Source organism: Streptomyces sp. NBC_01016 (assembly GCF_026341035.1).
In the GTDB taxonomy this organism is placed as follows: Bacteria; Actinomycetota; Actinomycetes; order Streptomycetales; family Streptomycetaceae; genus Streptomyces.
Window position 1 is genome coordinate 1 of the sequence record NZ_JAPEOQ010000002.1, and the last position, 110,149, is coordinate 110,149.

Below are 110,149 nucleotides of genomic sequence, written 5' to 3' on the forward strand. Positions count from 1 at the left end.
CGGCGAGCGCGCGCACCAGGCGGGGCGCGTAGTACGACGGGCTGCTCCTGTTGTCGCCTGCGCCGAACTGAAGGCTGAGCGAGCCGAGGGTGACGCCCTGGAGCGGGCCCGACACGTCGGTCTCCTCGCCGACCTCGCCCCAGAACTCGACCTGCGCGCAGACGGCGGTGGCGAATGCCTCGCTGACCACCGGGTCGGCGGGCATGCCCTCGGCGTCCGTGTCGTAGAACGCCGCGAGCAGGAAGTCGGCGTCGAGGAGCTGTGACGCCTGCGCGAGGAGGCGTTCCGCGCCGGCGGGCGGATCAGTGCCGAGATACTCGGCGAGCTGTGCTGTCGTCGCGTACACGCGGCCGGGCATGCGTCACCCCCAAATGGCGTGCAGATAGGGCGGCTTACGCGTCGCCGTAGCGCTCGACGAGCTGGTCCTTGGTGAGCGTGTCCAGCTCGTCGTTCTCGTCGGCGTCCTGCACCTGTGCGCGCGCGTACGCCAGCCACTCGGATTTGTTCGCGCTCTTGGACGGCCGGCCGTCCTGCTCGTCGGCCGGGCCCTTGTCTTCCGGTGCGGCCTCGGTGTCGAGGCGTTCCCAGTTCGGGAGCATCTCCAGGCGCGCGTCCGGGTGCTCGTACTCGACGACATCGCCGGTGTTGTTGTTGCGGTACTTCGGCATGAGCCCTCCCGGGCCAGATCAGGGCAGGCATGCGGAGGGGCGCCAGGCCGTCACGCCCGGCGCCCCTCCAGCCACCCACCACCCCAGTGAGGATCAGGCCGCGTCGGCGCCCTTGATGAGGACCGCGCGGTTCGCGTCGAGGGTCTTCGTGCCGTACAGGCAGTCGACCGACACGACGGTCTGCTTGTACTTGATGTCGTAGTCGTAGACCACGCGGAGGGCGAACCCCTTGTAGTTCATGATCGTGGCGTCCTGCGCGCCCGGGGGGACCTCCAGCGTCCGCGTGACGAGCGCGAACGCCGTCTTGTGGAACGCGACGTTTTCCTCGGTCGTCGGCTGACCAGCCGCCGGAGTGCCCGCCGGGCCCGGGATGTTCTGCGTCATGTACGGCGCGAACCCGGAAGCGTTGGCGCCGAACTGGGCCTCGGTCAGGCCCACGGTGTCGCCCCGCTGGTCGGCCGCACGCCAGATCTTCTCGGCCGTCCAACGTGCCTTGGTGCGAGGCCCGACCACGACGCGGCGCTCCGCCGCCGGAACGCTCTTTGTGTCCAGGAGTGCCCCGGCCTCGATGAGAACCCGGGAGTCGGACCACGGGTACTTCCCGGCCGGGTAGTTGTAGTTTTCCCCGTCCGTGTTCTCGGAGACGGGGCCGACCGTCTGAGAGATGTCGTCGCGCAGTGCGAGGAGGTCGCGGTCGATCTTCTGCGCCATGGCCTCCATGGCGGGGTCGAGGAGCTGCGTGGCGAAGTCGTTGATCTCAAGCGTGAGCTGCTCGGTCGTGACCGCGAATGACACGTCGGGCAGGTGGTTGAGAACCACCGGGAACCCGGACTCCGTCGCGTTCTGGGGCACGATGCCCGTGGCCCGGTTGAACTCGTTCGCCGTGAACGTCGCGGGCTTGCGGACGGTGATCGTGTCGCCCTGGCTTCCTGCGAAGTCGGACTCGTAGTCGCGGTGTACGAGCTGCGCCATGTGCGTGGTCTCGTACAGGGTCGCGAGCGCGCGCGTCGCGATCAGGTCGGGGGTGAGGAACGTGTTGGCCATGAGGGGCCCTCTCTACGGTCAGCCAGCGCGCGACTTCCGTCGCGCTTCCCGCTGGGCATCGATGCTGTTCGTGGGCGTGCGCTTCTCGGTGCTGCCGGAGAAGTCGCTCGATGTGCGCGCGGGCGCCTGGCTCGCGGCCTTGAGCTTGGGGTTGTCGGTCACGGCCTGCTTGATCGCGGCGTTGACCTTCTTCGCGAACTCCTCGTCGCCCGGGTCGAGATCCCCGATCGACTTCAGGAACGTGCGGGAGTCGGTGAGCGCGTCCGGGTCGGCCCCGTGCTTGGCCGCACCCCGATAGACGGCCAGCTCGACCGCGGTCTCGCGGTGAGCAGCGGTCGCCTGCTCGATCTGCTGCTTCAGCACCGCCGGATCCGGAGGCGTCTTGTCGTCGTCCTTGATCAGGCCGAGCGCCTTGCCGAGCTCCTGCACGATCTCCGTACGTGCCTCGTCCGCCGCGGACTTCTTCGCCGTGGTGCGGGCCTTCGCGGCTTCACCGTTCGCCGTCTTCAGCTCCTTCTGGAGCCGGGCGATCGTGGCTGCCGGATCGTCGTCGCCGTCCTTCTTCGCGGGCGGCTTCGGCTTCGGCTTGTCGTCCTTCCCCTTGGCGTCGGAATCTCCAGCGTCGTCGTCGCCGGTCCCGCCGGCGTCGTCGTCTCCGGAAACGTCCGTGCCCTCGTCGCTACCGCTGTCGTCGCTGTCGGATCCGGAGTCGTCTCCGTCCCCGCCGTCGGCGTACAGGTAGGGGGCGAAAGGGGCGTGCCCGTAGGGGTGTGCCCACCCTTCGCCGTCGAGGGCGCGGTGGCGGGCGAGAGTTCGCTTGTTCATGCGTGCACTCCTGGTGCGCGTAGAGGTGGGCCCCGCACCCGGCGGGACCTGTCTGCATGCCGGAGCGCGCCAGGCGCACCGGACGTGTGTGGGCCCGGATCCGGGCATGAAAAAAGGCCCGCACCAGGCGGGCCGTGAAGTGGGCTGATCTCAGCCGAGGTTGACCGGGCGGGCCTTCGCGTAGCCGCGCACCCACGCCGTACGGCGCAGGTCACCAGCGGGGTACGGGCACGTGGACGGCGGAGCCTTCTCGCGGCCAGCGGCCAGCCCTTCGCCGAGCGCGCGTACGAGCTGCTCGCGGGGCATAGCGGCCTCCGGGTCAGAGTCGGTTCTGCTGGTCACTCCGGGCCTTGCGGGCGGTACTCGCGGCGTCGCTGGCCTGTCCGGTGACCATCTCGGTGTACTCGGCCAGAGTAGTGCGCGGGTTGTCCGCCCACCACCGTTTCAGGTCTTCTGAGGCGCGCGCGTAGGCGACGTGTGACGGGCCCGTGAAGAGGCTGCCCGGGTCGATGCCTGCGGCCTTGGCCTCCCGGCTCAACAGGTAGCCGTTCGTGGCGTCCTCGGCGGCCATGTACTGCGCCCACACGTGCTCGTCGTACATCTCCCGTATCTGCTTCCGGGTGTACGCGCCGCGCGCCGTCTGCTGCTCCGCCTCCCGCTCGGCGATCCACCGCTCCGTCGCCGTCATGCCCGCATACGGGTCCGGGAGATCGTCGACCAGATGCGACCAGTCGTCGACGTCGCCGAGCGGGCCGAGGGCCTCGTCGAGGGCGGCCCGGTCGGCGAGCTGGCCCTCGACCGTGTGCGCGCCGGCTGCCGCGGGCGCGGGCTCGGGCGGGTAACGGCGGTCGAGCTCGGCGGCGATCCTCGCTGCGGCCCGTTCGTCCGCGTACCGCATTGCCCAGCCGAGCATGTCGTCGCCGAACGGCGCCAGATCCGCGGCGAGTTGCCCGGCAGGGAACATCGCGGCGAGCATCTGCCGGCGGTCGGCCTCCGCGGCGATCGCGGAGAGCTGGTCGCCGCTGGCGGTGGCCGCGCGCAGGCCGAGGGCCTCATCGGACATGCCGACCAGCGTGGTGTCGATGCCGGGCATGCCGGTGTCGAGGTCGCGCCGGTCGAGTTCCGCAGCGATCCGGAGCGCCTCGTCGGGCCCCATGTCGCGCAGTGCGCGCCCGAGTTCGTCATCGGCAAAGCCGGTGAGGTCGTCGACGAGCCGGCCGAGCGGCCGGATCCGCGCGAGGAGCGCCGCATGGTCGCGGCGATCAGCCTCGTCACGGACGCGGGCGAACGCGCGGTCGTCGAGGGCGCCGGAGCGCATCGCCTGGCCGAGCTGCGTGTCGCTCATCTCGGCCGGAGTCCGGGTGTCGCCCGCGCGGAGGCGTGCGGCCTCGATGGCGTCCTGCGGCGGCCGCGTGCCGGTCGACAGGTTGGAGGCGCCGGGCTGCTCGCGGTAGCGCTTGCGCATCAGCTCCGGGTGGTTGTCCAGGTGCTCGCGCATGGACTTCTGCCAGCCGCGCACGCGCGCCTGTGCGGCCCGCTTCGCTGCCGGGTCGACGGCGGATGCGGCGCGCAGCTTGTACTTGCGGATGTGCCGCTCGATCTCGCGCTGCCGCTGCGTCGCCTCGTACCCGTCCGGATCCGTGGCCGCATCCTTCGGCGGCACCGTGAGGCCCGGCAGGTAGGCGCCCACGGTGTGCCTGCAGTTCGGGTGTTGCAGCCCCGCCATACGCGCCTCGTCGACGGTGCCAGCCACGTCGACGCGAACCATGCGGCCGTCCTCGGTGGCGTGCTCGACCTCGACCGTGCGCCGCCCCGACGGGCCGGACAGGGCGAGGATCTTGCCCTCCCACGGGCGACACAGCGGGCACTCGTGCGGCGAGTTCGAGACGATGACCAGGTCGACGCCGGCCGCGGTGAGCTGGTCGGCGTGCGCCTCGACAGCGGCCCGGCCCACGGCCGTACGCGTCGCCATCTCCGCATAGGTAGGCATCGACCACGAGCGCCCGGCCCGGTCCATGAACGAGGCGATGCCCCGGTCGGTGAACCGCTGCACGGCCTGCTGGGTGGCCTGCCTGCGCGTGTCGACGCCCATGAGCGGGGTCGCCGCTGACTGCGCGATCACCTGCCGGTAGACGTCCTCGACGCCGCGGAGGATCCCCCGGTGCGAGGCGGTGACAAGTTCGTTGGCCTCGATGGCGAGGCGGTCCACGCGGCGGGTGCCCGGCGTCTCCTCGGCGATCCGGCGCGCATCGTCGTCGTGGAGCGCGCCGAGTTCGAGGATGCCCGCGCGGGCGCCCACGTTGTACGCCTCGGCGACTGCGTCATGGATCTCCAGCGAGGTCGCCTTGCCGAGCTCGTCGACGACCGCCTGAGCGCCGCGGCGCAGGGCTTGGATGTCGGCGAGCTTGGCCTCCATCCAGTGCGGTGCGTCGATGCCGTCGGCGAGCCGTCGGGCCACCATGGCGAGGAGCCGCTCCTCGGCGGCCGCGTACAGGTCCCGTACCCCCGCGGACAGGTCTTCGGCCATCCACGGGGACACCGGCATCCCGTACCCCCTACGGCAGGTCGCCCATCTGCATCGGGTCCGGCACCGCAGTACCGGACTCGGCTTGGATGAGGGCGACTTCGGCCTGTACCTGCTTGTCGTCCCACTCGGGATGCACCATGCGGACGAGGGTGTCGGTCGACGTTGCCTGCGCGCGGCGCAGTACGTCCGCCGTATTGGCCAGGCTGAGCGGATCCTCCTGGACGGAGTCCTCGAACTCGATGTTCGGCCGCTGCGCCTGCACGCCGGTGCCGAACACGAACGCGTCGACCGCGAGGAGCGCCTCGACTGAGTGCGCCAGTTCGGGCCGCCACCGGAGGATCTTCCGGCCGCGCGTCGTCATCGAACGGCGCTCCTTGGCCACGGTCTCCGTCGCGGTCACCGCGATGTCGCCGCCGAGCCCGAACGTCTGCCCCGAGTAGCCAGCACTGCGGAGGATCTGGTTCACGAGATCCTCGGCCGTGTCCCGATGCTCCTGCACGCGGATTGCGAACTGCGCCACCGTGAGCTGCGTACCGGAGTCGCCACGCGCCAGCATCTCCAGCCCCGCGAACGCCTCTTGATCCGGATTCCACGACGCGCCGCGCCCCGGTCCCTGCGACTGGAGGTACGCATTCGGCACGAGGATGCGGCCCTTGCCGAGGCGGATGTCCCGCATCCACGACGAGTAGGTTTCGTCGAGCGCGTCCATCAGCGGCTCGACGCCGTCAAGGTCGGAGCGGCCGAGGTCGGCGAGCCGCGGCCGGCACCGCCACCGGCGGGACGCCTGGTTGGGGATGTACGACACGTCGAGCAGGGGGTAGCCGGTCTCGATCGCGCCCTGGTCGTTGACGATCTCGGCATAGCCCTCGGTCGCCGGACTGTCCTCCAGCGGCACCGGCCGGCCGAGCTTGTCGCGGGTGCCCTGGTAGAGGCCGTGGAGGATGACGCCCGGCTCGTGCCGTTCCAGGTGGCGCCAGACTTGGCCGTCGTCTTCGCCGACTACCCGCCAGAACGTGACGGCGCTGAGCTTGCCCCACGTGAACTCGGGGACTGCGCGGTCGGCGTGCTCGGCGACGAGCCAGGGACGGTCGGCGATGTCGATGTCGTAGACGGGGCGCAGGTACACGCCGCCGAGCGCGGCGCCGACTTCGGCCGCGGTCTGGAGGGTGGCGAGCATGCCGTCATCGGCCAGTTCGTCGAGCCGGGCCTGCGTCGCGGTGTCCTCGACGACGAGCTTCGGCGGCTCGGAGAACAGGAGGTCGGCGGATCCGCCGCAGAGGTCGCCCGCGATCGGCACGTGCATCTTCGTACGGCGTTCGCCGGGCGCGGTCGGGGTGCCCCACCACCAGCGGGCAATGCGGCCCACGACGCCGCCCGCGTACTGCATGCGCTTGGGGTCGGGGCCGCCGCCGGTGCTGCCGCCGTAGAGCTGCTCCAGGCGGTCGGGGTCGCCGGACCACCAGGAGTCCCAGGTGTGCATGGCGTCGAGGGCGGGACCGAGGTGCGGGGGCGGCCACACGGTGTCACTCGTGGGCAGCGGCATCCGACACCTCCTCGGTGAGTTCGGCCTCCAGTTGGCCAGCGCAATCGCGGAGGAACGCAATGAGTTGGCGCCGTACGTCCCGCTCGGTGACGGTGCCGTCGATCACCGGTACCGCGAGGTCGCCCCAGTGGCCTTCGTGCTCACCGACGCGGACGTGAACGGGCATGCTGATCTCTGCCGCCATCAGGCGCGCTCCCGTTCCATCAGTAGGTTCGCCATGCCGAGCCACGACCCGGCGAGGTCGTCGAGCCGCTCCATCAGGACGAGGTTCGTTTCCCCTTCGGCGTGCCGTAGGAGCCGGGCCGCGTTTTCGATCGCCGCCTCCGGGGTCATCGGCGGTGGCTGTTCTCGGCTCACGCGGCGACCTCCAGTCGGGTGGGCAGGTAGGGCCGCCACAGGGCCTCGGTCGTACGGATGCCGTATCGGAGCGCGTCGCAGCTGTGGTCGTTGTCCTTGATGGGCTTGTCCTCGCCGCGCTCCGCTGCCGCGTCGTCCCACGAGTAGCCGGGCAGTTCGTCGATGAGGCCGCGTGCCGACTCGTGTACGGCGAGATCACCGGTCGCCAGGAGCGACGACACGGTACGGATCCCGTCGAGCACGGTGTTGTCGGCGGCCGTCACACCGCTGACGCCGTCGCGGTGCAGCTGCTCGATGTACGACGACGCGGACGGGTCGACGATCGTCCACTCCGGGGCGACGCCGACGACGTTGCTCTCCGGCTGCGGCACTCGGGCCAGCCACGCCCGTCGGGCCTTGCTGTACTCGGCGTCGGTGAGCGAGCGGCGTTCCATCCGCGAGTCCCACCGGAACTCGCTCGCCACGTACAGCCGCGATCGTCCCGTGCCCGGGTCCCGGCCGATGCCGAACAGGAGGTCGGCGTACGGGTTCACGGTGCCGTAGTCGATCGCATCGCACAGCCACCGCTCGATGCGCGGCAGCGTCTTGACGACGTGCTGCTCCGGATCGAACTGCTCGTAGATCGCGCCCTCGGACTGGACCCAGTGTCCGGCAATGAACCGCCGGTACCAGAGGCCGACGTACTCGGCCTTGAGTGAGGCCACGTATGCCGGGTCCAAGGCGGGGTTGTCGTCGAGAGTGAAGTGCCACTGCCTGAGGTCGAGTTCGCCGGCGCGGTCGAGGAACTCCTTCTTCAACCAGTGGCCGGGGTTGTCGGGGTTGGTCGTGGCGAGCAGCCGGGCGCCCTTCACGGAGAGGCGGCCGAGGAGCTGGTTCCAGAATCCGCGCGGCATGAGCGTGGCCTCGTCGACGTAGGCGAGGCAGCACGTCATACCGCGGAGCCGTCCCTCGGCCCGTGAATCGGCGGCGCCGATGAGGTGGATAGTGCGGCCGAGGATCGTTGCGGTGGTCGCGCCACGGGTGTGCACGACGAGCTTTGCGACCGGGCCGAACAGGGCCTCGTCCTGGAGCGGGTCCAACACGTTCCGCTCGATCGTCTGCAACGACCTGCCCACGATGATTATCAGCCCCGAGGCGGGGGCGACCGACACGGCGATCAGGAACGCGACCAACGAGGCGATCGTCTTGCCCGAACGGATAGCGCCGTGCCACACGTTGATGCGCGCCTGCGCGCCCGCGATGGAACTGATCTGCTTCCGTGACAGGGGCAGCGAGTCGAGCATCAGCCCTCCCCGCTGTCGTCCTCCCCAGACGGCTCCTGAGCGGCCAGTCGGGACAGTCCATCGGCCAGCGAGCCGAGCATCGACCGGGCCGCCATGACGTTGGTCTCGTCGACCTCTGGCGGGATCAGCTTCATCGACTTCTCGATGGCGATGCCGGCTGCGGCCATCAGTGATTTCTTGGCGTCCGCGGGCGGCTCGTCGACGTCGTGCTCGGTGTACGTGTTGTCCTTGCCGCCGATGTTGAACACCTTTGAGGGCGTCCAGAGTTGCTCGGTGAGGCGTTCGGCGTCGCCTTGGAGGGCCTCGGCGAGCATGATGCGCCGCTCTTCGAGGTCGGCCTTCCGTGCGCGCGTGGCCTCCTCCGTCAGGGTGCGATCGAAGGACAGGTCCATTCGCGCGGCGTACACGCTGATGGTGCGGAGGCTGCGGCCCATGGCGCGGGCGATGGCGTTGCGGCCAAGGCCCTGCCGGTGGAGTTCCCGGAGCTGCGTGAGTTCGGCCTCGGTGACCGTGTGGGTGTACTGGTTCGGCACAGGGTCACCTCCTCGGGACATGCGGGAGCCCGGCCGCGGGGACGTGTGCGGCCGGGCTCGTCAGTGGGGTCGGTCAGGCTTTCCAGCCGGCGTCGAGGCAGGACTGAGCGAAGGTGTCCGCTGCGATCTGCCACGACCCGTCGGAGCCGCCCGCGCCGCGGGCGAGCACCTTGCCGTTGTCGGCGATGTTCTTGGTGTACGACTTCGGCGCCCACTTGTTGACCTTGTGGGCGAGGTCGAGGCGGGCCTGTGTGGTGTCCGCGCTCTGGTAGTCCTTGGCGAAGTCGTCGCAGGCGAACTTGCCGGCATCGTCGAGCTTGTTCGGGTTGGCCTTCTCGGTGGCGCTTGCCTTCGGCTTGTCGGTGGCGCTTGCCTTGGGCTTGGCGTCGCCGTTGTCGACGGACGAGCAGGCGGTGAGTGCGAGGGCCGCGGTGACGAGTAGGCCGGCGGCGGTGGTGCGGCGGTTCATGGTCCCCCCAGGACGGGTGTGCTGAGGGGCCATCATCGCGGCGTGTGGTGTAAGTGGGAATGCCCGTTGCGGACCTTTTGTGGGTTTGCCTGTTTCCGGGCATGCCAAATCTGCGGCCCACTATGGGGCATGATCCACGCGAACGTCAAGCAAAGTTGAGGTTCGCGTGGAGATGCTCCTGGGGGCCCGGGGTCAAGCCAAAGACACCTGTACTGATGCCAGGCGCTCACGCGTCACGGCAGAGTACGCGGCGGAGTGCTCGATGCCGACGAACGAGCGCCCCTCCTCGAGAGCGGCAACCCCGGTAGTGCCCGCGCCGGTGAATGGGTCCAGCACCGTTCCCCCTCGGGGCACGATACGTACGAGCTCCCGCATCACATCGACGGGCTTCTGTGTGATGTGGCGCCGCCGGGCGCCGCGGGGCTGGCTGCCGGTGAAGTGCCCGGGGAGATAGACGGGCTCGTCGCCGGTGAAGACCGGGCCGTTGCTGCCCCAGACGATGAACTCGCACTCCTGTCGCAGACGGCCAGGCTGGGGCCGCGCGGTGGGCTTGTGCCATACGGCGATGCCGCGCCAGGTGTAGCCGGCAGCCTGTAGGGCGTCGGTGGTGACGGGAAGTTGGCGCCAGTCGGTGAAGACGAGGGCGGCGCCGCCGGGCCGAGTGAGCCGGTGGCATTCGGCGAGGATCAGGGAGAGCCAGGCGAGGTAGGAGCGTTGGTCGCGGTTCTCGCCGGTGAAGTCGCCGAGGTCGTGCCCGTGGTTGCGGCCGGCTTCTGTGAGGTACTTCGCTCGGGCGGTGCGGGCGGTGCGCTCGGTCATGGTGCGGCCGCCGCTGTTGTATGGCGGGTCGCAGATGACTGCGTCGACTGGAGTGTCGAGAGCAGGAAGCAGGGTGAGGGCGTCCCCCGTGTGCAGTGTCCAGTTGGGCATGGTGGCCTTTCGCTGGGTCGCGTGCGCTGGGATGCGAGCGAGTCATTAGCGGTGGCCTGGCAGCGTGATCGTTCTTCTCAGGTAGTTGCCCATTGAAACCTGTTGGAACGCGAAGGCCCCGCCGCGACGGGGGATGCACGGCGGGGCCTCACTGCCGGGCACAACCCGGCGTGCGCGTTCAGTGTGGCGGAGCTACTGCTTCGGCGCACCCGGAACGGGCTTCTCCTCTACGGGGTAGTACCCGCCCCGCGAGGCCCGGTACTCGGTGGCGTTCTCCGTGTCGGTCTCCGCGCGCTTCGGGTCGCGTATCGGCATGTCCTTGGGCAGTGGCACGATGGCGCTCCTGTCTCGTGAATCGGGATGGGTGAACCGGGGCGGTCGGGCGCCTGGCAGCAGTCGGCCGCCCCGGGGCTTATGGGTTGGTCAGCGGCCCCAACAGTTCGAGAGGACCAGGGCGAGCAGCACGAGCACGGCGAGACAGCTCCCGTTGGGGAGCCAGCCGTCGCCGCGGCCGGCCGCGTGGACGTGGTCGATGCCGTCGCCGTCGATGGGCCGGTGGCCGCCGTGCGCGGCATCGCGGTGCGCCTGTTGGTCGGCCTCCGCTTCCGTCTTGGCGTCGCGTCTCTCGGGCGCCTCGGTGCGGCACTGGGCGCAGCGGTACAGGTACGGCACGAGGTGCTCCAGGGGTTGCTACTACGGGCCGCTACGGGTGTAGCGGGGGCTGCTACATGGCTGGTCAGGGACGTAGCTACGGCGGTAGCTACACGTCAGGGGCCGGATCGGTCGCCTCGTCGGGAGAGGGGGCGAGAGCGGCCTCCAGGTCGGCCCGGTACACGCCCCGGTTGACCCTCCCTGCGGCGTTCCGTACGGAGGGGCGGAGGGGCACGCGGAGGGCCGCGAGCTTGGCCTCGACGTCGGCCCGCGACGGGGGCTCCTGCCCCGCCTGCGCGGCCCCCTTTTCGAGGTGCTCCAGGAGGGTCTTGAGGTGCACCCCGCGGGCGTCCCCGATGAGGTGTTGCAGGAGGCCGAGGAGCGGCTCGATCGGGGGCTCCTCGACGGCCTCGGCGTCGGCCCGCTTGGCGGTGCCGCGTCGCTCCTCGACCCGCTCGGCGAACTGGTTGATCGCGGACCGGGGAACGAACAGGCCGACGACCGTGAGGAGCACCAGGGGTACGGCGATGAGGACCCACCCGCGGTAGTAGGCGCAGGCCCACACGGCGAACACGTGCCCCCAGTACGTGGCGGTGGCGCCAAGGCGGGCCGTGCCCCAGGCGAACCACGCCTTCACGGCATGGACCAGGGCGGCGGGGAGCGAGAGAGCTTTCCCGTCCTCCTGCTCCTCCCCAAGCTCCTGCTCCTCGACGTCCTGCTCGGCCTCCTCGACGGGCTCCGGCTCCGGGGCGGCCGGCTTCTTACGCAGGCTGATGTGCATCACTGGAGACCGATCCGCGCGTTCTCGATCGCGTCCGCGAGGTAGGTCCAGTTCCCGCCCGCGCCCTGCGCGAGGTAGAAGAACACCAGCGTGACGAAGCCCAATTGCTTCGTCGACAGCTTCAGATAGAGCATGACGATCGCCGTGGAGAGCGCCAGCGCCGGCATCGTGGCCCCTTTGGTCAGGCCACGCAGGAAGTTGATGACGGTACCGGCCGCGTCCGGAACGATGTTGAACGGGCCGCCCGCCGCCTTGTAGGCGCTGGCTGCGAGCATCGCGACGAGCAGCGTTGTCCACCAGCCGAGCGGCTTGAGCTTGCCGCCGCCCGGGATGCCGACGATGAGCAGCACAGTCAGTACGAGGGCGATGCCGACGGGGCCGAGGTCTCCGAACACGCGATGATCCTTAAGCGGTTGGGGCGTACAGGAGCACGCCAGCGAGGGCAGTAGCAGCGGGAACGGAGGCCATCCAGGCGACGGGCCACCACCAGCGGCGCGACCGCCGGTACAGGGCCAGGCAGGCGAGCCCGACGACGAACCAGAAGATCGACTGAGCGTCGATGGGGCCGTGCGCGTGGATCCACGCGACGACGTCCTCGGCGAAGTCGACCCAGCCGAGCGACCAACCGAGGCCGGCCGCGGCGAGGTTGGCAGCGAGGCGGCGGATGCGGGGCGGGACGTTGTCGAGCGCGTCCATGAGGGACTGCCGCGGGTCGGCGACTGCCGGGTGTTCCTGCTTCGGCTTCTTGGTCTTGGCTCGCTTGCTGCCGGAGCGCGTCTTGAGGCGCGGGGCGCGCTTGCGCGGGGTGGGCTGCTCCTGCGGCTCGTCGTCCTCCGGATCCGGACCGGTGTCCGTGCTGGTCGCAGGTCCGATGGGTGATTCGCCGTCCGGGCCGTAGAGCCGGGTGAACCAGTCGTCCGGATCCGGGGCGGGCTGGAATCCGGCGGGCAGGCGTGCGGGCGCGGCGGGGAGCGGCTGCTCCTCGTCGGCATCCGGGCCGACGCCGTGCTTGCGGAGGATGCCGCGGATGCGCAGCTCGTCGGGTCCGGGTCGGGTGTCGGTCATGGGGTGGGCCTCTCGGCGAGGGCGTCGCGTACCTGCTCGGCGCGCGGCTGGCCAATGCGGAGTGCGGTCTTGAGGGCGCGGATCGAGGCGGGCTGTCCGCGGTGGGTGCGCCTGTACTCGGCGTCGATCTCGCGGGCGCGGTCGAGGAGTTCGGCGGGTACGTCGCCGTCGGGTACGCGGGCGTGTACTTCGTCGCGGGTACGGTCCGCGGCGAGTACGGGTACGGGTGCGGCCATCGGGTTCGGGATGGCGTCGGTGAGCGCGAGGTCGAGTACGAGGCCCTGCTCGTGCACGGCTTCCGGCTCGGGCAGTTCGGGAAGTACGGGCGCGGGGTGTACCGCGGGGTGTACCTGTGCAGGTGGGAACCCTGCTCGGGTCGCGATGCGTACCTGTGTCTCGGAGACGGGTACGCCGTACTCGCCGCACAGGGCGGCGATCTCGGCCGCGGTCTTCAGCGGGTGCGCGGCCCGTACTTGGGTGACGACCTCGAACGGGTCGAGGCGTCGGAGTTCGGCGCCGGCCACGCCGAGCGGGGTGGGCGGGTGCGGCTCGTCGAGTACGGGTGTACTCGCCCACGGCGACACCAGAGGTACGGTCCGCAGCTCCGCCGAGGTACGGCGGGCGGCGAGTTCGAGGAGGAGCCGGTGACGCTGCGCCCCGTCGATCCCGACGCAGGCGCGGGCGACCGCGGCAGCGAGTCGGGCTCGTCCCCACGCACGGAGGTGGCGCCGGGACGCGAGGCGTACGGCGCGCGCGGTGGCCCGGTCGCGGCTGATCTGCTCGGCGGTGCGGTCGCGGGTGGCGAGGCCGAGGCGGGACAACATCCGCTCGCGCAGCTCGCGGCCGATGACGGGGAGCAGCCCGGAGGACAGCGCGGCCGGGCGGGCGACTCGGATCTCCAGGCCCATGGCGAGGTGCCAGAGCATGCCGGCCATGACGGGGCCGATGACGGCGCGGACGGTGCCGCCGACGATGCCGGACTCGGCGTAGCAGGGGATGACGAGCACGGCGGTGATGAGCCACATGAGGACGCCGGGCACGCCGCCGGTGCCCGCCTTGGCGTCGGTGGTGGTCGCGGCTTTGTGGGCGCGCGCCATGATCCCGCAGGCGAGGAGGGCCAGTTCGGCCGCGGCGAACATCGCGGCCCGCTCGGTGGCGTCGGCCATGTCGAGCCAGTTCTCGGCGAAACGCCAGCTCGTGTCGCCGGAGTAAGCGGTGCAGACGAGGGCCCCGGCTGCGGCGACGAGAACGGCGGCGGGCGGGAACCTGAACGCACGGATCGCGTCCGCCGCATGCCACAGGGCCACGGCAAGGAAGGTGACGACGACGACCGCGAACACTGCGGTGATGGCGGCCGGCCAAGGGTTGGCGACCGCCCACTCGGTGAGCTGGTCAACGATCACTGGTGCTGCTCCAGAGATGAGGAGGCCGGGCCCGCACCGGGGGTGAGGCGGGCCCGGCCGGTCAGTGGGTGGTGATCCAGACGACGGCGAAGACCCCGGCTGCGAGGCACGCGACGATGCCGAGGAACTCCCAGGGGCTGCCCCTCACGCGAGCACCGCACCGATCACGGCGGCCACGGCGAGGACGCACAGCAGGAACATCGCCCCGCACCCGGTCTGCGGCTCGTGGTCATAGCTGACGCGTTCTTGGATCTCGCGCTGGGAGCGGCCGCGGTCCGAGTTCCGGGGTCGGTTCCAGGTGCCGCCGAAGGTGTCCGGCATCAGGTGGCCGCCTGCTCGTTGCCGTGCGCGCGGGCCTCGGCGAGCTGGTCGCGGGCGGCGGCCTGCTGCGCGGGGTTCTGCGCCGTGGCGTAGTCGGCGGCGGCCTCCTGGTGGAGCGCGGCGACGCGTGCGGCTTCATCGGGCGGGGACTGATCGGTACCGTTGGGCATGCCTGCCTCTTCGTGGAGTTGAAGGTGGGCGCCCCCGGCCCATATGGCGTTCCAGCGCCGGGCCGGGGGCTTTGTGCATCAGCCGTGCCGGGCTGCTTTCACGAATGTATGGGACCCCATACACTCGTGGCAAGCGGCCCGCCCAATCGAGATGAGGCCGGGTGTGACCGAGGAGGCTCAGCGGGTGATCGAAGCCATGAACGCGGTGGAGGCGATTGCCGATCCGGAGGTGCGCGCCAGGGCTATCGGCGAGGTGCTCGCGGATCAGGCGGCGAGGGCGCAGCGTTGGCGGGAGGATCGGCGGGCGGTTGTACTGGAGATGCGGGCGCAGGAGCCGCCGGTGTCGTATCGGAAGATCGCGGCCACGCTCGGGGTGTCGCTGCGGACGGTGCAGGACATCGAGGTCGGCTATTCGGGGTCGGGAAAGAATCGGCCGCGCAAGGAGGAGTCTTAGCGGTGGATGATCTCGTGCGGTGGCTCGGTGCTCAGCTCGACGAAGACGAGCGGATCGCGCGGGCGACCCTGTGGGACGACGACGCCGCTCTTGGTAGCGGCCGCTGGAGGTCCTACGATCGCGGGCCTGGCTTCGTGCATCGTGAGGCACGCTGGGTCGTCATCGACGGGGCTGACGAAGGCGTCGTGGACTACCGGCCGCAGGCAGCGGACGACGAGGCCGTGGCACGGCACATCGCCGAGCATGATCCGGCGCGGGTGCTGCGTGAGATCGACGCCAAGCGGGAGATCCTCGCGACCGTTCAGCTGCATCTCGATGCAGCGACGTCCACCGACTCCATGCTGAGCGGCCCGGCGAAGATGGGGCTCGTCGCGCTGCGACCGGTGGTGAAGGCGCTCGCTTCCCCGTACACGGAACGGCCCGGCTTCCTCGATGAGTGGCGCCCCTAGGACTGTCGCAGTTGAGCCCCCGCCCCGGCTGGGTGCGGGGGCTTCGTCGTGCCCGCCGCGCCCCGTCGTGGGGCGCGGCTTAAGATCCGGTTCGTGGCGATCGAACTTCCGGATGACCTGACCAAGCTTCAGCGCGCGGCCGACGACGAGGGCAAGAAGCTGGAGCACCTCGACGGCGACGAGCTCACGGCACAGCGCGAGCTCTGGTTCGACAAGGTGGCCGAGGCTCAGGCCGCGGTCACTGCGCACGCCAAGGACAACGGCCTCAGTCGGTTCGACGTCGAGAAGCAGCTCCGGCAGATCACCCGGCACCCCCCGAAGCCGGAGTAGGCCACTCGCGGAGCGGCCACTCCCGCCCGTCGTCCCACTCGGTGAGGAGCAGCCGCGCACTCGCGTGCTCCTCGTGCTGCGCCCGGAGCCCGTCGAACTTTCGGTCGGCCGTATCCGGGTCGTCCCACCAGCCGTCCAGGATCCGCGCGCCGTCGCGGTCGAAGGCGACGTGGTAGCGGCCGGGCGGGGTGTAGGTCACAGGTCGCCGCCGCAGTGCGGGCACATGCGTCGGCGCCTCCAGCCGCGCGTGCGGATGTCGATGCCGCGCTCGCGCATCTTCTTGAGTTGGAGGCTGATCGTCGAGGGGGTGACGCCGACGGCGTCGGCCAGCTCGCGCACGCTCGGCTCGCCTTCGAGCTTGAGGAGCAGCTCGCGGTACGCCTGCTCGATGCCGGCCTGTCGCATGTCGGCGGGCTGCGAGTGGATGGTGCGGGACATGGTCACCCCCGGAGGCTTGGCGATCACTTCCCTTCAACTAGAGCACGTGTTCGATTTATTCGGCAACGAAGCGTGCGACCTGCGAGCCTCGCCCGGCAGGTGCACCCTGGAGGTATGGCGAGCGCCCCGATAGTCGTGCACCCGCCGCTCGGCACGGGCGGCCGGCGCCTCGTCGCGCGCGGGCAGATCCTCGGCCTCGCACACTCCGATCACGACGTCGTGGAGTTCCTGCGCCGGGCCGGGCTGGAAGGCGCCGAGGAGCTGCTCGATGATCCGTCGTGGGTGAAGTGGCGGGGCGGGCGCGCGCACCACTACGAGGCGGCATAACCCGAGGAGGAGCCATGGCTTACGAGTTCGACGAGAAGCCACCTCGCTGCCAGCTCTGTGGGCGCCCCAAGGTCGAGGTCTCGCGCCGCACGGATCCGGACGTGCCGGATGTCGAGCAGGACTGGGTGTGTCCGGTCCATCGCGGACGTGCGGACGAGCCTCCCTCAGGGGAGTGACGGCACCCTCGCCGCGAGGTTCCCGAGCAGGTAGCGCGCGAGCTCGACGTCAGGCTCGTGCCCGTCGCGGATGTCGGCGAGGAGCCCCATCAGCTCGTGTGCGTCATCGAGGCTGAGCACAGGGAGCAGCGGGGCGGGCGGCGGGGGCACGAAGGTCACGTCGTCGAGGTCCACGACTGGATAACGCGCCCCACTAGCCGGCAGTCACTCGATGCCTACTCTGCCGTGGCGGAGATCATCCCGGCGTAGTCGTAGATGATCTCCTGGTCCTGCGCCACGAGGGCCGACTCACGGATGCCATAGAGCGCGAGCTGAGTCGGGTCCGGGTCGTACTCGACAAGGATCAAACGGTCGACCTTGTCGGACTTCGGCCACGGCCAGTCAAGGCCGTCGAACGGGCCACCGTAGAAGTAGATGCGGCGGGACTTGAACATCGAATACCACCTTCGTGTTATCCAGGCCCCGCGCCTAACTCCTAAGGTACAGGCCGACACTGACGCATGCTCCGGCGTCGTCAAGCGGCGACGAGTCCGCCCTCTGTCCAGATCCGTCCGCAGCCTTCGCAGTGCGCGACCGGGGCCCGGCCCTCGCCGCCGTGCATCGTGATCTCCCCACCGCACGCGCACCGTTGGGCGATCGTCCGCTGCTGCGCCGCGATGTCGAGGGCGCGCTCGACGCGCTCGGCGGCGCCGGCCGCAACCATGCCGATGCGCTTCGCGTGCTGCTCGTTGATCGGCTGGCACGGGCCGGGCCGGTATTCGACGCGGGCGCACAGCCACAGGGCGGCGCGTACGGCGTCGCGGCGGCCGGTGTGCCGCCACCTGCGCGGGTCGGCCAGATCAGCGCGGGCGAGGACGGCTTGACGCTGCCGGTCGCGGTGGGCGATGTCGGCCTCGCGCTGGCTGGCGTAGGTGGCGTGGCGTGCGGTCGGCATGGCCATCGGCGTGCGCTGTACCTGCCGTGCAATGTCGTCGGCGCAGGCGGTGAGCGCGGCCTCGACGGCGCGCATGGTGTCGAGGATGTGCAACCGGATCGGGGTGGGGCGGTCGCCGAGCTGGAGCGGGTCGCGCTCGAGGGAGCGGAGGTGCGCGGCCTGGTGGCGCTCGTACTCGAGCTGCTCGGCGTCGGCGTCGTCGAGGCGGGCGAGGTAGCCGCGGAGGCCGAGGCCGAAGGCGCCCAACTGGGTTGGGGCTCCGGCGGCTTCGCGGAGGTCCGTCCAGTGCAGCGCGACGGTACGGAGGTTGGTGGCGGTGGGGTTCATCGAGTGCTCCTGTGGTGCGTGGGGCAGGTACGGTGAGGCCACCGGTGGGGGCGTGCCTGGTCTGGGGAGATCGTGGGCGCGCCCCTTCGTGCTGTGTCAGCGGATGCTGCCGTCCTGCCGCTGGTAGCTGTGGCGTGAGGCAAGCGGCAGGGTCTTCCAGGTGGGCAGGCACTTCGGGCAGGCATCGGAACCCTGTGTGGAGGGCTTGCCGGTCTTCGTGACCATGGGCGGGAAGCGCCAACCGGCGGCGTAGGCGGCTGCCCGCGCTTCGGTGCTGCTCCGGAACGACTCGCCGTCGTTGAACGGCTTGCCACATCCGTCGCAGTGGAGGATCACGCTGGAGATAGACAGAGTGGCCACGGCTACTGCTCCTTCGGCGTGATCGTCTGTGCGTCGAGCCACGCCTCGACGTCGTTCCACCGGGCCCGAAGGTGACGCCCGACCTTGATGAGCTTCGGGCCGCCGCCACGGCTGGACCACTGGTAGACCGTGCCGAGGGGGACGCCGCAGTACTCGGCGATCTCCTCGGCCGTGGCCAATGGGCGTCGTGCGGTGTTCTCGGTCATCGGTTCCTCGCGATCTCGCAGCGCCCGGTCTCGGTGTGCATCTCGCCGCACTCGGGCCCGCAGCGCCGCATCAGCTCGGCCGTGTAGGCAGCGATGCCGATGTACTTCTCCTCGGTGGTGTGGCCGTCCCACTGCGCGCGCGGGTCGTCGGCCTCGACGTACTCGACGGCGGCGAACAGGTAGGCGTCGCGCGGCGCAATGTGCCAACTCGCCTGCCGACCGCCGATGGTGAGGTAGGCGATCTGCCATCCCGGCTCGTCGACGTCGGGCGCGGGCGCGATGACGGCGCCGGGTGTCATGGCGGCGAGGAGCGCGACGAGATGCGCGCGCTCCCGGTACGCGGCGCTGAGCTGTTCGTTCTCGGCCTCGATGCGCTCGGTCTCGGCGTCGTACTGCTTCAGTGCCTCGTCGCCGGGGCTGCGCAACTCCGTCGACGACACGAGGGCGGAGCGGATGGCGTCCATGGCCGCGTCCCAGCCTCGTTCCCACTGGGGGTCGAGGTGCTCGTCGGGCGGTCCTTGCTCGATGACGGCGATGACGCGGTGGACCTCGGCCTCGGACATGCGGGCGATCGCGGCCGTGGTGCGTGCGGCGGGGAGGACGACGCCGAGGACGGCGGTGGTGATCTCGGCGAGGAGCGCCTCGTGTTCGTCGGTCCGGTTGTGCTCCGGGTACTCGTCGAGGATGGGCTCGATGGCTGCGCGGAGTTGGGCGTGGAGCGCGGGCGTGGTCTGGGCTGCTTCGGCGCGTTCGACGCGCGCGTACAGGGCGTCGAGTTGGTCGCTGGTCATCTCGTCCAGAGGGATGCGGTTGGTCATGCGGCGCTGCTCCTCGTCGTGCGGGACGGGCAGGTCGGTTCGTGTTGCGCGCCGCGGCTGACGAACGCGTCGACGCAGCACGTGGCGTACAGCTCGCTGGTCGGGCGGCGCAGGCAACTCGGGTTGTGGGCTTGCCCGTCGGAGTGCTCCGCAAGGTGGCAGCACGCTGTGGACGACTCGATCGCTGTGAGGGTGCGGCCGAGGGCCTGGAGTTGGATGCGGCCGTGTCGGGCGTAGTCGCGGGATGCGCACCAGGCGAGGACGCCGGCCACGTAGACGACGCCGACGGCGAACCAGTACGAGCCGGTGGCGACGAGGTAGGCGGCGGTGCCGCTGCTGAGGGTGGCGGCCGCGGTGAGCCATCGGGCGGTGCGGAGGGCGGGTGTCATAGGTAGCTCCCGGTGAGGTGGAGGTCGGTGATGTGGGCGCCGGCGGGGATGCGTTGGCCGCGGAGGTCGGCGGGGAGGCCCGGCTCGTCGAGGGCGGGCTCGTCGTCGTCCTCGTCGGCTTCGTCGAGGGCGAGCTGTTCGGCGGTCACGGTGCGCGCCTTCCGGGTAGGCCGCCGCCTCGGGCGTGAGGCGGCGGGACGGGGTCAGCTGTGGGCGATGGCGGACGGCTCGGCGGGGTCGATGAGGTCCGCTATCCAGTCGGCGACGGCGGTGGCCGGCATGGTCGAGCCGCGGAGGTGGTCGCGGTTGGCGCGGATCGTCTCGGCGAGGTGGTGGGTGTACGCGTGGAGGGCTTCGTTCATCTGCTGCTCGCTGGTGTCCTCGCGGCGCATGAGGAGTAGCGCTTCGCGGGGGCCGACGCCGAGTTCGCGCGGGCAGCATCGGCGATCGCTGAGGTGGACGTTGTGGTCGGCGAACGCGGAGACGATGGCGGGGTCGTCGAGGAAGTCCTCCAGCGACTCGTCTTCGGTGTCCCAGTCGCCGTCTTGGAGTTCGCGGATGAGGTCGCCGAGGACTTTGCGCTTGGTGTCGTCGTCGGCGCCGGTCTCGACGAGTGCCTTGGCGACGGGGTCGAAGATGCGGTTCGCGCTGTTCCATCCCATGTCAGTGGGCCTTCCGGTTGGTGGTGTGGTGGTGGAGGGTGCGCCCTGCCCACCGGATGGTGAGCAGGAGCGCGGAGACGAACGGGCCGAGCACGAGGCCGACCGCGAGCGCGGTGATCACGGTTCGGCCAGGGCGAGTTGGCCGGCGTCCTCGATGGCGCGGCGGCGGGTGGCTGCGGCGGTGGCGCGGTGGTGCGCGGCGTCGTAGCGGAGGTGACAGCGTTGACAAGCGGCGAACAGGTTGACGTCGTCAACATGCTCCGGGATGTGGTCGCGGTGGGCGGTGGTGAGTACGACCGTGGAGCCGGTGACGGGGTGCGCCTGGCCGTTCTCGGCGGTGCATCGGCCGTTGTGGTTGTCGCCGCATTCGCCGCGGCATTCGCAGCGTCCGGCGGCGCGGATGGTGCGGATGCGGAGGCTGATCTCCCGCCAGTTGGCTGGGTAGCGGTCGCGGTTCTCGGGGCGGATCGGCATCACGCGGCCTCCTCGTACTCGACAGCGCGGGCCGTGCGGGCTCGGCCGCGGAGGTGGGCGGCGAGTGCCAGGCCGCCGAGGAGGAGCGCGGTCGCGGCGCCGGCCGTGGCGCCGACGGTGAGGACGGCGCGGCCGATGAGGGTGGTGCCGAGGTCGGCGAGGTCGTGGACGATCACGGCTGCTGCTCCTCGTCGGCCATGCGGCGGAGGCGCTCCGCGACGGCGCGGGCTCCGGCTGCTGCTTTCTGTCCCACGTCGTCGTACAGGCGGGAGGCTTCGTTCATCGCGATGTCCGCGGCGTCGCGGTACGCGGTGGCTCGGGTCTCCGTGGTGCCGCGCAGCTCGAACTCAGCGGGTGTAGACGGAGCTCCGGCGGGGAGGACGTGCTTCCCGCAGTACACGGCGACGGCGAGGGTGAGTTCGGAGACCAGGTTGTCGGCGCCACCGGGACCGAGGCGGACGGGCACGGTGCGCAGCTTGTCGGCGATGACGGCGGCGAGCGGGCCGAGTTCGGCGAGGCGCTCGGCGTCGGTGCGCGGCTTGTCGCGGCCGGGGCACTGGAAGGGGCGGTTGTAGACCTCGAACACGTGGGCGTCGTGCTCGTCGGTCCGGCGGCAAGGGCTGGGCGACGGGGCGGGGTCGTGGGACTCGTCGGTCATGCAGGCGATACACGGGGTCGTGCACCCGCCGGCCGGGTTGGTGGTCATGGTGGCTCCGGGGTGTCGTGTGGTGGACTGGCGGTACCGGCCGCCCGCAACTCGACTGCGGGCGGCCGGTGCTGCGTCAGAGGGCTTCGGCGATGGCCTGCGCGAGGCCGGTGACGAGGCCGTTCTTCATCTCGTCGCTCATGTGCGGTTCGAACGCGAAGTGGATGCGGGCGATCGGCATGTGGTCGCCGTCGAGCGTGAGCTGGTGCTCGGTGGACGGGACGAGGTTGTCGGCGCCGAGGTCGATGGCCCAACGGGACGTGTCGGCCGCGTCGTTGATCAGGTCGTGGATCTTGCGGTGCGCCTGGTCGAACTGGTCCTCGTCGAGCAGCTCGTCCCAGTGCGGACCCTCCGCCCCGTCGGCCTCGGCCGGCGGTATCAGGCCGGGGATCTCCGAGCCCTGCATTCGTTCGCTGACGCCGAGGAAGTCCGGGTCGTCGGTGAGCGTGGAGTGCTGGTATGCGGCCTCGTCGTGGAGGTCGTCGTCGGTGTACGGGAGTTCGGTCATGGTGATCTCCGTTGCTGGGGCGTTGGGTTGGGCGGGGTCTCGCGCGCGGGCCGGGTGTAACCGAATGCGCGCGGGGTCAGGCGGCGTCGTGGGGTTCGTGGGTTTGGGGTGGGTGGCTGCCGGTGTCGGGGTCGCAGGCGAGGTGTGTGGTGTAGCCGCGGTCGAGGCGGTAGCCGTGGAGGGGGTGTTCGCAGACGGTGCAGAGGGGGTCGTCTGTGGCTTGTGGGGTGGCCGTCCCTTCCCCTTCCCCCACCTTCGGTGGGGGGGAAGTGGGGGAACCTGGGTCGGGGGAACGTTCCCGTGAGGTTCCCGGGGAATGTTTGACCTGCGGGTTTTCGGATCCCGTGGGGGTTCCCGGGGAAGGTTCCCGGGGAACGTCTTCGGGGAAGGTCTCGGGGAACCTGTCGGGGGAACCCAAGTTGTCCCGGTTTTTCCGTTCCCGGACGGCGGCTTCGATCTTGTTCTTGGCGATCTTGATTCCGGCGTTCGCGAGGGCCGCCTTCGTGCGCGGGTTGCCCGCATCGTTCGGGAGGCCGAGGTCGTCGAGCTTGCGGACCAGCCACCCCACGGAGCCCTCCTCGACGCGCTCGGTGGGGGTGTCGTAGGTCATCAGGACGTGCCGGGTGGCGCCGGGCACGTAGGCGTCGCCGTCCTTGCGGTACTGGCGGAGCATGACGAACGAGTCCGGGCCGATCCCGGTACGCGTGTAGGTGCGCTTGAGGACGACGGTGCCGCCGCCTTGGGCCCGCAACTCCCATACGTGGTCGACGTCTTGGTTCTTGGCGGAGGAGCCGCGGGCGCCGCGCTCGCTGTCCTTGCCGAGGTGGTCGAGGCGCACGCTGGAGATGCCGGCGCGCTTGAGGGGGAGGAGGGTGTGGCGGTAGAGGGCGAGCCAGGTGTCGGCGTCGTTCTCGGGGCCGGAGATGAAGCGGGAGACGGTGTCGAGGCAGACGAGTTGGGCTTCGCACTCGGCGACCATGGCGAGGAGGTCGGCGCCACCTCCGGCGGTGTCGAGGGGGCGGACGGGCGGGAACGAGGCGTACGTCATGAGGCCCATGCGGCCGGGCCCGCCGCCGTAGGACAGGAGGCGTCCTTGAACGTCCTGGTGGCCGTTCTCGGCGTCGACGTACAGGAGCGGCACGGGCGGGCGCGCCCGGTCGTCGAGGAAGGACTGGCCGGTGGCCATGCGCCACAACCACTCCTGCGTGAAGAGGGACTTGCCGGCCTTGCCGTCGCCGACGATGGTGATCTGCTGGCCGGGTGCCATGAGTCCGCCGAGGAGGAGTTCGACGTTCCCGAAGTCGGTGGCGAAGAACGGGTCCCAGTCGATGAACGAGCCGGTGAGGTGGGTGGGGCCGTGGGCGGTGTGGCGGCGCTGCTCCTGCTCGCGGTGCTTGTCGGCGAGCCGGTCGAGTTCGTCGACGGTGGCACCGGACAGGATCTTCGCTTTGAGCTCGTTGGCGTGCTCGTCCCACCGTCGGAGCTCGGCACGTTCGGCGATCTGCTCGGCGAACGAGGCAGCCATGCCCGCACTGATCGTCTCGGCTCCGAGCCGGTCGACGAGGTTGCCGCCCTCGACCTCGTGGAGCCGCTTGAGGCGGGCGATCTCCGCTTTAACGGTGACCGGGTGGAGCTGCTTGCCCTCGGCGACCATGCCGCCGACGACGTCCCAGATGAGGCGGATCGCGGGGCTGTAGATGTCCTTGCGGTCGAGGACTTCGGCGCACTCCAGGTAGGCGACGCGGTCGTGCATGACGATGCCGGCCACGTAGGCCTCGGCTTCCGCATCGTGTGGTGATGTGCGGTTGGGGCCGTCGTGGTCCGCCGTGTCGCGCTGGAAGGGGCGGACGTTGCTCACGGGCGGGCTCCTCAGAACAGGGTGTCGGGCGCAGGCGGTGCGGGTGCTGGCCGGACGGGTGGGGCCGTGCAGCGGTGTTCGGTGACGTGGGGGTGGGGGCAGTTCTTGGGGTGCCAGGGGGTGAGCCAGCGAAGTTCTCGAGCGCCGGTCCTCGAGGAGTGCAGGCACCAGATGAGCCGATTGGGCTCTCGAGCGGCGGCCTGCTGCTCGAGCGTGAGGGGCTCGAGGTCGGCGGTGATCTCGAGTGCTGCTCGAGCGCCGACGAGTTGGCGGTGGATAGGGGCCCGGCACGCGGGGCAGCGCTTGGGGGAAGTGGTGCCACCCCGCGGCCGGACCCCGGTCATCAGGCGGGCGTCCCGTTCATCACGGGCTGCTCGATCTGCTCGCCGATCACGGTGACAACGTCCGTGAACGCGGTGCGCATGACGTCGCCGGGCCGCTCCAGCTTGTAGCCGATGCGGAGGCCGCTGTCGGTGATGCGGTAGCGGAGGCGGGCGGTGAGCCGGTAGCCCTCGCTGCCCTCGAACGGCACGAGGCCGATCGTGAACTGCTCGGGGATGGTGAGCTGGCCCTTCTGTCCAGCCTTCGCGTTCACGGTCTCGACGTACTGCAACTGCCGTTGCCCGGTGGCGAGTCGAGTGCCGGACTGGAAGTCGACCTTGGTGGTCGCCTGGATCGACTGCGCGATCTCCAGCATGTCGGCCGAGGACGGGTCGAGGAGTTCGGGGAGGTGGTCCTCGAGGAACTCGGCGAACACGTCCTGCGCGAGGAGCTGGCCGTCGTTCAGGATCCACTGCGTCCACGCTTCGGTCTCGCGGAGCGTGAGGCGGAGCCGGTGGCCGGACCAGCGGGCGCCGTCGGCCTGGTGGGCGTCGAGGACGGCGGTGACGGTGAGCTTCTCGGCGTCGGCGTAGACCTCGCTGCTGTCGTCGGCGTGCTTGGTGAAGTACGCGTGGAACGAGGCGGTGTCGCGGACGGTGGTGGTGCCGTGCTTCCGCGGGGGCTGGCCGGTGTGCTCGGGGCCGGTGAGGTCGACCTTCTGCACGCCGCTCGCGGTGTGGAAGGCGTAGAACTTGCCGGGCTCCAGCTCGGCCGGGGCCACGGTGCGGATGGCCACGTCGGCGATGGTCTGGGCTTCGCCATTAGTGGAGGCGAGTTCGGTGTAGGTCACGGTGATCAGGCGTCCTTGAAGGTGGTGTTGGACGGGGCGGGGCGGAACTCGATGGACATCTGGCGGGGGTCCTCGCGGACGGGGTTGCCGTCGTCGTCGAGGAAGTAGAGGGACTTGACCGGGGTCGGCTTCGGGGCCTTGACGGCGGACTCGACGCCGATCGGGAGCGGCGCGGAGTCGACGCCGTTGGCCGGGGGTTCGACGACGAGGGTGATCCGCATCTCGCCCTTCTTGCCGTGGGACTTCACGGCGTCGAGCAGCTGGTGGAACTCGGCGGACAGCTCCTCGGCGGTGCGGCCGTTGAGGTGGCCGGCGAGGAACGCGGCGAGGTCGACGATCTCGGTGATCTCGCCGGTGGTCTTGTCGGTGGTGCTGGTCATGCGGCGTTCGCTCCTTGCTGGGGTGTGGTGGCGGTGCAGTGGGCTCGGTGGTCTGCGATGGGGTTGGCGCGGACGAAGTCGGTGACCTTCTCGCGGCCGGTGACGCGGCGGTGGAGGCCGCACGCGGTGCACAGGAGATCGGCGACCGGGGTTTGACCGCGCTCGGTGCGGCGGATCTGGAGCCCGCCGATCCAGGCGGTCATGCCGCGGCCTTGGTACTGCCGGTGGTACGGAGACGCCGGTCGGCGTCGTTGTTGGCCCGGTTGCAGGGCCCGCACGCCGGCTCGTTGCGCTTGCGGTGCTGGTAGTAGCCGGGGCGGGTCCCGCACCGGGCTTCCGAGTCGCGGATCGCGCCGTCCGTGAGGTGGCCGGCGGTGAAGCAGTCCTCGTCGCAGGAGCGGCGTACCGGGCCTTCGGGATCGCGGCCGTAGCCGACGGTGAATGCGGCCTGCGCCGCCGTGTACCGCTTGCCGCGAAACGAGATCATCTTCACGCCGGTCCAGCGGGTGTGGCCGTCGTCATCGACGGTTGTACGCAGCGCGACAGCCTCGGCGAGCGTGGCGGGCAGGGCCGGAGTGGCGGCCGGGGGCGGTGGCGGCGCGTTGATCGCACGCCGCTCCTCGGGGGTGAGGCCGCCGCGGAGGCCGTACTGGACTTCGTCGTTGCGGAGAGCGTCGTTCAGGCAGTCGTTGAGGACGGGGCAGTGGTGGCAGATGTCCTTGGCGGCGGCGATGAGTGCCTTGCTGTCCGGGAACATGGCGTCGGGGTCGGCGTCGGCGCAGGCGGATCGGGCGCGCCAGTCGTTGGTGCCTGCGGGCGAGGCGGTGAAGCGGCGGCTCATCCGACGGTCACCGCCTCGCGCTCCGGCCACGTGCACGCGGCCAGGGCCTGCCGGTTCAGCGCTGGCACCGTGGCGAGCGGGTCGCCGAGCCAGTCCCGGGCCATGGCGTACAGGACCAGGGCGTCGGCCTCGTCGTACCGGGCCCGGCCTTCAGTGCGGACGCCGAACAGCTCGGCCGCGGCGTCGCGCACGATGCCCTTCAACACGTCGCCGCTCGCACGCTTCCCGGTCGCCGGGTCCTTCGGCTGAGTGGTGCCGGTGACGTACTTGATGCGCTGGTCCGGAGGGACGACGGCGTACGGGATGTCGCGCTTCCACAGGTCGTGGCGGATCATCCACCGCATCGCGGAGAGTTGGTCCATGCCGGCGAAGCGGGCCTTCGAGAACGCGGCGCCCTCGATGACGGCGAAGTCGGCGTGGCGGTAGAACGAGGCGCAGCCGTCCTGCTGTTCAGCGAAGCGGCCGTGCAGGGTCTTGGCCTTGGCGCGGACGTGGTCGGTCCAGCCGTCGCCTGCGACGCCGGTGGTGCCGATGGCGACGTCGAGGGCGATGGTGAGGGGCCGGGGCCCGGCCGCCGTGGTGGCGGCCGGTGCCTCGGTGTCGAACAGGGTGGGTGCGGTCACTGTTCACCTGCTGTGGTCGTGCCACAGGTCCAGCACGTGCGGGACCCGTCGGTGTGCATGGCGTGGAAGGTGGTGCGCGAGCAGCACGGGCAGGGCGCGCACTCGTTGGCCTCGATGTCGCCGTCGGCGAGGAGCTGGTCGACGTCGGCGTCGTCCAGGAGCACGGGCCGCTGCTCGATCGGCGTCGGCCGGCCACCGTGGCGGTGGCGGCCGGGTCCGCGGACGAACGCGCGGACGGCGCGGGCTGCGGTGCGGGCGGTCACGAGGCACCGCCCGTGCGCTGCGCGGGGACCAGCGGCCAGGAGCCGTCGATCACCTTGTCCGGCGCCCCGCCCTGCTCTGCCGTGGCCTTCGTGCGGAACCACTCCTGCAACCCGGCCTGCTGCTCGGCGCGCCACCGCTGCTGTGCGGAGAAAAGTTCGGTCGGCCCCATGTGGCCGAGCCGCGCGAAGTGCGCGAACTGCGCCTCCGCGATCAGGAGCGCGGCGAGCGCGTCGGCCTCGGCCGTGTGCCAGTCCTTCAGCTCGACGCTGTACCGCTCGGCCGTGGGCTTCAGCTTCCGCATGCCGCTGCCCTTGACGTAGCGGTTCATCTGCTTGTCGATGACGTGCGGGTCGACGAGCGCGGGCACCCCGATGCCGGCCAACCGGTCGGCCATGGAGGGCAGTCCGTTGCGGGCGAGGTCGTAGGCGAGGACGGACCAGTCGAACGACAGGTTGAAGGCGACGACGGGCATCCCGTAACGCAGGCCCGCGGCGAGCCGCTCGGCGATGTCGTCGAGGGCTTCCTTCGGGTCGGCTCCCTCGGCGGCCTTGGCGTCGTTGATGCCGTGGATCTCGGCGGCCTCGGCGGGGATCGGGATGCCGGGGTTGATCAGCCAGGACATGACCGTGTCGTCGCGGCCGCCGCCGCGTACGACGAGGGCGGCGGTGACGATGCGGGCCTCGGTCGGGTCCGGGCCAGTGGTCTCGGTGTCGAAGCCGATCTTGCGGATGGAGGCGAACGTCATCGGACCTCACCCGCCTTGACCGTGGCGAGGTAGGTGTTCATCTGCGCGAGTGATCCGGACGACGGGTGGGTGCCGCCGTTGCGCTCGGCGAATCCGGCCTCGACCTGCTCGGTCGTGAGCCCGAACTGGCCTGCTGCGGCGATGATCTGGAACCAGACGCCTTGGACTTCCGCGGGGTCGTCGTAGACCACCTCGGCGTCGTACACGCCCTCGTCGTCCGGGGCATCGGCGACCGCCGGGCTCGACTCCGTGTTCGCCGGCGGGGTCGACGCGGCGGTCGGCTTGGCGAGTCCGATCGCCTTGAGCTTCTCCAGGTAGTCGAAGGGTGCGCCCTCGTTCTTCGCTGCCTGGAATACCGCGAGTGCCTCCTCCTGTGTCGCGGCCCCCTTCGCGGCGGCGAGGTAGTTCTTCGACGGGCCCGACGCTGCGGCCGGAGCCGACGCGATGGCTGCGCGCTCCGGGCCCTTCGCGACCTCGGTCTTGCCGCTCCCGATCTCCCCGCTCATCAGCGCGGCCGGGGTGATCTCCACGTCGAGCGTCGGGACCATGAACCGGGCGGGCTTGTCCTTGACGATGGCCGTCTTCTCTTCCATCCCGAGCCATCCGGCGACGTAGCCGCCGGCCTGTGCGAGCAGCTCGGCCGCGGGCGGCAGGGTGACGGCGGCGTGGTAGCCCTTGGAGACGAGGAGCCATTGGCCGAGTGCGGGGACGTCGCGGAGCATGACGTTGACGCGGGTGGTGATGGCGCAGTCCCGGTCGTCCGGGTTGCACATGCACGGTCGGTCGGACTTCTGCTCGGTGACGCCGTCGCATCGGCGCTTGCACTGCGATCCGGCGTACAGCTCGTACCACTGCGACACGGCGTCGCGCGGCGGGATCAGCACGGGGAGCCGGTTGACGGTGGAGTACACCTCGAACTCGGCCGGGCCACCGTTCGCCGGGGTCCACGGCTTGACCTCGCCGCCGTACAACTCGGCGACGCTGGCGAGGATTTCCCGCGAGGGGGAGGTGAAGCGGAACTTGTCGAGCTTGGCCGGGCGTGTGTACTCCTTGCCCTTGGCGGAGACGCCGGCGACGACGTGGCCGATGCGGATCTCGCCGAGCTGACGCATCCGCATTTGCAGATCGAGGATGGGCATCAGGCGGCCCTCTCTTCGGTGATGGTGGGGAGGGTGAGGGCGGGGCGGATGACCGTCTTGGACAGGCCGGACGTCCACTCGGAGTTGGCCTTGACGGTGAGGAACGCCTGGAAGACGTCGTCGTCCGCGACGGCGGGGATCAGCCGGTATCCCTCGGGCCGCAGGTGGAGGACGACGCCGGACCAGAACGTGTCGGGCATGGGCACGGTGGACCCGTCCCGCAGCCACGCGACCTTGGCCTTGCGGTAGGCGGCCATCTGCAACGAGGCCTCGGGGTACACGCCCTTGACGTCCAGCTCACCGCCGGTCTTGGTGTCGCCGCAGAACACAGAGTCCGCGGGCACGTCCGTGTTGAAGTACGCGGCGAGCGCGGCGGCGACGAGCGGGGAGCGGAGCAGGTAGTCGAGCGTTCCGGCGTAGCCCTGCTCCCGGTTGCCGACGACCATCTCGGAGGCCTCGAAGGTGACTTGCCAGTCCTCAACGAAGGTCAGGAAGTGGTCGAGGAACGGGGTGAGGTTCGGGTCGCCGAGCAGCTCGGCAGGCATCGGCGTGCCGAGGACGTGAGCTTCGATCAGCTTGTGGACTGCGGAGCCGACGTCCTTACGCTCGTCCTTCTTGCGGACGTGGGCACGGGCGAGCCAGTTGCGGGCCTCGGTCCGCTCGGCGGGCTGGAGGCTGCTGCTCACGAGATAGGGCAGGTGGTCCATCGCCGTGTCGGCGGTGATGTTCCCGGCCCAGAAGGTGAGGGCGTCGCCCTTGGAGCAGCCCTTTTCGAGGATGGTGGTGACGCGGCGGAGCTTGTCGCCGGTGACCTTGTCCCGGTACCAGCCTTGCGACGGTTGGGGGATGCGGTCGGCGCCGGTGGGTGCGGGGGCCTTGGCCTTGCGGCTTCGGCCGGCGGCCGGGGCCGAAGCCCCGGCCTGCGCGGTCGTCGTCATCAGGCGTCGCCGCCCTTCCGCGGCTTGACCCCGGCGACGCGGTACCACTCCTCGCAGTCGAGGGGCGGAAGTCCGCTGTCGCCGTGGCCGTCCATGGGCGCGCCCATGGCAGTTGCGGCGGCGAGGGCCAGAGTCGCGTGGACCTGCGCGGCCGCGAGGTTCTCGGGGCGGACGAAGCGAGTGCCCTCGGCCCCATCCACGGCGGCCTCGGCGACGAGGCGTTCGGCCTCGACGTAGTGCTCGGGCCCGGTCATGAGCGGCCGTCCTTTCCCGTGGTGCTGAGCGTGTAGAAGCGGCCGTCGTCGGGGCCGTGCGCGGAGGCGAGGCCGCGGTCGACGAGGGCACGGAGGAACTGGCTGGCGGTGTTGCGGCCGAGGCCCTTGAAGCCGGCGTCGCGGAGGACGCGGCGGACGTCGCCGGTGCGCCACTCGCCGCGCTTGGCCGTCATGGCGTCGTGCAGGGCGCGGAGGCGGTCGTCCTCGATGAACACGTGGGGAGTGGCCGTCGGCGCCGTGGCGCTGGCCTTCTCCCGGGCGTCGTAGGCCGCCTGCTCGTCGATCTCGTGCTCGACCAGGACGCGACGCAGCTCGTCCATGTCGCCGTGCTCCGCGATGGTGCGGATCACGCTCACCAGGCCGCGCAGCATGGCGAGTTCGCCGGGGTAGTTCTCGGTCTCGGCAGCGGTGCTCACGCAGCACCTCGCTGTCCCGGCACCGGACGCGGCGCCGCAATCCGAGCCAGCGACCCGGCAAGCCGAGCCACCTGCCCGCCGTACACCGGCAACTTGGCGTCGCCCGCGACCTCCTGGAGGAGCCGCTCGACTCGCTCGTCCCGCTCGTGAGCGGCGTGCGAGTCCGGGCCCTGCGCGCCGGCCGACCGCTCCAACTCGGCGATCTCGACCAGGTCGTCGAGGAGGCTCTCGCCGTCCTCGTCGGCCGCAGAGGCGAGGTTGAGTACGACGGCGCGGACGAACGCGGTGACGTCGAGTGTGGCGCCGGTCGGGGTGGCGTCGACGTAGATGCGGTAGGGCCCGTCAACGGGCATGCGGTCGTTGCTCATCGCGTGCCGTCCTTCGGCTTGTCGTTCATGGGGAAGTGGCGGTCGACGGACCAGCACACGAGGACACAGCCGAGGCCGAAGAGGGCCAGGTATCCGAGGGCGATCGGCCAGGTCAGCACGAGGCACCGCCCGTCTGAGCCAGCGCCGGAATCCCGCGCTCGGCACGGAACTCCGCGATCGCCGTGTAGCAGCACACCGGTTCGTCCTCGACGCTGTGCTCGTCCTGGTTCGTCGAGTCGTCGGCCGCTTCGTCGGCGGTGAGCACCTCCCACGTGAGGTGGCAGTGCGAGCACGTGTGCGTCTCGGTGCAGGTGACGGCTACCTCCCTGACGTGCGGGAGGTGCCGCAGCTCGGCCGCGATCTCGTCGCAACGGCGGCGGTAACTGGCGTCGGGGTCGCGGCTCACGAGGCGGTCGCCCACGGACGCGAAGCCGAAGTCCCCGAGGCGGCGGGGCAGTACGGCGACGGTGATCGGTCCGGTCGGCGCGAGGTACTCGGTGAGGTCGTCGACGCCGGTGAGGCCAAGGTCGGTGGGCTTCTGGGGATTGAGAGTGACCATCACGCGCCACTCGTCGCGGTGGGTCTCCTTCACGCGGACACCGCCGAGTCGTCGGCCACGGCCGGCCGCTCGTCGCCCAGCACGTACACGCGGACTCGTCCTTCGTCGACCTGCGCCTCGAACTCGATGTGGTCGCGCTCCGGCTCGCAGCACCCCAACTCCACCTCGGCCGGGGACACATTGAGCGCGATGCGCCACGCCTCCAGGTGGTGCCACTTCTGCGCCTGAACAGTGATCTGCTCGGGGCGGGTGTAGGAGAGCGTGATGTGCGCGGCAGGCAGGTTCGGGTGCAGCTCGATGATCCGGTCCAACGCGGCCAGCGCCACGCGCTGCTCGGACAGCGGAACTCGCTCCCACCGGCTAACGAAGGGGGCGGTGACCGTGGTCGCGGTAGTCTCAGTGGCCATCGGGGCCTCTCTTTCTCTGTGTGTAGGGGCGCCGTAGTCGGGGGTCGCTCAGGCCGGCAAGCGGAGCGGCCCTTCGGCGCGTTGTGGGGAAGTTCAGGAAGTGCGGACGGCGGTGCCGCGCCGAGGCAGCGGCCGAAGCTGCGCCATCGGGTGCGGGCCATCCGGCTTGGGAGCCGAGACGATCGCCAGCGGGCCGGCCGTCGGCTCGTGGTGGTGCAGCGCGTCGATCCGCTCCAGGTCCTCCGCCGTGAACGTCACGACTCGGCCCTTTTTGCTGTGCGGCAGCGCCTTGATGTGCCGGCGCAGCCAGGTTTCGGAGACGCGGAGTTCGGCCGCGGCTTCGGCGTAGGTGAAGCGGCGAGTCACGCGACGGCCAGTTGTTGGGGCGCGGGCTCGGGGGTGCGGATGGTGCGGCTCTTGGGCGCCCACAGGCAGAGCAGTTCGATTCCGATCTCGCGGCAGATGGCGCGGGCGACGGTCTCGGGTGCCGAGCGGGTGGTGCCGGTGAGCAGGGCGTTAACGGTGGCCCGCGGCACGCCTATTGCGGCGGCGAGTTCGCGGCCGCTGACGTCGGCGCCGGTCCACGTGCGCTCCATGAGAAGGCGGAGCAGGTCGGGGCGGACGAGTTCGTAGCGGGGTTCGGGCGCCACGATCTACCTCCTTGGACAGTGTGGCCAGTTTTCTGGACACCCAGAGCATGGCAGGAACCTGGACGCTGTGTCCAGATAACTGGACGGCGAGTTTCGGGGAATTTTGGTCAAGCTGCGGGGTGGGGTGGCGTTCGATGGCCAAGAACCTGGACACTGTGTCGGTCGAGATGGCTAGAAAAGTGCGCCGACCAGTGCATATGCCAGAGGCGACGCAGTTGTCACGTGGACACCACCCCCCACACGGCCCACGCGGAGACGAGGATGATGGCAGCGGAGGAAACGACGAGACGGACGGACCTGTCCGATCTTGTGCGCGATCAGATGAAGGAGCGCGGCCTCGGCTACCGCACCCTCGCCGAGGCGGCGGTCGATCCGGAGCGTCCGGGGCAGGGGCCGCTCTACACGAAGAGCACCATCGAGAACCTGATCAAGAACCGGGGCGTGAAGGCGCCGACCGAGGGCCAGCTCCGTGCGCTCGCCGCTGCGCTCCATCTCCCGGTGAGTGCCTTGCAGCGTGCGGCCAGCGCCCAGTTCTTCGGGCACGTCTCCGAGCGATGGGATGTCGAAGGGAAGCGGCGACTGTTCCTGGCTCGGGTCGAGGAGATCGACGAGGAGGAGCTCGACGAGCTCGATGAGCTGGCCCAGATCTTCCTCCGGCGGCGCACCCGACGCTCGGTCGAGTGAATGTACTAAATAGTTAATAGTACTTTCAGTTACACCTTGAGTCCCTCTAGTCACAACCTGATCGGTATGGCACAGTCGGTGATCCGCCTGGGGGGCGTGATGGATCACTTGTAACCTGCATGTTCGAATCAAGTTCGAATGCAGGGGCGTGCCATGCGAAGGGGCTCGACAATGGCAGACGAAGGTGCAGCGCGCGCGACGGAAGAAGAACCCCAGGCGGAGTTCGACATGGAGTTCGTGCCCCACCTGCCCGACGGGCGAGCGATCGTGCCCGCGGAGAGAGAAGGCAGGTTCGTCTTCCTCGTCGCGACCGGCGCCATGACCCGGCAGTGCTTCGACGAAATGCTCCACCACCTCCAGGCCATCGTCGGCAGCGGCCGATGGCGGCAGAACTGGGAACCCGCCCGACCTGCCGAGGTCGAACCCCCTGCCACGGTCGCCGAGTTCGGCATGGAGATCCGCCCCAATCTCCCCGACGGCGCGGCGATCCTCCCCGACGAGCAGCCCGGTCGCTTCGTGTGGCTCGTCGCGGCCGGCGCCATGACGCGTCAGTGCTTCGACGAGATGCGCGGCTACCTGCTCCACATCGTCGGCAGCGGCGAGTGGACGCAGGACTGGAGCGGCGGCCCCTCGCCGCAGCCGGGCCGCTGATCACGCGGAGCGGACGGCCTGTAGCCCTTCGCGGGGTGCCACCACGCGCATCGCGTTGGTAACTGCGGCGCTGATCTCGTCGTCCAGGTTGTTCAGCAGGTGCCCGTACCGGTCGATCGTCGTCGTGATCGACTCATGCCCCAACCGGGCCTGGATCGCTGCGGGGTTGATGTTCTGTTCGATCAGCCACGCCACGTGGGTGTGCCGTAGATCGTGGATCCTCGGCTTCTTGCCGAGTCCCTTCGCGATGGCCTCGGCGAGCGCCCGCTCCCACTTGCGGTGGTAGAAGTTGCTGTGCCGCCACGCCTTGCCCTGCCCGCCCCGAAAGATCCAGTCCTCCGGGCGGCGGCCGGCCGTCAGGCGGCGCAGCATCGCCAGCTGGTCGGGGTTCAGCTTCACCAGGCGCCGGGCCTTCTTCGTCTTGGGCGGCCCGATCTTGAACGTGTTGTCCTCCTGCCGCTTCCATGCCCGCTGCACGTTGGCCTTGCCCGTGGTCCAGTTGATGTCGCGGGTCTGGAGGGCGGTGGCCTCGCCCCATCGCATGCCGGTGCCGACGAGGAAGTCGGCGAGGTCTGCGGCCGCGGGGTCGAGGGTGCGCAGTTCGAGGCTGATGCGCGCGTACTCCTCGTGTTCGAGGAACACCATCTCCTCGTCGGTGCCCTCGTCCTGGCGGGGGAGGCCGGTCTTCTTGCAGGGGTTCGATTCGCGGAGCGCGGGCTCTGACTCGATCGCGGTCTGAAAGATCACGTACAGCAGGCCGTGCCGGTTGGCGACGCTCTTGGCGCTGGCCTTGATCCGGAGCACCTTCTCGGGATCATCCGGGGCCGTGATCGCGTGCCGCTGCCGGCCGACCCAGACGTTCACGTCGGCCTGCGTGATGTTGCAGATGGTCGGCGGGAGCTCCGTGCCGTCTGGCTCGGTGTGGACGAGGCCGCCGAGGCGGTGCTCGGCGCCCGCCTGGTCGACGTATGGCACGCCGAGGAAGTGCTTCTCGATGTCCCGCTTGTAGTCGCGCTTGGTGCGGGCGTCCACGGTGTTCAGTCCGTCGACGTAGCGGTGGGCGTAGTCGCCGAAGGGGTGGTCGTCGGGGTGCTGCTCGGGTTCGACGAATCCGTGGCCCTTGATCCAGCCGTACGGCCACTGGTTGCCGTGCGCCTCGACGAGCTGCTTGAACTGGTCGGCCTGCTCGGCGCCGGTGTCGCCGCCGAAGTTCTCGGTCTGCCAGGCGCCGCCTGAGCGCCACTTCACCTGGTACGTGACTTCGCCCGACTTCTTGGGGCGTTCAACGATGCTCGCCATGACCGGGACGATAGGCGCGCGGGGCGGCCTTGGGGAGGGGGTCGTGTTCCCGTGGTGTTCCCACGGGTGCGGGCATGAAGAAGGCCCGGCCTGCTTTCGCAGGTCGGGCCTTGATCATTCAGGGTGAGTGACGGGACTTGAACCCGCGGCCACCTGGACCACAACCAGGTGCTCTACCAACTGAGCTACACCCACCATGTCCGGTCGTTTGTCTTTCTTCCGACCGGCCGAGAAAAAGTGTACAGGGTCCGAAGGGGTGCTCGCGCACACCTTTTCCCGGGTGGGTCCGGACCCCGTACACAGGGGCTTACGAGGGATTATTCCGCAGGCAGGACGTACTTCGCCGCGATCGACTTCGCGGTGTCCGAGTCCGGCCCGGGCTGCGGGACGAAGACCGCCTCGCGGTAGTAGCGCAGCTCGGCGATGGACTCGCGGATGTCGGCGAGCGCCCGGTGGTTGCCGTTCTTGTCCGGACTGTTGAAGTACGCCCTCGGGTACCAGCGCCTGGCGAGCTCCTTGACCGAGGACACATCGACGATCCGGTAGTGGAGGTAGTCCTCCAGCGTCGGCATGTCACGCAGCAGGAATCCTCGGTCGGTACCGACCGAGTTCCCGCAGAGCGGGGCCTTGCCCGCGTCCTTGACGTGCTCACGCACGTACGCCAGGACCTGTTCCTCGGCGTCCGCGAGCGTCGTGCCGCCCGCCAGCTCGTCGAGGAGACCCGAGGCGGTGTGCATGTTGCGCACCACCTCGGGCATCGTCTCCAGGGCCTCGTCCGGCGGGCGGATCACGATGTCCACACCGTCGCCGAGTACGTTCAGCTCCGAGTCGGTGACCAGTGCGGCCACCTCGATGAGCGCGTCGTTCGCCAGCGAGAGTCCGGTCATCTCGCAGTCGATCCACACCATGCGATCGTTCATGCGCCCAACCCTACGGGTCCGACCTTCCCACTGGCAGACGACGGGCATCAGCTCCTGTGCTCGGTGCTGTCCTGCGGGCCTACGAAGCCGTGCGCGGGCCGGGCAGACCCGAGTGGCCCATCGGCATCGAAGCCGCGTGCGGGCCGAGTGCGCTCGCGGCCGCCGTGCGCCGGGACTGCGCGGGGACCGGAGTCCCCTCGGCGCCCGGCACACCCGCGAGCTCGACCGTCCTGTCGGGCTTCTCCGGCTTCCCGTGACTCTCGCTCGGCTGTGGCCTGCGCGCCCGGTAGGCAGCCCGGTACGCGGCCGGGGACGAGCCCAGCTGGCGCCGGAAGTGCCCGCGCAGCGCGACGGGGGAGCGGAAGCCGCAGCGGCCCGCCACCTCGTCGACCGAGTAGTCGGACGTCTCCAGGAGCCGCTGGGCCTGCAGCACCCGCTGCGTGATCAGCCACTGCAGCGGGGCGGACCCCGTCAGTGACCGGAAGCGGCGGTCGAAGGTGCGGCGGCTCATATAGGCGCGGGCGGCGAGCGTCTCCACGTCGAACTGCTCGTGGAGGTGCTCCAGGGCCCAGGCGACGACCTCGGCCAGCGGGTCCGCGCCGATCTCCTCGGGTAAAGACCTGTCGAGGTAGCGCTCCTGGCCGCCGCTGCGGCGCGGTGGGACCACCAGGCGGCGGGCGAGTGCTCCGGCCGCCTCGTTGCCGTGGTCCGTGCGCACGATGTGCAGACACAGATCTATACCGGCCGCGGTGCCGGCGCTCGTCAGTACGTCGCCGTCGTCCACGAAGAGCTCGCGCGGGTCCACATGGACCGACGGATAGCGCTTGGCGAGCGTCGGCGCGTACATCCAATGCGTGGTCGCCGGACGGCCGTCCAGCAGGCCTGCCGCGGCGAGCACGAAGGCTCCCGTGCACAGGCCGACGATGCGCGCGCCCTCCTCGTGGGCGCGACGCAAGGCGTCCAACGCCTCCTCCGGTGGCGGAGAAGTGATGGACCGCCAGGCGGGCACGACCACCGTGCCCGCTCGCGATATCGCCTCGAGTCCGTGCGGCGCCGTGAGTTCGAGTCCCCCCGTGGTCCTCAGGGGTCCCTCTTCGCCGGAGCACACGAGCAATCGATAGCGCGGAACTCCCGCGTCCTGTCGGTCGATGCCGAACACGGAGAGTGGAATGGAACTCTCGAAGATGGGTCCGCCGCTGAACAGAAGCACCGCGACGATCTCTCGTCGACGGCGCCCCGACAGCTTGCGAGCCGCCGCCTCCGGCGCGGTGGTGGCGTCGTGGCTCATGCTGCTAAGCCCCCCTCGGTGATCCCGGCTCCCTCAATATTTTGACGGGTCGTTCGCTCCTGCACGTTTCCCCTCGGTGATGCACGAAGTCCCCCGCCGCCTTCAGATCAGACAGTCAAGATCGAATCTACTGCGTCCCATGGTGCCGTCGTGACCAGTTAAGAACCTGACAGATTGTCGACAAGGCAACTTGGCGTGAAGCATTCGATCACGAAGCGTTGCACTCAAGGGCGTTGCTGGGAAGTGGGCCTCAACTCCGTGGCCGGTCCCCGTAGGGTGGAAGCGCTTTTTATCGCTGTTTCTGCCCTGGTGGAACGGGGGTTGGAGGAGGCGAAACGCAAGGGGTGGCCCGCTGGCCCAAGTTGGCTGAAAATTATCGGAGCGCCGCGTTGAAACCGGTCAGCCAACGGGCGTATCCCGCTCGGTCCGGCGCTCGCCGTCCCGCGCGTCCGACCCGCTCCCGCCGTGCCGACCACGATGCGCCCGGCATTGTTCACTGTGCAACTGTGCAGCCCCGCGCTCCGACTGTCGAAGGAGCAACCGGCACGCCGTGGTGATCGCCGCGAGCCCCAGGGCGGCGCCGGCGGCGCCCGCGCCGGAGGAGCCGTACCAGACGAGTACGAGCGGCGGCACCAGGACGCAGCTGAACGCGGCCCAGCGCGCGGGCAGGGGTGCGTCGGGATGGGCCGCGGCGCTGGTTCGCTGGGCGATGGTCGGTCCGGGCACTGAGCGCTCCCCTGTGTCTTTCGGTACGCGAGTTCAACGCCGCCGACCGGCCCGGGTCACTTCGTCGTGGGACGACAGACGCCCAGTTGGGCGCGCAATCCGCCTGTACGGGGCAGCAACCATTGCCATACGGCCGACCCTCGTGCATGCTCCCCTGAACGCGGCGGAGCGGGGCCATCGGTGAACGAAGGTGCGGCTCTGGGCCCGGAGAGCAGAGTCTGGGCAGAGGAGGAGTGTCGCCGTACCCTTGGGGGTATGGGGTTGGGAAGATGATTCCCGGACACAGCTCCGCCGATCAGTTGTCGTCCCCTCATTAGAGGCCCACGAGGTACACGCCGAGACACTCATGGCCGGTCACGAAATCCCTGAACCCGCGGACCGCAAGCGGCAGGTCGCCGATCCCACGGCGACGCCCCGAGCGGCGGAAGAGACACGTCAAGCCTGTGATCCCGCGTTCAAGCACGGGGTCGTCGTCGGCTTCGACGGCTCCACATCGAGCGAGCGGGCACTCGCGTACGCGATCGGCATGGCCCACCGTTCGGGCTCGGGGCTGGTCATCGTCCATGTGGCCAACCGGCTGCCCACCACGGTGTGGGCGGGCTGTGAGCCGCCGGTGTTCGTGGACGTGCCGGACCACCGGACGGAGGTCCTCGGGCTCGAGCTCGCCTGTGCGGAGTATCTGTCCGAGGTGCCCTGGATCCTCGTCGAGCGCGGTGGCGACATCTGCCACGAGCTGGAGGAGGTCGGGCACGAGTACTCGGCCGACGCGATCGTCGTGGGTTCGACCCACGGGCTCGTCGGGCGGATCTTCGGCTCGGTCGCCGGGCGGCTTGCGCGGCGCGCGCAGCGGCCGGTCATTGTGATCCCTTAAGTCCCTGTGGGGAAGCGGGAGTTGGCCCGGTAGTTGAATTTGCGCCGTTGGATAAATCTACTCCCGCGTAGAGGTGCTTTGTGCCCTTGTGAAGGGTAAATACGGGTCGCTGGAAGAACGTGGGCGGGCCGGAGGCCGGCGGGTGACGGCCGCCGGTCGACGGCCAAGGGTCGGGGCAATGGGCGGCTCCGGCCCTCACGAAAACGGGTCCCGTGCGCTTGGTGGCGCGTACGGGACCCGTTTGTGTGGCGCGAGGGCCTATTCGACCGTGACCGACTTCGCCAGGTTGCGGGGCTTGTCGATGTCGCGGCCGAGGGCCAAGGCCGTGTGGTAGGCGAGGAGTTGGAGCGGGATGCCCATGAGGATGGGGTCCAGCTCGTCCTCGTTCTTCGGGACGACGATCGTGCGGTCGGCCTTCTCCTGCTCCTGGTGGGCGACCGCCAGGATGCGGCCGGAGCGGGCCTTGATCTCCTCCATCGCGGCGCGGTTCTTTTCGAGGAGGTCGTCGTCCGGGACGATCGCCACCGTCGGCAGCGCCGGCTCGATCAGCGCCAGCGGGCCGTGCTTCAGCTCGGAGGCCGGGTAGGCCTCGGCGTGGATGTACGAGACCTCCTTGAGCTTCAGGGACGCCTCGCGGGCCACCGGGTAGCCCCTCACGCGGCCGATGAACATCATCGAGCGGGCGTCCGCGTACTCCTCGGCGATCTTCTTGATCTCCGCTTCCTGGTCGAGGATCGCGGTGATCTGGGCCGGGAGCTTGCGCAGGCCCTCGATGATGCGCTTGCCGTCGGCGACCGAGAGGTCGCGGATGCGGCCCAGGTGCAGGGCCAGGAGGGCGAAGGCGACCGTCGTGTTCGTGAAGCACTTGGTCGAGACGACGCAGACCTCCGGGCCCGCGTGGACGTAGACGCCTGCGTCCGACTCACGGGCGATGGCCGAGCCGACGACGTTCACGACGCCGAAGACGCGGGCGCCCTTGCGCTTCAGCTCCTGGACCGCCGCGAGGACGTCGTACGTCTCGCCGGACTGGGAGACCGCGATGTAGAGGGTGTCGGGGTCCACGACCGGGTTGCGGTAGCGGAACTCGGAGGCCGGCTCGGCGTCCGCGGGGATGCGGGCCAGCTCCTCGATCATCTGGGCGCCGATCAGGCCCGCGTGGTACGAGGTGCCGCAGCCGAGGATCTTCACGCGGCGGACCGTGCGGGCCTCGCGGGCGTCCAGGTTGAGGCCGCCGAGGTGCACCGTGGAGAACCGGTCGTCGATGCGGCCGCGCAGCACGCGGTCCACGGCGTCGGCCTGCTCGGAGATCTCCTTGTGCATGTACGTGTCGTGGTCGCCCATGTCGAAGGAGGCGGCCTCGAGGTCCACGGTGGTCGGCTCGTTGGCGGTGAGGGTGCCGGCCGTCGTGTACGTGCGGAAGTCGTCGGCCTTGAGCGTGGCCATCTCGCCGTCGTCGAGCGTGACGATCTGGCGGGTGTGGGTGATCAGCGCGGCGATGTCCGAGGCGACGAACATCTCCTTGTCGCCGATGCCGAGGACGACCGGCGAGCCGTTGCGGGCCACGACGATGCGGTCCGGGAAGTCGGCGTGCACGACCGCGATGCCGTACGTGCCCTCGACCAGGTGCAGCGCCTCGCGGACCTTGTCCTCGAGGTCGGTCTGCTGGGAGCGGGCGATGAGGTGGGTGAGGACCTCGGTGTCCGTCTCGGAGCGGAACTCGATGCCCTCGGCGGTCAGCTTCGCGCGCAGCTCGGAGGCGTTGTCGATGATGCCGTTGTGGACGACCGCGACCTTGTCGTCGGACGACATGTGCGGGTGCGCGTTCTCGTCGGACGGGGCGCCGTGCGTGGCCCAGCGGGTGTGGGCGATGCCGGTGGTGCCCTTGAAGCGGGCCGGGACCTTCGCCTCCAGGTCGCGCACCCGGCCCTTGGCCTTGACCATCTTCAGGCCGGTGGCCTTGGGGCTGGTGATGACGACGCCCGCGGAGTCGTATCCGCGGTACTCCAGGCGCTGCAGTCCTTCGAGAAGGAGCGGCGCGACGTCACGCTTGCCGATGTAACCGACGATTCCGCACATGTGTGGTGTTGATCCCCTCGGGTAGTGGGTCCGCGGTCAGCCGTAGACGATGCGGCGCAACTGCCGGAGCGAGAGCTCCGGCGGCGCCACCGCCCGGTACCGCAGGTCCGCCGTGATCTGTTCGAAGATCTCCGCGTTCACCAGGCCCTGACCCTGGAGTTCGCGGTGCCGGCGGCGGACGTAGTCCTCCGTCGACTCGTCGAAGTAGGCGAGCACGTCCTGGATCACCCGCAGCGCTTCGCCCCGGCTCAGGGCGCTGCTGCGCGTCAGGTGATCGACAAGTTCCTCGTGCACGCAGCCGATCCTCGGGGTTCCGGGTGGGTTTCGCAAGAATCCTGCCCGATATCGGGCAGATGTTTCGCTCGGGTGGCCGTGGTTGCGGTCGCGGGGCTCTGCCCCGGGCCCCGCGGGCTCTCGTCGGAAGAGCGGGGCTTGATCGGGCTTGTTTCGGCGGCGTTCATCCGGAGTACTCGCGACGGATAGATGCCTCAAGCACCTTTCGGGCATGGACATTCCACGTATGGGCGTACCCGCCGAGCTCGCCGACCGGCCCCTCGCCGAGCAGCACGAGTATCTGCGCAGCCGGTTCTCGCGGCGCACGATGATCCGCGGCGGGGCCGTCACCCTGGGCGCGGTGGCGGGTGGGGTCTTCGTGCCGGGGGCCGCAAGCGCCTCGCCGAGGACGGCGACGGCCGCGACCGCGTCCGCCCCGGCCGCAGAGGCCGTCGACGGTGCGCTCGTCGCGCCCTTCGGCCGGCACCTCTCGTACGGCGACGACGCGCGCACCGAGATGACCGTGTCGTGGCAGGTGCCGGTCGCGGTGAAGGACCCGTTCATCCGGGTCGGGGCCGGTGCCGGTGAGCTGTCGCGGAAGATTCCGGCGGAGCTGAAGGCGCTCTACACCCCGGCGGGCGTCGGGACGAGCGCCGACCACACCCAGTACTACGTGCACGCCAAGCTGACCCGCCTCAAGCCCGGCAAGACGTACTACTACGGGGTCGGGCACCGGGGCTTCGACCCGGCGTCACCGAGGTTCGCGGGGACGATCGGTACGTTCACGACCGCGCCCGCCCGTTCGGAGCGCTTCACGTTCACCGCCTTCGGCGACCAGGGCGTCAGCTACCACGCGCTCGCCAACGACAGCCTGATCCTCGCGCAGGGGCCGGCCTTCCACCTGCACGCGGGCGACATCGCGTACGCGGATCCCTCCGGGCAGGGCAAGACGACGGACACGTTCGACGCGCGCACCTGGGACCAGTTCCTCGCGCAGACCGAGACGGTCGCCAAGTCCGTGCCGTGGATGGTGTCGTACGGCAATCACGACATGGAGGCGTGGTACTCGCCGAACGGGTACGGGAGCCAGGAGGCCCGGTTCGCGCCGCCGGGCAACGGGCCCGACCCGAAGGAGCTGCCGGGTGTGTACTCCTTCGTGCACGGGAACACGGCCGTGATCTCGCTCGACGCGAATGATGTGTCGTACGAGATTCCGGCGAATCTGGGGATTTCCGGTGGGACTCAAACGGCTTGGTTCGAGCGGCAGTTGAAGAAGTTCCGGGCCGCCGGGTCCGGGGTCGACTTCGTCGTCGTGTTCTTCCACCACTGCGCGTACTGCACCGCCACCGCGCACGCCTCGGAGGGGGGTGTGCGCAAGGAGTGGGTGCCGCTGTTCGAGAAGTACACCGTCGACCTTGTGATCAACGGGCACAACCACGTCTACGAGCGTACGGACGTGCTGAAGGGCGACAAGGTCACCAAGGAGCTGCCGATCGGGGGCACGGCGTACCCGGAGACGGACGGGGTTGTGTACGTCACCGCGGGCGCGGCGGGGAAGGGGCTCTACGAGTTCCCGGTCGAGGACACGTACGAGGGGCACGAGAAGCAGGTCGACCCGTTCGCCTCGTATGTGACGCAGGACGGGGGCGGCAAGAAGGCGGTGACCGTCGACTGGTCGCGGGTGCGGTACACCAACTATTCGTTCCTGCGGGTGGATGTGGAGCCCGCGCCGGTGGGGCGCACCGCGAAGTTGACCGTGCGGGGGCTCGCCGAGACGGGGGCGGAGGTCGACCGGTTCGTGGTGGCGCGCAAGGTGCGGCACTAATCGCCGGACGGCCCTGAAAGGCGTTTCAGGACTGCCGCCTTCGCCAGTGCGAACTCATCATCCGTCAGTATTCCGGAGTTGTGGAGGTCGCCCAGTTCGCGGAGGCGGCGGAGGAGGGCGTCGTGTTCGTCCTCCGCGGGGGCCGCGGGTGGGGCCTGTTCCAGGGCAGGGGGCGTGGCTGGTTCGCCCGCAGGGCCCGGGTGGGGGAGGCGGGCCTGGACCGCTGCCGCTACGAGGGCCATCAGTGGGTCCTTCTTGAAGCCCCACAGTTCGATGGAGTTGGGGTCGTACTTCGGTGGCGCCTTTGTGGGGGAGGAGCGGACCGTGAAGCGGAGGCAGCCGTTCTCCAGGCCCACCGCCGGCTGCCACTCGACCGCCGCGATGTCGCCGAGCGCGAGCACCCGCGTGCCCGCGGAGGACTTGGCCTCCTCCGTCTTCCAGTTCCACTCCAGGCGCACACGCTCCCCGTCGAAGCTCGCCGTGCCGTCCCCGGCGGAGACGGACAGTGGCACGGCGGGACCCGGCAGGAGGTATGTGTCGCAGGCCGACGTGGGGACCTCGTCCAGGAGCAGCGCGTTGCGGACCTCGTCGACGAAGTACTCGGCGACGCCGTAGCGGTCCGACTCGACGGTGAGCTGGTACGGGTCCATGCCCTCGGTCAGCTTGCCGCCGGTCGCCTGGAGGAGGGGGTCCGCGCCGTCGCGCAGGCGCAGACGGAGGCGTCCGGACTTCTTGCCCTGCTCGAAGGAGGCGCCCGCGAGCGCCGTCAGCGGCACGGTCACTTCGCCCAGAGCCTTGCGGAGCGGGCTCACGGCCTTGTCGCGCCCCGGCACGAGCCGCAGCGTGTCCCCGAGATACGTCCAAGTGCCGTCGCGCTGGATGATTTCCGCCATGCCGACATTCTCGTACGGGAAAGGGGCTCGGGAGGACCGTCTCCCGAGCCCCTGGTCCGTGGGATCGCTTACGCGATCGGGTTGTCCAGGTCACCCACCAACTGCAGGGCGCCCGACGGGTCCGCCAGGTCGACCATCTGCTCGTTGTTGCGCAGCTGGAGACGGTTCAGGGCGGAGAGCGAGAAGTTGGGCGCGAACATGTCGAACTGCTCGAACTTCTCGGCGAGTTGGGGCATCGCCGCCTGGTAGTCGCGCACGCAGTCCGCGACCGCCGACCAGAACGTCTCCTCGTCCACGACGCCGTCCTCGACGAGGTTCGCCGAGAGGAAGCGGAAGAAGCAGTCGAAGACGTCCGTGAAGATCGACAGGAGCTTCATGTCGTCGGGGACCTCGGCCTTGATGCGCTCCACGGCGGGCGGCAGGACCGCGTCCGGGTCCATCACCGCGATCTCCTCGGCGATGTCCTTGAAGATCGACCGCTTGACGACGCCCTGCTCGTCCAGGACCAGGATGACGTTCTCGCCGTGCGGCATGTACACCAGGTCGTAGGCGTAGAAGCTGTGCAGGAGCGGCGTCAGGTACGACTTCAGGTAGGGCTTCAGCCACTCGCGCGGCGTGAGGCCCGAGCGCTCGATCAGGGCGCCCGCGAAGGACTTGCCCTCGCGGTCCACGTGCAGGAGGGACGCCATGGTCGCCAGGCGCTCGCCCTCGGCCAGCGAGGTCACCGGGGACTCGCGCCACAGCGCCGCCAGCATCTTGCGGTACGGCGAGTAGCGGTCGGTGGCGGCCTCGTACTCCAGGTGCCGGTAGCCGACGGCCGCGCGCTCGCGGATGATCGTCAGGCCGGTGTCCTTGAGTACCTCGTCGTTCTCGATGAGGTGCGCCAGCCAGTCGTTGATCGCCGGCGTCGCCTCCATGTACGCCGCCGAAAGGCCGCGCATGAAGCCCATGTTGATGACCGAGAGGGCCGTCTTCACGTAGTGCTTCTCGGGGGCGCTCTTGTTGAAGAACGTGCGGATCGACTGCTGCGCCAGGTACTCGTCGTCGCCCTCGCCCAGGCACACCAGGTTCCGCTGCGCGATCTCGGCGGCGAACGTGACGGAGAGCTTGTTCCACCACTGCCACGGGTGGGCGGGGATGAGGAGGTAGTCGGCCGGGTCGAGGCCCTGGTCGCGCAGGACCGTGTCGAAGCGGGCGATCGTCTTGTCGCCCAACTCGGCGCGCAGGAACGACTCGTAGTCGAGGCCCATGCCAGCCGTGAAGGCCGCGCGCTCGCGGCTCGCCGCCAGCCAGATCAGCCGGACGGGGCTCGCCGTCTCGGGGGCGTACGAGAGGTACTCGTGGACGCCGAAGCCGAGTCGGCCGTTGTTGGCGACGAAGCAGGGGTGGCCCTCGGTCATGCCCGTCTCGATCGCCTGGAAGTCGCCGGTGGCGGCGAGTTCGGCGGAGGACAGGTACGGCTTCGTCAGTTTGAAGCAGGTGCCGGAGAGCGTGGAGGAGATCTCCTCCAGGTAGACCGGGAGGGTCGAGTCGCTCAGGCCCAGGCTGTCCTTCAGCTCGATGAAGAACTGCAGGGCGTTCAGCGGGAGTTCGGCGCCGTCGCGGTGGCGGGTGATCGAGTCGGCGGACACCTGCCAGTGGTCGAGGCGCAGCCGGCGCGCGGTGAACTCGTAGCGGGTCAGGCCGTCGTCGCTGAGGACGAAGTACCGGTCGGCGGCGGCGGCCCCCGATATCTCGGGCTTGAGCAGCCGCTCGTGGCTGAATTCCGCGAGTGCCTTGCGGATGAGGAGGCGATTGGCCTCGGCCCAGCGCTCGGGGGAGAGGTGGGTGGCGGCGTCGGCGATGCTCATGCTCCGGTGGTCCTTCCCGTGGCCGCTTCGAACTGCTCGCGCGTGCAGAAGCTCAGCAGCGCCTTCTTCTCCGGCTTGTCGATCTCACGCTCGGGAACGAAGCCGACGGCCTCGTTCAGGGCGTGCACCGCCTTGTTGCCCACGTCGGGCTCGACGACGACGCGCTTCACCGACGCGTCGGCGAAGAGGTGCTCCATCACCGTGGTGATCACGGCGCGCGTGAAGCCGGGGACGCGGACGTCCGAGGGCGCGGTGAGGAAGTGCATGCCGATGTCGCCGGGCTCGGGCTCGTACAGGCCGACGAGCTCGACGTACCGCGGGTCGTAGCGCTCCATCAGGAACGCGGGCTCGCCGTCGTGCAGGCCGAGGAAGGCGTCGTGGTGCTCGTGCGCCGCGATGGACATGTACTCGCGCTCGACGTCCTGGAGCTTGGCGTCCTGCATCAGCCAGAAGGCGGCCTTGGGGTCGGTGACCCAGCGGTGCAGGAGGTCGGCGTCGGCCTGCGGGTCGACGGGACGGAGGGACAGTTTCCCTACGGCGCTGTTCGTGGTGCTTGTGGTGCTCATGCTGCGAACTCCTGGAACGCGATGGTCTTCTCGACGGGGTAGTACTCGGAGCCGAGCAGCTCGCCGATGATGTAACTGTTGCGGTACGCGCCCATCCCCAGGTCGGGGCTGGTGATCGAGTGTGTGTGCACGGACGCGTTCTGCACGAAGATGCCACGCCCGGTGGTGTCGATCGCGTAGTTGCGGGCGACGTCGTAGCGGCCCTGGCCGTCCCAGCGGATGCGGTCGCGGACCGGCTCCAGGAAGGCGGGCGTCGTGTACTTGTAGCCGGTGGCGAGGATCAGGCCCTCGGTCTCGAGCTCGAACTCCTTGTCCTGCTCCTCCTGGTGCAGGCCGAGGGTGTACGTGCCGTCCTCGTAACTCGCCGTGCGCAGCGCCGAGTTGGTGAGCAGGCGCGTCGGCACGGGACCGTCGAGGCCCTTCTGGTACAGCAGGTCGAAGATGGCGTCGATCAGCTCGCCGTCGATGCCCTTGAACAGGCCCTTCTGCCGCTGCTCCAGCGAGTAGCGGGTCTCCTCCGGCAGCTTGTGGAAGTAGTCGATGTAGTCCGGGGACGTCATCTCCAGCGTCAGCTTGGTGTACTCGAGCGGGAAGAACCGCGGCGACCTGGTGACCCAGTTGAGCCGGTAGTCGTGCGAGTCGATCTCGCTGAGCAGGTCCTGGTAGATCTCGGCCGCGGACTGCCCGCTGCCGACCAGGGTGATCGACTTCTTCTGCTGGAGCTGCTGCTTGTGCTGGAGGTAGCGGGAGTTGTGGACGACCCCGTCGCCGCCGAGCCCCTGGCACGCCTCGGGAACGTACGGCGGGGTGCCGGTGCCCAGGACCAGGTGGCGGGCGCGGAACGTCTCGCCCTTGTCGGTGTCCACGACGTAGACCTCGGCCGCGTCGTCGTAGCGCACCTCGGTGACGCTCGTCGAGAACCGGATCGAGGACAGCTTGGCGGCGGCCCAGCGGCAATAGTTGTTGTACTCGACGCGCAGCGGATAGAAGTTCTCGCGGATGTAGAACGAGTACAACCGCCCCGATTCCTTCAGGTAGTTGAGGAAGGAGTACTCGGACGTCGGGTCGGCGAGCGTCACCAGGTCCGACATGAACGGGGTCTGGAGGTGGGCGCCGTCGAGGAACATCCCCGAGTGCCACTCGAAGTCCGGCTTGGACTCGATGAACAGTCCGGTCAGCTCGTCGATCGGCTCCGTGAGCGCGGCCAGACCCAGGTTGAAGGGGCCGAGGCCGATCCCGATGAAGTCGTACGTGTCAGGATGCGCGGTCAAGGGTGTCTCCCAGGTACTGCTCGGCGTGGCCGGCGATGAGGTCGAGGACGACCGAGATGTCGTCGAGGGTCGTCTCGGGGTTGAGCAGGGTGAACTTCAAGTACTGGCGGTCGCCCACCTTGGTGCCCGCGACGACGGCGTCGCCGGAGGCGAACAGGGCCTTGCGGGCGTGGAGGTTGGCGCGGTCGATCTCGGCGGGGTCGGTGACATCGGCCGGGATGTAGCGGTAGACGAGCGTGGACAGGCTCGGCTCCACGACCACGTCGAAGCGCGGGTCGGACGCGAGCAGCTGCCAGCCCTCGTACGCCAGGTCGCACACCTCGTCGAAGAGGCCACCGATGCCCTTGGCGCCCATGACGCGCAGCGTCAGCCACAGCTTGAGCGCGTCGAAGCGGCGGGTGGTCTGGAGGGACTTGTCGACCTGGTTGGGGATCCGCTCGGCGACCGTGCGGCGCGGGTTGAGGTACTCCGCGTGGTACGTGGCGTGCCGCAGGGTGGCTCCGTCGCGGACCAGGATCGCGCTCGAACTCACGGGCTGGAAGAACGACTTGTGGTAGTCGACGGTGACCGAGTCGGCGCGCTCGATGCCGGTGAGCCGGTCGCGGTTCTTGTTCGACACGAGCAGCCCGCAGCCGTACGCGGCGTCGACGTGCATCCACGTGTCGTACTGGGCGCACAGCTCGGCGATCTCCGGCAGCGGGTCGATGGAACCGAAGTCGGTCGTCCCCGCGGTCGCGACGACGGCCATGGGGACGAGGCCCTCCTCGCGGCAGCGCTGCAACTCGGCGGCGAGGGCCACGGTCTGCAGGCGCTTCTCGCGGTCGACCGGGATCGAGACGACGGACTGCGGGTCGAGGCCGAGCAGCGTCGCGGACTTCTTGACGCTGAAGTGGCTGACCTCGGAGGCGAAGACGCGGAGTTTGGACAGGTCCTGCGACTTGGCCTCCTCCCGGGCGAGCAGCAGCGCCTGGAGGTTGGACTGCGAGCCGCCGGAGGTGAACACGCCGTCGGCCGCGGGGCCGAGGCCGATCCGCCCGGTGGTCCAGTCGATGAGCTTGCGCTCGATGAGCGTGCCGCCCGCGGACTGGTCCCAGGTGTCGAGCGAGGAGTTGACCGCGGAGAGGATCGCCTCGCCGAGCACTGCCGGGATGACGACCGGGCAGTTGAGGTGGGCGAGGTAGCGGGGGTGGTGGAAGTAGACGGCGTCGCGGAGGTAGACGTCCTCCAGCTCGTCCAGGGCGGCGATGGTGTCCTGGAGCGGCTCGTCCAGGTCGACGGCGTCGACAGTGGGGGAGAGGGCGTCCGGGGTGACGCCGGTGAACGGCCTTGTGGTGGTGGCGAGTTTGGCCGCCACCCGCTCGACTCCTTCGGTCACGGAGTTGCGGTATAGCTCCGCGGTGGTGTCATTGAGCAGGTGCGAGCGCATGAACGGTTCCTCCGGGTGGGGTGGGGTGGTTCCCGGGTGGGGCAGGAAAAAGGGCGGGATCGCGAACCCTTCGATTAGGTTAGCCTAACCTAACTTTGGCTCGCGACCCCGCCCCTGTCATGTGGCTGGAATGGCTGGTGTGGCTGGAATGTGCGCTGTTGTCAGGGGTGGGGCCCCGAGGTGTCACGCAGCGCGCAGGGCGTCCTCGCTCATGCCGCGCCGCCAGTACCCGACAAAGGTCACCGCACGCTTGTCGTAGCCGCGCTCACGCACCAGGTGCCGGCGCAGCTCCTTCATGGTCCCGGACTCGCCGGACAGCCACGCGTACGGGCTTACGGCGTCGGGGAGTTGGGTCGCGCGCACGGTGTCCACCACCGAGGGCGCACCCTCGTCGCGGACGAGCCAGGTGACCGTGACGTCCGCGAGCGTGATGATCGGCTGGATGTCCTCGCGGTGCGGAACCTCCAAGTACACGTGCGCCGAGACGTGTTCGGGCAGCCAGGCCAGCACGCCGAGCGCCGCGGGAAGCGCCGTCTCGTCGCCCCACATCAGGATGTGGTCGAAGTCGTCCTGGGGCTGGCAGCGCACGGCGGCGTTGTCCGCGATCGCCGGGCCGAGCACGACGGCGCGGTCGCCGGGGGCCGCGGCGCGGGCCCAGCGGCAGGCGGGGCCCGAGGTCGACGGGTCGTCGTCGTGCAGCACGAAGTCGATGTCGACTTCCTCCGCGGGGAAGCGGCGCTGGCCGCTCAGCGTGTACGAGCGCATGATCGCGCGCTCGCCGTCCGGGATCGCCCGGTACGCCGCGTGCCAGGCGCGGCCGTCCTCGCCGGCGTTGACCGGCGGCATCACGGGGGCGTCCTGGCCGGGCCGCGGCAGGAAGAGGGAGAGGGACTGGTCCCGGCCGCCGCCGTGGAAGTCGGCGAGGTCGGGACCCGTGAAAGTGACCCTGAGCAGCGACGGACCGAGCCGCCGGGTGCGGACCACTTGCAGATCGAAGAATCGGAAAGGGGCTACAGCAGGGGCTTCGGTCGTCGCCGTCATGGGATCAGGACACCTTCTTCGCCGTCTCGATGGCCTTCGCGAGGTCTTCCAGGAGCGGGGCGCACTTGTCGTAGGACAGGATCGGCTCGGGGGAGCGGGAGATGACCTGGCCCGCCTTGACCGCCGGCAGCTTCTTCCAGGTCGGCTCGTCGATGTCGGCGGGCTGAATCGCCTGGGCGCGGTCGTCCATCATGATGATGTCGACCTTGTGCTTGTTGACGTTCTCCCAGCTCAGGTTCTCGAACCAGCCGCCGGACGCCTTCTTCGCGGCCTCCGAGGGCTCCACGAAGTTCACGCCGAGCGCCTTGAAGTACTCCAGGTCGATGGAGAGGTTCGTGCCCGAGACGTAGAAGATGTCGGGGCTCGCGCTGCCCGCCAGCACCTTGATGTCGGGGTTGGCCTTCGCCGCCTTGCGCAGCCGGGCGGCGGCGTCCTCGAAGCGCTTCTTGGCCTTGACGACCTTGTCGGCCTTAAGGTCGGCGCCGAGCGACTCGGCCAGCTTGTAGACGTGCTCCAGCGGCGTCGTGAGCTGGCGGTCGTAGACGGAGATGCCGACGCTCGGGGCGAGCTTGGCGATCTTCTTGGCGGACTCCTCGGGGACGTACCAGAGGGTGCCCGCGCCGTCGAACATCGTGGTGATCAGCACCTCGGGGGCGAGCCCCGCGTACTTCTCGATGTTGAACTGGCCCCACTCGTTGCCGATGACCGTGACCTTGCCGACAGGCATGTCGCCGGCCTGGACGTCGGGCTTGCCGCCCTTCGTCGTGGTCGGGCCGAAGACGCCCTTGACCTGGATGCCGTAGTCGTAGAGGGCGGCGCCCATGCCGGTGAAGGCGACGATGTTCGTCGGGACCTTGTCCAGCTTCACGGTCTTGCCGCGGTCGTCCTTGTACGACCAGGGGCCGGACTTCTTGGCGGAGCCGGCCGAGCTCGAACCGCCGTCTTTGGAGCCGCCGTCGCCGCAGGCGGCGAGTGCGGCTCCGAGGCCGATGGCGCCGGTCGCGGCGAGGATGCCGCGGCGGGTGGGGCGGGACAGTCGGGCGTTGGGCATGACGGGCAACTTTCGGACGTGCCGAGGCGGCGACCGGGCGGGTACTGAAACTCAGGGTAGGTTAACCTAAGTTCCCCGGTTGTCCAGGGGGTGGGGGCCACCCCGAGCCGACGCCACGGGGCTCCGCCCCGGACCCCGCTCCAAAGACATGGGGCTCTGCCCCATACCCCGCTGCTCAATCGCCGCAGGGGCTTAAATTGCTCGACCGGCGCCGGGGCTTGATTTGCTCGACCGGCGCCGGCGCCCTTATGACGTCAGCCCGAGCTCCCGCGCGATGAGCATGCGCTGGACCTCGCTCGTGCCCTCGCCGATCTCCAGGATCTTGGAGTCGCGCCACATCCGGGCGACCGGGTACTCGTTCATGAACCCGTACCCGCCGTGGATCTGCGTCGCCTCCCGCGCGTTGTCCACCGCGACCGTCGACGAGTACAGCTTCGCCAGCGCCGCCTCCTTCTTGAACGGCTCCCCGCAGACAAGCCGCGACGCCGCGTCCCGCCAGGCCAGCCGCGCCGTGTGCGCCTTCATCTCCATGTCGGCGATCTTGAACTGGATCGCCTGGTAGCTGCCGATGTGGTGTCCGAAGGCGCGGCGCTCCTTCGCGTACTTCACCGACTCGTCGACGCACCCCTGCGCAAGACCCGTGGCCAGCGCGGAGATCGCCACGCGCCCCTCGTCGAGGATCCGCAGGAACTGCGCGAAGCCCCGGCCCTCCGTGCCCAGCAGATTCGCCGCCGGCACCCGTACGTCGTCGAAGTGCAGCTCACGCGTGTCCGACGCGTTCCACCCCACCTTCGAGTAAGGCGCCGCGGCCGTGAAGCCGGGCGTCCCGGACGGCACGATGATCGAGGAGATCACCGGGCGGCCGTCCGCTGTGCGGTCCGTCACCGCCGTCACCGTCACCAGGCCCGTGATGTCCGTACCGGAGTTGGTGATGAAGCACTTCGTGCCGTTGATGATCCAGTCGCCGGTCTCCCCGTCCCGCACGGCCGTGGTGCGGGTGCCGCCCGCGTCCGAGCCCGCCTCGGGTTCGGTGAGCCCGAACGCGCCCAGGACTTCGCCACTGCACAGCTTCGGCAGCCACTCCTGCTTCTGCTCCTCCGTGCCGAAGAGGTGGATCGGCATCGCGCCGAGCGAAACGCCGGCCTCCAGCGTGATCGCCACCGAGGAGTCGACGCGTGCCAGCTCCTCAAGCGCGATGCCGAGCGCCAGATAGTCGCCGCCCATGCCGCCGTACTCCTCCGGGAAGGGGAGGCCGAAGAGCCCCATGCGGCCCATCTCGCGGACGATCTCGTAGGGGAACTCGTGCCGCTCGTAGAGGTCGCCGATCTTCGGGGCGACGACCTCGTGCGCGAACTCCTCGACCGTGCGGCGGAGTTCCTCGTGCTCGGGGGAGAGGTGGTGATCCATGACTGCCTCACTGCTCCTGGTCGGCATCGGCATCGGCATTGGCGTCGGCGTCGGCCTCGGGTGCGAGGGCGCGAACGGTGCGGGACGGGCTGGGTCGGCCCAGGTGCCCGGCCATCCACCTGCTGGTGTCGGTGAGACGGCCGAGGTCGACCCCGGTCTCGATGCCGAGTCCGCGCAGCATCCAGACGAGGTCCTCGGTGGCGAGATTGCCGGTGGCGCTCTTCGCGTACGGGCAGCCGCCGAGGCCGCCCGCGGAGGCGTCCACCGTCGTGACGCCGTGCTGCAGCGCCGCCAGGGTGTTGGAGAGCGCCTGGCCGTACGTGTCGTGGAAGTGCACGCCGATCGTGTTCGTCGGCACGCCCTCCTCGTTCAGCTCCGACAGGAGCGTCTGTACGTGTCCGGGTGTGGCCACGCCGATCGTGTCGCCGAGGCTCAGTTCGTCGCAGCCCATGTCCCTCAGGGCCCTGGCGACGGAGACGACCTGGTGGACGGGGACCGGGCCCTCCCACGGGTCGCCGAAGCACATGGAGAGGTAGCCGCGGACGTGCGCCCCGTGCTCCTTGGCCGCCGCCACGACCGGCTCGAACGCGGCGAGGGACTCCGCAACGGTGCGGTTCAGGTTCGCCTTGGCGAAGGACTCGGTGGCGCTGGCGAACACGGCGACGCGGTGCGCGCCGAGGGCCAGGGCCCGGTCAAGGCCGCGCGCGTTCGGTACGAGGACGGGGAGGTGGACGCCGGGTCCGAGGTCCCGGAGCCGTGGGAACAGGTCCTCCGCGTCCGCGAGTTGGGGGACCCACTTGGGGTGCACGAAGCTCGTGGCCTCGATGGTCGTGAGGCCGGACCGGGCCAGGCGGTGGACGAACTCCGCCTTCACCTCGGTGGGCACGGCCCGCTTCTCGTTCTGCAGCCCGTCGCGCGCCCCCACCTCGTGGATCCGGACGCGGGCCGGGAGACCCTGGGTGGGGACGACCATGGGGAGCGCGGGTGTCGCGGGTGTGGAGGTCATCGCGCGGCCTCCCCGCCGGAGTTGGAGCCGACGGCGGGGCCGGCATCGGTGTCCGCGTCCGCCGGGGCGACGACGGCCAGTACCTGGTCCATCGCCACGGTCGTCCCGGGCGACACGTCCAGCTCCGTCACCGTGCCCGCGTGCGGGGACGTGATCACGTGTTCCATCTTCATCGCCTCCACCACCAACAGGCTCTGTCCCGCCGCTACTTGCTCGCCCGTCGTCACCTTCACCACGGTCACCGTGCCGGGCATCGGCGCCGTCAGGGAGCCCGCGCCGCCGGCGCCCGCCCCCGTCAGGTTCGCCGTCACCGGGTCGTGGTCCCGCACGTGCCAGGCGTCGCCGTCGCGCGCCAGCCAGTCGCCCGCGGTCGCGGTGAGGCGGGCGGGGGTGGTCGGGACGCCGTCGACCAGGACCTCGGCGCCGCGCACCCTGACCTCGACCGGGTCGTGGCCCGCGACCCTCAGGGGGTGCACGGTCCACGCCGGTTCGCCGCCGAGCCGCCAGCCGGTGGGCCGGTCGAACGGGTCCGTCCAGCCCTCGGTCGTGGCCGGGGCAAGACGCTCCTGGCGCAGTGCGCCTGCCGCCGCGTAGATCCCCGCCGGGACCTCCGCGTCGACCAGCTCGTCCGTCGCACGCTCCACCAGACCCGTGTCCAACTCGCCCGCCACGACGTCCGGATGGGCGAGCAGGCGGCGCAGATACCCGGCGTTCGTCGGCACGCCGAGCGTCACCGTGCGCGCGAGCGCGGCCCGCAGTCTGCGCAGCGCCGTGTCCCGGTCGGGTCCGTACGCGATGATCTTCGCGAGCATCGGGTCGTAGAGGCTGGAGACCTCGGTGCCCTCGGTGAGGCCGGAGTCGACCCGTACGCCTTCACTCTCGGGTTCGTGCAGCGCCAGAACCGTGCCGCCGGAGGGGAGGAAGCCGCGGGACGGGTCTTCGGCGCACAGGCGGGCCTCCACCGCGTGCCCGGTGAGCGTGATGTCGTCCTGTGTGAACGGCAGTTGCTCGCCCGCTGCCACCCGCAGCTGCCACTCCACGAGGTCGACGCCCTCCCCGGCGGCAGCCGGACCGATGGACACAGTCAGCTCGGTCACCGGGTGCTCGACCTGGAGGCGCGTGTTCATCTCCATGAAGCAGTACGCCGCCGGGTCCTCGCCGGGCACGATGAACTCCACCGTGCCCGCGCCCCGGTAGCCGCAGGAGCGCGCCGCCTCCACGGCCGCAGCGCCCATCGCCGCGCGCGTGGCCTCGTCGAGGAGCACGGAAGGCGCCTCCTCGACGATCTTCTGGTGGCGGCGCTGGAGGGAGCACTCGCGCTCGCCGAGGTGCACCACGTTCCCGTGGCCGTCCGCCAGGACCTGGATCTCGATGTGCCGTGGGCGGTCGATCCAGCGCTCCACGAGGAGCGTGTCGTCTCCGAAGGAGGCCCGTGCCTCGCGTCGGGCGGATGCGATCTCCTCCTCCAGGGTGGTCAGATCGCGGACCAGGCGCATGCCCTTGCCGCCGCCGCCCGCGCTCGGCTTCAGGAGGACGGGCGCGCCCAATTTCCTTGCCGCCTCTGCCAGTTCCGGGTCGCGGCCGCCGGGCACCACCGGGACCCCGGCCGCGCTCACCGTCTCCTTGGCGCGGATCTTGTCGCCCATCAGGGCGATCGCCTCGGCGGGCGGGCCGATGAAGGTCAGGCCGGCCTCCTCACAGGCCCGCGCGAACGCCGCGTTCTCCGCGAGGAACCCGTAGCCCGGGTGCACCGCCTGCGCGCCGGTCGCCGCCGCGGCCTCGATGATCCGCTCCGCCACCAGATAGCTCTCGGTGGCCGCCGGCGGCCCGATGCGCACCGCCTCGTCCGCCTCGCGCACATGGCGCGCGTCCGCGTCGGCGTCGCTGAACACCGCCACCGAGCGGATGCCGAGCGCCCGCAGCGTACGGATGACGCGCACCGCGATCTCGCCGCGGTTGGCCACAAGTACCGTCTCGAACACGTCTCGCTCCGCCCCTCACATCCGGAAGACACCGAAGCCGGCGGACTTCTCCGGCAGCGGCGCGTTGGCACACGCGGTCAGGGCCAGGCCGAGGACCTGGCGGGTCTCCATCGGGTCGATCACGCCGTCGTCCCAGAGCCGGGCCGTCGCGTAGTAGGCATTCCCCTGCGACTCGTACTGGGCGCGGATCGGTGCCTTGAACGCGTCCTCGTCCTCGGCCGCCCACTCTTCGCCGCGCGACTCCAACTGGTCGCGCTTGACGGTCGCGAGGACCGAAGCGGCCTGCTCGCCGCCCATCACGGAGATCTTCGCGCCGGGCCACATCCACAGGAAGCGGGGGCTGTAGGCCCGGCCGCACATCGAGTAGTTGCCCGCGCCGTACGAGCCGCCGATCACCACGGTCAGCTTCGGCACGCGCGTGCAGGCCACTGCCGTGACCATCTTGGCGCCGTGCTTGGCGATGCCGCCCGCCTCGTAGTCACGGCCGACCATGAAGCCCGAGATGTTCTGGAGGAAGAGGAGCGGGATGCCGCGCTGGTCGCACAGCTCGATGAAGTGGGCGCCCTTCTGGGCGGATTCGGAGAACAGGATGCCGTTGTTGGCGACGATGCCGACCGGGTGGCCGTGGATGTGCGCGAACCCGGTGACCAGCGTCTGCCCGTACTCGGCCTTGAACTCGGCGAACCGCGAGCCGTCCACGACGCGCGCGATGACCTCTCGTACGTCATACGGAGTGCGGGAGTCGACCGGCACCGCTCCGTAGAGCCCCGCCGGGTCCACCTTCGGCTCGATCGCCGTCTTTACCGCCCACGGCAGCGGGCCGCGCTCCGGCAGCGTGGAGACGATCGTGCGGACGATCCGCAGCGCGTGCGCGTCGTCCTCCGCCAAGTGGTCCGTCACGCCCGACACCCGCGAGTGGACCTCGCCGCCGCCCAGCTCCTCGGCCGTCACCACCTCGCCCGTCGCCGCCTTCACCAGCGGCGGGCCGCCCAGGAAGATCGTGCCCTGGTTCCGGACGATCACGGCCTCGTCGCTCATCGCCGGGACGTACGCCCCGCCCGCCGTGCACGAACCGAGGACCGCCGCGATCTGCGGGATGCCCGCGCCCGACATCCGCGCCTGGTTGTAGAAGATCCGCCCGAAGTGCTCGCGGTCCGGGAACACGTCGTCCTGCATCGGCAGGAACGCGCCGCCGGAGTCCACCAGGTAGACGCACGGCAGCCGGTTCTCCAGGGCCACCTCCTGCGCGCGCAGGTGCTTCTTCACCGTCATCGGGTAGTACGTGCCGCCCTTGACCGTCGCGTCATTGGCGATGATCACGCACTCGCGGCCGCTGACCCGGCCGATCCCGGCGATCACACCCGCGGCCGGCGCCTGCCCCTCGTACATCCCGTCCGCCGCGAGCGGCGCCAGTTCCAGGAACGGGGAGCCGGGGTCCAGCAGCGCGTCCACCCGGTCGCGCGGCAGCAGCTTGCCGCGCGCGGTGTGCCGCGCCCGCGCCTTCTCGCCGCCGCCGAGCCGGGCCGCGGCGAGCTTGGCGCGCAGCTCCTCGCCGAGCGCCCGGTGCGCCGCCTCATTGGCCGGCCAGGCCTCCGACGCGGGCTCCGCCGCGCCGATCAGCTCCGGTGCCTCCTGCATCGCCTCGAGCTCCCTTGCTCGTATGAGGAATGGTGCGGAAGTTAATGAGCGTTAACCCACTCCCGTCAGGTTAACGCTCGCTAACGTCCCTGTCTAGAATTGCTTCATGGCCACGAGAACCGACGCCCCCACCCGCCGCGAGCAGATCCTCAGGGAGGCCGCGCGGCTCTTCGCCGAGCGCGGTTTCCACGGCGTGGGCGTGGACGAGATAGGGGCGGCGGTCGGCATCAGCGGCCCCGGCCTGTACCGGCACTTCGCCGGCAAGGACGCGATGCTCGCCGAGTTGCTCGTCGGGATCAGTGGGCAGCTGCTGACCGGCGGAAAGCGGCGGGTCGCCGAGGCGGAGCACGGGCCCGAGGCGCTGCTCGACTCGCTCATCGAGGGGCACATCGACTTCGCGCTCGACGACCGCGACCTGATCACGCTGCACGACCGCGAGCTCGACCGGCTGCGCGACAGCGACCGCAAGCTGGTGCGGCAGCTCCAGCGCCAGTATGTGGAGCTGTGGGTGGAGGCGGTGCGGAAGGTCTATCCCGAGCTGGTCGAGGCGCACGCGCGCGTGGCCGTGCACGCGGTCTTCGGGCTGCTGAACTCGACCCCGCACCTGAGCCGTCCGGGCTCGCTGCCCGGCCGGACGGCGACCGCGGGGATGCTGCACAAGCTGGCGCGTGGCGCGTTCGCGGCGGCTGCCGCAGAGTGAGGTCGGTGGTGGCCCCGGAGTGACCTGTATCTCTGGACGCTCCTCGCGACTCGTGGGTAACCTGACCCTGAGCAAGCGCTTAGTAGCTTGGTCGTTGTCCGCACACTCGTCGTAGAGGGAGAGTTCTCCGTGCGCCGTACCGTTTTTGATGAGGACCACGAGGCGTTCCGGGAGACCCTGCGCGCCTTCATCGAGGCCGAGGTCGTCCCCCACTACGACGAGTGGTTCCAGCAGGGCATCGTGCCGCGCGAGCTCTACTCGAAGATGGCCGACCTGGGCCTCTTCGGCATCAACGTGCCGGAGGAGTTCGGCGGCGCCGGTCTGGACACCCACAAGTTCGAGGCCATCCAGTACGAGGAGACCGCCCGCGCGGGCGTCTCCTTCGGTGGCTCCGGTGTGCACGTGCTGCTCGCCCTGCCGTACATCAAGCTGCTCGCCACCGACGAGCAGAAGAAGCGCTACCTGGAGAAGTTCGTCACCGGCGAGGAGATGTGGGCCCTCGCCATGACCGAGCCGGGCACCGGCTCCGACCTGGCCGGCATGAAGACCACGGCCAAGCTCTCCGACGACGGCACGCACTACGTGCTCAACGGCTCGAAGACGTTCATCACCGGCGGCGTGCACGCCGACCGCGTCATCGTCTGCGCCCGCACCGCCGCGCCGACCGCCGAGGACCGCCGCCACGGCATCTCGCTGTTCGCCGTCGACACCAAGTCCGAGGGCTACTCGATCGGCCGCAAGCTCGACAAGCTCGGCCTGAAGACGTCCGACACCGCCGAGCTGGCGTTCGTCGACGTGAAGGTCCCCGTCGAGGACCTCCTCGGCGAGGAGAACAAGGGCTTCTACTACCTCGGCAAGAACCTGCCGTCCGAGCGCTGGGGCATCGCCTACGGCGCGTACGCGCAGGCCAAGGCCGCGGTGCAATTCGCCAAGGCGTACGTCCAGGACCGCACCGTCTTCGGCAAGACCGTCGCGTCGTTCCAGAACACCAAGTTCGAACTGGCCGCCTGCCAGGCCGAGGTGGACGCGGCCGAGGCCGTCGCCGACCGCGCGCTCGAGGCCCTCGACGCCGGTGAGCTGAGCGCCGCAGAGGCCGCCTCCGCGAAGCTGTTCTGCACCGAGGTCGCGCACCGCGTCATCGACCGCTGCCTCCAGCTGCACGGCGGCTACGGGTTCATGAACGAGTACCCGATCGCCCGCCTGTACGCGGACAACCGCGTGAACCGCATCTACGGCGGCACCAGCGAGATCATGAAGTCGATCATCGCGAAGAACATGGGGCTGTAACCCGGCAGGAATCTCTGCTCGGTACAACTGACTCCATGCACAAGGCACTCGAATCCCTCCTCGATCTGCTCGACCTCGAGCAGATCGAGGAGGACATCTTCCGCGGCCAGTCCCGGTCCTCCGTCGTCCCGCGCGTCTTCGGCGGGCAGGTGGCGGCCCAGGCGCTGGTCGCGGCCGGCCGCACCGTCCCGGCCGACCGGCACGCCCACTCCCTGCACGCGTACTTCCTCGTCGCGGGGGACCCGGGCGCGCCCATCGTCTACACCGTCGACCGGATCCGCGACGGCCGCTCCTTCACCACGCGCCGCGTCGTCGCCGTCCAGCACGGGCAGCCGATCTTCCACCTCTCCGCGTCCTTCCAGACGTACGAGGAAGGTCTTGAGCACCAGGCGGACATGCCGCCCGCGCCCGACCCGGAGTCGCTGCCCACCGCGGAGGAGACGCTCCCGCGCTATGTCGACGACGTGCTGGAGCCCGACGTCGTCCGGCGCCTCCTCGAAGCCCGTGAGGCCGTCGACCTGCGGTACGTGGACGCTCCGCCGTTCGCCTTCGTCGGCGACCCGCAGCCCCCGCGGTCCCAGGTCTGGTTCCGCGCGCGCGACAAGATCGCGGACGACCCGCTGCTGCACGTGTGCCTCGCGACGTACGTCTCCGACATGACGCTCCTCGACTCCGTGCTGCTCGCCCACGGGCGGGGCGGCTGGGCCGTCGGCGATGTCGTGGGCGCGTCCCTGGACCACGCGATGTGGTTCCACCGGCCGTTCCGGGCCGACGAATGGCTGCTGTACGACCAGGAGTCGCCGTCCACGTCCGGCGGGCGCGGGCTCGGGCAGGCCCGGATCTACACGCAGGACGGGCGGCTCGCGATCACCGTCATCCAGGAGGGTGTGGTGCGCGTTCCGCGCTGACCGGGCGACCGGGTGGCCGGGCGGGGCGTGGTTCGCGTTCCCTCCTGATCGGACATAACGTCCCGTACATGGATGAGCGTGCGGAAGAAGCGGGCGGGGAGAGCGTCTTCACGGTGGTCGTCGCCGCGGTGGCCAACCTGGGCATCGCCCTCGCGAAGGCCGTCGCCGGCGTCATCAGCGGCTCCAGCGCGATGCTCTCCGAGGCCGCGCACTCCTTCGCCGACACCGTCACGGAACTGCTGCTCCTCACCTCCTTGAAGCGCAGCGACAAGCCCGCCGACGAGGAGCATCCGCTCGGCTACGGCGGCGAGCGGTACGTGTGGGCGCTGCTCGCGGCCGTCGCCACGTTCGTCGGTGGCGCCGTCTTCTCCCTGTACGACGGGATCCACACGCTCGTCGCCGGCGAGGAGCTGGGCGATCCGGTCGTGTCGTACGTGGTGCTGGCCGTGGCGTTCGTCCTGGAAGGGTTCTCGCTGCGCACCGCGGTCAAGCAGGCGCGGGGCGAGGCGGCCCGGGTGCGGGTGCCCTTCGGTACGTATCTGCGGCACACGCCCGACACGGCGGTGAAGGCGGTCGTACTGGAGGACAGTGCGGCGCTGGCGGGTCTGGTGCTCGCGGCCGGCGGGCTGCTCGGCTCGCAGCTCACCGGGTCGGGGGCGTGGGACGGGGCGGCGTCCCTGTGCATCGGCGTGCTGCTGCTGTGGGTGGCGTGGGTGCTTGGGCGGTCCAACGCGGAACTGCTGGTGGGGCGGCCGTTGCCGAAGCCCTTCCGGGACGAGATCCGGCAGATCGTGCTCGGGGTCGAGCACGTCGAGGCGGTCCTTGAGCTGACCACGCTGGTGCAGGGGCCGCGGGAGGCGTTGGTCGCGGCGAAGGTGGACTTCCGGGATGCGTCCACCGCGGCGCAGATCGAGTGGGCCTGCGAAGACGCGTCGCGGAGGATTCGGGAGAGGTTTCCCGCGGTGCGGCGAGTGTTTTTGGACCCGACCCCGGGGTTCGCGGCGCGCCGCACGGAGGGGCTCAATCCGTGGTGAGCCGATTAAGCCCCTGCCGCCGCAGGCGCTAGAGCAGGTCCGCCGCGGACAGCAGGTACGCCGTCATCGGGTCATAGTGCCGCGGGCTCGTGACGTGGTCGTCCAAGGGGATCGTCACCTGCATCGTGCCCTCGGATTCGCCCACGAAGAGGGCCGGGTCGTTGCAGTCCGCGTAGCCGATGGAGTCCAGGCCGCGCTGGGCCGCGCATCCCGCCCAGCCGTGGTCGGCGACGACGAGGTCGGGCTGCGGGCGGCCCTCACGGGCGAGGCCGTCGAGGATCGCGGCCATGGGGTCGGGGGAGTGCGTGTGCCACAGCGTCGCACCGCGCTCCAGCATCGCCACGTCCGCGAACTGGAAGACCATGCCCTCGTCCGTGGCCAGGCCCTCGGGGATCGTCATGATCTCGCAGCCCGCCGCGCGCAGCGCCGTCGCCGTCGCCCGGTGGACGTCGAGGAGGCCGCCCGGGTGGCCCGTGGCGAGCAGGACGCGCTGGTGGTCCTCCGCGGCCTTGCGCAGGCGCGCCGCCATGCGATCCAGGGCGTCGACCGTCAGTTCCGGGTCGATGGTGTCCTGGCCGGAGCGGTGCCCGGGGTCCGGTACGACGCCGCAGCGTTCGGCCATGACGGCGAGCACGTCCTGCTCGTCGGTCCAGCGGTCGCCGAGTTCAAGGCCCAGCCAGTAGTGGCGGTCGCCGTTCGCGAGCCTTCGGTAGTGCGAAAGGTTGTTCTCGCGTGGGGTGGCGACGTCGCCCGCGATACGGGTGCGGACGAGGTGGTCGATGAGGGCGGCGCGGGTCGGCGTATCGCTGGGCAGTCCGGGTATCGGCATACGCCCATTGTGCCGGGGGTCGCGGCGGGACGGTGATCGGTTCCGGGGAGTGGACCCGCGGCGTCACGCCATGTGCCGGGGAGTGGGCCCGCGGCGTCACGCCATGTGCCGGAGAGCGAACCAGAGTTCCATGCGGGTGTCCGGGTCGTCGAGGTCCGCTTCCAGGAGCGTGGCGCAGCGGGCGATGCGCTGGCGGACCGTGTTGCGGTGGACGGTCAGGGCGAGGGCCGTGCCTTCCCAACTGCCGTGCAGGGAGAGCCAGGTGCGCAGGGTCTCCAGGAGCGCCGGCTTGCCGGACAGCGCGGCCAGGGTCGGCGCGGGGGCGTCGTCCGGGCGGTGATGGGCCAGCGGGCTGCGGGTCGCCCGTGCGCGGGTGAGGGCGTGCGCCGCCTGGGTGTCGGCGAGCGGCAGGTCACGGGCGAGGGCGGGGGAGCTGACGCCGAGCACGTGGCCCGCGTGCGCCGTGACGTCCTGGTCGGACGGGATCAGGGCGCGGGTGAGGGAGTCGTCCGTGGCGGTGGAGGTCAGCGGGGTCGCCAGGTCCGGGGCCGGGCGGGGCGTGAGGGGGCGGGCGTGGATCACCCGCCAGGTGGTGTCCGCGCCCAGCAGCTCCGTCGCCTCCTCCGCGCGGTCCGCGCCGAGGAGGAGGTCGACCAGGGTCGCCGCGCGGCGCGTGTCGCCCGTCGAGCGGTGTTCGCCGGTGAGCAGGGAGAGCAGGACGATCGCCGCTCCCGCGATCGTGTGGTCGCCCGGCGAGCGGGCCTGCGTCGCGAGGCCGAGCGCGCCGCCCGTGCTCAGCGCGTACGCCGACAGATGCGTGCCGCCCACCGTGTCCGCCGCCGAGGACGGGGTGGGGAAGAGGTGCGTGGCGTGCGGGCGGACCACCGCCGTCAGTTCGGCGAGCGCCTCGCTCACGGCGCGCGGGGGACGCGTCCCCGCGTGGTGCGGCTCGTCGCCCTCCGGGGTGACCGCCACCGCGAATCCGCCGGTGCGCTGGGCGAGTTGACGCAGGACGGAGGGGAGCGGGTCCGGTCGCGCCGCCGCCGACGCCAACGCCTGCTGGGCCTCCGTGACCCGGCGCAGCTCCGCGTTCCTGGCCTGCGCCATCAGCTCCCAAACGGCCCGCGCGACCCCACTGAACGTGGTCCGCGGAGGGACCTCCAGGAGCGGGATCCCGCGCCGCTCGCAGGCCGCGACCAGCTCCGGCGGCACCGTGTCGAAGACCGGCGTCACACCGAAGCCGAGCGCCACCGCCCCGCCCCGCGCGACCCGCTCCGCGTACTCCTCGAAGTAGTCGCCGACGGGCGCGGCGGGCGCGTGCACGCCCGCCGTCAGGAGCAGCTCGCCGCCCAGCAGGTACGGCTCCGGGTCCGTCAGCTCCGACGTGTGCGCCCCGTGCACGAGGACGTCCGCCGCGTCGGGCCCAGCGATCCGGCGAAGGCCCAGGTCGGCGCGGGAGAGCACCGCGGCGAGCGGAATGCCCGGCGTGGGCGGTGCGGTCACGGTCACCAGTGGATGATTCCTCTGCTCTAATCCGGGGAGGTGGATGAAACGTACACTTCAGTGCTGCTTTTCGGCCACCTAGATTTCTTCCGACCGGTGGGTGCGGGTACGGGCGGATGTCCCCGACACCCCCAGGAGCCCAACAGGGGCTCCGCAGCCGGACAACTCCCCTGCACGACACGCCACCGAGGTGGACGAAGGAGGACGCCCCATGGCCGTCGACTATGTAGTGATCGTCGTCTACCTGGCAGGCATGCTGGCGATGGGCTGGTGGGGCATGCGCCGCGCCAAGTCCAAGAGCGACTTCCTGGTCGCGGGCCGGCGCCTCGGTCCCGCCATGTACTCCGGGACCATGGCGGCCGTCGTGCTCGGCGGCGCCTCCACCATCGGCGGTGTCGGCCTCGGCTACCAGTACGGCCTGTCGGGCGCGTGGTTGGTGTTCACCATCGGCCTCGGCATCCTCGCCCTGTCGCTCTTCTTCTCGGCGCGCATCGCCCGGCTGAAGGTCTACACGGTCTCCGAGATGCTCGACCTGCGCTACGGCGGCGGCCGCACCGGGATGATCTCCGGCATCGTGATGTGGGCGTACACGCTGATGCTCGTGGTCACGTCCACCATCGCGTACGCGACGATCTTCGACGTCCTCTTCGACGTGCCGCGCACCCTGGCGATCATCGTCGGCGGCACCATCGTCGTCGCCTACTCGACGCTCGGCGGCATGTGGTCGATCACCATCACCGACATGGTGCAGTTCGTCGTGAAGACCATCGGCGTGCTGCTGATCCTGCTGCCGGTCGCCGTCGTCAAGGCGGGTGGCTTCAGTGAGATGAAGGCCCAGCTGCCCACCTCGTACTTCGACCCGCTGGGCATCGGCGGCGAGACGATCTTCACGTACGTGCTGATCTATACGTTCGGCCTCCTCATCGGGCAGGACATCTGGCAGCGCGTCTTCACCGCCCGAAACGACAAGGTGGCCCGCTGGGGCGGCACCGTCTCCGGCGTCTACTGCCTGCTCTACGCGATCGGCGGCGCGGTCATCGGCACCGCCGCCAAGGTCCTCTACCCGAAGGGGCTCGGCCAGGCCGACGAGGCGTTCGCGCAGATCGTCAAGGACGAGCTGCCCGTCGGTGTCCGCGGGCTCGTCCTCGCCGCCGCCCTCGCGGCCGTCATGTCGACGTCGTCCGGAGCGCTCATCGCCTGCGCCACCGTCGCCAACAACGACATCTGGAAGCGGCTGCGCGGCGTCAAGGCCGGGTCGTCGTCCGAGGAGGACGAGCACGACGAGGTCAAGGGCAACCGGATGTTCATCCTCGGCCTCGGCGTCGTCGCGATCGTCATCTCGATCCTCCTCAACAACGTCGTCGAGGCGCTGACCGTCGCCTACAACCTGCTCGTCGGCGGGCTGCTCGTGCCCATCATCGGCGGGCTGGTCTGGAAGCGCGGCACGGGTCCTGCCGCCCTCGCCTCCGTCGCCGTCGGTGGCCTCACCGTCATCGGCGCGATGTGGCGCTACGGCATCCTCGCCAACCAGCCCGTGTACTACGGCCTCACCGCGTCACTCGTCGTCTACGTCGTCGTGTCGCTGGCCACCAGGCCCACCGACGCCGCCGTCCTCGCCAACTGGCGCGAGCGGCTCGCCGGGCGCGGCGCCGAGGAGCCCGAGCCGGCTCCCGCCGCCGTCACGCAGTAATCCCGTACGAACCTCGTACGCACTCGCAGGAAAGAAGGCATGCGCGCAATGAACAGCAACGAGACGCCCCGCGTTCCCAACGGCCCCACGGGCGCCGTCGGACCGGTCGACTCCTCCCGGGTCCCGCGCTACGCGGGCCCCGCGACGTTCGCCCGCCTGCCCCGGCTCGACGAGGTGGACGCCGCCGACGTGGCGGTCGTCGGCGTCCCCTTCGACACCGGCGTCTCCTACCGGCCCGGCGCCCGCTTCGGCGGCAACGCGATCCGCGAGGCCTCCCGCCTGCTGCGCCCGTACAACCCGGCGCAGGACGCGTCGCCGTTCGCGCTCGCGCAGGTCGCGGACGCCGGTGACATCGCCGCCAACCCGTTCAACATCAACGAGGCCGTCGACACCATCGAGGCCGCCGCCGACGACCTGCTCGGCTCCGGCGCCCGCATGATGACGCTCGGCGGCGACCACACCATCGCGCTGCCGCTCCTCCGCTCGGTCGCGAAGAAGCACGGCCCGGTCGCGCTGCTGCACTTCGACGCGCACCTCGACACCTGGGACACGTACTTCGGCGCCGAGTACACGCACGGCACCCCGTTCCGCCGCGCCGTCGAGGAGGGCATCCTCGACACCTCCGCGCTCTCCCACGTCGGCACGCGCGGCCCGCTCTACGGCCGCTCCGACCTCACGGAGGACGAGAAGCTCGGCTTCGGCATCGTCACCTCGGCGGACGTCTACCGCCGCGGCGCCGACGAGGTCGCCGACCAGCTGCGCCAGCGCATCGGCGACCGCCCGCTGTACATCTCCATCGACATCGACTGCCTCGACCCGGCCCACGCGCCCGGCACCGGCACCCCGGAGGCGGGCGGCATGACCTCCCGCGAGCTCCTGGAGATCCTCCGCGGCCTTTCTTCGTGCAACCTGGTGTCCGCGGACGTCGTCGAGGTGGCGCCCGCGTACGACCACGCGGAGATCACGTCCGTCGCCGCCTCGCACACCGCGTACGAGCTGACGACGATCATGTCCCGCCAGATCGCGGAGGCACGGAACAAGTGACGCACGACCACGACATCGAGCTGACGCCCACCCCCGAGCAGACGGCGGCGGCCCTCAACCCGCCCGCGGGCCGCAACGGCGGCGACCTCGTCGTCGAGACGCTGCACGGCCTCGGCGCGGCCACCGTCTTCGGCCTGCCGGGACAGCACGCGCTCGGCATGTTCGACGCGCTGCGCCGCTCCACGCTGAAATACGTCGGCCTGCGCGTCGAGAACAACGCCGGGTTCGCGGCGGACGCGTACGGCCGCGTCACCGGTGAGGTGGCCCCGCTGCTCCTCTCGACCGGCCCCGGCTCGCTCATGTCCCTCGCGGCGCTCCAGGAGGCGGCCGCCGCCTCCGCGCCCGTGCTCGCCATCGGCAGCCAGATCCCGGTCGCGGGGCTCGGCGGCGGCCGCCACGGCTACCTGCACGAACTCCGCGACCAGCAGGCCTCGTTCCGCGACATCGTGAAGTCGGTCCACACCGTCCGTACGCAGTCGCAGATCCCGTCGGCCATCGCCGCCGCCTGGAAGTCCGCGCTGACCGCGCCGCACGGCCCGGTCTGGGTGGAGATCCCGCAGGACGTGCTTCTCGCGGAGACCACGCTTCCGCAGGTCACGGCCATGGACGCGACGCCGGACGACCTGGTGCCGCGCCCCGAGCTGACCGCCGTCGCCGCCGACCTCCTCGCGGGCGCCGAGCGCCCGGCGATCATCGCGGGCGGCGGCGTCGTCCGCGCCGACGCGACCGGCAAGCTGCTCGCGCTCGCCGAACGCGTCAACGCCCCCGTGGTGTCCACCTTCGGCGGCAAGGGCGCCTTCCCATGGGAGCATCCGCTGTCGCTCCAGTCCTGGATGGAGGACCGGCACACGACGGACTTCCTGGAGGACGCGGACGTCCTGCTGGTCATCGGCTCGGGCCTGGGCGAACTCTCCTCGAACTACCACACGTTCAAGCCGCGCGGCCGCGTCATCCAGATCGAGGCCGACGCCGGCAAGCTGGAGTCCAACCACCCGGCCCTCGGCATCCACGCCGACGCGAGGCTCGCGCTCCAGGCGCTGGTCGAGACGGTCGCCGAGCGCCCGGACGACGCGGCGCCCGCCCGCGTCGCAGCGGTCCTGAAGGCCGTACGGGAACGTATCGACGCGCAGGAACTTACCCTGGAGCAAGAGGTGTTGGCGTCGGTGCGCGAGGCGCTCCCGGCCGCTTCCCCGTCCTTCTGGGACATGACGATCCTCGCGTACTGGGCGTGGTCCGCGTGGCCGGGCGCCCTGCACTCGGCGCAGGGCGCGGGCGGCCTCGGCTACGGGTTCCCCGCGGCCATCGGCGCGGCCGCCGCCGACCCGACGACGCCCGTCCTCGCGGTCTCCGGCGACGGCGGCGCCATGTACTCCATCGCCGAACTGGCCACGGCGAAGCAGTACGACCTGAACGTCACCTGGCTCATCGTCGACGACGGCGGCTACGGCATCCTCCGCGAGTACATGACGGACGCCTTCGGCGAGGCCACCGCCACGGAGCTCGCCCGCCCCGACTTCGTGGCACTCGCCGAGTCCTTCGGCGTCCCCGGCGTCCGTACGACACCGGAGACACTCCGCGACGACCTGGCGAAGGCCTTCGCGGCGCCGGGTCCGCGGGTGGTCGTGCTGCCCGCCGTACTGCGGATGTTCGCGCCGACGCACCTCGACTGAGCCTCAAGGGCAGGCTCTCAGCCGACCTCGGCCAGGTGCTCGGCGACCTTCGCGATCAGCAGCTCCGGGTTCTCCGCCGGCAGCCCGTGCCCGCCGGGGACGCGCAACAGGCGGGCGTGCGGGATGCGTTCGGCGACGTCGTGCTGGTGCGGCGGCGGGACCATGCGGTCGTCGGCGCTGGAGATCAGCAGCGTCGGCGCCGCGACCCGGGGGAGCAGGTCGGTCAGGTCGACGGCCGCGTCCGCCGCGGACTGGCGGTCGAAGCCGTCGCGGCCCGCCGTGATCAGCTCGGTGAAGGCCGCGGCCGCCCCCTCGAAGGTGGCCTCGTCCCAGGAGCGCAGGGTGTCCTTGCCGAGCGCCGTGAGCAGGATGAGGTGTGCGAGGGCGGCCGGATCGGTGCGGGTCAGCTGCTGCCACAGGCCGAACTGGAACGTCATGTGCGCGTCGGCCCTCACCCAAGGGGCGTGCGCGGTCAGGGACTTCACCAGCTCCGGGTGGAGGGCCGCGGTCGCCGTCGCCACCACCGCGCCGAGCGAGTGGCCGACGAGGTGGAAGCGGTCGAGCCCGGCGTCACGGGCTGCCGCCACGACGGGCGCGACCATGTCGTCCAGGGTGATCGGGCCACCGGGGTCGACCGTCTCGCCGGAGCCCGCCAGATCCGGGGCGACGATGGTGAAGCGGTCGGAGAGTGCCGCCATGAGTGGGGCCCAGTTGCCCTCGGCGGAGGCGCCGGTGCCGTGCACCAGGACGAGGCCAGGACCGCTGCCGGTGACGAGGTAGTGGGTCTTGCTGATGCCGCCGGAGACGGGGACGTCGACGAAGGGCATGGTCCAACTCTTTTACGGGAAAAGGGCGGTCGGGTCAGTTCAGGACCGCACGCAGCGCCTGGTTGAAGGAATCGGGTCGCTCCTGCTGCGCCATGTGTCCGGCGCCCTCGATCACCGTCAGACGGGCGCCGGGGATCAGGCCGAGCAGCTCGCGCGGGACGGACAGCGGGACCTCGGAGTCGAGCTCGCCGTGCAGGAAGTGCGTGGGGACACGCAGCGCGGGCAGCCGCTCGCGCGGGTCGTACTCGGCCTGGTCGGTGGCGAGGCCGTCGATGCGGGGCGTGGCGTCGAGGACCTGCCGGACCGTCCACTCGATCAGCGCGGCGCTCGTCCCGGGCGCGTACCAGTGCGGGACGAACCCGGCGAGGGTGCCCGCACGGTCGGCGCGCATGTCCTCGACGAGCTCGGCCATCGCCTGCTTGGCCTCGGGCCGCGTGCTGAAGTGCTGCACGCCCGAGTCCACCGGGACGATGGCGCCGATCCGCTCGGGCGCCCGCAGGGCGGCCTCGATGACGAACGCGCCCGCGATCGACGAACCGACCAGAACGGGCTGCTCCAGCCCTAGCACATCGATGAACTCCAATGCATCATCGGCGAGTTGATCGATGGTGTAGCCGCTCGCGGGCCGGTCCGAACGGCCGCAGCCACGCCAGTCGAGCGTGATCACCCGGTGATCGGCGGCCAGGTCGGCGGCCTGCGCGTCCCACACCCGGCCGCTGGTGCCCCAGCCGTGCAGGAAGACCAGCGGGCGGCCCGAGCCGAGATCCTCGTAGTGGAGCGTCGTGTCGTTCGCGGTGGCGTAAGGCATGCGGCCATTCCACTGGCCGAACGGCCGTCGACCAAGGAGTGATCCGCTCTTAGACTCATCACGGATCGTGATGGATCGCCCGAGGGGTGTCTGTGGAACTGCGGCAGGTGAAGTACTTCGTGGCCGTGGCCGAGGAACTGCACTTCGGGCGGGCCGCCGAGCGCCTGCACATCGTGCAGCCGACCGTCAGCCAGCAGATCCGGCGCCTGGAGCGGGAGTTCGGCCTGGAGCTGTTCGACCGGACCAGCCGCTCGGTGGCGCTGACCGACGCCGGCCGTGCGTTCCTGCCGCACGCCCGCGCGGTCCTGAAGGCCGAGCGGGCGGCGACCGAGGCGATGGACGAGGCGCGCGCCGAGCAGGAGGCGACGCTGCGGGTCGGCACCAGCGTGGGCCTCGGACTCCGCCTGGACGGCGTGCTGAGCGCCCTGTCCGACCGGGCCCCGCAGCTGATGGTCGAGCTGGTCAGCGGGCCCACCGCGTCCCGGCTCCAGCAGGTCCGCGACGGCGAGCTCGACGCCGCCTTCGTGCGCGGCACGGACCGGAGGCCCGGGCTCGAACTGCTGCCGCTGTGGCGCGACGTCCTGGTCGCCGCGCTGCCCGCCGCGCACACGCTGGCGGAGCGGGACACGGTCGCCCTCGCCGAACTGGCCGAACTGCCCCTGCGGATCGCGCCCCGTGACACCAATCCGTACCTCGTCGACGCGGTCGTCGACGCGTGCGGTGCGGCGGGCTTCGAGCCGGTCATGGGCCCCGCGTTCACCACCGACCAGGACACCCTGGCCGCCATCGCCGCGGGCCGGGCGAGCTGGACGGTCTACTTCGCCGCGCAGGCCGCGGTGCAGCCCGCGCACAGGATCGCCTTCCGCCCGTTCGCGGACCCGGCGACGGCGCCGGGCCTGCAGACGTACCTGGCGGTACGCCCCGACCCGCCGTCACGCCGCCTCGCGAAGCTGCTCGATGCGTGCAACGAGGTCAATACCACTTCCGCAATGGCGAGTTGACCCGTCGAGTCCGAGCGGGGCTGAACCGGTACCCGGTGTCCCGGGATCGGGCTACCAGATCGACTCGACCCACTCCGGGTGGTCGATGAACGGGTTGCGGTTGTGCTGGTAGGTGTCGTAGATGACCTCGTTGCGGTTCTGCTCGAAGGAGTCCGGCGGGTCCTCGTCGCTCCACTTCTTCAGGACCGACAGCTTGCCGATGTTCGGCGCGCTGCCGTTGTCCACGGAGTCGTTGGGCTCGAGGTCGGCGAAGGAGTCGTCGCCTTCGTAGCGGACCGCCATGTAGAGGATCATCCGCGCGACGTCGCCCTTGACGGCGTCGCGCGGCTCGAACGAGTCGGAGTCCGTGAGGCTGCCGCCGCCGTTCGCGACCGCGCTGCCGCCCGCGTCGAAGTCCTTGTTGCCCCGGATCGAGTTGACCGTGACGTCCTCGGGGCGCAGATGGTGCAGGTCCGTGCCGGGGCCCGTCGCGGTGCCGAAGTCGCCGTGCGACTTGGCCCAGACGTGCTCGCGGTTCCAGTCGCCGCTGTCACCGCCGTTCGCCGACTTCGCGCGTGAGGTGCCGCTGTAGAGCAGGATCACGTTGGAGCTGTTGGCCGGGTCCTGGTCGGTGGCCTTCAGGGCGTCCCAGACCGCGTCGTAGGAGAGCTTCGTCTGGTCGCTGATGATCGTGTGCAGCGCGCTCTTGAGGGCGGTGCCGGTCTTGCCTTCCGCGTCTTGGTAGTAGGTGTCGTCGTACGCGGCGGTCGGGCTTGCTGTTGCCGTTGCCGTCGCTGTGGGGAGGGCGACGGCGGCCAGTACGGCCGCGGTGGTGAGGGCGAAGGTGCGTATGTGGATTCCGGGCATGTGGGGTGTCCGTCCGTTCTACGCGGGTTGATTGGGTGGAACGGAGCGTGACATGAACACGTATGGATTGGGTGAATGCCGGGCGTCGATTGTGTGACGACAAAGGCCCCTGACTGGATGTCAGGGGCCTTTGGGGTGGAGGGAGTTACGGGGTTCAGTTCACGTCGGACGCGTCCAGGCGGTACAGCGACGAGGACGAGGACGAGGACGAAGAGGAGCTGTCCGAGCTCTTGGAGCTCTTGGTGTACTCGCTCTCCTTCACCGCCGTGCCGTGCTTCTTCACCCACTTGGTGACCGCGGAGCTGACGTCGTTGCTGCCGCCCATGGGGCCGCCCATGCCGCTCTCGCCGACCTGGATGTAGTGCAACTGGCCGCTCTTGACCAGCTTCTTGAGCTTGGCGACGGTCATGCCCTTGTCGGAGCCGGTGAAGCCGTACATCGAGATGACGGGCTTCTTCGTGCTCAGGATGACCTGCGCGGCGGACTGCGAATTGGACACCGCGAGCAGCCACTTGGCGCCGTCCTGGTGCTTCTCCAGGTACTTGATCAGGTCGCTGGAGACGTTGCCGCCCATGCCACCGCCGCCCATGCCGCCGCGTGTGGCTCCGCCGCGTTGACCGGACTCCTGCTTACCGGAGCCGGACTCCTGCTTGCCGGAGCCCTGGCCACCCGGCATCTCGCCGCCACCCGGCATGCCGCCGCCCTGCTCGGAACCGCCCTGCTGGGAGCCGCCACCCGGGAAGCCGCCCTCGGGCGCCTGACCGCCACCGGGCGCCCCACCGCCACCGGGCATCTCACCGCCCCCCTGCTGGGAGCCGCCCCGCTGCTGTCCGCCGCCCGGCATCTCGCCGCCGCCGGGGAAGCCGCCGCGGCCACCGCCGCCGCCCCCGCCGGGACCACCCATGCCGCCACCCGTGGAGGGCCCGGCCGTCGGGTTCGAACCGCCCATGCCGCCGCCACCGCCGGAGGAGGAGAACGTCGTCGCGGAGGCGTACGCCGCCGGACCCGCCACCGACGCGACGACCGCGGCCGACACCGCCACGGCGAGCAGCCGCAGCTTCCGGCCCGTCGACGTACGGAAGACCAGCAGACCCGCGATCGCGAGCGCCATGACGACGGCGATCACCGGCCACAGCCAGCTGTTCCAGCCGGAGGCGCGCCGCAGCAGCACCGCCGACCAGATCCCGGTCACGGCGAGCGCGACCGGCAGCACCCACGCCCACCGCTTGTCCGTACGGAAGGCGCGCAGCAGCATCACGCCGCCACCGCCGCACAGCGCCGCGATGCCGGGGGCGACGGCGGTCGTGTAGTACGGGTGCATGGTGCCTTCGGCCGTGGCGAAGGTGACGTAGTGCAGGAGCAGCCAGCCGCCCCACAGCACGAGCGCGGCGCGGGTGAGGTCGGTGCGCCTGGCGCGGCCGCACAGCACCAGACCACCGACGAGCGCGATCGCCGCGAACGGGATCAGCCAGGAGATCTGGCCGCCGAGCGTGTCGTTGAAGAGCCGGCCGAGGCCCGCGGTCCCGGAGAAGCCGCCGCCTCCGCCGCCACCGCCCCCGCCGTTGCCCTCGCCGCCGAGGATCCGGCCGAAGCCGTTGTAGCCCATGATCAGGTCCCAGGCGGAGCCGTCCGTCGAGCCGCCGATGTAGGGGCGGCTGTCGGCCGGTACGAGGGAGACGGCCGTCGCCCACCAGAGGCTGGAGACGGCGAGCACCACGGCGGCGAGCACCAGGTTGCGGACCTTCTTCGCCCAGCCGAGGTCGGACGCGTACACGTACACGGCGAACACCACAGGCAGCGCGATGTAGCCCTGCAGCATCTTGGTGTTGAAGGCCAGACCGAAGCACGCCGCGGAGGCGAGCAGCGGGAGCAGCCTGCCGTTGCGGGTGGCGCGCAGCGCGAGGGCCGCGCCGCCCACCATCAGGAGCACCAGGAGGGTGTCCGGGTTGTTGTCCCGGTTGATGGCGACCGTGATCGGGGTCAGGGCGAGGACGAGGGCGGCGATGATCGCCGCCGCGTGGCCCCAGACCCGCTTCACGGAGGAGTGCAGGATCCAGATCGAGCCGAGCCCGGCGGCGACCTGCGGCAGCATCATCTGCCAGGTGCCGAAGCCGAAGATCCGGCAGGACAGGCTCATCACCATCAACGAGAACGGCGGCTTGTCCACCGTCAGGAAGCTGCCCGCGTCGATGGAGCCGAAGAACCAGGCCTTCCAGCTCTGCGTGCCGCTGTAGATCGCGGCGCTGTAGAAGCTGTTGAGGCTGCCCGACGACAGGTTCCAGGAGTACAGCACCCCGGCGAGCACGAGGATCGCGAGCAGCGCCGGCAGCGACCAGCGCGGCGTGCGGCGCACGCCCGGCTGGTCCACCGGCGGTGGGGGTGCGGGTGCGTGGGAATGCGATTCGGTCAAGGAGGTCACCACTGCACGGTGCACGGCCCCGGTGGGGGCGGGCTGTGGTGAAGCTGGGTGTCACCTGTGGATGCGGACCGGACATCGGTTCGCGCACCGCATCGTTCAGGACAAGTCCGCCCACACCGTTCAGCGAAAGTCCGCCCGGGCGTCGCCAACCGCGCTCTACGGTGACCCCATGTCGCGCAGATCAGTACGCTCCGTGCTCGCCCTCGTCGCCGTGTCGGCCGCCTGTCTGACCGTCTCCGGACCGGCGCACGCCACCGGGGCGGCGGGGAACTGCTCCCCGACCGTGTCGATCACCGGCTACTCCGACGCCCTCGACAAGACGACGTACGACGGCACCTTCGTCGGCAACATCTCCGCGCTCGCCACCGACCGGGGCGGGCGCCTCGCCGCGCTGTCCGACCGCTCGTCCCTGTTCACGCTGGACGGGCGCACGCTCGCGCCCCGCTCCGTGGCGCCGCTCGCCGACGAGAAGGGGGCCGCGCTCGACTCCGAGGGACTGGTCGTCGACCGCGACGGCACCTACCTCGTCACCTCCGAGACCGAGCCCTCGATCCGCCGCTACGACCGGACGGGCGCCCGCATCCTCGACCGCCTCCCGGTCCCCGCCCGGCTCCGGGACCGGGCCACGGCCAACGCCTCCTTCGAGGGCCTGACCCTGCTGCCCGGCGGCCGGACCCTCCTCGCGTCCATGGAGTCCCCGCTCACCGGAGACGGCGTCAACCGGCTCCAGACCTGGCGGCGCACGCCCACAGGCTCCTTCGCGCCCGCCGCCCAGTACGGCTACCGCGCCGACGCGAACCTCGGCATCTCCGAGGTCACCGCCGCCCCCGACGGCCGCCTCCTCGTCCTGGAACGCGGCTTCACCAGCGGCGTCGGCAACACGATCCGGCTGTACGCCGCCGAGCTCCGCGGCGCCACCGACGTCTTTGGCCGCGACACCCTCAACGGCTCCGAACCCGGCGTCCGCCTCGCCCACAAGACGCTCCTCGCCGACCTGGCGAACTGCCCGTCGCTCGGCGCCCCCGCCCACCAGCCCCAGCCCAACCCGCTGCTCGACAACGTCGAGGCGATGACGGTCACGGGGTCCACGGGCCGCGGCCCGCACGGCGCCCTCCGCCTGCTCCTCGCGAGCGACGACAACCAGAGCGCGAACCAGATCACCCGCTTCTACTCACTGACCGTATCCGCGCACTGACGCGTACGGATTGTTGCAGCGGGATGAAATCCGATCCCGCTCGCGTTGGCCCTTCGGCAGCTCAGGGCGAGAGGTCAGGCGAGCGGGAGGCGGCACGGAGTGGCGGAACAACGGGGCTGGGCGAAACGACTCGCGGGATACGCATGGCGCCATCCCAAGGACGTCGTTCTCGCGCTCGGGGCCTCGCTCGGCGGCATGGGCGTCATGGCGCTCGTCCCGCTGATCACGAAGGTGATCATCGACGACGTGATCGGGAACCACTCCCGGTCCATGGCTGTGTGGGCGGGCGCGCTCATAGGCGCGGCCGTCGTCGTCTACGTCCTCGCGTTCGTCCGCCGCTACTACGGCGGCCGGCTCGCCCTCGACGTCCAGCACGATCTGCGCACCGAGATGCACGGGTCGATCACCCGGCTCGACGGCCGGCGCCAGGACGAGCTGTCGACCGGGCAGGTCGTGGGCCGCGCCACCAGTGACCTCCAGCTGATCCAGAGCCTGCTCTTCATGCTCCCGATGACCATCGGGAACGTGCTGCTCTTCGTCATCTCCCTGGTGATCATGGCGTGGCTCTCGCCGCCGCTGACCCTGGTCGCGCTCGCCGTCGCCCCCGCCATCTGGTTCATCGCCAAGCGCAGCCGCGCCCGGCTGCACCCCGCCACCTGGTACGCGCAGGCGCAGGCCGCCGCGGTGGCCGGTGTCGTCGACGGGTCCGTGAGCGGCGTCCGCGTCGTGAAGGGGTTCGGGCAGGAGGAGCAGGAGACCGGGAAGCTCAAGACGGTCGGCCGCAGGCTCTTCGCGGGGCGGCTTCGCACCGTCCGGCTGAACTCGAAGTACACCCCGGCGCTCCAGGCCGTGCCCGCCCTCGGGCAGGTCGCCATGCTGGCCCTCGGCGGCTGGCTCGCGGTGCACGGACAGGTCACGCTCGGCACGTTCGTCGCGTTCTCCTCGTACCTCGCCCAGCTCGTCGGGCCCGTCCGGATGCTCGCGGTCGTCCTCACCGTCGGGCAGCAGGCCCGCGCCGGTGTCGAGCGCGTCCTCGAACTGATCGACACCGAGCCGAGCATCGAGGACGGCACGAAGGAACTGCCCGCGGACGCCCCCGCGACCGTCGAGTTCGACGATGTGTCCTTCACGTACTCGGACGCCGAACACGCCGTCCTCGACGGCCTCTCCCTGGAGATCAGGGCCGGTGAGACCCTCGCCGTCGTCGGCTCCTCCGGCTCCGGCAAGTCCACCGTCTCGCTGCTGCTCCCGCGCTTCTACGACGTCACGCACGGCGCCGTCCTCGTCGGCGGCCACGACGTGCGCGAGCTGACGACGGCGTCCCTGCGCTCCGCGATCGGGCTCGTGCCGGAGGACTCGTTCCTGTTCTCCGACTCCGTGGGCACCAACATCGCGTACGGCACCCCGGGAGCGACGCAGGAGCAGATCGAGACGGCCGCGCGCGCCGCGCAGGCCCACGAGTTCATCAGCGCGCTGCCCGAGGGCTACGACACCAAGGTCGGCGAGCACGGCCTCACCCTCTCCGGCGGCCAGCGCCAGCGCGTCGCGCTCGCCCGCGCCATCCTCACCGACCCCCGCCTCCTCGTCCTCGACGACGCGACGTCCGCCGTGGACGCCCGCGTCGAGCACGAGATCCACGAGGCGCTTGCACACGTGATGGCGGGCCGTACGACGCTGCTCATCGCGCACCGCCGCTCCACCCTCGGCCTCGCCGACCGGATCGCCGTGCTCGACGGCGGGCGGCTCGCCGCGATCGGCACGCACGAGGAGCTGGAGGCGGGCTCGCCGCTGTACCGGCGCCTGCTCACCGACCCCGACGAGCTGGGCGGGGTGTCGCCGGGACACACCGCTCCCGCCGCGGGGGAGCCGGTGGAGGACACCTCCGTACGGGACGAACTCGACGCGGAGTTCGACGCCGAACGCGGCGTCACCCCCAGGCTGTGGACGGGCGACCGCGAGCCGCGGGACGCCGCGCTCGCCGGAACGCCCGCGACGCCGGAACTCCTCGCGCAGGTCGACGCGCTGCCGCCGGCCACCGACACCCCCGACGTCGACGAGACGCGGGCCGTCGCGGCCGAGGAGTCGTACGGTCTGCGCCGGCTGCTGCGCGGCTTCCGGGCGCCGCTGCTGATCAGCCTCGCGCTCGTCGCCGTCGACGCGGGCATGGGCCTGCTGCTGCCGATCCTCATCCGGCACGGCATCGACGAGGGCGTCTCGCAGCTCGCGATCGGCGCGGTGTGGACGGCGGCCGCGCTGGGCCTCGTCGCGGTGCTCGTGCAGTGGACCGCGCAGTTCGGCGAGACGCGGATGACGGGACGGACCGGCGAGCGGGTCCTGTACTCGCTCCGCCTGAAGATCTTCTCCCAGCTCCAGCGGCTCGGACTCGACTTCTACGAGCGGGAGTTGACGGGTCGCATCATGACCCGGATGACCACCGACGTGGACGCCCTGTCGACGTTCCTCCAAACCGGGCTCGTCACCGCGTTCGTCTCCCTCGTCACGTTCTTCGGCATCATGGTCGCGCTCCTCGTGATCGACGTACAGCTCGCGCTCGTCGTCTTCGCGACGCTGCCGCCGCTGATCATCGGGACGTTCTTCTTCCGGCGCTCCAGCGTCAAGGCGTACGAGCTGGCGCGCGAGCGGATCTCCGTCGTGAACGCCGACCTTCAGGAGTCGGTGGCCGGGCTGCGGATCGTGCAGGCCTTCCGGCGCGAGAAGGACGGCGCCGAGAAGTTCGCCGCGGGCAGCGCCAGTTACCGCAAGGCGCGCATCCGCGGCCAGTGGCTGATCTCCGTGTACTTCCCGTTCGTGCAGCTCCTGTCGGCCGTGGCGACGGTGTCCGTCCTCGCGGTGGGCGCGCACCGGATCGACGCGGGCACGCTCACGACCGGCGCCCTGGTCGCGTATCTCCTCTACATCGACCTGTTCTTCGCGCCCGTGCAGCAGCTGTCCCAGGTCTTCGACGGCTACCAGCAGGCCACCGTCTCGCTCGGCCGCATCCAGGAACTGCTGCGCGAGCCGACGTCGACGAAGAACGCCGAGCGCCCCCGCGACGTACCGTCGCTGCGCGGCGAGATCGCCTTCGAGGACGTCGACTTCGCGTACGGGTCCGCCGACCGGCCGGAGGTGGCGCTGAGCGGCGTACGGCTGCGCATCCCCGCCGGGCAGACCGTCGCGTTCGTCGGCGAGACCGGCGCGGGCAAGTCGACCCTCGTCAAGCTCGTCGCCCGGTTCTACGACCCGACGGGCGGCCGGGTCACCGCAGACGGCATCGACCTGCGCGAACTCGACCTCACCGGCTACCGGCACCGGCTCGGCGTCGTCCCGCAGGAGGCCTACCTCTTCCCCGGCACGGTCCGCGACGCCATCGCCTACGGGCGGCCCGACGCGAGCGACGCCGAGGTGGAGGCGGCGGCCCGGGCGGTCGGCGCGCACGAGATGATCGCGACGCTCGACGGCGGCTACCTCCACGAGGTCGCCGAGCGCGGCCGCAACCTCTCCGCGGGGCAGCGCCAGTTGATCGCCCTGGCCCGCGCCGAACTCGTCGACCCGGACATCCTCCTGCTCGACGAGGCGACCGCCGCCCTCGACCTCGCCACCGAGGCCCAGGTCAACCAGGCCACGGACCGCATCTCCGGCAAGCGCACCACCCTGGTCGTCGCCCACCGTCTGACGACGGCGGCCCGCGCGGACCGGGTGGTCGTGATGGACCACGGCCGCGTCGCGGAGGACGGAACCCACGACGAGCTGCTCGAACTGGGCGGGAAGTACGCCGCGTTGTGGCAGACGTTCCTGGGGGAGCCGGTGGAGGCCGACGAGGTCAGCTCTTCGACGTGATGCCGGAGATCACACGGTCGGCGGCGGTGTCGGCACGCAACCGCCCCGCCCGTCTGTCGCGTCAGTTCATCAGTACGCTGGTGCGGATGTGACGGGAGGGGCTGCGGTGCGCGGACAAGGGCTCGGTGAGGGCGGCATACGCACGCCGCGCGGGCCACGCCGGGGGCTCGCGTCGGCGCTGTCCGTCCTGGTCGCCGCGGCCCTCCTGGTCCTCGGCGGGCCCACGGTCACCGGAGCCCAGGCCGCCTCGCTGTGCGGCGGACACCACGTCCGCACCCTGCGCTTCGAGACCGGCCGCACGGTCCTCTACAAGAACAACGGCTACGTCTGCGCCGTCACCTACGCCAAGCACACCGGCGCCCGCCGCACCATGACCGTGAGCGTCCAGGCCCGCGGCAACCGGGCCGTCGCTGACAAGGGCCGCTACACCCGGCACGCGGGCCCGGTCACCGTGCACGCCGGACACCGCTGTGTCCGGGTGAAGGGCTCCGTGGGTACGAAGTCGGTGCGCACCGGCTGGACCCTGTGCTGAACCGGGGCCCAGGACCGTGCGCGGCGGTGCCTGGCGGCAGGCCGAGGAGGCGCGCTCACACCGTGACCGCGCACCCCACCGGCCTGCTGCCGCCCAGCGTCACGTAGAGCGTCGTCGACGGCGGGCACGCCGAGCGGGACAGCACCGCCTCGAGCACCCGGTACTGCGGGGCGCGCCCTCCCGTGCCGGCGCAGGCCGTCTCCCGGACCTGGCCCTTGCCCGCCGCCGTGAGGCAGTCGCCGACGATCGTGCGGGGGCCGCCACCGCCGCCCGGGTCGCCGGGGTGCGGGGGATCGAGGTTGCGCATGCAGGCGTAGCCGCGGTCGACGGACCCGTCGCCGTTCTCGTCCGCCGCGGGCCGGTTCTCGCTGATGTGCAGCACGAAGTCGGTGCGGGCCGGGCACGCGGACCTGGCCGGCGGCTCCCCGTCGTGCCGGTCGAGTACCCGGGCCACGGCCCGCTCGCTGCGGCACGGCACCTCGTTGAACGACGCGCGCCCGCGTGAACTGCACTCGCCGGCCGCGAGGAACACCGCCCCGTACCCGGAGGACGCGCGCGTGGCCGGCCGGTCGTCCGAAGAGCCCGGGGAGCCCTGGCATCCGGCGAGCGCGAACGCGAGCAGCGACACCGCGCACACCCACCCGACCAACCGCGCGAACATGGCATTCCCCCCGGTACACCCGTCCAGCGTGGCCCGTGGCAGCGGGCGCACGCCAGGTGTGCGGGGGGCTTTGCGTCAGTTGGGGGCGGGATACGCCGATCACGGCGTACGCCCCCTACGGACGGGTCAGTACGACAGTCCGTAGCCGATCGGGTAGAGGACCTGCGCCGGATCGTCGGCCTTCTGCACGGGCACCGGCAGCTTCCCGCGCGGCTCCGCCTTCCCGGCCAACACCCGTACGGCAGCCCGCAGTTCCACATCGATCCACGAGTACGCCGCCACGTGCGCGTCGGCGGCGGACAGCTGGGCGACGTCGTACGGATTGCGCATCGACAGCGTGACGACCGGCACCCCGGCCTTGGCCATCGCGTTCACCAGCGACTGCTGCGCGCTGCCCGCGGCGACGTTGTACGTGCCGATGACCACGGCGTCCTTGCCCTCCGCCGCCGCCACGGCCTGCGCGATCGCCGCCTGGGTGGGCGCCGTGCCGGTCGCGAGCACCGTGGCGGTGAAGCCGAGTTCGGTGAGCGCCGCGCCGATCACGGTGGTCGGCGGGCCGTCGCTGAGGGAGGGGGAGGCGGGGTTCGCGCCCAGCACCAGCACGTTCTTGTGTGTACGACGGGACAGCGGCAGCAGCTTGCCCTTGTTGACCAGGAGCGTCGTCGTGCGCTCGGCGATCCGGTCGGCCGTGGCGAGGTGCGCGGGGGTGCCGACGGCGCGGTCGACGCCTGCCTGCGAGACGTAGGGATCCTTGAGAAGCCCCAGCTTCGACTTCAGGCGCAGCACGCGCAGGATCGACTCGTCGAGCCGCGCCTCGGTCAGCTCGCCGCCCCGTACGGCCTCCAGTACCGCGTTCCAAGAGACCGACAGGTCCGGCGGGTTGAGCAGCTGGTCGACGCCCGCCTTCAGCGCGAGCACCGGGACCCGCTCGTCGCCGTACTTCGTCCGTACGCCCTCCATGCCGAGGGAGTCGGTCACCACGACGCCGTCGTAACCGAGTTGCTCGCGCAGGATGCCGGTGAGGATGGGGCGGGAGAGCGTCGCCGGGTCCTCGCTCGGGTCGAGGGCGGGGACGACGATGTGGGCCGTCATGATCGAGTCGATGCCGGCCGCGATCGCCGCCTTGAACGGCGGCGCGTCCAGCTGCTCCCACTGCTCGCGGGTGTGGCTGATGTACGGGATCCCGGTGTGGCTGTCCGTCGCCGTGTCGCCGTGTCCGGGGAAGTGCTTGGCCGTCGAGGCGATGTGCGAGGACTGGTAGCCCTTGACCTGCGCGGCCACGAGTCCGGCGACGGCCTTGGGGTCCGCGCCGAAGGAGCGTACGCCGATGACGGGGTTGGCCGGGTTGACGTTGACGTCGGCGTCGGGTGCGTAGTCCTGCCGGATGCCGAGGGCGCGCAGCTCGGCGCCTGCGATCTGGCCCGCCTTGCGCGCGTCCTTTTGGGAGCCGCCCGCGCCGAACGCCATCGCGCCGGGGAGCAGGGTGGCGGGCTTGCCGACCCGGGCGACGATGCCGTGCTCCTGGTCGGTGGAGATCAACAGCGGTATCCGGGACGGTTGTTGGAGCCCCGCCTTCTGGATCCCGTTGCTCAGGTCGGCTATCTGGTGCGGGTCGCGCACGTTGTGCGCCCACGCGAAGTAGATGATGCCGCCGAGCTTGTACTTGTCGATGAGCTCGGCGGCGGTGCGGACGCCGAGCTCCTCGAGGTTGGCGTCGATGTCGGCCTGGTCGGGAGCGGTGGCCGAGTGGCCGTACACCCGCATCACGAAGAGCTGGCCGACCTTCTCCTCCAGGGACATCTTGGAGATGAGTTTCTTGAGGGCCTGGTCGGACGCGGGGGCGCCCGCGGCCCGTGCGGTGGTGGCGCTGAGGCCGACCGCCGTGGCGCCGATGGTGGCGGCGGCGAGCACGGTACGTCTGGACAGTGGCACGATCGCTCCTTCCGGAGGAGGCGCGGACCCTGAAAACAACTTCCGCGCGCAACGAGTATCCGGAAAATTTCTGCCAGTCAAGAGCCCGCGCAGGCCCGGGAGTTGGCAGGTGATCGCCTCCGGGGAGGGGGCCGTCACCGGCACTATGGAGGGGGCGTACCGGTGACGGCGACGCTGCCGGCCGCAGGCGGCGGAGAGGGTTTGTCAGCGTTCGCAGCCAGCAGCGAGGCCGACACCGCACTGCGGTGACTCTCCGGCAGCGTGTCTTTCTGACGGAAGCATGATGGCCCGGGTTCCCGAAATTCGAGGATTCAGTGAAATAGGTGCGCAGGTGGTGAACGAGGCGGCCGTGGCTGGGTCGTCGCCAGGTCCCGTCCGGGGCCCTTCTGGCGGATCTTGCCGGAGCCCCGTGGCGTCGGACGCGGGGGCCGCACCTGGGCTCCCGGCTACGCCGACTCGTTCAGCAACCGCGCCACGTGCTCCCGCCCCGCACCGAGAAGCTCCGGCAGGGGAGCCGCCGCCGGATACCACCGCGCCTCGTACTCCCAGCACAACCACCCGTCCCACCCCTCCCGACTCAGCACCTCCACACACTCGGCCAACGGAAGCACCCCACTCCCGAGCGGCAGCGGAGTCGTGTCGTCGGGCCCCGCGATGTCCTTGACCTGTACGTACCCGAGGTACGGGGACAGCGCCGCGTACGAGGCCACAGGCTGCTCGCCGCCGAGCCACGTGTGCATCACGTCCCACAACGCCCCCACGTTCCGGTGGCCGACGGTGCCGAGGATGCGGGACGCGGCCGCCCCGGTCCGATGCGAGTCGTGCGTCTCCAGCAACACCCGCACACCCCGGTCGGCCGCATACTCCGCTGCGACGCCCAGCCGCCGCGCCGCGGTGGCATCCGCCTCCTCGGGGCCCTGCTCGTCACCCCCGCCCGGGAAGACGCGCACGTACCGGGCGCCCAGGTCCCGCGCGAGATCCACCAGGGCCCGTACGTCGTCGAGCACCGGCCCGTCCTCGCCCGGCGCCGCCACGCGCGCGTACCCGGCCACGCCGAGGACCTCCACCCCGGCACTCTTGAACCGGGAGGCGACATCGGCCCGTTGCTCCCGGTCGATCCCGGGATGCACCGGCTCTTCGGGATGGGCACGCAGTTCGACGCCGTGATAGCCGTGCGCGGTGGCGAGCGCGAGCACGTCGTCGAGGGGGAGACCAGGGACACCGAGGGTGGAGAACGCCAGCTTCATGGGCCGGACCCTACCCGTCAGTCCGCCGTCCTATGGAGGGTCAATTTCCAGTCCTGGCCGATCAGATCCGCGCCGAACGAGCGGTGCGGCTTCTCGCCGACGAGTACGAACCCGTGCCGCTGGTAGATCGAACGGGCCGACTTCAGCACGTCGTTGGTCCACAGCGTCATCTCCCGGTACCCGACGCCCCGCGCGAAGTCGATGCAGGCCCGCACCAGCCGGTCCCCGATGCCGAGCCCCCGCGCCTCCGGCTCGACGAGCAGCAGCCGGAGCCGCGCGGTGCCCGGAGCCTCGTCGCGTACGCACATCACGCAGCCCACCGGACGGCCGTCCAGCTCGGCGATCCACACCCGCTCCAGGTGCGGGTCGTGGTCCTCGGCGAAGTCGGCGACGATGCGCGCGACCAGGCCCTCGTAGTCCGCGTTCCAGCCGAACTCGGCGGCGTACAGCGCCCCGTTGCGCGCGACGATCCAGCCCAGGTCGCCGGGGCCAGGCTCGCGCAGCAGTACGTTCTCGGGGTGCGGGGCGGCGCGGCCGTCGCCGAGGATCTCGCGGACGGTGCGCAGCGCCTCGGACAGGCGGTCGCGGTCGGTGGCGGGGACGGAGTCGAGGAGCGCCCCGACTGTCTCCCGCGAGCGCTCGTCGAGCAGTTCGGCGGTGGTGCGGCCGCGCCCGGTGAGGGTGATGCGGCGGCGCCGCGAGTCCTTCTCCGACGATCCGCGCTCGACGAGCCCGTCCCGCTCGAACTTGCCCAGGATGCGGCTCAAGTACCCGGCGTCCAGGCTCAGTCGGACGCGCAGGTCGGCCGCGTCGACCTTCTCCGTGTGCGCCAGCTCGTACAGCACGCGGGACTCGGTGAGGGTGTACGGGGCGTACAGGTGGCGGCTGTAGTCGAGCGCGCCGATCACGTTCGTGTAGAAGCGGTTGAAGGACCGGATGTCCTGCACGGTCATGAGCCACCTCGCGGGTCAGATGGTTGACTCAGTCAGAGGTTCGGGGCGGTGCCCACCGTACGCCGGGGGTGGGGGCCCGTCCACGCGACGGACGCCGGGGCGCCCGTGAAAGCGTCCGCCCGGTCAAGTCCATGCATACGGCAGGTATAGCGCTTCAAGGGCGTCCCATGGGTTGGGAAAGCGCTCTCCGCACGTTGTTCCCGAGTTCATCGCGGGCCTCCTCCGCGCCACATCCGGCGCGCAGCACAGTGATCCAACGGCCCGTCGCACGCGGGCCGTTGGCATGCCCGGACCTTCCGGCACCTCACACCAGGGGACACTCATGGCCGAACTCACCCGACGTAGACTCCTCGGCTCCGCGGCCGGCGCGGTCGGTGGCGCCGCCGCCCTCTCGCTCCTGCCGCCCAGCGTCCAGAAGGCGGTGGCGGCGGGCCCGCCCCGCAAGGGATCGCTCCGGGACATCGAGCACGTCGTGATGCTCATGCAGGAGAACCGCTCCTTCGACCACTACTTCGGCACGCTCAAGGGTGTACGCGGCTTCAACGACCCCGAGGCGCAGAGGCTGGGCACCGGCCGCTCGGTCTTCTACCAGCCCGACGCCGAGAATCCGAAGGGCTACCTGCTCCCCTTCCACCTGGACACGCACACGTCCAGCGCCCAGGCCATCCCGTCCACGAGCCACGCCTGGTCGGTCCAGCACGAGGCGTGGAACAACGGCAAAATGGACCAGTGGCTCCCGGCCCACCGCAAGGCCGACGGCGTCAACGGCCCGTACGTGATGGGCTATTACATGCGTAAGGACATCCCCTTCCAATTCGCCCTCGCGGAGACCTTCACCATCTGCGACAACTACTTCTGCTCCGTCTTCGGCCCGACGTGGCCCAACCGCCTCTACTGGATGACGGGTTCGATCGACCCGTCCGGCACGCACGGCGGCCCGATCCTCAACAACACCGCGCCCACGCCCTATCGTTGGACGACCTACGCGGAGCGCCTCCAGGCGGCGGGCGTCAGCTGGAAGGTCTACCAGCAGGACGACGACTACGGCTGCAACATGCTGGAGCAGTTCGCGAGCTTCAAGGACGCGAAGCCGGGATCGGACCTCTACGAACGCGGCATGCGCCCCCAGCCCGAGGGCACCTTCGAGGACGACGCCCGGGGCGACCGCCTCCCGGCGGTCAGCTGGATCATGCCGACGTCGTACGAGTCCGAGCACCCGGACTACCTGCCGGCGGCGGGAGCCGACTTCGTGGCCCGCAAAATAGAAGCGATAGCGTCGAACCCCAAGGTGTGGGCGAAGACCGCCTTCATCCTCAACTACGACGAGAACGACGGCCTGTTCGACCACGTGACCCCGCCCACGCCTCCGGCGGGCACGGCGGGCGAATTCATCCAGGGCCTCCCCATCGGCGGTGGCTTCCGCGTCCCCGCGATCATCGTCTCGCCCTGGACGGTGGGCGGCTGGGTGGCCTCGGAGTCCTTCGACCACACGTCGGCACTCCAGTTCCTGGAGCGCTTCACGGGCGTCGCGGAACCCAACATCACCGACTGGCGCCGCGACACCTTCGGCGACCTGACCTCAGCCTTCCGCTTCTCCCACGCCAAGCCGCACCCGCCGAAGCTCCCCACCAACACGGCGGAACAACTGGCCCAGGCCAAACAGGAAGTGTCCACCCTCCCGAAGCCGACGCTGCCGGGGGAGGACCAGTCCTTCCCGGAACAGGAGCGGGGGCGCAGGCCGCACGTGTAGGGCCTGCCGTGCCCATGGCTGGGGGCGGTGCCGTGGGTCAGGTAGCCGTGAGCCCTGGGATGATCCGCGAATGACCCGTGTTCTCGCCCGTGCCGATCTGCTGAAGTTGCTCGAACCGCGTCGCTGTATCGAGGTGCTTGCGGCGGGGTTCCGGGCCACGGCGCACGGTGGGGCCGGGGGTGCGCGGCGGGTGGTTGCCGAGCTGCCGTTTCCCGGCACCGCCACGGCCCTCATTCCTGGAACGCTGCCCGGCGTCCCGGCCTACACGGTCAAGGTCAACGCCAAGTTCCCCGGTGCCGCGCCGGCCCTGCGCGGTGTCGTCTGTCTGCACGGCGGCGCCGATGGTGAACTGCTCGCCCTCATGGACTCGGCGACGGTGACCTCTTGGCGTACCGGGCTCGCCGCCGCGTTGGGTACGCACACGCTGGCACCGCCGGGTGCCCGTACGGTCGGTGTGGTCGGGGCGGGTGCGCAGGCCGAGCTGATGGTTCGCGGGCTGCGTGCGTTGCGGGACCTCGACGCCCTGGTGGTGCAGGACGTCGACGCGGACCGCGCCAGGGCGTTCGCGGCCCGGCACGGCGGGCGGGCGGTGCCGACGCCCGAGGCCGTCGCGGCGGAGGCCGACATCGTGCTGCTCGCCACGTGGTCCCGTACCCCGCTGCTGGACCTCGTGGATGCACGCCCGGCGCAGCACTTCACCACCCTCGGCGCGGACGAGCCGGGCAAGCTGGAGCTGTCACCGGGGCTGCTCCGCGCCGCCCGTCTCGTAGTGGACGACCGTGAACTCGCCGATGCGTCGGGGGTGTTGGGATCCTTGCGGACGGACGGCCCGGAAGGGGCGGACGAGGCGTCCGGTGTGCTCACCCTGGGCGAGGTCCTGACGGGCGCCGCCCGACTCCCGCACTCCGACGCCCCCACCGTCTACGCCCCGGTCGGCCTCCCGTGGCAGGACCTGGCGCTCGCCTGGGAGGCGTATGGAGTGGCGGAACGTGACGGGGTCGGCGGCGAAGTGGATCTGCTGGCCTGACGCCTGCCGGGCCGAGGGTCCGCCGCGCGACGGACGTCAGTCCCTGGCTCCCGGCCACGCCGCCAGCGCGAACTCGGCGACCTGCGTGAGCTCGTCCGCGTTCGCGCCGTCCCGGGCGCGTTGGGACAGGCCCTGGACCACGGCGGCGAAGTACGAGGCGAGTGCGGGCGTGTCCGTGCCCTCCGGCAGTTCCCCGGCCGCCCGGCCCTGGCGCAGGCGCTCCTCGAAGGAGGCGACCCCGGCGTTGCGGACGTCGCGGAGGAAGGCGGCGATCTCCGCGTCCTGCTCCGTCACGTTGGTCGCGGCACTGTTGGCCAGGCAGCCCGCCGGGTGCGAGGGATCCGCGTACGTGCGGGCCGCCTCGCGCAGGATGCGGGCGAACGCCCCGTACGCCGTCGGCTCCTCGGCGAGTGCCACGCCGACGAAGGCGCCGACGGGGGACCGACCGTAGACCTCGACGGCTTCCCTGAACAGCGACTTCTTGTCGCCGAACGCGGCGTACAGGCTGGCCGGGCGGATGCCCATCGCCCCGGTCAGCTCGCCCACCGAGGTCGCCTCGTAGCCCCGCTCCCAGAACAGCCGGACGGCCACGGCCAGCGCCGCGTCCCGGTCGAACGTGCGGGGCCGCCCGCGGGGGCGGGTCTTTCCCTCGGTCGTGCCGTCAGTCGTTCCGCCGGTTGTTCCGCCAGTCATGGCGTCACTGTATCCCGGTTTCCCGGATATCTTGAGCGGCCATTCAAGAACGGTGCTAGGGTCCGAGTGGCTTGTTCTTGAGTCATCGTTCAATAAATGATGGTGATCGCGGACTGGGGGTATGGCACATGGTGGCGACGGATGAAGGGCACACTCTCGCCGGATGGGCGGGCTGCGCGGCTGCCGCGGTCGGGGTGGCTGTGACTGGTGTCGGAGTCATCGGGTGGCGTCCGGGGGTCTGGCTCGGTCCCGTGGTGCTGGCCGTGGCTGTGCTGCTCACCTGGGGGCTGCATCTAGCGGGGTGGGGCAAGCCGCCCGGGCCGCGGCGCCATGACCAACACCCCGTACGCGTAAGGGATGTGACCGCCCGGGAAGGTCACGTCGACTGTGTCGGGTGCCGGCTGGCCGGGCGGCGGCGGCAGCGGTCGGGCGTCGCCGTCCCGGACCCGGTCAAGCGCTAGGTGCCAGGCCCTACGCCCGCGGCTTCCCCGTCGACCCCCGCACCACCAGCTCCCCCCGCACCTCCACGATCCGCCCCTTCGGCGCCGCCTCCCGGCCCATCGCGATCCGGCCCGCCCGCGCCGCCGCCTCGGCCAGCGGGAGGTGGAACGTCGTCAGCGGAGGCGCCGCATCGATGCTGAAGGGGAGGTCGTCGAAGCCGACCACCGAGACGTCCTCCGGGATGCGCAGGTCCGCCTCCCGCAGGGCCGCGCACGCGCCGAGCGCCACGCTGTCGTTCGCCGCCACCACGGCCGTCAACTCCGGCTCCCGGCACAACAGTTCGGCCGTCGCCTCGTAGCCCGACGTGCGATCGTACGAGCCGTGCGCCACAAGCCCGTCCGACTCGCTCACACCGGCCGCGGCCAGCGCCTCGCGGTGGCCCTCGAGGCGGTGGCGGGTCGTCGTGCGCTCCTCGGGGCCCGCGACGTAGCCGATCCGTCGGTGCCCGAGGGCCAGGAGGTGATCCGTCAACTCCCTTGCCCCGGAACGGTTGTCGAAGGTCAGCGCCACCGCGTCCGTGTCCGGCACCGGCGGACGGCCGCAGAGCACGACCCGCGTCCCGGCCTCCGCGAGGCGCCGCAACTTGGCGGCCACGGCCGCGACATGGGCCTCGTTCTCGATCGCCCCGCCCGTGAGCACGACCGCCGCCGCGCGCTGGCGCTGCAGCAGGGTTAGGTAGGTCAGCTCGCGCTCCGGCTCGCCGCCCGTGTTGCAGACCACCGCGAGCCGCTCGCCGCCCGCCCGGCCGCCGGGCCCGACGATCTCCGACTGCACCGCGGAGGCCATGATCCCGAAGAACGGGTCGGCGATGTCGTTGACCAGGACCCCGACCAGGTCGGAGGTGGCGGCGGCGAGGGCGCTCGCCGGCCCGTTGAGCACGTAGTCCAGATCGTCCACGGCCTTGAGCACCCGCTCGCGCGTGCTCGCGGCCACGGGGTAGTTCCCGTTCAGGACGCGCGAGACGGTGGCGGGGGACACCTGCGCGCGGGCGGCCACATCCGACAGGGTCACGGTCATCGAGTCTTCCTCCGTGAAGGGTCCCGGGTCCGCGGCGAAGCTCCCGAGACCCCGGTCTCGTATCCGCTCTTGTCCGAGCGGCAGTCCAGAGGCTAGCTTCTTCTTAGGTAGAAAGCGCTTGCTACGAAAGATTCCGCAGGCGCCACCTCGCGTATGCAGCAATACGCGGGGCACGAATGGCCGGTCGGCCGGAGGAAGGAACTCACGTGACACGCAAGACGGTGCGCATCGCCATGAACGGTGTGACGGGGCGCATGGGCTACCGCCAGCACCTCGTCCGCTCCATCCTCGCCCTCCGCGAGCAGGGCGGACTCGACCTCGGCGACGGCACGGTGCTGTGGCCCGAGCCGGTCCTCGTCGGGCGCCGCGAGCACGCCCTGAAGGCGATCGCCGAGGAGCACGGCCTCGACCCGGCCAACATCTCCACCGACGTGGACGCCGTCCTCGCCGACGACAGCATCGACATCTTCTTCGACGCCGCGATGACCTCGGGCCGCGAGGGGATCCTCAAGAAGGCGATCGCCGCCGGAAAGCACATCTACACCGAGAAGCCGACCGCCACCGGCCTGGAGGGCGCCATCGAGCTGGCCCGCCTGGCGCGCGAGGCGGGCGTCAAGTCCGGTGTCGTACAGGACAAGTTGTTCCTGCCGGGTCTGCTCAAGCTGAAGCGGCTCATCGACGGCGGCTTCTTCGGCCGGATCCTGTCGGTCCGCGGCGAGTTCGGGTACTGGGTCTTCGAGGGCGACTGGCAGGAGGCCCAGCGGCCTTCCTGGAACTACCGCTCGGAGGACGGCGGCGGCATCGTCGTCGACATGTTCCCGCACTGGGAGTACGTGCTGCACGAGCTGTTCGGCCGCGTGACCTCCGTGAACGCGCTGGCCCAGACCCACATCCCCACCCGCTGGGACGAGAACGGCAAGCCCTACGACGCCACCGCCGACGACTCCGCGTACGGCATCTTCCAGATCGAGGGCGGCATCGTCGCGCAGATCAACTCGTCGTGGGACGTGCGCGTCAACCGTGACGAGCTGGTCGAGTTCCAGGTGGACGGTACGGAAGGGTCCGCTGTCGCCGGACTGCGCAACTGCCGTGTCCAGCACCGCAGTTCGACGCCGAAGCCGGTCTGGAATCCGGATCTGCCCGCCACCTACTCCTTCCGCGACCAGTGGCAGGAAGTGCCGGACAACACCGAGTTCGACAATGGCTTCAAGGTCCAGTGGGAGCTGTTCCTCCAGCACGTCTACGCCGGCGCCGACTACCACTGGGACCTGCTCGCCGGTGCGCGCGGCGTGCAGATGGCCGAGCTGGGCCTGAAGTCGTCCGCCGAGGGCCGCCGCCTCGACGTTCCGGAGATCTCGCTGTGACCCTCCATCTCCCCAACGCTGCCGGTGAGTTGAAGGCTTACGAGCCGCGCGCCGAGCCCCTCACCTTCGACACGGGCGCCCCGCTCGCGTCCCGCGTCGTCTACTCGGCGGCGCACGTCGTCGCCGACCCGCTCGCCGACACCACGCCGGACTCCCCGGCCGCCGTCGACTGGGACGCCACCCTCGCCTTTCGCCGCCACCTGTGGTCGCACGGCCTCGGCGTCGCGGAGGCCATGGACACCGCGCAGCGCGGCATGGGCCTGGACTGGGCGGGCGCCGCCGAGCTGATCCGCCGCTCGTCGGCCGAGGCCAAGTCGGTCGGCGGGCGCATCGCGGTCGGCGTCGGCACCGACCAGATCGCGCCCGGCGCGTCCCTCAAGGACGTGCGCGCGGCGTACGAGGAGCAGCTCGCGGTCGCCGAGGGGGCGGGCGCCCAGGTCATCCTGATGGCCTCCCGCGCGCTCGCCGCCGCCGCGAACAGCCCGCAGGACTACGTCGACCTGTACGGCCACCTGCTCCGCCAGGCCACCGAACCCGTCATCCTGCACTGGCTCGGCCCGATGTTCGACCCGGCGCTGGAGGGCTACTGGGGCTCGTCCGACCTGGATGCCGCCACCGACACCTTCGTCGAGATCATCAAGGCGCACTCCGACAAGGTCGACGGCATCAAGGTCTCGCTGCTCGAAGCCCAGCGCGAGGTCGACATCCGCCGCCGCCTCCCGAACGGCGTGCGCTGCTACACCGGCGACGACTTCAACTACCCGGAGCTGATCGCCGGCGACGAGCGCGGTTTCTCGCACGCGCTGCTCGGCATCTTCGACCCGCTGGGCCCGCTCGCCGCGAAGGCGGTACGCACCCTCGACACGGGTGACGTGGACGGATTCCGTCAACTCCTCGACCCGACCGTCGAGTTGTCGCGCCACCTGTTCCAGGCGCCGACCCGCTTCTACAAGACCGGCGTCGTCTTCCTCGCCTGGCTCTCCGGGCACCAGGACCACTTCACGATGGTCGGCGGCCTCCAGTCCGCGCGTTCGCTGCCGCACTTCGCGCGCGCCTACGAACTCGCCGACCAGCTGGGCCTGTTCCCGAAGCCGGAGCTCGCCGAGGCCCGGATGAAGAACCTGCTCGCCCTGTACGGAGTGACCTCATGAGCGCCGAGAAGTCCACCGCGGATCCCCGCTTCTCCATCAACCAGATGACCGTCAAGCAGCTCGGGCTCCCCGAACTGGTCGACGCCTGCCGCGAGTTGGGTGTCCAGAACCTCGGTACGTGGCGTGCGCCCGTCCAGGAGTACGGCGTCGAGGCCGCGGCGAAGCTGCTGCGCGACGCCGGGCTCAACGTCACCACGCACTGCCGGGGCGGCTTCCTCACCGCGGTCGACGAGACCGAGCGCAAGGCCGCGATCGAGGACAACAAGCGCGCCGTCGACGAGTGCGTGACGCTCGGCACCGATGTCCTGGTGCTCGTCTCGGGCGGCCTCCCGGCCGGTTCGTACGACCTGCCGGGCGCCCGTGAACGTATCGGTGACGCGCTCGTCGAGCTCGCCCCGTACGCCGCCGAGCGCGGCGTGCAGCTCGCGATCGAGCCGCTGCACCCGATGTACGCGTCCGACCGCTGCGTCGTCTCGACGCTCGCGCAGGCCCTGGACATCGCCGAACGCTTCCCGGCGGAGCAGGTCGGCGTCTGCGTGGACACGTACCACATCTGGTGGGACGACCAGGCGCCCGCGCAGATCGCGCGGGCCGGGGCGCAGGGACGTATCGCGACGTTCCAACTCGCCGACTGGACCACGCCGTTGCCCGAGGGCGTCCTCAACGGGCGCGGGCAGATCGGCGACGGCTCCATCGACATGCGGTACTGGCGCGGTCTCGTCGAGGCGCAGGGGTACGCGGGGCCCATCGAGGTCGAGCTGTTCAACGACGGTCTGTGGGCCCGCGACGGGCGCGAGGTGCTGGCCGAGACGGCTGAGCGGTTCACGGCGCACGCCGTGTAGTTCGTGGCGCACGCCCTGTAAAAAGTTTTCTCCGCAACCACGTACAACCCTCTGCACCGCCCGAGTGTCGTACTGGGTGTCGGAACACCCAGGGGGGCGATCTGGGGGGATCGGGGTTCCGGCGCAGGAGGGGGAGAGCCCGAGGGGCCCGGTCCGCGGACCGGGCCCCTCGCAGGGTTTTCGGGGTGGGGCAGGCCTACTAGGGCCTGTCGTTTGGATCAGGCCGGAGTCGGGCCTGGGTCAGAAGAAGACTCCGCAGCGCAGCAGCACGTTCGCGTACGGACGTGCCTCTCCCGTGCGGACGACGAGCCGCGCGTGCGCCGACAGCGCCTTCAGCTCCTCGTGCGTGACGAAACCGAGGGGCTCCAGACGGTCCTGGAGGAGCTCGGCGGTGTCCGGGTTCGCCTCCCGCACCTCGCGGGCCGCCGTGGCCGCCTCCACCACCAGCTCGTCGAGCAGCCCGTCGAGGACCTCCGCGAAGGACGGCACACCGGCCCGGAACGCGAGGTCGACGACGCGCGGTCCTGCCGGGATCGGCATGCCCGCGTCGCAGATCAGCACTCCGTCGCCGTGCCCCAACTCGGCTATGGCGCCCGCCAGATGACGGTTGAGTATTCCGGCCTTCTTCACAGCGACCCGACCTCCTCGGCGGTCGGGTACGAGGCCTGCGCGCCCTCCTTGGTGACCGCGGCCGCGCCGACCTTCGCCGCGTAGGCGGCCGCGTCGGCGAGCGATTCGCCGGTGCCGAGCCGCCACGCGAGCGCCGCCGTGAACGCGTCACCGGCGCCGGTCGTGTCGACGGCCTTCACCTTCACCGCCGCGACCCGCTGCGAGCCCGCCGCGTCCGCGACGAGCGCGCCCTCGGAGCCGAGGGTGACGACGACCGAGCGCGGGCCGAGCGAGAGCAGCTGCCGCGCCCAGTCCTCGGGGTCGTCGCCGAGGTCCGTACCGGCGATGACCTTCGCCTCGTGCTCGTTGACGATCAGCGGGTCGCAGGCCGCGAGCACCTCGTCGGGGAGCGGGGCGGGCGGCGAGGGGTTGAGGACGAGGCGGGCGCCGTCCGCGAGATTGCGGACCACCTCCGCGACCGTATCCAGCGGGATCTCCAGCATCATCGAGACGACCTGCGCCCCCGCGAACAGCTCGCCCGCCGCCCGTACGTCCTCGGGCGTGAGCCGACCGTTCGCGCCCGGCGACACCACGATCGAGTTGTCGCCGGACGGGTCCACGGTGATCAGGGCGACCCCGGTGGGCGCCCCGCCGACCAGCACGCCGGACGTGTCCACGCCCGCCGCCTCCATCGAGTCGCGCAGCAGCCTGCCGTGCCCGTCGTCGCCGACCCGCGCGAGCAGCGCCGTACGAGCGCCCAACTTGGCGGCGGCGACCGCCTGGTTGGCGCCCTTGCCGCCGGGGTGGGTCGTCAGGTCGGAGCCGAGAACGGTCTCGCCCGCGGCCGGCCGCCGGTCGACGCCCACCACCAGGTCGGCGTTGGCCGACCCGACGACGAGGAGGTCGTACGTGTTCATGTTGTGCCTTTCTTCGTACGTCACCGCAAAGGGTACGAGAGCCGCCGAACGGGGCCGGTCACTCGTGGTCCGTCACTTGAAGTCGGCGACGTTCTTCGCCGTGACGACCTTCACGGGCACCTTCACCGCCGAGGAGATCTTCTTGTCCTTCGCCGCGGCGATCGCGTTCTGCACGGCCATCTTTCCGAGCTCGCGCGGCTGCTGGGCCACGGAGGCGTACAGCGTGCCCGCCTTGACCGCCTTGAAGCCGTCGGGCGTGCCGTCGAAGCCGATGACGGGGACGGACTTGCCGGCCTTCGAGCCGAGCGCCTTGATCGCGCCGAGCGCCATCTCGTCGTTCTCGGCGAAGACGCCGTCGACGTCGGGGTGCGACTGGAGCATGTTCGTCATGACGTCCAGGCCCTTGGTGCGGTCGAAGTCCGCGGGCTGCTTGGCGACGACCTTGATGCCCGGGTAGTTCTTGATCCCCGCGGCGAAGCCCGCGCCGCGCTCACGGCTGGCGGACGTACCGGCCTGGCCCTGGAGGACCGCGATCTTGCCCTTGCCGCCCAGCTTGTCGGCCATGATCTTCGCGGCCTGCTTGCCGCCCGCGACGTTGTCGGAGGCGACGAGGGTCGCGGCCTTCGCCTTGTTGACGCCGCGGTCGGCGGCGACGACGGGGATGTCGGCCTTGTTGGCGGTGCGCACGGACGGGCCGACGGCGTCGGAGTCGACCGGGTTCACGATGACGGCGCTGAGCCCCTCGCTCGTGAAGTTCTGGAGCTGGTTGGCCTGCTGCGAGGCGTCGTTCTGCGCGTCAGTGACGGTCAGCTCGACGCCCTGCTTCTTCGCCTCGGCCTGGGCGCCCGCCCGCATCTCGGTGAAGAACGGGTTGTTGAGCGTGGAGACGGCCATGCCGAGCTTGAGGTCCTTCTTGCCGCCGGAGGAACCGGTGTTGTTCCACACCGCGAGGCCGCCGACGATCGCGATGGCGACCACGGCCGCGAGCACGTACTGCATCCGCTGCCTGGGCCCACCGGTCCCGGCACCCGCGGAGGCCGGCTGCGCACCGGCCTTGCGACGCGCCGTGTCGAGCAGCACCGCGAGGGCGATCACGACACCGATGACGACCTGCTGCCAAAAGGCGGACACCGAAAGGAGGTTGAGGCCGTTGCGGAGCACGGCGAGGATCAGCGCGCCGATGAACGTGCCCGACGCCTTGCCCGTACCACCGGCCAGCGAGGCGCCGCCGATGACGACGGCGGCGATGGCGTCCAGCTCGTAGCCGTTCGCGGCCTGCGGCTGCGCGGAGGCGAGACGGGAGGCGAGCACGATGCCGGCGACGGCCGCGAACAGGCCGGACAGGCCGTAGATGACGAGCTTCTGCCGCTTCACGCGCAGACCGGAGAGGCGGGCCGCCTCCTCGTTGCCGCCGATCGCGTACATGGACCGGCCGATGAACGTACGGGCGAGGACGACCGCCGTGATGAGCCCCATCACGATCATCACGATGACCGGCACGGGCAGCCAACCGCCCAGCGTGTCACCGAGCTTGGAGACCGAGTCGGGGAACGGGATCGGCGAACCCTGCGAGATCACCAGGGACAGACCGCGCCCGACCGACAGCATCGCCAGCGTCGCGATGAACGGCGGGAGCTTGCCGTACGAGATGAGCAGGCCGTTGACGAAGCCGCAGGCGACACCCGTGACGACGGCGAGCAGCACGGCTATCACCACCGGCACGCCCTCGCTCGTGGCCGCCCACGCGAGGACGGTCGCCGACAGCGCGGCCACCGAGCCGACCGACAGGTCGATGCCCGCCGAGACGATGACGAAGGTGACACCGAACGCGAGGATCGCGGTGACGGCCGCCTGCACGCCGACGTTCAGCAGGTTCTGGGTGGTCAGGAAGTCGCCGGACATCAGCGACATGGCGACGACCAGGACGACGAGCGCGGTCAGCGCGCCGTTGTCGAGGAGCAGCCGCAGCAGGCTCCCGTTGTTCTTGGCCTGTGGCTTGTTGAGTGTCTCAGTGGTCACGGGAGCCCTCCTCTTCGAAGGCGTTGTGCTGCTGGTTGTCGGTGTTCTGGTTGCTGACGGCGAGGGCCATCACGGAGTCCTGCGTGGCCTCCTCGGCGGCGAGTTCACCGGCGATGCGTCCCTGCGCCATCACAAGGACCCGGTCGCTCATGCCGAGGACTTCGGGGAGATCGCTGGAGATCATGAGCACGGCGTGCCCTGCGGCGGTCAGCTCGTTGATGAGCTGGTAGATCTCGACCTTCGCGCCGACGTCGATGCCGCGCGTCGGCTCGTCGAGGATCAGCACCTTGATGTCCGCGAGCAGCCACTTGCCGATGACGACCTTCTGCTGGTTGCCGCCGGACAGGGTGCGCACGTGCTGGCCCAACCCGGCCATCCGGACGCCCAGTTGCTTCGCGATCCGCTCGGCGGCGTCGTGCTGGCCCTGCCGGTCCACGAACCCTGCGCGGGTCGCCGCCCGCATGGTGACGAGCCCCAGGTTCTCCTCCACCGACTGGTCGAGGACGAGGCCCTGCCCCTTGCGGTCCTCGGGGACGAGCCCGACCCCCGCGGCCATCGCGGCGATGACGTCGTGCCGGGGGAGCGCGCTGCCCGCGACCTCGACGGAGCCCGAGTCGTACGGGTCGGCGCCGAAGACGGCCCGTACGACCTCGGTACGTCCCGCGCCCACGAGCCCCGCGATGCCGACGACCTCGCCGGCTCGCACCTCGAAGCCGACGTCGTGGAAGACGCCGTCCCGGGTCAGACCCTCGACCTTCAGCAACGCGCCGGCCGTGTCCTGTGCGTCCGGGCGTTCGCGCGGGTACTGCTGGTCGATGGAGCGGCCCACCATGAGGCGGACGAGCTCGTCCTCGGGGGTGGCGGCGGGCACCTGGCCCACGCTGCGGCCGTCTCGGATGACCGTCACCCGGTCGCCGAGCGCGCCGATCTCCTCCAGGTGGTGGGTGATGAAGACGACGCCGACGCCGTCCTCGCGCAGCTGCCGCACGATCGCGAACAGCTTCTCGACCTCTTCGGAAGTGAGCACGGCGGTCGGCTCGTCCATGATGAGCACGCGCGCATTCAGGCTGAGGGCCTTCGCGATCTCCACCATCTGGAGCCGGGCGATGCCCAGTTCGCGCACCCGCGCGCGTGGCGACACCTTCACGCCCACGCGCGCGAGGAGCTCCTCGGCGTCCGCTTCCATCTTCTTCCGGTCGATGAGACCGAAGCGGCGCGGCTGGCGCCCCAGGAAGATGTTCTCGGCGACGGTCAGATCAGGAACGAGATTGAACTCCTGATAGATCGTCGCGATGCCGAGCCGTTCGGCGTCCTGCGCACCATGGATGCGGACCTGCTCGCCACCGACGGTGATACGGCCCTCGTCGGGCGTATAGGCACCGGAGAGCATCTTGATCAGCGTGCTCTTTCCGGCCCCGTTCTCACCGAGCAGTACGTGCACCTCCCCGCGGCGCAGGTCGAAGTCGACGCTGTCGAGCGCGACCACGCCGGGGAAGGTCTTCCGTATCCCTTCGATACGCAGCAACTCTTCGGAGCTGCTCATCCGTTGCTCCTCTCCATTGAGGTGGGCGTGTGGGGGGCTTGTTGCGTGTGGGGGGTCTCGCCGATCTCGCCTGTCTCGCCGCAGGAGCGTCGTACGACGAGGTGGGCGGGGAGGATGACCGACTCGGGCACCCGCCCCTCGATGCGGTCGACCAGGGCGCGCACGGCGGCCCGGCCGAGGTCCTTGGTCGGCTGGGCGATCGCCGTGATGGGCGGATCGGTGTGCACGAACCACGGGATGTCGTCGAACGCGGCGACCGCGATGTCGTCCGGGACGCGCAGCCCGCGCGCGCGGATGGCGTCGAGCGCGCCGAGCGCCATGAGGTTGTCGGCCGCGAAGACGACCTGGGGCGGCTCGGGCAGATCGACGAACGCCTCGGTCACCCGCCGCCCGCTGTCCGCCTGGAAGTCGCCCTGCCCTATGTAGGCGTCCGGAAGCTCGATCTCGTACGAGGCGAGGGCCTCCCGGAAGGCGTCGACGCGCTCGCTGCCGGTCGTGGTGGCGGCCGGGCCCGCGATGATCGCGAGGCGGCGGTGCCCGAGCCGGTGCAGGTGGGCGACGAGGTCCCGGACGGCCGCCCGCCCGTCGGAGCGCACCACGGGCACGTCCACGCCGGGGATCCACCGGTCGACAAAGACCATGGGCGTGCCCGCGCGGGCCGCGTCCAGCATCAGCGGCGAGGCGCCGTCGGTGGGGGACACGAGCAGGCCGTCGATGCGCCGGTCGAGCAGCGTGCGTACGTGGTGGTCCTGGAGCTCCGGCCGCTCGTCGGCGTTGCCGATGATCACGCTGTAGCCGAGCCCGCGGGCCTCGTCCTCGACGGAGCGGGCGAGCTCACCGAAGTACGGGTTCAGCACGTCACTGATGACCAGGCCGAGCGTGCGGGTCTGCGCGGTGCGCAGCGAACGGGCCACCGCGTTGGGCCGGTAGCCGAGCGACTCCACGGCGGCGAGCACGCGGGTGCGGGCGTCCGGGCTGACGGACGGGTGGCTGTTCAGGACCCGGGAAACCGTGGCGACGGAAACGCCGGCCGCGGCCGCGACATCCTTGATACTCGCCATCGCCGGCCACCTCCTTGTGGCTACGTGGAATCGATTACATCGATCTGCATGAGGGATTGGAATCGATTACATGGGGTGGGGGCAAGGGGGTGGGAGTGGTCGTGACGGGATCGTGATCGTGATCGGCCGATCAAGCCCCGCTCTTCGACGAGAGCCCGCGGGGTCCGGGGCGGAGCCCGGGGCGTAACGCCGTCGCCGGACGGGATTGTCGGTGGCGCGTGCGAAGGTGGAACTCATTGCGAAGCAATGAGTCATGGATGACGGAGACGGAGCAACGGACGTGAACCACGCGCAGCTCACCGCACTAGGCCGCGCCCTCCGCGTGCTCGGCGAGCACGGCGAGAAGCTCACCGGCGACACCCCGGACGACGTGCTGCACGAGGTCCGCGGCGACCTGACCCGCGCCCTCGACCAGCTCGACGACGCGGTGTCCGGCGAGAAGCCCACGACCCGCTGCAAGGAGCACCCCTACGGCCCGGTCGAGGAGTCCGCCCCCGACCTGTGCCTGTTCTGCGAGACCCGCCGCCGCAAGGCCCGCCGCTCCCAGATCTCGGGCGCCCCCGGCCCGGCGGCCCGCTCCGCCGAGGAGGGCCCCGTGCTCTCCCGCTACGGGACGCGCGAGGACCGCCCCCAGCCCCAGCAGCGCTGGATCCCGGAGATGTGGAACGGGCAGGTGTGGCAGCTCTGCGGCACCCCCCGCCACGACCGCCGCGAGGCGGACCTCTACCTGGCGGCCCAGCGCCGCCGCCCGGACGCGGCGATGGCGTACCGCCTGGTCCACGAGTTCACGGACTACGAGGTCGTCCGCGTGTGGGGCACGCCGGTGAGGGTGGATCCGGAGCCGATGGGCGGGGTGTGATCCCCGCCGGCAGAGGCCGGGGCCGGGTGACCCCTCCCGCGTTGTCGGACCCTCCCGCTAACGTCGGATCATGGCGAAGCAGCAGGAGGCTGCCGGAGCGCGGCAGATGGCGCGGCTCGAGGGCGTCCTCGAGCGGATCACGTACGCCAACGAGGAGACGGGGTACACGGTCGGCCGGGTCGACACCGGCAGGGGCGCAGGGGACCTGCTGACCGTCGTCGGCTCGCTGCTCGGGGCGCAGGTGGGGGAGTCGCTGCGGATGGAGGGCCGTTGGGGCTCCCACCCGCAGTACGGCAAGCAGTTCACGGTCGAGAACTACACGACGCTGCTGCCCGCGACCATCCAGGGCATCCGCCGCTATCTCGGATCCGGCCTGGTCAAGGGCATCGGACCCGTCTTCGCCGACCGCATCACGCAGCACTTCGGGCTCGACACCCTCGACATCATCGAGCAGGAGCCGAAGCGGCTGATCGAGGTGCCGGGGCTCGGCCCCAAGCGGACGAAGAAGATCGCCGACGCGTGGGAGGAGCAGAAGGCCATCAAGGAAGTGATGGTCTTCCTCCAGAGTGTCGGCGTCTCCACCTCCATCGCCGTGCGCATCTTCAAGAAGTTCGGCGACGCGTCGATCTCCGTCGTGAAGAACCAGCCGTACCGCCTCGCCTCCGACGTCTGGGGCATCGGATTCCTCACCGCCGACCGCATCGCCCAGTCCGTCGGCATCCCGCACGACAGCCCGGAGCGGGTCAAGGCCGGTCTCCAGTACGCCCTTTCGCAATCCACCGACCAGGGGCACTGCTTCCTGCCCGAGCAGCGGCTCATCGCCGACGCCGTGAAGCTGCTCCAGGTCGACACCGGCCTCGTCATCGAGTGCCTCGCCGAACTGGCCCTGCCCGACGAGGATTCCGGCGAGCCCGGCGTGGTACGCGAGACGGTGCCGGGCGAGGACGGGGAGCCGGTCACCGCGATCTACCTGGTCCCCTTCCACCGGGCCGAACTCTCCCTCTCCGCCCAGCTGCTCAGACTGCTGCGCACGGAGGACGACCGGATGCCCGCCTTCCAGGACGTCGCGTGGGACAAGGCGCTCGCGTGGCTCGCCGACCGCACGGGGGCGCAGCTCGCTCCCGAGCAGGAGGAGGCGGTCAAGCTCGCGCTCAGCAAGAAGGTGGCCGTGCTCACCGGCGGCCCCGGCTGCGGAAAGTCCTTCACCGTACGGTCCGTTGTGGAGCTGGCCCGCGCCAAGCGCGCCAAGGTCGTGCTCGCCGCTCCCACCGGGCGTGCCGCCAAGCGGCTCGCCGAGCTGACCGGGGCCGAGGCGTCGACTGTTCACCGGCTGCTCGAATTGAAGCCGGGCGGGGACGCCGCGTACGACAAGGAGCGGCCGTTGGACGCCGACCTTGTGGTCGTGGACGAGGCCTCCATGTTGGATCTGCTGCTCGCCAACAAGCTGGTGAAGGCGGTGCCGCCCGGGGCGCATCTTCTGTTTGTGGGGGATGTGGATCAGTTGCCGAGTGTGGGGGCCGGTGAGGTGCTGCGGGACATGCTCGTCGAGGGGAGCCCTGTGCCCGCTGTGCGGCTCACCCGGATTTTCCGGCAGGCTCAGGAGTCCGGTGTCGTCACCAATGCGCACCGGATCAACTCCGGCCAGCAGCCCCTTACTTCGGGGCTCAAGGACTTCTTCCTGTTCGTGGAGGACGACACCGAGGAGGCCGGGCGGCTCACCGTCGACGTCGCGGCCCGCCGGATCCCCGCCAAGTTCGGGCTCGACCCGCGGCGCGACGTCCAGGTGCTCGCGCCGATGCACCGCGGCCCCGCCGGCGCCGGGAATCTCAACGGGCTGCTCCAGCAGGCGATCACGCCGGGGCGGCCCGAGCTTCCCGAGAAGCGGTTCGGTGGGCGTGTGTTTCGGGTGGGGGACAAGGTCACCCAGATTCGGAACAACTACGAGAAGGGGGCGAACGGCGTCTTCAACGGCACGGTGGGCGTCGTCACGTCCCTCGACGCCGAGGAGCAGAGGCTCACCGTCCGCACCGATGAGGACGAGGAGGTCCCCTATGACTTCGACGAGCTGGACGAGCTGGCGCATGCCTACGCTGTGACCATCCACCGCTCCCAGGGCAGCGAGTACCCGTGCGTGGTGATCCCCGTCACGACGGGAGCCTGGATGATGCTCCAGCGCAACCTCCTCTATACGGCGGTCACCCGCGCCAAGAAGCTCGTCGTCCTGGTCGGTTCGCGCAGAGCGATCGGCCAGGCGGTGCGTACGATTTCGGCCGGAAGGCGGTGTACCGCCCTGAATTTCCGGCTGTCGGGTGCCGTTGCTCAAAAGATTTGATCGATCAAGTGAGTCACGAAGGTCACAAGCACTTCCGGAACCAGGGCGAAGGGGGCAGGATGAGCAAGTTGACGGCACTGAGTGCCGTCAATGAGCCCAATGGGCGACCCCGAGTGCACTCTGCTGGGCCAAGTGGGGGAAGGTAGAGACAGTCAGGGCACCTCGAAGAAGAGGCACTACGTCGGTGAGGGATGACGTGAGCGAGCAGAACGAGAAGGCTGTAGTACTCCAGTACGGCGACGACGAGTACACCTACCCGGTGATCGACAGCACCGTGGGCGACCAGGGCTTCGACATCGGGAAGCTGCGGGCCCAGACGGGCCTGGTGACCCTCGACAGCGGATATGGCAACACAGCCGCCTATAAATCCGCGATCACCTATCTCGACGGTGAGCAGGGCATCCTGCGTTACCGCGGGTACCCGATCGAGCAGCTGGCCGAGAACTCGACGTTCACCGAGGTCGCCTACCTGCTGATCAACGGCGAGCTCCCGACGGTCGACGAGCTCTCCACCTTCAAGAACGAGATCACCGGGCACACGCTCCTGCACGAGGACGTGAAGCGGTTCTTCGACGGCTTCCCGCGGGACGCCCACCCGATGGCCATGCTGTCCTCCGTGGTCTCCGCGCTGTCCACCTTCTACCAGGACAGCCACAACCCGTTCGACGAGCAGCAGCGTCACCTCTCGACGATCCGCCTGCTGGCGAAGCTGCCGACGATCGCGGCGTACGCCTACAAGAAGTCGATCGGCCACCCGTTCGTCTACCCGCGCAACGACCTCGGCTACGTCGAGAACTTCCTGCGCATGACGTTCTCCGTGCCGGCCCAGGAGTACGTGCCGGACCCGGTCGTCGTCTCGGCCCTCGAGAAGCTGCTCATCCTGCACGCGGACCACGAGCAGAACTGCTCGACGTCCACGGTGCGCCTGGTGGGCTCGTCGCAGGCCAACATGTTCGCGTCGATCTCCGCCGGTATCTCCGCGCTGTGGGGTCCGCTGCACGGTGGCGCCAACGCGTCCGTCTTGGAGATGCTCGAGGGCATCCAGGCGGCCGGCGGCGACGTCGACGAGTTCATCCGCAAGGTGAAGAACAAGGAAGACGGCGTGAAGCTCATGGGCTTCGGGCACCGCGTCTACAAGAACTTCGACCCGCGGGCGAAGATCATCAAGGCGGCGGCGCACGATGTCCTCTCGGCGCTCGGCAAGTCCGACGAGCTGCTCGACATCGCGCTGAAGCTGGAAGAGCACGCGCTGGCCGACGAGTACTTCGTCGAGCGCAAGCTCTACCCGAACGTCGACTTCTACACCGGCCTGATCTACCGGGCCATGGGCTTCCCGACCGAGATGTTCACGGTCCTCTTCGCCCTCGGCCGCCTTCCGGGCTGGATCGCCCAGTGGCACGAGATGATCAAGGAGCCGGGTTCGCGCATCGGCCGCCCGCGCCAGATCTACACGGGCGTCGTCGAACGCGACTTCCTCCCGGTCGAGCAGCGCTGACTTCACTGCTTCCCGCAACGCCGGTTGGGCACATCAAGCCCCGCCGGCGATTGAGGCGCGGGGTCCGGGGCAGAGCCCCGAGTCCGTAACCCCTCCAACCGAAACGTTGGGTAGGTCGCGGCCCCCGCACCTCCCGGTCAACCTGCGGCAAGCAGAAAGCGCCCCGCTGTCGGTCCCCCCACGGGCCGACAGTCGGGGCGCTTTCCTTTACCCGGGTCGGATTCCCCCCACGGGATCCGGCCTGGGGGTCTTTGGTGCGTCGGCCGCCGGAACACGTACCGCCGGGCGGGCCGCTCAAGCTTCCCGGCGCACGTGCCCCGGCCAACGCTGTCGGGACCGTCCCCCAAGACGGGTCCCTCCGATGCGGAAACGTCCCCCAAGACGTTCCTGCATCGCCTCCTTAGACTCACGAGAGCCGCAAAGGGTTACGTCCAGACCAATGTGATCTGCGTCTCTTGCATATGTCCCGTGCGTCCGCAAGGGGTCCGATATGTGGATATCGGCCTCTGTGGGGGAGTGCTGCAATTGTGCCGTGTGGATTGTGTGGAGGTCCAGGGATCTCGGCAGGTCTCTACGTGAATCTGCGCAGCCGCAGGCTGTTCGTCACCACGAAGACCGACGAGAAGGCCATCGCCGCTCCCGCGATCATCGGGTTCAGCAGGCCGGCCGCGGCGAGCGGGATCGCCGCGATGTTGTAGCCGAAGGCCCAGCAGAGGTTGCCCTTGATCGTGGCGAGGGTGCGGCGCGAGAGCCGGATCGCGTCCGCGGCCACGCGTAGATCGCCGCGGACGAGTGTCAGGTCGCCGGCCTCGATCGCCGCGTCCGTGCCGGTGCCCATGGCCAGGCCCAGGTCGGCGGTGGCCAGCGCGGCGGCGTCGTTGACCCCGTCGCCGACCATCGCGACGCTGCGGCCCTCGGCCTGAAGGCGCTTGATCACGTCGACCTTGTCCTCGGGCATGACCTCCGCGATCACGTCCTCCTCGGCGATGCCCACCGCGCGGGCGACCGAGTCCGCCGCGGCGCGGTTGTCGCCGGTCAGGAGGATCGGTGTGAGGCCCAGGGAGCGGAGGGCGGTCACCGCCTCCGCGCTCGTCTCCTTGACCGCGTCCGTGACCGTCAGGACGCCGCGGGCCTCGCCGTCCCAGGCGACCGTGACCGCTGTGCCGCCGGTCGCTTCCGCGGCGGTGCGGGTTCTGGTGAGTTCGGGTGGCAGGGGGATGCCGTGTTCCTTGAGCAGTCGCTCGCGGCCTACGAGGACGGTGTGGCCCTCGACCGTGCCGCGTACGCCCAGGCCGGGGGTGTTGGTGAAGTCCGTTGCCCGGGGGAGTTCGCCTGCGTGGTCGGCTGCTCCTGTTGTGATTGCTCGGGCCACCGGGTGTTCTGAGGCGTGTTCCAGGGCGCCTGCCAGGCGGAGGAGGTCTTTTTCGTCGGTGGTGGTCGAGTGTGCGGCCGTGAGGGTCATGTGGCCCGTGGTGACCGTTCCGGTTTTGTCCAGGACGACCGTGTTGACCGTGCGGGTTGATTCCAGGACCTCGGGGCCCTTGATCAGGATGCCCAGGCTTGCGCCGCGGCCCGTGCCGACCATGAGGGCCGTGGGGGTGGCCAGGCCGAGGGCGCAGGGGCAGGCGATGATCAGGACGGCCACTGCTGCTGTGAAGGCGGATGTGGTGTTGCCGGTGGTGAAGAGCCAGGTGAGCAGTGTGCCCGAGGCGATCAGTAGGACCACCGGGACGAAGACCGCGGAGATTCTGTCCGCCAGGCGTTGGACCTGGGCCTTTCCTGTTTGGGCCTCCTCTACGAGCTTCGCCATGCGGGCGAGCTGGGTGTCCGCGCCTACGCGGGTGGCCTCCACGACGATGCGGCCCGCGGCGTTGACGGTCGCGCCGGTGACGGGGTCTCCGACGGTGACGTCGGTGGGGATCGACTCGCCGGTGAGGATCGAGGTGTCCACGGCGCTTGTGCCCTCGGTGACCGTGCCGTCCGTGGCGATCTTCTCGCCGGGGCGGACGACGAAGCGGTCGCCGGGCTTCAGGTGGTCGGCCGGGATGCGTGCTTCGGCGCCGTCGGGGGTGAGGAGGGTGACTTCCTTGGCGCCCAGGTCGAGGAGGGCGCGCAGGGCGGCGCCGGCGGCGCGCTTGGCGCGGGCCTCCAGGTAGCGGCCCAGGAGGATGAAGGTGACCACGCCCGAGGCCACTTCCAGGTAGATGGGTGGTGTGGGTGGCGTGTTGAGGAACAGTGCCCACAGGGACCAGCCGTAGGCGGCGAGTGTGCCCAGGGAGACGAGGGTGTCCATGGTGGCCGCGCCGTGTCGCAGGTTCGTCCATGCGGCACGGTGGAAGGGGAGGCCGCCCCAGACGACGACGGGGGACGCCAGGGTGAGCGACAGCCATTGCCAGTTGGTGAACTGGAGGGCCGGGATCATCGCCATGAGGATCACGGGGGTGGCGAGGAGTGCGGAGACCGTGAGGCGTTGGCGGAGTGGTGTCGGGCGGTCGGCCGTGGGCGCCCTGGTTTTGTCCGTGGGTGCGGGGCCGCGTCGGGGTACCTCCTCGGCCACCGGGGCGGGCGCCTCCGGGAACTGCGATTCCGCGAGTGGTGCTTCTGCGGAGTCCTGCGGGGGCACCCCGACGCGTCCCCTCCCTCGCATCGGCGGCCGACTGTCTGATTCCGCTCCCTGTTCGACCTCGGCGGCGGACGCTGTCTGGGCGAGGCGTTCTGCCGTGTAGCCGAGTTTTGTGATCGTGGTGATCAGGGATTCGGGGGTGACCTCGGGTGTGTGGGAGACCTTGGCCTTTTCCGTGGCCAGGTTGACCGTTGCTGTCACGCCCGCGATGCGGTTGAGCTTCTTCTCGATGCGGGCGGAGCAGGAGGCGCAGGTCATGCCCCCGATGGCCAGGTCGAGGTGTTCCGTGGGGCGTGGTGCGTCGTCCGTCATGGTGGTGCCGAGCGTACGGGCGGGGGCCGGTGGTGGAGGTTCCGGCCCCGGCCGTGCGGCTCAGACGAGCTCGTAGCCCGCCTCGTCCACCGCCGCGCGGACCGCTTCCTCGTCGAGCGCGGCGGTGGAGACGACCGTGACCTGGCCGGTGGCGGCGCTCGCCTGGACCGAAGTGACGTCGGCGAGCTCCGAGATCTCACTGGACACCGCGCCCTCGCAGTGGCCGCACGTCATGCCCTTGACCTCGTACACGGCCGTGAAGGCGCCCTCGGTGGCCGCGGCGTCGGTGTGGCAGGCGCCGCCGCAGCAGGAACCGGCGGACTCGGTGTCGGCCTGGGGGAGCTCGGTGTGGGCGCTCATGACGTACTCCTTGGTGGTGAGGGGCATCTCCTGATGCGATCGACTCTATACCCCTAGGGGGTACTTTTCCAAGAAGGGTCCCGGCGGGCGAGTGAGCGCACCCAGGTGAGTGCCAGGAGCGTGATGATGACCAGTCCGCCGACCGAGAAGAGCGTGAAGAGGTGCTGCTGCGCGTCGGTCGGCTTGGGGATGTAGCCCTCGGCGAAGAGGGTGCGGTCCAGGTCCGTGGTGGTGAGGCGGGCCACCAGCCAGATCGCGATGCCGTGCATCGAGTCCCAGAGGGCGTGGAGGAGGGAGACGCCCAGGTAGGTGAGGATTACCGGCGTTGTGAAGCGGTAGCCGCCGTTCGGCTTGCGGAAGGAGAGGAGGACTGCTGCTGAGATCGCTGTCCACAGGCCGTGGCCGAAGGGGGCGAGCAGGCCGCGGAGGACCTCTGTTTCCAGGAGGGCGCGCAGGTCGATGCCCTTCATGGTGATCGCCGCGTTGAACGCGTAGCCCGCGCTCTCGAAGGCCGCGAAGCCGAAGCCGACCGTGGCGCCCAGGACCAGGCCCGCGCGCAGTCCGCTGATGCGCGGGTGGCGGTGCAGTACGTAGACGAGGGCGAGCAGCTTGGCCGCCTCCTCGATCAGGCCGACGGCCACGAACATCCAGACCGAGGGGTGTACGAGGTAGTACTCCATGACCGATGCGCCGAGTACGCCCAGGATGCCGCCCACCAGGAAGCAGCCCAGGATCAGGCTCACGCCCAGGTCGCGGCCGTGCCGCTCGTACGCCCACAGCACGAAGACCGCCGGGGTGAGGAAGCTGCCCAGCAGGATGAGGGTGGGGAGCAGGGTGGTGTTCTGGGTCGCGTACGTGACGATCGCCGTCAGCACCCATAGTGCGAGGCCGCCCCAGAGGCAGCGCTTCCAGAGGCCGGGGCGGATCTGCGGGCCCGGCGGGGGCGGCTGCTGGGGGATTCGGGCCTGGGGTGCCCCGTAGGGCGGCTGGGGCTGCGTCACTGAGATCCCTCCGGCTTGCCGGTAACTTACGGTCACCTTGGGTGATTTGTCCGAAGTTTATGGCGAGGCCGGATGTGTCGCAGTGTGGGCGCCGGGTCGTGCGGACGCACGGCCCGGCGCTGCCGGGTCAGTCCTTGCGGCCCCGGTTGCTCGGGCGGGAGGCCACCCAGGCGCGGACCGTGTCGGCGTACCAGTAGGGCTTGCCCGCCTCGACGTGGTCGGGTGGGGGCAGCAGGCCGTGCTTGCGGTATGAGCGGACGGTGTCGGGCTGTACGCGGATGTGCGCGGCGATGTCCTTGTACGACCAGAGCCTGCGGTCGTTCATCGGTGGCTCCTCCCTGGCGGCGCTCACGGCGGCTCGGGGGTGCCGGCGTGATCAACTCAGCCTGTGCCCGGAGAACGACGTGAACCGGGGTGAAGGGAGGGCCTGTGGGGCCTCTGTGACGCAGAACCCGCGTAGGCCTGACATGTGTGACGCGATGGGGGCGTTTGTGACGCGAATGAAGCAAAGGGGGCGTGCTGTGGGCGCATGCTCCGGCGCGTAAGTGGATAGGGGCGGCGTCAAACCCCGCAGGAACGCAGGTAGCGGCGTGTGCGGTCGGCGATCGGGAGCGGGCGGTCCGGCTCGCACGGGTACATGTCCTGCTCGACGATCGCGAACAGGTCGATGTCGAGTTTGCTCGCGGCGGCCAGTACCGGCTCCAACTCCGGTACCCCGCGCGGAGGTTCGACCATGACGCCCTGTGCCACGGCCGGGCCGAAGGGTGTGCCCTGTTCGTGGACGGTGGCGAGGACCGCCGGGTCCACCTGCTTCAGGTGCAGATAGCCGATCCGCTCCCCGTACGTCTCGATGAGCTTGACGCTGTCGCCGCCGCAGTACGCGTAGTGGCCCGTGTCCAGGCACAGTGACACGAGGTCGGGGTCGGTCGCGTCGAGGAGGCGGGTCACGTTCTCCTCTGTGTCGATGTGGGTGTCGGCGTGCGGGTGGAAGGCCAGTTTCAGGCCGTAGCGGTCGCCGATTTCGCGGGCCAGGCGTTCGGTCTGTGTGGACAGGTTGTGCCACTGGTCAGGGGTGAGGGTGGAGTCCTCCAGGACCTCGCCCGTCTTGTCGTCGCGCCAGAAGGAGGGGATGACGACCAGGTGCTCCGCGCCCATCGCCCGGGTGAGTTCGGCGATGGAGGACACGTGGTCCCAGGTCTTCTCCCATACCGCGGGGCCGTGGTGCAGGCCCGTGAACACCGTGCCCGCCGACACCTTCAGGCCGCGGCGGCCCGTTTCCTCGGTGAGTACGCGCGGGTCCGACGGCAGATAGCCGTACGGGCCCAGCTCGATCCACTCGTACCCGGCCTCGGCCACCTCGTCGAGAAAGCGCTGGTACGGGACCTGCTGCGGGTCGTCGGGGAACCAGACGCCCCAGGAGTCGGGGGCCGAACCGATGCGGATGCGCGAGGGCGTGGTCGTCATGGACTCAAGCCTTGAGCCGTTCGGAGAGGGGTGTCAAGACGTGGTCCGAATGTCAGGACAAAGTGTTGACAGGGGGCTCTGGTGGGGCTAGATCTGGCGGGGCGACGGAGATTGCAGGGCGTCGTACCGAAGGGGATGGAGCCGGGCTTGAGTGAGGCAGAGGGCGTCGACCTCCGGTGGCTTGCCCGTGTGCGGGCCGAGGATCCGGGGGCGGTCGCCGAGGCCGCGGGCCGGCGGGAGCGGCGGGCGCTGCTCGGAGCGGGGCGGCGGTTGATGATCGTGGCCGCCGACCATCCGGCCCGGGGTGCGCTCGGCGTCGGGGAGCGGGCGTTCGCCATGGCCGACCGGGCCGATCTGCTGCGCCGGTTGTGCGTCGCGCTGGCCAGGCCGGGCGTGGACGGGGTGCTGGCCTCCGCCGATGTGGTCGAAGACCTTTTGTTGTTGGGGGTGTTGGACCGCAAGGTCGTCATCGGGTCCATGAACCGGGGCGGGCTCGCCGGGGCGTCCTTCGAGCTGGACGACCGGTTCACCGGGTATCGCGCCGAGGATCTGGAGCGGTTCGGCTTCGACGCCGGGAAGTTGTTGCTGCGGATCGATCATGAGGATCCGGGATCCGGGTCCGTGCGGACGTTGGAGGCTGCCGCCCGTGCCGTCGATGCCATGGCCGCGCGTCGGCTGCCCGTCTTCGTCGAGCCGTTCCTGAGCCGTCGCGATCCCGAAACCGGGCTGCTGCGAAACGACTTGAGTCCCGAGAGCGTCATCACGTCGATCGCTGTCGCC

Annotated in this window: 121 protein-coding genes, 1 tRNA gene and 1 pseudogene (1 of these 123 cut by a window edge); 29 read left to right on the forward strand and 94 right to left on the reverse strand. The window is 70.4% G+C overall.

What is annotated here, in order from left to right; translation table 11 throughout:
- The 21 genes and pseudogenes from OG746_RS26680 to OG746_RS26780 form a co-directional block, all read right to left on the reverse strand.
- A pseudogene (locus OG746_RS26680) lies at positions 1–358 on the reverse strand (hypothetical protein); the annotation flags it as partial.
- Positions 359–392: 34 nt separating this feature from the next.
- A complete protein-coding gene (locus tag OG746_RS26685; RefSeq protein WP_266710583.1) occupies positions 393–668 on the reverse strand; it encodes a hypothetical protein in 276 nt (91 codons plus the stop codon).
- A 93-nt stretch (positions 669–761) separates the two neighbouring features.
- On the reverse strand, positions 762–1,712 hold the full coding sequence (locus tag OG746_RS26690) for a major capsid protein (RefSeq protein WP_266710581.1): 951 nt from the start codon (positions 1,710–1,712) through the stop codon (positions 762–764).
- A gap of 18 nt (positions 1,713–1,730) precedes the next feature.
- Entirely contained in the window at positions 1,731–2,537 is an 807-nt protein-coding gene (locus OG746_RS26695) for a hypothetical protein (RefSeq protein ID WP_266710579.1), read from the reverse strand.
- 150 nt (positions 2,538–2,687) lie between these two features.
- Positions 2,688–2,843 (reverse strand): Rmf/CrpP fold protein, encoded by a 156-nt coding sequence (locus OG746_RS26700; protein ID WP_266710577.1) that lies wholly within the window; start codon positions 2,841–2,843, stop codon positions 2,688–2,690.
- Positions 2,844–2,856: 13 nt separating this feature from the next.
- Positions 2,857–5,082 carry a phage minor capsid protein gene (locus OG746_RS26705; protein WP_266710575.1) on the reverse strand — a complete coding sequence of 742 codons (2,226 nt, stop codon included), beginning with the start codon at positions 5,080–5,082 and terminating at the stop codon, positions 2,857–2,859.
- A 10-nt stretch (positions 5,083–5,092) separates the two neighbouring features.
- Positions 5,093–6,607: a phage portal protein gene (locus OG746_RS26710; RefSeq protein ID WP_266710573.1), complete on the reverse strand. Its 1,515-nt coding sequence runs from the start codon at positions 6,605–6,607 to the stop codon at positions 5,093–5,095.
- The gene (locus OG746_RS26715; protein WP_266710571.1) at positions 6,588–6,791 is read right to left on the reverse strand and encodes a hypothetical protein; all 204 of its coding nucleotides are present in this window, start codon (positions 6,789–6,791) and stop codon (positions 6,588–6,590) included. Before OG746_RS26715 ends, OG746_RS26710 begins: the two co-directional genes overlap by 20 nt.
- A complete protein-coding gene (locus OG746_RS26720; RefSeq protein ID WP_266710569.1) occupies positions 6,791–6,964 on the reverse strand; it encodes a hypothetical protein in 174 nt (57 codons plus the stop codon). The genes OG746_RS26715 and OG746_RS26720 overlap by 1 nt, the downstream gene beginning before the upstream one ends.
- Complete coding sequence (locus OG746_RS26725) at positions 6,961–8,247, reverse strand: PBSX family phage terminase large subunit (RefSeq protein ID WP_266710567.1); 1,287 nt, start codon at positions 8,245–8,247, stop codon at positions 6,961–6,963. The genes OG746_RS26720 and OG746_RS26725 overlap by 4 nt, the downstream gene beginning before the upstream one ends.
- Entirely contained in the window at positions 8,247–8,780 is a 534-nt protein-coding gene (locus tag OG746_RS26730; RefSeq protein ID WP_266710565.1) for a hypothetical protein, read from the reverse strand. Before OG746_RS26730 ends, OG746_RS26725 begins: the two co-directional genes overlap by 1 nt.
- 73 nt (positions 8,781–8,853) lie before the next feature.
- Entirely contained in the window at positions 8,854–9,249 is a 396-nt protein-coding gene (locus OG746_RS26735; RefSeq protein ID WP_266710563.1) for a hypothetical protein, read from the reverse strand.
- 192 nt (positions 9,250–9,441) lie between these two features.
- Positions 9,442–10,179: a DNA-methyltransferase gene (locus OG746_RS26740; protein WP_266710561.1), complete on the reverse strand. Its 738-nt coding sequence runs from the start codon at positions 10,177–10,179 to the stop codon at positions 9,442–9,444.
- A 192-nt stretch (positions 10,180–10,371) separates the two neighbouring features.
- The gene (locus tag OG746_RS26745) at positions 10,372–10,512 is read right to left on the reverse strand and encodes a hypothetical protein (protein WP_266710559.1); all 141 of its coding nucleotides are present in this window, start codon (positions 10,510–10,512) and stop codon (positions 10,372–10,374) included.
- Between the two features lie 90 nt (positions 10,513–10,602).
- Entirely contained in the window at positions 10,603–10,851 is a 249-nt protein-coding gene (locus OG746_RS26750; RefSeq protein ID WP_266710557.1) for a hypothetical protein, read from the reverse strand.
- Positions 10,852–10,939: 88 nt separating this feature from the next.
- The gene (locus OG746_RS26755) at positions 10,940–11,611 is read right to left on the reverse strand and encodes a hypothetical protein (protein ID WP_266710555.1); all 672 of its coding nucleotides are present in this window, start codon (positions 11,609–11,611) and stop codon (positions 10,940–10,942) included.
- Complete coding sequence (locus OG746_RS26760; protein WP_266710553.1) at positions 11,611–12,006, reverse strand: hypothetical protein; 396 nt, start codon at positions 12,004–12,006, stop codon at positions 11,611–11,613. The genes OG746_RS26755 and OG746_RS26760 overlap by 1 nt, the downstream gene beginning before the upstream one ends.
- 10 nt (positions 12,007–12,016) lie before the next feature.
- Positions 12,017–12,676 (reverse strand): hypothetical protein, encoded by a 660-nt coding sequence (locus OG746_RS26765; protein WP_266710551.1) that lies wholly within the window; start codon positions 12,674–12,676, stop codon positions 12,017–12,019.
- Entirely contained in the window at positions 12,673–14,079 is a 1,407-nt protein-coding gene (locus OG746_RS26770) for a hypothetical protein (protein WP_266710550.1), read from the reverse strand. The genes OG746_RS26765 and OG746_RS26770 overlap by 4 nt, the downstream gene beginning before the upstream one ends.
- A gap of 144 nt (positions 14,080–14,223) precedes the next feature.
- Positions 14,224–14,400, reverse strand: a complete 177-nt coding sequence (locus OG746_RS26775; protein WP_266710548.1) for a hypothetical protein — start codon at positions 14,398–14,400, stop codon at positions 14,224–14,226.
- Complete coding sequence (locus OG746_RS26780; protein WP_266710546.1) at positions 14,400–14,570, reverse strand: hypothetical protein; 171 nt, start codon at positions 14,568–14,570, stop codon at positions 14,400–14,402. The genes OG746_RS26775 and OG746_RS26780 overlap by 1 nt, the downstream gene beginning before the upstream one ends.
- Before the next feature lie 163 nt (positions 14,571–14,733).
- Between OG746_RS26780 and OG746_RS26785 the strand changes: the two genes are divergently transcribed.
- The 3 genes from OG746_RS26785 to OG746_RS26795 all read left to right on the forward strand — a co-directional run bounded on the left by OG746_RS26785 (position 14,734) and on the right by OG746_RS26795 (position 15,803).
- Positions 14,734–15,024: a helix-turn-helix domain-containing protein gene (locus OG746_RS26785; protein WP_266710544.1), complete on the forward strand. Its 291-nt coding sequence runs from the start codon at positions 14,734–14,736 to the stop codon at positions 15,022–15,024.
- Between the two features lie 2 nt (positions 15,025–15,026).
- Positions 15,027–15,473: a DUF6221 family protein gene (locus OG746_RS26790; protein ID WP_266710542.1), complete on the forward strand. Its 447-nt coding sequence runs from the start codon at positions 15,027–15,029 to the stop codon at positions 15,471–15,473.
- Between the two features lie 93 nt (positions 15,474–15,566).
- Positions 15,567–15,803: a hypothetical protein gene (locus OG746_RS26795; protein WP_323179529.1), complete on the forward strand. Its 237-nt coding sequence runs from the start codon at positions 15,567–15,569 to the stop codon at positions 15,801–15,803.
- Here the strand turns inward: OG746_RS26795 and OG746_RS26800 are convergent.
- Together OG746_RS26800 and OG746_RS26805 are read right to left on the reverse strand one after the other, a co-directional pair.
- The gene (locus OG746_RS26800; RefSeq protein WP_266710540.1) at positions 15,775–16,002 is read right to left on the reverse strand and encodes a hypothetical protein; all 228 of its coding nucleotides are present in this window, start codon (positions 16,000–16,002) and stop codon (positions 15,775–15,777) included. The two genes, OG746_RS26795 and OG746_RS26800, sit on opposite strands and share 29 nt — an antisense overlap.
- Complete coding sequence (locus tag OG746_RS26805; RefSeq protein ID WP_266710539.1) at positions 15,999–16,241, reverse strand: ArsR family transcriptional regulator; 243 nt, start codon at positions 16,239–16,241, stop codon at positions 15,999–16,001. Before OG746_RS26805 ends, OG746_RS26800 begins: the two co-directional genes overlap by 4 nt.
- Before the next feature lie 114 nt (positions 16,242–16,355).
- Between OG746_RS26805 and OG746_RS26810 the strand changes: the two genes are divergently transcribed.
- Positions 16,356–16,568, forward strand: coding sequence for a hypothetical protein (locus tag OG746_RS26810; RefSeq protein ID WP_266710537.1), 213 nt, complete (start codon positions 16,356–16,358; stop codon positions 16,566–16,568).
- Between the two features lie 14 nt (positions 16,569–16,582).
- Complete coding sequence (locus tag OG746_RS26815; RefSeq protein ID WP_266710535.1) at positions 16,583–16,744, forward strand: hypothetical protein; 162 nt, start codon at positions 16,583–16,585, stop codon at positions 16,742–16,744.
- Here the strand turns inward: OG746_RS26815 and OG746_RS26820 are convergent.
- From OG746_RS26820 to OG746_RS26970, 31 genes are all read right to left on the reverse strand, one after another.
- Complete coding sequence (locus tag OG746_RS26820; protein ID WP_266710533.1) at positions 16,733–16,918, reverse strand: hypothetical protein; 186 nt, start codon at positions 16,916–16,918, stop codon at positions 16,733–16,735. The two genes, OG746_RS26815 and OG746_RS26820, sit on opposite strands and share 12 nt — an antisense overlap.
- Before the next feature lie 41 nt (positions 16,919–16,959).
- Positions 16,960–17,178, reverse strand: coding sequence for a hypothetical protein (locus OG746_RS26825; RefSeq protein ID WP_266710531.1), 219 nt, complete (start codon positions 17,176–17,178; stop codon positions 16,960–16,962).
- 80 nt (positions 17,179–17,258) lie between these two features.
- Positions 17,259–18,005, reverse strand: a complete 747-nt coding sequence (locus OG746_RS26830) for a hypothetical protein (RefSeq protein ID WP_266710529.1) — start codon at positions 18,003–18,005, stop codon at positions 17,259–17,261.
- Positions 18,006–18,101: 96 nt separating this feature from the next.
- Complete coding sequence (locus OG746_RS26835; protein WP_266710527.1) at positions 18,102–18,365, reverse strand: hypothetical protein; 264 nt, start codon at positions 18,363–18,365, stop codon at positions 18,102–18,104.
- A gap of 2 nt (positions 18,366–18,367) precedes the next feature.
- On the reverse strand, positions 18,368–18,571 hold the full coding sequence (locus tag OG746_RS26840; RefSeq protein WP_266710525.1) for a helix-turn-helix transcriptional regulator: 204 nt from the start codon (positions 18,569–18,571) through the stop codon (positions 18,368–18,370).
- A complete protein-coding gene (locus OG746_RS26845) occupies positions 18,568–19,389 on the reverse strand; it encodes a WDGH domain-containing protein (RefSeq protein WP_266710523.1) in 822 nt (273 codons plus the stop codon). Before OG746_RS26845 ends, OG746_RS26840 begins: the two co-directional genes overlap by 4 nt.
- The gene (locus tag OG746_RS26850; protein WP_266710521.1) at positions 19,386–19,778 is read right to left on the reverse strand and encodes a hypothetical protein; all 393 of its coding nucleotides are present in this window, start codon (positions 19,776–19,778) and stop codon (positions 19,386–19,388) included. The genes OG746_RS26845 and OG746_RS26850 overlap by 4 nt, the downstream gene beginning before the upstream one ends.
- Positions 19,775–19,927 carry a hypothetical protein gene (locus OG746_RS26855; protein WP_266710520.1) on the reverse strand — a complete coding sequence of 51 codons (153 nt, stop codon included), beginning with the start codon at positions 19,925–19,927 and terminating at the stop codon, positions 19,775–19,777. The genes OG746_RS26850 and OG746_RS26855 overlap by 4 nt, the downstream gene beginning before the upstream one ends.
- Positions 19,928–19,981: 54 nt before the next feature.
- Entirely contained in the window at positions 19,982–20,440 is a 459-nt protein-coding gene (locus OG746_RS26860; protein WP_266710519.1) for a hypothetical protein, read from the reverse strand.
- Positions 20,441–20,557: 117 nt separating this feature from the next.
- Complete coding sequence (locus tag OG746_RS26865) at positions 20,558–20,914, reverse strand: hypothetical protein (protein ID WP_266710517.1); 357 nt, start codon at positions 20,912–20,914, stop codon at positions 20,558–20,560.
- Positions 20,914–21,090, reverse strand: coding sequence for a hypothetical protein (locus OG746_RS26870; RefSeq protein ID WP_266710515.1), 177 nt, complete (start codon positions 21,088–21,090; stop codon positions 20,914–20,916). Before OG746_RS26870 ends, OG746_RS26865 begins: the two co-directional genes overlap by 1 nt.
- Entirely contained in the window at positions 21,087–21,620 is a 534-nt protein-coding gene (locus OG746_RS26875) for a hypothetical protein (RefSeq protein ID WP_266710513.1), read from the reverse strand. Before OG746_RS26875 ends, OG746_RS26870 begins: the two co-directional genes overlap by 4 nt.
- 76 nt (positions 21,621–21,696) lie before the next feature.
- A complete protein-coding gene (locus tag OG746_RS26880; RefSeq protein ID WP_266710511.1) occupies positions 21,697–22,128 on the reverse strand; it encodes a hypothetical protein in 432 nt (143 codons plus the stop codon).
- Positions 22,129–22,204: 76 nt separating this feature from the next.
- Positions 22,205–23,986 carry an AAA family ATPase gene (locus OG746_RS26885; RefSeq protein WP_266710509.1) on the reverse strand — a complete coding sequence of 594 codons (1,782 nt, stop codon included), beginning with the start codon at positions 23,984–23,986 and terminating at the stop codon, positions 22,205–22,207.
- A 343-nt stretch (positions 23,987–24,329) separates the two neighbouring features.
- The gene (locus OG746_RS26890; protein WP_266710507.1) at positions 24,330–25,157 is read right to left on the reverse strand and encodes a DUF2303 family protein; all 828 of its coding nucleotides are present in this window, start codon (positions 25,155–25,157) and stop codon (positions 24,330–24,332) included.
- 5 nt (positions 25,158–25,162) lie between these two features.
- Entirely contained in the window at positions 25,163–25,537 is a 375-nt protein-coding gene (locus OG746_RS26895) for a YfdP family phage-associated protein (RefSeq protein ID WP_266710505.1), read from the reverse strand.
- Entirely contained in the window at positions 25,534–25,740 is a 207-nt protein-coding gene (locus OG746_RS26900; protein ID WP_266710503.1) for a transcription factor WhiB, read from the reverse strand. Before OG746_RS26900 ends, OG746_RS26895 begins: the two co-directional genes overlap by 4 nt.
- On the reverse strand, positions 25,737–26,378 hold the full coding sequence (locus OG746_RS26905; protein ID WP_266710501.1) for a WhiB family transcriptional regulator: 642 nt from the start codon (positions 26,376–26,378) through the stop codon (positions 25,737–25,739). The genes OG746_RS26900 and OG746_RS26905 overlap by 4 nt, the downstream gene beginning before the upstream one ends.
- The gene (locus OG746_RS26910) at positions 26,375–27,001 is read right to left on the reverse strand and encodes a hypothetical protein (RefSeq protein ID WP_266710499.1); all 627 of its coding nucleotides are present in this window, start codon (positions 26,999–27,001) and stop codon (positions 26,375–26,377) included. The genes OG746_RS26905 and OG746_RS26910 overlap by 4 nt, the downstream gene beginning before the upstream one ends.
- On the reverse strand, positions 26,998–27,264 hold the full coding sequence (locus tag OG746_RS26915) for a hypothetical protein (RefSeq protein ID WP_266710497.1): 267 nt from the start codon (positions 27,262–27,264) through the stop codon (positions 26,998–27,000). Before OG746_RS26915 ends, OG746_RS26910 begins: the two co-directional genes overlap by 4 nt.
- On the reverse strand, positions 27,261–28,010 hold the full coding sequence (locus OG746_RS26920; RefSeq protein ID WP_266710495.1) for an exonuclease domain-containing protein: 750 nt from the start codon (positions 28,008–28,010) through the stop codon (positions 27,261–27,263). The genes OG746_RS26915 and OG746_RS26920 overlap by 4 nt, the downstream gene beginning before the upstream one ends.
- Positions 28,007–29,149, reverse strand: a complete 1,143-nt coding sequence (locus OG746_RS26925) for a recombination directionality factor (protein WP_266710493.1) — start codon at positions 29,147–29,149, stop codon at positions 28,007–28,009. The genes OG746_RS26920 and OG746_RS26925 overlap by 4 nt, the downstream gene beginning before the upstream one ends.
- Positions 29,149–30,087, reverse strand: a complete 939-nt coding sequence (locus OG746_RS26930; protein ID WP_266710491.1) for a hypothetical protein — start codon at positions 30,085–30,087, stop codon at positions 29,149–29,151. Before OG746_RS26930 ends, OG746_RS26925 begins: the two co-directional genes overlap by 1 nt.
- Complete coding sequence (locus OG746_RS26935) at positions 30,087–30,341, reverse strand: hypothetical protein (RefSeq protein WP_266710489.1); 255 nt, start codon at positions 30,339–30,341, stop codon at positions 30,087–30,089. The genes OG746_RS26930 and OG746_RS26935 overlap by 1 nt, the downstream gene beginning before the upstream one ends.
- Positions 30,338–30,778 (reverse strand): hypothetical protein, encoded by a 441-nt coding sequence (locus OG746_RS26940; protein WP_266710487.1) that lies wholly within the window; start codon positions 30,776–30,778, stop codon positions 30,338–30,340. Before OG746_RS26940 ends, OG746_RS26935 begins: the two co-directional genes overlap by 4 nt.
- Positions 30,775–31,146 carry a hypothetical protein gene (locus OG746_RS26945; RefSeq protein WP_266710485.1) on the reverse strand — a complete coding sequence of 124 codons (372 nt, stop codon included), beginning with the start codon at positions 31,144–31,146 and terminating at the stop codon, positions 30,775–30,777. Before OG746_RS26945 ends, OG746_RS26940 begins: the two co-directional genes overlap by 4 nt.
- Positions 31,143–31,265, reverse strand: coding sequence for a hypothetical protein (locus tag OG746_RS26950; protein ID WP_266710483.1), 123 nt, complete (start codon positions 31,263–31,265; stop codon positions 31,143–31,145). Before OG746_RS26950 ends, OG746_RS26945 begins: the two co-directional genes overlap by 4 nt.
- On the reverse strand, positions 31,259–31,738 hold the full coding sequence (locus OG746_RS26955; protein WP_266710482.1) for a hypothetical protein: 480 nt from the start codon (positions 31,736–31,738) through the stop codon (positions 31,259–31,261). Before OG746_RS26955 ends, OG746_RS26950 begins: the two co-directional genes overlap by 7 nt.
- On the reverse strand, positions 31,735–32,112 hold the full coding sequence (locus tag OG746_RS26960; RefSeq protein ID WP_266710480.1) for a hypothetical protein: 378 nt from the start codon (positions 32,110–32,112) through the stop codon (positions 31,735–31,737). Before OG746_RS26960 ends, OG746_RS26955 begins: the two co-directional genes overlap by 4 nt.
- 93 nt (positions 32,113–32,205) lie before the next feature.
- On the reverse strand, positions 32,206–32,478 hold the full coding sequence (locus OG746_RS26965) for a helix-turn-helix domain-containing protein (RefSeq protein WP_266710478.1): 273 nt from the start codon (positions 32,476–32,478) through the stop codon (positions 32,206–32,208).
- Positions 32,475–32,762, reverse strand: coding sequence for a helix-turn-helix domain-containing protein (locus tag OG746_RS26970; RefSeq protein ID WP_266710476.1), 288 nt, complete (start codon positions 32,760–32,762; stop codon positions 32,475–32,477). The genes OG746_RS26965 and OG746_RS26970 overlap by 4 nt, the downstream gene beginning before the upstream one ends.
- 222 nt (positions 32,763–32,984) lie before the next feature.
- On the opposite strand from OG746_RS26970, the gene OG746_RS26975 reads away from it, so the two are divergent.
- Together OG746_RS26975 and OG746_RS26980 are read left to right on the forward strand one after the other, a co-directional pair.
- Entirely contained in the window at positions 32,985–33,446 is a 462-nt protein-coding gene (locus OG746_RS26975) for an XRE family transcriptional regulator (RefSeq protein WP_266710474.1), read from the forward strand.
- A 171-nt stretch (positions 33,447–33,617) separates the two neighbouring features.
- Positions 33,618–34,097: a hypothetical protein gene (locus OG746_RS26980; protein WP_266710472.1), complete on the forward strand. Its 480-nt coding sequence runs from the start codon at positions 33,618–33,620 to the stop codon at positions 34,095–34,097.
- Here the strand turns inward: OG746_RS26980 and OG746_RS26985 are convergent, their stop codons facing one another.
- The 5 genes from OG746_RS26985 to OG746_RS27005 all read right to left on the reverse strand — a co-directional run bounded on the left by OG746_RS26985 (position 34,098) and on the right by OG746_RS27005 (position 38,330).
- Positions 34,098–35,396, reverse strand: coding sequence for a tyrosine-type recombinase/integrase (locus OG746_RS26985; protein WP_266710470.1), 1,299 nt, complete (start codon positions 35,394–35,396; stop codon positions 34,098–34,100).
- A 122-nt stretch (positions 35,397–35,518) separates the two neighbouring features.
- Positions 35,519–35,591, reverse strand: a tRNA-His gene (locus OG746_RS26990).
- A gap of 122 nt (positions 35,592–35,713) precedes the next feature.
- Entirely contained in the window at positions 35,714–36,316 is a 603-nt protein-coding gene (gene orn, locus OG746_RS26995) for an oligoribonuclease (protein ID WP_266719301.1), read from the reverse strand.
- 79 nt (positions 36,317–36,395) lie between these two features.
- A complete protein-coding gene (locus OG746_RS27000; RefSeq protein ID WP_266719303.1) occupies positions 36,396–37,604 on the reverse strand; it encodes a GlxA family transcriptional regulator in 1,209 nt (402 codons plus the stop codon).
- 399 nt (positions 37,605–38,003) lie between these two features.
- Positions 38,004–38,330 carry a hypothetical protein gene (locus OG746_RS27005; RefSeq protein ID WP_443063089.1) on the reverse strand — a complete coding sequence of 109 codons (327 nt, stop codon included), beginning with the start codon at positions 38,328–38,330 and terminating at the stop codon, positions 38,004–38,006.
- A 346-nt stretch (positions 38,331–38,676) separates the two neighbouring features.
- On the opposite strand from OG746_RS27005, the gene OG746_RS27010 reads away from it, so the two are divergent.
- Complete coding sequence (locus OG746_RS27010) at positions 38,677–39,201, forward strand: universal stress protein (protein ID WP_266719304.1); 525 nt, start codon at positions 38,677–38,679, stop codon at positions 39,199–39,201.
- A gap of 258 nt (positions 39,202–39,459) precedes the next feature.
- Here the strand turns inward: OG746_RS27010 and glmS are convergent, their stop codons facing one another.
- Positions 39,460–41,277 carry a glutamine--fructose-6-phosphate transaminase (isomerizing) gene (glmS, locus tag OG746_RS27015; RefSeq protein ID WP_266719306.1) on the reverse strand — a complete coding sequence of 606 codons (1,818 nt, stop codon included), beginning with the start codon at positions 41,275–41,277 and terminating at the stop codon, positions 39,460–39,462.
- A 36-nt stretch (positions 41,278–41,313) separates the two neighbouring features.
- Complete coding sequence (locus OG746_RS27020; RefSeq protein ID WP_266719308.1) at positions 41,314–41,571, reverse strand: hypothetical protein; 258 nt, start codon at positions 41,569–41,571, stop codon at positions 41,314–41,316.
- A gap of 211 nt (positions 41,572–41,782) precedes the next feature.
- On the opposite strand from OG746_RS27020, the gene OG746_RS27025 reads away from it, so the two are divergent.
- Positions 41,783–43,375 carry a purple acid phosphatase family protein gene (locus OG746_RS27025; protein WP_266719310.1) on the forward strand — a complete coding sequence of 531 codons (1,593 nt, stop codon included), beginning with the start codon at positions 41,783–41,785 and terminating at the stop codon, positions 43,373–43,375.
- Here OG746_RS27025 and OG746_RS27030 read toward each other — a convergent pair.
- The 11 genes from OG746_RS27030 to OG746_RS27080 form a co-directional block, all read right to left on the reverse strand.
- Positions 43,372–44,268: a DUF4429 domain-containing protein gene (locus OG746_RS27030; RefSeq protein ID WP_266719312.1), complete on the reverse strand. Its 897-nt coding sequence runs from the start codon at positions 44,266–44,268 to the stop codon at positions 43,372–43,374. The two genes, OG746_RS27025 and OG746_RS27030, sit on opposite strands and share 4 nt — an antisense overlap.
- A 68-nt stretch (positions 44,269–44,336) precedes the next feature.
- Entirely contained in the window at positions 44,337–46,118 is a 1,782-nt protein-coding gene (locus OG746_RS27035) for an IucA/IucC family protein (RefSeq protein WP_266719314.1), read from the reverse strand.
- Positions 46,115–46,684, reverse strand: coding sequence for a GNAT family N-acetyltransferase (locus OG746_RS27040; RefSeq protein WP_266719315.1), 570 nt, complete (start codon positions 46,682–46,684; stop codon positions 46,115–46,117). The genes OG746_RS27035 and OG746_RS27040 overlap by 4 nt, the downstream gene beginning before the upstream one ends.
- Positions 46,681–47,955 carry a lysine N(6)-hydroxylase/L-ornithine N(5)-oxygenase family protein gene (locus OG746_RS27045; protein WP_266719317.1) on the reverse strand — a complete coding sequence of 425 codons (1,275 nt, stop codon included), beginning with the start codon at positions 47,953–47,955 and terminating at the stop codon, positions 46,681–46,683. The genes OG746_RS27040 and OG746_RS27045 overlap by 4 nt, the downstream gene beginning before the upstream one ends.
- A complete protein-coding gene (gene desA, locus OG746_RS27050) occupies positions 47,939–49,381 on the reverse strand; it encodes a lysine decarboxylase DesA (RefSeq protein ID WP_266719318.1) in 1,443 nt (480 codons plus the stop codon). Before desA ends, OG746_RS27045 begins: the two co-directional genes overlap by 17 nt.
- Positions 49,382–49,564: 183 nt before the next feature.
- Positions 49,565–50,422 carry a siderophore-interacting protein gene (locus tag OG746_RS27055; protein WP_266719319.1) on the reverse strand — a complete coding sequence of 286 codons (858 nt, stop codon included), beginning with the start codon at positions 50,420–50,422 and terminating at the stop codon, positions 49,565–49,567.
- Between the two features lie 4 nt (positions 50,423–50,426).
- Positions 50,427–51,473 (reverse strand): ABC transporter substrate-binding protein, encoded by a 1,047-nt coding sequence (locus OG746_RS27060; protein ID WP_266719337.1) that lies wholly within the window; start codon positions 51,471–51,473, stop codon positions 50,427–50,429.
- A gap of 246 nt (positions 51,474–51,719) precedes the next feature.
- Entirely contained in the window at positions 51,720–52,880 is a 1,161-nt protein-coding gene (locus OG746_RS27065; RefSeq protein ID WP_266719339.1) for an acyl-CoA dehydrogenase family protein, read from the reverse strand.
- 7 nt (positions 52,881–52,887) lie between these two features.
- Complete coding sequence (locus tag OG746_RS27070; protein WP_266719341.1) at positions 52,888–53,886, reverse strand: hydroxymethylglutaryl-CoA lyase; 999 nt, start codon at positions 53,884–53,886, stop codon at positions 52,888–52,890.
- A complete protein-coding gene (locus OG746_RS27075) occupies positions 53,883–55,868 on the reverse strand; it encodes an acetyl/propionyl/methylcrotonyl-CoA carboxylase subunit alpha (RefSeq protein WP_266719342.1) in 1,986 nt (661 codons plus the stop codon). The genes OG746_RS27070 and OG746_RS27075 overlap by 4 nt, the downstream gene beginning before the upstream one ends.
- A gap of 15 nt (positions 55,869–55,883) precedes the next feature.
- Positions 55,884–57,506: a carboxyl transferase domain-containing protein gene (locus tag OG746_RS27080; protein WP_266719344.1), complete on the reverse strand. Its 1,623-nt coding sequence runs from the start codon at positions 57,504–57,506 to the stop codon at positions 55,884–55,886.
- A gap of 106 nt (positions 57,507–57,612) precedes the next feature.
- On the opposite strand from OG746_RS27080, the gene OG746_RS27085 reads away from it, so the two are divergent.
- The 4 genes from OG746_RS27085 (at position 57,613) to OG746_RS27100 (ending at position 61,435) form a co-directional block, all read left to right on the forward strand.
- Positions 57,613–58,206, forward strand: coding sequence for an SACE_7040 family transcriptional regulator (locus OG746_RS27085; RefSeq protein WP_266719346.1), 594 nt, complete (start codon positions 57,613–57,615; stop codon positions 58,204–58,206).
- A gap of 129 nt (positions 58,207–58,335) precedes the next feature.
- The gene (locus tag OG746_RS27090) at positions 58,336–59,493 is read left to right on the forward strand and encodes an acyl-CoA dehydrogenase family protein (protein WP_266719348.1); all 1,158 of its coding nucleotides are present in this window, start codon (positions 58,336–58,338) and stop codon (positions 59,491–59,493) included.
- A 35-nt stretch (positions 59,494–59,528) separates the two neighbouring features.
- On the forward strand, positions 59,529–60,401 hold the full coding sequence (locus OG746_RS27095; protein WP_266719350.1) for an acyl-CoA thioesterase: 873 nt from the start codon (positions 59,529–59,531) through the stop codon (positions 60,399–60,401).
- Between the two features lie 68 nt (positions 60,402–60,469).
- Positions 60,470–61,435 (forward strand): cation diffusion facilitator family transporter, encoded by a 966-nt coding sequence (locus tag OG746_RS27100; protein WP_266719352.1) that lies wholly within the window; start codon positions 60,470–60,472, stop codon positions 61,433–61,435.
- A gap of 28 nt (positions 61,436–61,463) precedes the next feature.
- Here the strand turns inward: OG746_RS27100 and OG746_RS27105 are convergent, their stop codons facing one another.
- Together OG746_RS27105 and OG746_RS27110 are read right to left on the reverse strand one after the other, a co-directional pair.
- Positions 61,464–62,264, reverse strand: coding sequence for a phosphatase (locus OG746_RS27105; RefSeq protein WP_266719354.1), 801 nt, complete (start codon positions 62,262–62,264; stop codon positions 61,464–61,466).
- Positions 62,265–62,360: 96 nt separating this feature from the next.
- The gene (locus OG746_RS27110) at positions 62,361–63,776 is read right to left on the reverse strand and encodes a PucR family transcriptional regulator (protein ID WP_266725449.1); all 1,416 of its coding nucleotides are present in this window, start codon (positions 63,774–63,776) and stop codon (positions 62,361–62,363) included.
- 202 nt (positions 63,777–63,978) lie between these two features.
- On the opposite strand from OG746_RS27110, the gene OG746_RS27115 reads away from it, so the two are divergent.
- From OG746_RS27115 to OG746_RS27125, 3 genes are read left to right on the forward strand one after another with little or no spacing between them, the layout of a single operon-like run.
- The gene (locus OG746_RS27115) at positions 63,979–65,457 is read left to right on the forward strand and encodes a sodium:solute symporter family protein (RefSeq protein WP_266719356.1); all 1,479 of its coding nucleotides are present in this window, start codon (positions 63,979–63,981) and stop codon (positions 65,455–65,457) included.
- Positions 65,458–65,505: 48 nt separating this feature from the next.
- Entirely contained in the window at positions 65,506–66,501 is a 996-nt protein-coding gene (gene speB, locus OG746_RS27120) for an agmatinase (protein WP_266725451.1), read from the forward strand.
- The gene (locus tag OG746_RS27125; protein ID WP_266719358.1) at positions 66,498–68,171 is read left to right on the forward strand and encodes a thiamine pyrophosphate-binding protein; all 1,674 of its coding nucleotides are present in this window, start codon (positions 66,498–66,500) and stop codon (positions 68,169–68,171) included. Before speB ends, OG746_RS27125 begins: the two co-directional genes overlap by 4 nt.
- 17 nt (positions 68,172–68,188) lie before the next feature.
- On the opposite strand, the gene OG746_RS27130 is transcribed toward OG746_RS27125, so the two are convergent.
- A complete protein-coding gene (locus OG746_RS27130) occupies positions 68,189–68,998 on the reverse strand; it encodes an alpha/beta fold hydrolase (RefSeq protein WP_266719360.1) in 810 nt (269 codons plus the stop codon).
- Between the two features lie 34 nt (positions 68,999–69,032).
- The gene (locus tag OG746_RS27135) at positions 69,033–69,806 is read right to left on the reverse strand and encodes an alpha/beta fold hydrolase (protein WP_266719362.1); all 774 of its coding nucleotides are present in this window, start codon (positions 69,804–69,806) and stop codon (positions 69,033–69,035) included.
- 92 nt (positions 69,807–69,898) lie between these two features.
- Between OG746_RS27135 and OG746_RS27140 the strand changes: the two genes are divergently transcribed.
- Positions 69,899–70,807, forward strand: coding sequence for a LysR family transcriptional regulator (locus OG746_RS27140; RefSeq protein ID WP_266719364.1), 909 nt, complete (start codon positions 69,899–69,901; stop codon positions 70,805–70,807).
- Positions 70,808–70,858: 51 nt separating this feature from the next.
- Here the strand turns inward: OG746_RS27140 and OG746_RS27145 are convergent, their stop codons facing one another.
- A complete protein-coding gene (locus OG746_RS27145) occupies positions 70,859–71,653 on the reverse strand; it encodes an endonuclease I family protein (RefSeq protein ID WP_266719365.1) in 795 nt (264 codons plus the stop codon).
- Between the two features lie 154 nt (positions 71,654–71,807).
- Positions 71,808–74,072, reverse strand: coding sequence for an ArnT family glycosyltransferase (locus tag OG746_RS27150; protein ID WP_524540479.1), 2,265 nt, complete (start codon positions 74,070–74,072; stop codon positions 71,808–71,810).
- A 169-nt stretch (positions 74,073–74,241) separates the two neighbouring features.
- Here OG746_RS27150 and OG746_RS27155 point away from each other — a divergent pair, with 169 nt between their 5' ends.
- The 3 genes from OG746_RS27155 to OG746_RS27165 all read left to right on the forward strand — a co-directional run bounded on the left by OG746_RS27155 (position 74,242) and on the right by OG746_RS27165 (position 79,636).
- Positions 74,242–75,267, forward strand: a complete 1,026-nt coding sequence (locus OG746_RS27155; RefSeq protein ID WP_266719367.1) for an esterase-like activity of phytase family protein — start codon at positions 74,242–74,244, stop codon at positions 75,265–75,267.
- A gap of 99 nt (positions 75,268–75,366) precedes the next feature.
- The gene (locus tag OG746_RS27160) at positions 75,367–79,104 is read left to right on the forward strand and encodes an ABC transporter ATP-binding protein (RefSeq protein ID WP_266719369.1); all 3,738 of its coding nucleotides are present in this window, start codon (positions 75,367–75,369) and stop codon (positions 79,102–79,104) included.
- Between the two features lie 106 nt (positions 79,105–79,210).
- Positions 79,211–79,636 (forward strand): hypothetical protein, encoded by a 426-nt coding sequence (locus OG746_RS27165; protein WP_266719371.1) that lies wholly within the window; start codon positions 79,211–79,213, stop codon positions 79,634–79,636.
- A gap of 55 nt (positions 79,637–79,691) precedes the next feature.
- On the opposite strand, the gene OG746_RS27170 is transcribed toward OG746_RS27165, so the two are convergent.
- From OG746_RS27170 to OG746_RS27185, 4 genes are all read right to left on the reverse strand, one after another.
- The gene (locus OG746_RS27170) at positions 79,692–80,297 is read right to left on the reverse strand and encodes a hypothetical protein (protein ID WP_266719373.1); all 606 of its coding nucleotides are present in this window, start codon (positions 80,295–80,297) and stop codon (positions 79,692–79,694) included.
- Between the two features lie 126 nt (positions 80,298–80,423).
- The gene (locus OG746_RS27175; protein WP_266725455.1) at positions 80,424–82,232 is read right to left on the reverse strand and encodes a glycoside hydrolase family 3 protein; all 1,809 of its coding nucleotides are present in this window, start codon (positions 82,230–82,232) and stop codon (positions 80,424–80,426) included.
- A gap of 443 nt (positions 82,233–82,675) precedes the next feature.
- A complete protein-coding gene (locus OG746_RS27180; protein ID WP_266719375.1) occupies positions 82,676–83,476 on the reverse strand; it encodes a sugar phosphate isomerase/epimerase family protein in 801 nt (266 codons plus the stop codon).
- 17 nt (positions 83,477–83,493) lie between these two features.
- A complete protein-coding gene (locus tag OG746_RS27185; protein ID WP_266719377.1) occupies positions 83,494–84,429 on the reverse strand; it encodes a bifunctional helix-turn-helix transcriptional regulator/GNAT family N-acetyltransferase in 936 nt (311 codons plus the stop codon).
- 322 nt (positions 84,430–84,751) lie between these two features.
- Here OG746_RS27185 and OG746_RS27190 point away from each other — a divergent pair, with 322 nt between their 5' ends.
- Together OG746_RS27190 and OG746_RS27195 are read left to right on the forward strand one after the other, a co-directional pair.
- Positions 84,752–86,179 carry an alkaline phosphatase family protein gene (locus OG746_RS27190; RefSeq protein ID WP_266719379.1) on the forward strand — a complete coding sequence of 476 codons (1,428 nt, stop codon included), beginning with the start codon at positions 84,752–84,754 and terminating at the stop codon, positions 86,177–86,179.
- Between the two features lie 70 nt (positions 86,180–86,249).
- Positions 86,250–87,206 carry an ornithine cyclodeaminase family protein gene (locus OG746_RS27195; protein ID WP_266719381.1) on the forward strand — a complete coding sequence of 319 codons (957 nt, stop codon included), beginning with the start codon at positions 86,250–86,252 and terminating at the stop codon, positions 87,204–87,206.
- 36 nt (positions 87,207–87,242) lie between these two features.
- Here the strand turns inward: OG746_RS27195 and OG746_RS27200 are convergent, their stop codons facing one another.
- Positions 87,243–87,899 (reverse strand): TetR/AcrR family transcriptional regulator, encoded by a 657-nt coding sequence (locus tag OG746_RS27200; RefSeq protein WP_266719383.1) that lies wholly within the window; start codon positions 87,897–87,899, stop codon positions 87,243–87,245.
- Positions 87,900–88,370: 471 nt separating this feature from the next.
- Positions 88,371–89,417 (reverse strand): LacI family DNA-binding transcriptional regulator, encoded by a 1,047-nt coding sequence (locus OG746_RS27205; RefSeq protein ID WP_266719385.1) that lies wholly within the window; start codon positions 89,415–89,417, stop codon positions 88,371–88,373.
- A 206-nt stretch (positions 89,418–89,623) separates the two neighbouring features.
- Between OG746_RS27205 and OG746_RS27210 the strand changes: the two genes are divergently transcribed.
- Genes OG746_RS27210 through OG746_RS27220 form a run of 3 tightly spaced genes read left to right on the forward strand, consistent with a single transcriptional unit; the run spans position 89,624 to position 92,774 of the window.
- Positions 89,624–90,781 carry a Gfo/Idh/MocA family protein gene (locus OG746_RS27210; RefSeq protein WP_266719387.1) on the forward strand — a complete coding sequence of 386 codons (1,158 nt, stop codon included), beginning with the start codon at positions 89,624–89,626 and terminating at the stop codon, positions 90,779–90,781.
- Complete coding sequence (locus OG746_RS27215; RefSeq protein ID WP_266719389.1) at positions 90,778–91,932, forward strand: dihydrodipicolinate synthase family protein; 1,155 nt, start codon at positions 90,778–90,780, stop codon at positions 91,930–91,932. The genes OG746_RS27210 and OG746_RS27215 overlap by 4 nt, the downstream gene beginning before the upstream one ends.
- Positions 91,929–92,774 carry a sugar phosphate isomerase/epimerase family protein gene (locus OG746_RS27220; RefSeq protein ID WP_266719391.1) on the forward strand — a complete coding sequence of 282 codons (846 nt, stop codon included), beginning with the start codon at positions 91,929–91,931 and terminating at the stop codon, positions 92,772–92,774. The genes OG746_RS27215 and OG746_RS27220 overlap by 4 nt, the downstream gene beginning before the upstream one ends.
- A gap of 240 nt (positions 92,775–93,014) precedes the next feature.
- On the opposite strand, the gene rbsD is transcribed toward OG746_RS27220, so the two are convergent.
- The 5 genes from rbsD to OG746_RS27245 all read right to left on the reverse strand — a co-directional run bounded on the left by rbsD (position 93,015) and on the right by OG746_RS27245 (position 98,923).
- Positions 93,015–93,404: a D-ribose pyranase gene (gene rbsD / locus OG746_RS27225; RefSeq protein ID WP_266719393.1), complete on the reverse strand. Its 390-nt coding sequence runs from the start codon at positions 93,402–93,404 to the stop codon at positions 93,015–93,017.
- Complete coding sequence (gene rbsK / locus OG746_RS27230) at positions 93,401–94,300, reverse strand: ribokinase (RefSeq protein ID WP_266719395.1); 900 nt, start codon at positions 94,298–94,300, stop codon at positions 93,401–93,403. The genes rbsD and rbsK overlap by 4 nt, the downstream gene beginning before the upstream one ends.
- Before the next feature lie 72 nt (positions 94,301–94,372).
- Positions 94,373–96,319, reverse strand: a complete 1,947-nt coding sequence (locus tag OG746_RS27235; protein WP_266719397.1) for an ABC transporter permease/substrate-binding protein — start codon at positions 96,317–96,319, stop codon at positions 94,373–94,375.
- Positions 96,309–97,862 carry a sugar ABC transporter ATP-binding protein gene (locus tag OG746_RS27240; protein WP_266719399.1) on the reverse strand — a complete coding sequence of 518 codons (1,554 nt, stop codon included), beginning with the start codon at positions 97,860–97,862 and terminating at the stop codon, positions 96,309–96,311. The genes OG746_RS27235 and OG746_RS27240 overlap by 11 nt, the downstream gene beginning before the upstream one ends.
- Entirely contained in the window at positions 97,859–98,923 is a 1,065-nt protein-coding gene (locus OG746_RS27245; RefSeq protein ID WP_266719401.1) for a LacI family DNA-binding transcriptional regulator, read from the reverse strand. The genes OG746_RS27240 and OG746_RS27245 overlap by 4 nt, the downstream gene beginning before the upstream one ends.
- 280 nt (positions 98,924–99,203) lie before the next feature.
- Here OG746_RS27245 and OG746_RS27250 point away from each other — a divergent pair, with 280 nt between their 5' ends.
- The 3 genes from OG746_RS27250 (at position 99,204) to OG746_RS27260 (ending at position 103,609) form a co-directional block, all read left to right on the forward strand.
- On the forward strand, positions 99,204–99,782 hold the full coding sequence (locus OG746_RS27250; protein WP_266719403.1) for a hypothetical protein: 579 nt from the start codon (positions 99,204–99,206) through the stop codon (positions 99,780–99,782).
- A 70-nt stretch (positions 99,783–99,852) separates the two neighbouring features.
- The gene (recD2, locus tag OG746_RS27255; protein ID WP_266719405.1) at positions 99,853–102,114 is read left to right on the forward strand and encodes an SF1B family DNA helicase RecD2; all 2,262 of its coding nucleotides are present in this window, start codon (positions 99,853–99,855) and stop codon (positions 102,112–102,114) included.
- Positions 102,115–102,298: 184 nt separating this feature from the next.
- The gene (locus tag OG746_RS27260; protein ID WP_266719407.1) at positions 102,299–103,609 is read left to right on the forward strand and encodes a citrate synthase; all 1,311 of its coding nucleotides are present in this window, start codon (positions 102,299–102,301) and stop codon (positions 103,607–103,609) included.
- 571 nt (positions 103,610–104,180) lie between these two features.
- On the opposite strand, the gene OG746_RS27265 is transcribed toward OG746_RS27260, so the two are convergent.
- The 5 genes from OG746_RS27265 to OG746_RS27285 all read right to left on the reverse strand — a co-directional run bounded on the left by OG746_RS27265 (position 104,181) and on the right by OG746_RS27285 (position 109,369).
- Complete coding sequence (locus OG746_RS27265) at positions 104,181–106,544, reverse strand: heavy metal translocating P-type ATPase (RefSeq protein ID WP_266719409.1); 2,364 nt, start codon at positions 106,542–106,544, stop codon at positions 104,181–104,183.
- 60 nt (positions 106,545–106,604) lie between these two features.
- Positions 106,605–106,904 (reverse strand): heavy-metal-associated domain-containing protein, encoded by a 300-nt coding sequence (locus OG746_RS27270; protein WP_266719411.1) that lies wholly within the window; start codon positions 106,902–106,904, stop codon positions 106,605–106,607.
- A 53-nt stretch (positions 106,905–106,957) separates the two neighbouring features.
- Positions 106,958–107,905 carry a PrsW family intramembrane metalloprotease gene (locus tag OG746_RS27275; RefSeq protein ID WP_266719412.1) on the reverse strand — a complete coding sequence of 316 codons (948 nt, stop codon included), beginning with the start codon at positions 107,903–107,905 and terminating at the stop codon, positions 106,958–106,960.
- Positions 107,906–108,032: 127 nt separating this feature from the next.
- Positions 108,033–108,230 carry a helix-turn-helix transcriptional regulator gene (locus OG746_RS27280; RefSeq protein WP_266719414.1) on the reverse strand — a complete coding sequence of 66 codons (198 nt, stop codon included), beginning with the start codon at positions 108,228–108,230 and terminating at the stop codon, positions 108,033–108,035.
- Positions 108,231–108,466: 236 nt separating this feature from the next.
- Positions 108,467–109,369 (reverse strand): sugar phosphate isomerase/epimerase family protein, encoded by a 903-nt coding sequence (locus OG746_RS27285; RefSeq protein ID WP_266719416.1) that lies wholly within the window; start codon positions 109,367–109,369, stop codon positions 108,467–108,469.
- A 147-nt stretch (positions 109,370–109,516) separates the two neighbouring features.
- On the opposite strand from OG746_RS27285, the gene OG746_RS27290 reads away from it, so the two are divergent.
- Positions 109,517–110,149, forward strand: the 5' portion of a protein-coding gene (locus tag OG746_RS27290) for a Cgl0159 family (beta/alpha)8-fold protein (RefSeq protein WP_266719417.1). It continues 294 nt past the right edge of the window; the window shows 633 of its 927 coding nt (coding positions 1–633); it begins with the start codon at positions 109,517–109,519; its stop codon lies beyond the right edge, outside the window.

What these genes read in the sequence shown, in the direction of transcription:
- OG746_RS26685 (WP_266710583.1), bottom strand. Translation starts at nt 668, where the DNA reads ATGCCGAAGTACCGCAACAACAACACCGGCGATGTCGTCGAGTACGAG.
- OG746_RS26715 (WP_266710571.1), bottom strand. Translation starts at nt 6,791, where the DNA reads ATGGCGGCAGAGATCAGCATGCCCGTTCACGTCCGCGTCGGTGAGCAC.
- OG746_RS27025 (WP_266719310.1), top strand. Translation starts at nt 41,783, where the DNA reads ATGGACATTCCACGTATGGGCGTACCCGCCGAGCTCGCCGACCGGCCC.
- OG746_RS26755 (WP_266710555.1), bottom strand. Translation starts at nt 11,611, where the DNA reads ATGCACATCAGCCTGCGTAAGAAGCCGGCCGCCCCGGAGCCGGAGCCC.
- OG746_RS27245 (WP_266719401.1), bottom strand. Translation starts at nt 98,923, where the DNA reads ATGGCGAGTATCAAGGATGTCGCGGCCGCGGCCGGCGTTTCCGTCGCC.
- OG746_RS27060 (WP_266719337.1), bottom strand. Translation starts at nt 51,473, where the DNA reads ATGCCCAACGCCCGACTGTCCCGCCCCACCCGCCGCGGCATCCTCGCC.
- OG746_RS27080 (WP_266719344.1), bottom strand. Translation starts at nt 57,506, where the DNA reads ATGCAGGAGGCACCGGAGCTGATCGGCGCGGCGGAGCCCGCGTCGGAG.
- glmS (WP_266719306.1), bottom strand. Translation starts at nt 41,277, where the DNA reads ATGTGCGGAATCGTCGGTTACATCGGCAAGCGTGACGTCGCGCCGCTC.
- OG746_RS27270 (WP_266719411.1), bottom strand. Translation starts at nt 106,904, where the DNA reads ATGAGCGCCCACACCGAGCTCCCCCAGGCCGACACCGAGTCCGCCGGT.
- OG746_RS26850 (WP_266710521.1), bottom strand. Translation starts at nt 19,778, where the DNA reads ATGACACCCGCCCTCCGCACCGCCCGATGGCTCACCGCGGCCGCCACC.
- OG746_RS26925 (WP_266710493.1), bottom strand. Translation starts at nt 29,149, where the DNA reads ATGCCCATCCTCGATCTGCAAATGCGGATGCGTCAGCTCGGCGAGATC.
- OG746_RS26945 (WP_266710485.1), bottom strand. Translation starts at nt 31,146, where the DNA reads ATGAGCAACGACCGCATGCCCGTTGACGGGCCCTACCGCATCTACGTC.
- OG746_RS26810 (WP_266710537.1), top strand. Translation starts at nt 16,356, where the DNA reads ATGGCGAGCGCCCCGATAGTCGTGCACCCGCCGCTCGGCACGGGCGGC.
- OG746_RS26705 (WP_266710575.1), bottom strand. Translation starts at nt 5,082, where the DNA reads ATGCCGGTGTCCCCGTGGATGGCCGAAGACCTGTCCGCGGGGGTACGG.
- OG746_RS26845 (WP_266710523.1), bottom strand. Translation starts at nt 19,389, where the DNA reads ATGACCAACCGCATCCCTCTGGACGAGATGACCAGCGACCAACTCGAC.
- rbsK (WP_266719395.1), bottom strand. Translation starts at nt 94,300, where the DNA reads ATGAACACGTACGACCTCCTCGTCGTCGGGTCGGCCAACGCCGACCTG.
- OG746_RS26735 (WP_266710563.1), bottom strand. Translation starts at nt 9,249, where the DNA reads ATGAACCGCCGCACCACCGCCGCCGGCCTACTCGTCACCGCGGCCCTC.
- OG746_RS27065 (WP_266719339.1), bottom strand. Translation starts at nt 52,880, where the DNA reads ATGGATCACCACCTCTCCCCCGAGCACGAGGAACTCCGCCGCACGGTC.
- OG746_RS26725 (WP_266710567.1), bottom strand. Translation starts at nt 8,247, where the DNA reads ATGCTCGACTCGCTGCCCCTGTCACGGAAGCAGATCAGTTCCATCGCG.
- OG746_RS27035 (WP_266719314.1), bottom strand. Translation starts at nt 46,118, where the DNA reads ATGAGCATCGCCGACGCCGCCACCCACCTCTCCCCCGAGCGCTGGGCC.
- OG746_RS26775 (WP_266710548.1), bottom strand. Translation starts at nt 14,400, where the DNA reads ATGCCGGACACCTTCGGCGGCACCTGGAACCGACCCCGGAACTCGGAC.
- OG746_RS27130 (WP_266719360.1), bottom strand. Translation starts at nt 68,998, where the DNA reads ATGCCCTTCGTCGACGTCCCCGTCTCCGGCGGCATCAGCAAGACCCAC.
- OG746_RS27285 (WP_266719416.1), bottom strand. Translation starts at nt 109,369, where the DNA reads ATGACGACCACGCCCTCGCGCATCCGCATCGGTTCGGCCCCCGACTCC.
- OG746_RS27200 (WP_266719383.1), bottom strand. Translation starts at nt 87,899, where the DNA reads ATGACTGGCGGAACAACCGGCGGAACGACTGACGGCACGACCGAGGGA.
- OG746_RS26805 (WP_266710539.1), bottom strand. Translation starts at nt 16,241, where the DNA reads ATGTCCCGCACCATCCACTCGCAGCCCGCCGACATGCGACAGGCCGGC.
- OG746_RS26740 (WP_266710561.1), bottom strand. Translation starts at nt 10,179, where the DNA reads ATGCCCAACTGGACACTGCACACGGGGGACGCCCTCACCCTGCTTCCT.
- OG746_RS26860 (WP_266710519.1), bottom strand. Translation starts at nt 20,440, where the DNA reads ATGGGATGGAACAGCGCGAACCGCATCTTCGACCCCGTCGCCAAGGCA.
- OG746_RS26880 (WP_266710511.1), bottom strand. Translation starts at nt 22,128, where the DNA reads ATGACCGAACTCCCGTACACCGACGACGACCTCCACGACGAGGCCGCA.
- OG746_RS27135 (WP_266719362.1), bottom strand. Translation starts at nt 69,806, where the DNA reads ATGCCTTACGCCACCGCGAACGACACGACGCTCCACTACGAGGATCTC.
- OG746_RS27265 (WP_266719409.1), bottom strand. Translation starts at nt 106,544, where the DNA reads ATGACGGACGACGCACCACGCCCCACGGAACACCTCGACCTGGCCATC.
- OG746_RS26920 (WP_266710495.1), bottom strand. Translation starts at nt 28,010, where the DNA reads ATGACGTTCGCCTCCATCCGCAAGATCGGCTTCGACACCGAGACCACT.
- OG746_RS26700 (WP_266710577.1), bottom strand. Translation starts at nt 2,843, where the DNA reads ATGCCCCGCGAGCAGCTCGTACGCGCGCTCGGCGAAGGGCTGGCCGCT.
- speB (WP_266725451.1), top strand. Translation starts at nt 65,506, where the DNA reads ATGAACAGCAACGAGACGCCCCGCGTTCCCAACGGCCCCACGGGCGCC.
- OG746_RS27030 (WP_266719312.1), bottom strand. Translation starts at nt 44,268, where the DNA reads ATGGCGGAAATCATCCAGCGCGACGGCACTTGGACGTATCTCGGGGAC.
- OG746_RS27195 (WP_266719381.1), top strand. Translation starts at nt 86,250, where the DNA reads ATGACCCGTGTTCTCGCCCGTGCCGATCTGCTGAAGTTGCTCGAACCG.
- OG746_RS27105 (WP_266719354.1), bottom strand. Translation starts at nt 62,264, where the DNA reads ATGCCGATACCCGGACTGCCCAGCGATACGCCGACCCGCGCCGCCCTC.
- OG746_RS27170 (WP_266719373.1), bottom strand. Translation starts at nt 80,297, where the DNA reads ATGTTCGCGCGGTTGGTCGGGTGGGTGTGCGCGGTGTCGCTGCTCGCG.
- OG746_RS27115 (WP_266719356.1), top strand. Translation starts at nt 63,979, where the DNA reads ATGGCCGTCGACTATGTAGTGATCGTCGTCTACCTGGCAGGCATGCTG.
- OG746_RS26930 (WP_266710491.1), bottom strand. Translation starts at nt 30,087, where the DNA reads ATGACGACGACCGCGCAGGCCGGGGCTTCGGCCCCGGCCGCCGGCCGA.
- OG746_RS27185 (WP_266719377.1), bottom strand. Translation starts at nt 84,429, where the DNA reads ATGACCGTGCAGGACATCCGGTCCTTCAACCGCTTCTACACGAACGTG.
- OG746_RS27055 (WP_266719319.1), bottom strand. Translation starts at nt 50,422, where the DNA reads ATGACGGCGACGACCGAAGCCCCTGCTGTAGCCCCTTTCCGATTCTTC.
- OG746_RS26935 (WP_266710489.1), bottom strand. Translation starts at nt 30,341, where the DNA reads ATGACCGGGCCCGAGCACTACGTCGAGGCCGAACGCCTCGTCGCCGAG.
- OG746_RS26695 (WP_266710579.1), bottom strand. Translation starts at nt 2,537, where the DNA reads ATGAACAAGCGAACTCTCGCCCGCCACCGCGCCCTCGACGGCGAAGGG.
- OG746_RS26815 (WP_266710535.1), top strand. Translation starts at nt 16,583, where the DNA reads ATGGCTTACGAGTTCGACGAGAAGCCACCTCGCTGCCAGCTCTGTGGG.
- OG746_RS27180 (WP_266719375.1), bottom strand. Translation starts at nt 83,476, where the DNA reads ATGAAGCTGGCGTTCTCCACCCTCGGTGTCCCTGGTCTCCCCCTCGAC.
- orn (WP_266719301.1), bottom strand. Translation starts at nt 36,316, where the DNA reads ATGAACGATCGCATGGTGTGGATCGACTGCGAGATGACCGGACTCTCG.
- OG746_RS27040 (WP_266719315.1), bottom strand. Translation starts at nt 46,684, where the DNA reads ATGAGCACCACAAGCACCACGAACAGCGCCGTAGGGAAACTGTCCCTC.
- OG746_RS26690 (WP_266710581.1), bottom strand. Translation starts at nt 1,712, where the DNA reads ATGGCCAACACGTTCCTCACCCCCGACCTGATCGCGACGCGCGCGCTC.
- OG746_RS26985 (WP_266710470.1), bottom strand. Translation starts at nt 35,396, where the DNA reads ATGGCGAGCATCGTTGAACGCCCCAAGAAGTCGGGCGAAGTCACGTAC.
- desA (WP_266719318.1), bottom strand. Translation starts at nt 49,381, where the DNA reads ATGCGCTCGCACCTGCTCAATGACACCACCGCGGAGCTATACCGCAAC.
- OG746_RS26825 (WP_266710531.1), bottom strand. Translation starts at nt 17,178, where the DNA reads ATGTTCAAGTCCCGCCGCATCTACTTCTACGGTGGCCCGTTCGACGGC.
- OG746_RS26830 (WP_266710529.1), bottom strand. Translation starts at nt 18,005, where the DNA reads ATGAACCCCACCGCCACCAACCTCCGTACCGTCGCGCTGCACTGGACG.
- OG746_RS27100 (WP_266719352.1), top strand. Translation starts at nt 60,470, where the DNA reads ATGGATGAGCGTGCGGAAGAAGCGGGCGGGGAGAGCGTCTTCACGGTG.
- OG746_RS27280 (WP_266719414.1), bottom strand. Translation starts at nt 108,230, where the DNA reads ATGAACGACCGCAGGCTCTGGTCGTACAAGGACATCGCCGCGCACATC.
- OG746_RS27205 (WP_266719385.1), bottom strand. Translation starts at nt 89,417, where the DNA reads ATGACCGTGACCCTGTCGGATGTGGCCGCCCGCGCGCAGGTGTCCCCC.
- OG746_RS26960 (WP_266710480.1), bottom strand. Translation starts at nt 32,112, where the DNA reads ATGGCCACTGAGACTACCGCGACCACGGTCACCGCCCCCTTCGTTAGC.
- OG746_RS26865 (WP_266710517.1), bottom strand. Translation starts at nt 20,914, where the DNA reads ATGCCGATCCGCCCCGAGAACCGCGACCGCTACCCAGCCAACTGGCGG.
- recD2 (WP_266719405.1), top strand. Translation starts at nt 99,853, where the DNA reads ATGGCGAAGCAGCAGGAGGCTGCCGGAGCGCGGCAGATGGCGCGGCTC.
- OG746_RS26895 (WP_266710505.1), bottom strand. Translation starts at nt 25,537, where the DNA reads ATGACCAGCACCACCGACAAGACCACCGGCGAGATCACCGAGATCGTC.
- OG746_RS27095 (WP_266719350.1), top strand. Translation starts at nt 59,529, where the DNA reads ATGCACAAGGCACTCGAATCCCTCCTCGATCTGCTCGACCTCGAGCAG.
- OG746_RS27000 (WP_266719303.1), bottom strand. Translation starts at nt 37,604, where the DNA reads ATGAGCCACGACGCCACCACCGCGCCGGAGGCGGCGGCTCGCAAGCTG.
- OG746_RS26980 (WP_266710472.1), top strand. Translation starts at nt 33,618, where the DNA reads ATGGCAGACGAAGGTGCAGCGCGCGCGACGGAAGAAGAACCCCAGGCG.
- OG746_RS26780 (WP_266710546.1), bottom strand. Translation starts at nt 14,570, where the DNA reads ATGCCCAACGGTACCGATCAGTCCCCGCCCGATGAAGCCGCACGCGTC.
- OG746_RS27145 (WP_266719365.1), bottom strand. Translation starts at nt 71,653, where the DNA reads ATGCCCGGAATCCACATACGCACCTTCGCCCTCACCACCGCGGCCGTA.
- OG746_RS27085 (WP_266719346.1), top strand. Translation starts at nt 57,613, where the DNA reads ATGGCCACGAGAACCGACGCCCCCACCCGCCGCGAGCAGATCCTCAGG.
- OG746_RS27220 (WP_266719391.1), top strand. Translation starts at nt 91,929, where the DNA reads ATGAGCGCCGAGAAGTCCACCGCGGATCCCCGCTTCTCCATCAACCAG.
- OG746_RS27070 (WP_266719341.1), bottom strand. Translation starts at nt 53,886, where the DNA reads ATGACCTCCACACCCGCGACACCCGCGCTCCCCATGGTCGTCCCCACC.
- OG746_RS27010 (WP_266719304.1), top strand. Translation starts at nt 38,677, where the DNA reads ATGGCCGGTCACGAAATCCCTGAACCCGCGGACCGCAAGCGGCAGGTC.
- OG746_RS26840 (WP_266710525.1), bottom strand. Translation starts at nt 18,571, where the DNA reads ATGACCGAGAACACCGCACGACGCCCATTGGCCACGGCCGAGGAGATC.
- OG746_RS26875 (WP_266710513.1), bottom strand. Translation starts at nt 21,620, where the DNA reads ATGACCACCAACCCGGCCGGCGGGTGCACGACCCCGTGTATCGCCTGC.
- OG746_RS27190 (WP_266719379.1), top strand. Translation starts at nt 84,752, where the DNA reads ATGGCCGAACTCACCCGACGTAGACTCCTCGGCTCCGCGGCCGGCGCG.
- OG746_RS26905 (WP_266710501.1), bottom strand. Translation starts at nt 26,378, where the DNA reads ATGAGCCGCCGCTTCACCGCCTCGCCCGCAGGCACCAACGACTGGCGC.
- OG746_RS26710 (WP_266710573.1), bottom strand. Translation starts at nt 6,607, where the DNA reads ATGCCGCTGCCCACGAGTGACACCGTGTGGCCGCCCCCGCACCTCGGT.
- OG746_RS27240 (WP_266719399.1), bottom strand. Translation starts at nt 97,862, where the DNA reads ATGAGCAGCTCCGAAGAGTTGCTGCGTATCGAAGGGATACGGAAGACC.
- OG746_RS26765 (WP_266710551.1), bottom strand. Translation starts at nt 12,676, where the DNA reads ATGACCGACACCCGACCCGGACCCGACGAGCTGCGCATCCGCGGCATC.
- OG746_RS27155 (WP_266719367.1), top strand. Translation starts at nt 74,242, where the DNA reads ATGTCGCGCAGATCAGTACGCTCCGTGCTCGCCCTCGTCGCCGTGTCG.
- OG746_RS26900 (WP_266710503.1), bottom strand. Translation starts at nt 25,740, where the DNA reads ATGACCGCCTGGATCGGCGGGCTCCAGATCCGCCGCACCGAGCGCGGT.